This window comes from Pseudoprimorskyibacter insulae (genome assembly GCF_900302505.1).
Lineage (GTDB): Bacteria > Pseudomonadota > Alphaproteobacteria > Rhodobacterales > Rhodobacteraceae > Pseudoprimorskyibacter > Pseudoprimorskyibacter insulae.
In genome coordinates this window covers 115,344-226,412 of the sequence record NZ_OMOJ01000004.1, presented here as the reverse complement: position 1 = coordinate 226,412, position 111,069 = coordinate 115,344, and the positions used below count along the sequence as shown (strand labels likewise).

At 60.6% G+C, this 111,069-nt stretch carries 116 protein-coding genes and 4 tRNA genes (2 of these 120 running past the window's edge); 65 read left to right on the top strand and 55 right to left on the bottom strand.

The genetic code is table 11. The features are described from left to right. From PRI8871_RS11735 to PRI8871_RS11595, 30 genes are all read left to right on the top strand, one after another. Nucleotides 1-260 carry the 3' portion of a hypothetical protein gene (locus tag PRI8871_RS11735; protein WP_245897845.1) on the top strand. The gene continues 55 nt to the left of window position 1, outside the view, so only the last 260 of its 315 coding nucleotides appear in the window; the start codon falls outside the window, past its left edge; its stop codon occupies nt 258-260. Nucleotides 261-561: 301 nt separating this feature from the next. Then, nucleotides 562-927, top strand: a complete 366-nt coding sequence (locus PRI8871_RS11730) for an NADH-quinone oxidoreductase subunit A (RefSeq protein ID WP_108886405.1) — start codon at nt 562-564, stop codon at nt 925-927. Then, nucleotides 918-1,451, top strand: a complete 534-nt coding sequence (locus tag PRI8871_RS11725) for a NuoB/complex I 20 kDa subunit family protein (RefSeq protein ID WP_181389449.1) — start codon at nt 918-920, stop codon at nt 1,449-1,451. Before PRI8871_RS11730 ends, PRI8871_RS11725 begins: the two co-directional genes overlap by 10 nt. Next, entirely contained in the window at nt 1,448-2,053 is a 606-nt protein-coding gene (locus PRI8871_RS11720) for an NADH-quinone oxidoreductase subunit C (RefSeq protein WP_108886404.1), read from the top strand. The genes PRI8871_RS11725 and PRI8871_RS11720 overlap by 4 nt, the downstream gene beginning before the upstream one ends. Continuing rightward, nucleotides 2,053-2,199 carry a hypothetical protein gene (locus tag PRI8871_RS19610; RefSeq protein ID WP_181389448.1) on the top strand — a complete coding sequence of 49 codons (147 nt, stop codon included), beginning with the start codon at nt 2,053-2,055 and terminating at the stop codon, nt 2,197-2,199. The genes PRI8871_RS11720 and PRI8871_RS19610 overlap by 1 nt, the downstream gene beginning before the upstream one ends. Further along, nucleotides 2,199-3,428, top strand: a complete 1,230-nt coding sequence (locus PRI8871_RS11715) for an NADH-quinone oxidoreductase subunit D (protein WP_181389455.1) — start codon at nt 2,199-2,201, stop codon at nt 3,426-3,428. Before PRI8871_RS19610 ends, PRI8871_RS11715 begins: the two co-directional genes overlap by 1 nt. Then, complete coding sequence (locus PRI8871_RS11710; protein ID WP_108886402.1) at nt 3,425-3,706, top strand: hypothetical protein; 282 nt, start codon at nt 3,425-3,427, stop codon at nt 3,704-3,706. The genes PRI8871_RS11715 and PRI8871_RS11710 overlap by 4 nt, the downstream gene beginning before the upstream one ends. Then, nucleotides 3,706-4,854, top strand: coding sequence for an NADH-quinone oxidoreductase subunit E (locus tag PRI8871_RS11705; RefSeq protein WP_108886401.1), 1,149 nt, complete (start codon nt 3,706-3,708; stop codon nt 4,852-4,854). Before PRI8871_RS11710 ends, PRI8871_RS11705 begins: the two co-directional genes overlap by 1 nt. Nucleotides 4,855-4,880: 26 nt before the next feature. Further along, nucleotides 4,881-5,915, top strand: coding sequence for a helix-hairpin-helix domain-containing protein (locus PRI8871_RS19605; protein WP_503128375.1), 1,035 nt, complete (start codon nt 4,881-4,883; stop codon nt 5,913-5,915). Nucleotides 5,916-5,932: 17 nt separating this feature from the next. Further along, nucleotides 5,933-6,157, top strand: a complete 225-nt coding sequence (locus tag PRI8871_RS11695; protein WP_108886400.1) for a DUF5337 family protein — start codon at nt 5,933-5,935, stop codon at nt 6,155-6,157. Continuing rightward, the gene (gene nuoF, locus PRI8871_RS11690; protein ID WP_108886399.1) at nt 6,157-7,455 is read left to right on the top strand and encodes an NADH-quinone oxidoreductase subunit NuoF; all 1,299 of its coding nucleotides are present in this window, start codon (nt 6,157-6,159) and stop codon (nt 7,453-7,455) included. The genes PRI8871_RS11695 and nuoF overlap by 1 nt, the downstream gene beginning before the upstream one ends. A 22-nt stretch (nt 7,456-7,477) precedes the next feature. After that, complete coding sequence (locus PRI8871_RS11685; RefSeq protein ID WP_108886398.1) at nt 7,478-7,966, top strand: DUF3291 domain-containing protein; 489 nt, start codon at nt 7,478-7,480, stop codon at nt 7,964-7,966. A gap of 5 nt (nt 7,967-7,971) precedes the next feature. Then, a complete protein-coding gene (locus PRI8871_RS11680) occupies nt 7,972-8,316 on the top strand; it encodes a hypothetical protein (protein WP_108886397.1) in 345 nt (114 codons plus the stop codon). Further along, the gene (locus tag PRI8871_RS11675; protein ID WP_245897844.1) at nt 8,313-8,813 is read left to right on the top strand and encodes a DUF5333 domain-containing protein; all 501 of its coding nucleotides are present in this window, start codon (nt 8,313-8,315) and stop codon (nt 8,811-8,813) included. The genes PRI8871_RS11680 and PRI8871_RS11675 overlap by 4 nt, the downstream gene beginning before the upstream one ends. A gap of 5 nt (nt 8,814-8,818) precedes the next feature. Then, nucleotides 8,819-10,837 (top strand): NADH-quinone oxidoreductase subunit NuoG, encoded by a 2,019-nt coding sequence (gene nuoG / locus PRI8871_RS11670; protein ID WP_108886395.1) that lies wholly within the window; start codon nt 8,819-8,821, stop codon nt 10,835-10,837. Further along, the gene (locus PRI8871_RS11665; protein ID WP_245897843.1) at nt 10,837-11,235 is read left to right on the top strand and encodes a YNQ4 family lipoprotein; all 399 of its coding nucleotides are present in this window, start codon (nt 10,837-10,839) and stop codon (nt 11,233-11,235) included. Before nuoG ends, PRI8871_RS11665 begins: the two co-directional genes overlap by 1 nt. A gap of 8 nt (nt 11,236-11,243) precedes the next feature. Beyond that, nucleotides 11,244-12,281 (top strand): NADH-quinone oxidoreductase subunit NuoH, encoded by a 1,038-nt coding sequence (gene nuoH / locus PRI8871_RS11660; RefSeq protein ID WP_108886394.1) that lies wholly within the window; start codon nt 11,244-11,246, stop codon nt 12,279-12,281. A gap of 1 nt (nt 12,282) precedes the next feature. Next, nucleotides 12,283-12,609 carry a hypothetical protein gene (locus PRI8871_RS11655; RefSeq protein ID WP_108886393.1) on the top strand — a complete coding sequence of 109 codons (327 nt, stop codon included), beginning with the start codon at nt 12,283-12,285 and terminating at the stop codon, nt 12,607-12,609. A gap of 2 nt (nt 12,610-12,611) precedes the next feature. Then, the gene (nuoI, locus tag PRI8871_RS11650) at nt 12,612-13,106 is read left to right on the top strand and encodes an NADH-quinone oxidoreductase subunit NuoI (protein ID WP_108886392.1); all 495 of its coding nucleotides are present in this window, start codon (nt 12,612-12,614) and stop codon (nt 13,104-13,106) included. Then, nucleotides 13,106-13,507, top strand: a complete 402-nt coding sequence (locus tag PRI8871_RS11645; protein ID WP_108886391.1) for a carboxymuconolactone decarboxylase family protein — start codon at nt 13,106-13,108, stop codon at nt 13,505-13,507. Before nuoI ends, PRI8871_RS11645 begins: the two co-directional genes overlap by 1 nt. Next, entirely contained in the window at nt 13,507-13,911 is a 405-nt protein-coding gene (locus PRI8871_RS11640; RefSeq protein WP_108886390.1) for a carboxymuconolactone decarboxylase family protein, read from the top strand. The genes PRI8871_RS11645 and PRI8871_RS11640 overlap by 1 nt, the downstream gene beginning before the upstream one ends. Continuing rightward, nucleotides 13,908-14,510: an NADH-quinone oxidoreductase subunit J gene (locus PRI8871_RS11635; RefSeq protein ID WP_108886389.1), complete on the top strand. Its 603-nt coding sequence runs from the start codon at nt 13,908-13,910 to the stop codon at nt 14,508-14,510. Before PRI8871_RS11640 ends, PRI8871_RS11635 begins: the two co-directional genes overlap by 4 nt. Nucleotides 14,511-14,546: 36 nt before the next feature. Continuing rightward, nucleotides 14,547-14,741, top strand: coding sequence for a hypothetical protein (locus tag PRI8871_RS11630; RefSeq protein WP_108886388.1), 195 nt, complete (start codon nt 14,547-14,549; stop codon nt 14,739-14,741). Between the two features lie 83 nt (nt 14,742-14,824). Further along, entirely contained in the window at nt 14,825-15,130 is a 306-nt protein-coding gene (gene nuoK, locus PRI8871_RS11625) for an NADH-quinone oxidoreductase subunit NuoK (protein WP_108886387.1), read from the top strand. Nucleotides 15,131-15,136: 6 nt separating this feature from the next. Then, nucleotides 15,137-17,320 (top strand): NADH-quinone oxidoreductase subunit L, encoded by a 2,184-nt coding sequence (gene nuoL / locus PRI8871_RS11620; RefSeq protein ID WP_108886386.1) that lies wholly within the window; start codon nt 15,137-15,139, stop codon nt 17,318-17,320. After that, the gene (locus PRI8871_RS11615; RefSeq protein ID WP_108886385.1) at nt 17,320-18,873 is read left to right on the top strand and encodes an NADH-quinone oxidoreductase subunit M; all 1,554 of its coding nucleotides are present in this window, start codon (nt 17,320-17,322) and stop codon (nt 18,871-18,873) included. The genes nuoL and PRI8871_RS11615 overlap by 1 nt, the downstream gene beginning before the upstream one ends. Before the next feature lie 13 nt (nt 18,874-18,886). Next, entirely contained in the window at nt 18,887-20,329 is a 1,443-nt protein-coding gene (gene nuoN, locus PRI8871_RS11610; protein ID WP_108886384.1) for an NADH-quinone oxidoreductase subunit NuoN, read from the top strand. A gap of 120 nt (nt 20,330-20,449) precedes the next feature. Next, nucleotides 20,450-21,196 carry a biotin--[acetyl-CoA-carboxylase] ligase gene (locus PRI8871_RS11605; RefSeq protein ID WP_108886515.1) on the top strand — a complete coding sequence of 249 codons (747 nt, stop codon included), beginning with the start codon at nt 20,450-20,452 and terminating at the stop codon, nt 21,194-21,196. Nucleotides 21,197-21,206: 10 nt separating this feature from the next. After that, entirely contained in the window at nt 21,207-21,980 is a 774-nt protein-coding gene (locus PRI8871_RS11600; protein WP_108886383.1) for a type III pantothenate kinase, read from the top strand. Nucleotides 21,981-21,983: 3 nt separating this feature from the next. Further along, nucleotides 21,984-23,651, top strand: coding sequence for a ribonuclease J (locus PRI8871_RS11595; RefSeq protein WP_108886382.1), 1,668 nt, complete (start codon nt 21,984-21,986; stop codon nt 23,649-23,651). A 151-nt stretch (nt 23,652-23,802) separates the two neighbouring features. Here the strand turns inward: PRI8871_RS11595 and PRI8871_RS11590 are convergent, their stop codons facing one another. The 4 genes from PRI8871_RS11590 to PRI8871_RS11575 form a co-directional block, all read right to left on the bottom strand. Continuing rightward, nucleotides 23,803-25,212, bottom strand: coding sequence for a DEAD/DEAH box helicase (locus tag PRI8871_RS11590; protein WP_108886381.1), 1,410 nt, complete (start codon nt 25,210-25,212; stop codon nt 23,803-23,805). A gap of 136 nt (nt 25,213-25,348) precedes the next feature. Continuing rightward, nucleotides 25,349-26,110: a hypothetical protein gene (locus PRI8871_RS11585; protein WP_108886380.1), complete on the bottom strand. Its 762-nt coding sequence runs from the start codon at nt 26,108-26,110 to the stop codon at nt 25,349-25,351. Between the two features lie 42 nt (nt 26,111-26,152). Then, nucleotides 26,153-27,760 (bottom strand): peptide chain release factor 3, encoded by a 1,608-nt coding sequence (locus PRI8871_RS11580; protein ID WP_108886379.1) that lies wholly within the window; start codon nt 27,758-27,760, stop codon nt 26,153-26,155. Between the two features lie 98 nt (nt 27,761-27,858). Continuing rightward, a complete protein-coding gene (locus PRI8871_RS11575; protein WP_108886378.1) occupies nt 27,859-28,875 on the bottom strand; it encodes a Hint domain-containing protein in 1,017 nt (338 codons plus the stop codon). Between the two features lie 118 nt (nt 28,876-28,993). On the opposite strand from PRI8871_RS11575, the gene PRI8871_RS11570 reads away from it, so the two are divergent. Then, nucleotides 28,994-29,773, top strand: a complete 780-nt coding sequence (locus PRI8871_RS11570) for an SDR family oxidoreductase (RefSeq protein WP_108886377.1) — start codon at nt 28,994-28,996, stop codon at nt 29,771-29,773. 189 nt (nt 29,774-29,962) lie between these two features. Continuing rightward, entirely contained in the window at nt 29,963-31,021 is a 1,059-nt protein-coding gene (locus PRI8871_RS11565; protein ID WP_108886514.1) for an ABC transporter ATP-binding protein, read from the top strand. Nucleotides 31,022-31,153: 132 nt separating this feature from the next. Here the strand turns inward: PRI8871_RS11565 and PRI8871_RS11560 are convergent, their stop codons facing one another. Genes PRI8871_RS11560 through PRI8871_RS11545 form a run of 4 tightly spaced genes read right to left on the bottom strand, consistent with a single transcriptional unit; the run spans nt 31,154 to nt 33,593 of the window. Next, on the bottom strand, nt 31,154-31,990 hold the full coding sequence (locus PRI8871_RS11560; RefSeq protein ID WP_108886376.1) for an ATP-binding protein: 837 nt from the start codon (nt 31,988-31,990) through the stop codon (nt 31,154-31,156). Then, complete coding sequence (gene tatC / locus PRI8871_RS11555; protein WP_108886375.1) at nt 31,987-32,913, bottom strand: twin-arginine translocase subunit TatC; 927 nt, start codon at nt 32,911-32,913, stop codon at nt 31,987-31,989. The genes PRI8871_RS11560 and tatC overlap by 4 nt, the downstream gene beginning before the upstream one ends. Next, nucleotides 32,910-33,371, bottom strand: coding sequence for a Sec-independent protein translocase protein TatB (gene tatB, locus PRI8871_RS11550; RefSeq protein ID WP_108886374.1), 462 nt, complete (start codon nt 33,369-33,371; stop codon nt 32,910-32,912). Before tatB ends, tatC begins: the two co-directional genes overlap by 4 nt. A gap of 6 nt (nt 33,372-33,377) precedes the next feature. Further along, nucleotides 33,378-33,593 carry a twin-arginine translocase TatA/TatE family subunit gene (locus PRI8871_RS11545; protein ID WP_108886373.1) on the bottom strand — a complete coding sequence of 72 codons (216 nt, stop codon included), beginning with the start codon at nt 33,591-33,593 and terminating at the stop codon, nt 33,378-33,380. Nucleotides 33,594-33,762: 169 nt separating this feature from the next. On the opposite strand from PRI8871_RS11545, the gene PRI8871_RS11540 reads away from it, so the two are divergent. Further along, the gene (locus PRI8871_RS11540) at nt 33,763-34,422 is read left to right on the top strand and encodes a helix-turn-helix transcriptional regulator (RefSeq protein ID WP_306418452.1); all 660 of its coding nucleotides are present in this window, start codon (nt 33,763-33,765) and stop codon (nt 34,420-34,422) included. A 2-nt stretch (nt 34,423-34,424) separates the two neighbouring features. Here the strand turns inward: PRI8871_RS11540 and PRI8871_RS11535 are convergent, their stop codons facing one another. From PRI8871_RS11535 to PRI8871_RS11520, 4 genes are all read right to left on the bottom strand, one after another. Further along, nucleotides 34,425-35,612: a M23 family metallopeptidase gene (locus PRI8871_RS11535; RefSeq protein ID WP_108886371.1), complete on the bottom strand. Its 1,188-nt coding sequence runs from the start codon at nt 35,610-35,612 to the stop codon at nt 34,425-34,427. A gap of 65 nt (nt 35,613-35,677) precedes the next feature. Continuing rightward, nucleotides 35,678-36,322, bottom strand: a complete 645-nt coding sequence (locus PRI8871_RS11530) for a protein-L-isoaspartate(D-aspartate) O-methyltransferase (protein WP_108886370.1) — start codon at nt 36,320-36,322, stop codon at nt 35,678-35,680. After that, complete coding sequence (gene surE / locus PRI8871_RS11525; protein WP_108886369.1) at nt 36,319-37,107, bottom strand: 5'/3'-nucleotidase SurE; 789 nt, start codon at nt 37,105-37,107, stop codon at nt 36,319-36,321. Before surE ends, PRI8871_RS11530 begins: the two co-directional genes overlap by 4 nt. Nucleotides 37,108-37,273: 166 nt before the next feature. Further along, a complete protein-coding gene (locus PRI8871_RS11520) occupies nt 37,274-37,927 on the bottom strand; it encodes an SDR family NAD(P)-dependent oxidoreductase (RefSeq protein ID WP_108886368.1) in 654 nt (217 codons plus the stop codon). Nucleotides 37,928-38,031: 104 nt separating this feature from the next. Here PRI8871_RS11520 and PRI8871_RS11515 point away from each other — a divergent pair, with 104 nt between their 5' ends. Further along, a complete protein-coding gene (locus tag PRI8871_RS11515; RefSeq protein ID WP_108886367.1) occupies nt 38,032-39,099 on the top strand; it encodes a glycosyltransferase family 61 protein in 1,068 nt (355 codons plus the stop codon). Here the strand turns inward: PRI8871_RS11515 and PRI8871_RS11510 are convergent. The 3 genes from PRI8871_RS11510 to purF form a co-directional block, all read right to left on the bottom strand. Next, nucleotides 39,096-39,659 carry a DUF2199 domain-containing protein gene (locus PRI8871_RS11510; protein ID WP_108886366.1) on the bottom strand — a complete coding sequence of 188 codons (564 nt, stop codon included), beginning with the start codon at nt 39,657-39,659 and terminating at the stop codon, nt 39,096-39,098. The genes PRI8871_RS11515 and PRI8871_RS11510 overlap by 4 nt on opposite strands. Nucleotides 39,660-39,779: 120 nt before the next feature. After that, nucleotides 39,780-40,319, bottom strand: a complete 540-nt coding sequence (locus tag PRI8871_RS11505; protein ID WP_219929019.1) for an SMI1/KNR4 family protein — start codon at nt 40,317-40,319, stop codon at nt 39,780-39,782. A gap of 2 nt (nt 40,320-40,321) precedes the next feature. Next, complete coding sequence (gene purF, locus PRI8871_RS11500; protein ID WP_108886365.1) at nt 40,322-41,776, bottom strand: amidophosphoribosyltransferase; 1,455 nt, start codon at nt 41,774-41,776, stop codon at nt 40,322-40,324. A 171-nt stretch (nt 41,777-41,947) separates the two neighbouring features. Between purF and PRI8871_RS19430 the strand changes: the two genes are divergently transcribed. Beyond that, nucleotides 41,948-42,136 (top strand): hypothetical protein, encoded by a 189-nt coding sequence (locus PRI8871_RS19430; RefSeq protein ID WP_146188680.1) that lies wholly within the window; start codon nt 41,948-41,950, stop codon nt 42,134-42,136. Nucleotides 42,137-42,202: 66 nt separating this feature from the next. Here PRI8871_RS19430 and PRI8871_RS11495 read toward each other — a convergent pair whose 3' ends face one another. From PRI8871_RS11495 to PRI8871_RS11420, 16 genes are all read right to left on the bottom strand, one after another. Beyond that, the gene (locus PRI8871_RS11495; RefSeq protein WP_108886364.1) at nt 42,203-42,772 is read right to left on the bottom strand and encodes a CvpA family protein; all 570 of its coding nucleotides are present in this window, start codon (nt 42,770-42,772) and stop codon (nt 42,203-42,205) included. Between the two features lie 27 nt (nt 42,773-42,799). Then, the gene (radA, locus tag PRI8871_RS11490; RefSeq protein ID WP_108886363.1) at nt 42,800-44,167 is read right to left on the bottom strand and encodes a DNA repair protein RadA; all 1,368 of its coding nucleotides are present in this window, start codon (nt 44,165-44,167) and stop codon (nt 42,800-42,802) included. A 44-nt stretch (nt 44,168-44,211) separates the two neighbouring features. Further along, nucleotides 44,212-44,658 carry a paraquat-inducible protein A gene (locus PRI8871_RS11485; protein WP_245897842.1) on the bottom strand — a complete coding sequence of 149 codons (447 nt, stop codon included), beginning with the start codon at nt 44,656-44,658 and terminating at the stop codon, nt 44,212-44,214. A 27-nt stretch (nt 44,659-44,685) separates the two neighbouring features. Continuing rightward, a complete protein-coding gene (locus PRI8871_RS11480; RefSeq protein WP_108886361.1) occupies nt 44,686-45,072 on the bottom strand; it encodes a hypothetical protein in 387 nt (128 codons plus the stop codon). Nucleotides 45,073-45,090: 18 nt separating this feature from the next. Then, a complete protein-coding gene (locus PRI8871_RS11475; protein WP_108886360.1) occupies nt 45,091-45,837 on the bottom strand; it encodes an ABC transporter ATP-binding protein in 747 nt (248 codons plus the stop codon). Next, nucleotides 45,834-46,619 carry an MlaE family ABC transporter permease gene (locus tag PRI8871_RS11470; RefSeq protein ID WP_108886359.1) on the bottom strand — a complete coding sequence of 262 codons (786 nt, stop codon included), beginning with the start codon at nt 46,617-46,619 and terminating at the stop codon, nt 45,834-45,836. The genes PRI8871_RS11475 and PRI8871_RS11470 overlap by 4 nt, the downstream gene beginning before the upstream one ends. Beyond that, nucleotides 46,616-47,653, bottom strand: coding sequence for an alanine racemase (alr, locus tag PRI8871_RS11465; protein WP_108886358.1), 1,038 nt, complete (start codon nt 47,651-47,653; stop codon nt 46,616-46,618). Before alr ends, PRI8871_RS11470 begins: the two co-directional genes overlap by 4 nt. Nucleotides 47,654-47,754: 101 nt before the next feature. Further along, nucleotides 47,755-49,248, bottom strand: a complete 1,494-nt coding sequence (locus tag PRI8871_RS11460) for a replicative DNA helicase (protein ID WP_108886357.1) — start codon at nt 49,246-49,248, stop codon at nt 47,755-47,757. Between the two features lie 221 nt (nt 49,249-49,469). Further along, the gene (locus PRI8871_RS11455) at nt 49,470-50,153 is read right to left on the bottom strand and encodes an orotate phosphoribosyltransferase (protein WP_108886356.1); all 684 of its coding nucleotides are present in this window, start codon (nt 50,151-50,153) and stop codon (nt 49,470-49,472) included. Between the two features lie 167 nt (nt 50,154-50,320). After that, the gene (pyrC, locus tag PRI8871_RS11450) at nt 50,321-51,358 is read right to left on the bottom strand and encodes a dihydroorotase (protein ID WP_108886355.1); all 1,038 of its coding nucleotides are present in this window, start codon (nt 51,356-51,358) and stop codon (nt 50,321-50,323) included. Nucleotides 51,359-51,408: 50 nt separating this feature from the next. Then, nucleotides 51,409-52,341, bottom strand: coding sequence for a phosphoadenosine phosphosulfate reductase (locus PRI8871_RS11445; RefSeq protein ID WP_108886354.1), 933 nt, complete (start codon nt 52,339-52,341; stop codon nt 51,409-51,411). A gap of 77 nt (nt 52,342-52,418) precedes the next feature. Beyond that, the gene (locus PRI8871_RS11440) at nt 52,419-53,471 is read right to left on the bottom strand and encodes a glycosyltransferase family 2 protein (RefSeq protein WP_108886353.1); all 1,053 of its coding nucleotides are present in this window, start codon (nt 53,469-53,471) and stop codon (nt 52,419-52,421) included. After that, nucleotides 53,471-54,157, bottom strand: coding sequence for an FkbM family methyltransferase (locus PRI8871_RS11435; protein WP_245897841.1), 687 nt, complete (start codon nt 54,155-54,157; stop codon nt 53,471-53,473). The genes PRI8871_RS11440 and PRI8871_RS11435 overlap by 1 nt, the downstream gene beginning before the upstream one ends. Before the next feature lie 3 nt (nt 54,158-54,160). After that, complete coding sequence (locus tag PRI8871_RS11430; RefSeq protein WP_108886352.1) at nt 54,161-56,494, bottom strand: glycosyltransferase family 2 protein; 2,334 nt, start codon at nt 56,492-56,494, stop codon at nt 54,161-54,163. After that, nucleotides 56,491-57,126 carry a sulfotransferase gene (locus tag PRI8871_RS11425; RefSeq protein WP_108886351.1) on the bottom strand — a complete coding sequence of 212 codons (636 nt, stop codon included), beginning with the start codon at nt 57,124-57,126 and terminating at the stop codon, nt 56,491-56,493. The genes PRI8871_RS11430 and PRI8871_RS11425 overlap by 4 nt, the downstream gene beginning before the upstream one ends. Further along, nucleotides 57,123-58,154 (bottom strand): glycosyltransferase family 2 protein, encoded by a 1,032-nt coding sequence (locus PRI8871_RS11420; RefSeq protein WP_108886350.1) that lies wholly within the window; start codon nt 58,152-58,154, stop codon nt 57,123-57,125. Before PRI8871_RS11420 ends, PRI8871_RS11425 begins: the two co-directional genes overlap by 4 nt. Before the next feature lie 246 nt (nt 58,155-58,400). Between PRI8871_RS11420 and PRI8871_RS11415 the strand changes: the two genes are divergently transcribed. The 4 genes from PRI8871_RS11415 to PRI8871_RS11400 all read left to right on the top strand — a co-directional run bounded on the left by PRI8871_RS11415 (nt 58,401) and on the right by PRI8871_RS11400 (nt 62,895). After that, entirely contained in the window at nt 58,401-59,312 is a 912-nt protein-coding gene (locus tag PRI8871_RS11415) for an AAA family ATPase (protein WP_108886349.1), read from the top strand. An 89-nt stretch (nt 59,313-59,401) separates the two neighbouring features. Continuing rightward, nucleotides 59,402-60,682, top strand: coding sequence for a vWA domain-containing protein (locus PRI8871_RS11410; protein WP_108886348.1), 1,281 nt, complete (start codon nt 59,402-59,404; stop codon nt 60,680-60,682). Nucleotides 60,683-60,940: 258 nt separating this feature from the next. Further along, on the top strand, nt 60,941-61,909 hold the full coding sequence (locus PRI8871_RS11405; RefSeq protein ID WP_108886347.1) for an XdhC family protein: 969 nt from the start codon (nt 60,941-60,943) through the stop codon (nt 61,907-61,909). Continuing rightward, nucleotides 61,906-62,895 carry a molybdopterin-binding protein gene (locus PRI8871_RS11400; RefSeq protein WP_108886346.1) on the top strand — a complete coding sequence of 330 codons (990 nt, stop codon included), beginning with the start codon at nt 61,906-61,908 and terminating at the stop codon, nt 62,893-62,895. Before PRI8871_RS11405 ends, PRI8871_RS11400 begins: the two co-directional genes overlap by 4 nt. Here PRI8871_RS11400 and PRI8871_RS11395 read toward each other — a convergent pair whose 3' ends face one another. Together PRI8871_RS11395 and infC are read right to left on the bottom strand one after the other, a co-directional pair. Beyond that, entirely contained in the window at nt 62,896-63,504 is a 609-nt protein-coding gene (locus PRI8871_RS11395) for an SAM-dependent methyltransferase (RefSeq protein ID WP_245897840.1), read from the bottom strand. Between the two features lie 60 nt (nt 63,505-63,564). Continuing rightward, nucleotides 63,565-64,023, bottom strand: a complete 459-nt coding sequence (gene infC / locus PRI8871_RS11390; RefSeq protein WP_442439590.1) for a translation initiation factor IF-3 — start codon at nt 64,021-64,023, stop codon at nt 63,565-63,567. A gap of 296 nt (nt 64,024-64,319) precedes the next feature. On the opposite strand from infC, the gene PRI8871_RS11385 reads away from it, so the two are divergent. Then, entirely contained in the window at nt 64,320-65,303 is a 984-nt protein-coding gene (locus PRI8871_RS11385; RefSeq protein ID WP_108886343.1) for a hypothetical protein, read from the top strand. A gap of 121 nt (nt 65,304-65,424) precedes the next feature. Here PRI8871_RS11385 and PRI8871_RS11380 read toward each other — a convergent pair whose 3' ends face one another. The 6 genes from PRI8871_RS11380 to cobA form a co-directional block, all read right to left on the bottom strand. Then, on the bottom strand, nt 65,425-66,288 hold the full coding sequence (locus tag PRI8871_RS11380) for a ferredoxin--NADP reductase (protein ID WP_108886342.1): 864 nt from the start codon (nt 66,286-66,288) through the stop codon (nt 65,425-65,427). A 70-nt stretch (nt 66,289-66,358) separates the two neighbouring features. After that, nucleotides 66,359-66,745: a DUF934 domain-containing protein gene (locus tag PRI8871_RS11375; RefSeq protein WP_108886341.1), complete on the bottom strand. Its 387-nt coding sequence runs from the start codon at nt 66,743-66,745 to the stop codon at nt 66,359-66,361. Beyond that, on the bottom strand, nt 66,742-67,527 hold the full coding sequence (locus PRI8871_RS11370; RefSeq protein ID WP_108886340.1) for a phosphoadenylyl-sulfate reductase: 786 nt from the start codon (nt 67,525-67,527) through the stop codon (nt 66,742-66,744). Before PRI8871_RS11370 ends, PRI8871_RS11375 begins: the two co-directional genes overlap by 4 nt. Further along, the gene (locus PRI8871_RS11365; RefSeq protein WP_108886339.1) at nt 67,517-69,187 is read right to left on the bottom strand and encodes a nitrite/sulfite reductase; all 1,671 of its coding nucleotides are present in this window, start codon (nt 69,185-69,187) and stop codon (nt 67,517-67,519) included. The genes PRI8871_RS11370 and PRI8871_RS11365 overlap by 11 nt, the downstream gene beginning before the upstream one ends. After that, a complete protein-coding gene (locus tag PRI8871_RS11360) occupies nt 69,187-69,489 on the bottom strand; it encodes a DUF2849 domain-containing protein (protein ID WP_108886338.1) in 303 nt (100 codons plus the stop codon). The genes PRI8871_RS11365 and PRI8871_RS11360 overlap by 1 nt, the downstream gene beginning before the upstream one ends. Beyond that, on the bottom strand, nt 69,489-70,373 hold the full coding sequence (cobA, locus tag PRI8871_RS11355) for a uroporphyrinogen-III C-methyltransferase (protein WP_108886337.1): 885 nt from the start codon (nt 70,371-70,373) through the stop codon (nt 69,489-69,491). The genes PRI8871_RS11360 and cobA overlap by 1 nt, the downstream gene beginning before the upstream one ends. A gap of 147 nt (nt 70,374-70,520) precedes the next feature. Here cobA and PRI8871_RS11350 point away from each other — a divergent pair, with 147 nt between their 5' ends. Next, nucleotides 70,521-70,976, top strand: a complete 456-nt coding sequence (locus PRI8871_RS11350) for an Lrp/AsnC family transcriptional regulator (protein ID WP_108886336.1) — start codon at nt 70,521-70,523, stop codon at nt 70,974-70,976. 185 nt (nt 70,977-71,161) lie between these two features. Here PRI8871_RS11350 and PRI8871_RS11345 read toward each other — a convergent pair whose 3' ends face one another. Beyond that, on the bottom strand, nt 71,162-72,340 hold the full coding sequence (locus tag PRI8871_RS11345) for a cytochrome P450 (RefSeq protein ID WP_108886335.1): 1,179 nt from the start codon (nt 72,338-72,340) through the stop codon (nt 71,162-71,164). Between the two features lie 58 nt (nt 72,341-72,398). Between PRI8871_RS11345 and PRI8871_RS11340 the strand changes: the two genes are divergently transcribed. From PRI8871_RS11340 to PRI8871_RS11315, 6 genes are all read left to right on the top strand, one after another. Beyond that, nucleotides 72,399-74,150, top strand: a complete 1,752-nt coding sequence (locus tag PRI8871_RS11340; RefSeq protein WP_108886511.1) for a sensor histidine kinase — start codon at nt 72,399-72,401, stop codon at nt 74,148-74,150. Nucleotides 74,151-74,237: 87 nt separating this feature from the next. Further along, nucleotides 74,238-75,467 carry a sigma-54-dependent transcriptional regulator gene (locus PRI8871_RS11335; protein WP_370742011.1) on the top strand — a complete coding sequence of 410 codons (1,230 nt, stop codon included), beginning with the start codon at nt 74,238-74,240 and terminating at the stop codon, nt 75,465-75,467. A 125-nt stretch (nt 75,468-75,592) separates the two neighbouring features. Beyond that, nucleotides 75,593-75,775: a hypothetical protein gene (locus PRI8871_RS11330; RefSeq protein WP_146188679.1), complete on the top strand. Its 183-nt coding sequence runs from the start codon at nt 75,593-75,595 to the stop codon at nt 75,773-75,775. 298 nt (nt 75,776-76,073) lie between these two features. Next, nucleotides 76,074-77,072 (top strand): DctP family TRAP transporter solute-binding subunit, encoded by a 999-nt coding sequence (locus tag PRI8871_RS11325; protein ID WP_108886509.1) that lies wholly within the window; start codon nt 76,074-76,076, stop codon nt 77,070-77,072. A gap of 74 nt (nt 77,073-77,146) precedes the next feature. Further along, entirely contained in the window at nt 77,147-77,836 is a 690-nt protein-coding gene (locus PRI8871_RS11320) for a TRAP transporter small permease (protein ID WP_108886333.1), read from the top strand. 5 nt (nt 77,837-77,841) lie between these two features. After that, on the top strand, nt 77,842-79,218 hold the full coding sequence (locus tag PRI8871_RS11315; RefSeq protein ID WP_108886332.1) for a TRAP transporter large permease: 1,377 nt from the start codon (nt 77,842-77,844) through the stop codon (nt 79,216-79,218). A 69-nt stretch (nt 79,219-79,287) separates the two neighbouring features. On the opposite strand, the gene PRI8871_RS11310 is transcribed toward PRI8871_RS11315, so the two are convergent. Next, nucleotides 79,288-81,030 carry a methyl-accepting chemotaxis protein gene (locus tag PRI8871_RS11310; RefSeq protein ID WP_181389446.1) on the bottom strand — a complete coding sequence of 581 codons (1,743 nt, stop codon included), beginning with the start codon at nt 81,028-81,030 and terminating at the stop codon, nt 79,288-79,290. 253 nt (nt 81,031-81,283) lie between these two features. Continuing rightward, a complete protein-coding gene (tpiA, locus tag PRI8871_RS11305) occupies nt 81,284-82,030 on the bottom strand; it encodes a triose-phosphate isomerase (protein ID WP_108886508.1) in 747 nt (248 codons plus the stop codon). A gap of 116 nt (nt 82,031-82,146) precedes the next feature. Here tpiA and PRI8871_RS11300 point away from each other — a divergent pair, with 116 nt between their 5' ends. Beyond that, complete coding sequence (locus tag PRI8871_RS11300; protein ID WP_108886330.1) at nt 82,147-83,052, top strand: isopenicillin N synthase family dioxygenase; 906 nt, start codon at nt 82,147-82,149, stop codon at nt 83,050-83,052. 61 nt (nt 83,053-83,113) lie between these two features. Beyond that, nucleotides 83,114-83,725 carry a glutathione S-transferase family protein gene (locus PRI8871_RS11295; RefSeq protein WP_108886329.1) on the top strand — a complete coding sequence of 204 codons (612 nt, stop codon included), beginning with the start codon at nt 83,114-83,116 and terminating at the stop codon, nt 83,723-83,725. A 1-nt stretch (nt 83,726) separates the two neighbouring features. On the opposite strand, the gene PRI8871_RS11290 is transcribed toward PRI8871_RS11295, so the two are convergent. The 6 genes from PRI8871_RS11290 to PRI8871_RS11265 form a co-directional block, all read right to left on the bottom strand. Then, nucleotides 83,727-84,050, bottom strand: a complete 324-nt coding sequence (locus tag PRI8871_RS11290; protein ID WP_108886328.1) for a TfoX/Sxy family protein — start codon at nt 84,048-84,050, stop codon at nt 83,727-83,729. A 1-nt stretch (nt 84,051) separates the two neighbouring features. Next, nucleotides 84,052-84,435, bottom strand: a complete 384-nt coding sequence (locus PRI8871_RS11285; RefSeq protein ID WP_108886327.1) for a HesB/IscA family protein — start codon at nt 84,433-84,435, stop codon at nt 84,052-84,054. 44 nt (nt 84,436-84,479) lie between these two features. After that, complete coding sequence (locus PRI8871_RS11280) at nt 84,480-85,205, bottom strand: DUF3307 domain-containing protein (RefSeq protein WP_108886326.1); 726 nt, start codon at nt 85,203-85,205, stop codon at nt 84,480-84,482. 7 nt (nt 85,206-85,212) lie between these two features. Next, nucleotides 85,213-85,995 carry a hypothetical protein gene (locus PRI8871_RS11275; RefSeq protein WP_146188678.1) on the bottom strand — a complete coding sequence of 261 codons (783 nt, stop codon included), beginning with the start codon at nt 85,993-85,995 and terminating at the stop codon, nt 85,213-85,215. Nucleotides 85,996-86,001: 6 nt separating this feature from the next. Further along, on the bottom strand, nt 86,002-87,243 hold the full coding sequence (locus PRI8871_RS11270; protein ID WP_108886324.1) for a glycerophosphodiester phosphodiesterase family protein: 1,242 nt from the start codon (nt 87,241-87,243) through the stop codon (nt 86,002-86,004). Nucleotides 87,244-87,343: 100 nt separating this feature from the next. Continuing rightward, nucleotides 87,344-87,706 (bottom strand): SUF system Fe-S cluster assembly protein, encoded by a 363-nt coding sequence (locus PRI8871_RS11265; RefSeq protein WP_108886323.1) that lies wholly within the window; start codon nt 87,704-87,706, stop codon nt 87,344-87,346. 204 nt (nt 87,707-87,910) lie between these two features. Here PRI8871_RS11265 and PRI8871_RS11260 point away from each other — a divergent pair, with 204 nt between their 5' ends. The 4 genes from PRI8871_RS11260 (at nt 87,911) to lon (ending at nt 98,072) form a co-directional block, all read left to right on the top strand. Next, entirely contained in the window at nt 87,911-88,120 is a 210-nt protein-coding gene (locus tag PRI8871_RS11260; protein WP_108886322.1) for a hypothetical protein, read from the top strand. 57 nt (nt 88,121-88,177) lie between these two features. Next, nucleotides 88,178-89,305, top strand: coding sequence for a tRNA guanosine(34) transglycosylase Tgt (gene tgt, locus PRI8871_RS11255; RefSeq protein WP_108886321.1), 1,128 nt, complete (start codon nt 88,178-88,180; stop codon nt 89,303-89,305). A 361-nt stretch (nt 89,306-89,666) separates the two neighbouring features. Next, complete coding sequence (locus PRI8871_RS11250) at nt 89,667-95,399, top strand: Hint domain-containing protein (RefSeq protein ID WP_181389445.1); 5,733 nt, start codon at nt 89,667-89,669, stop codon at nt 95,397-95,399. A 267-nt stretch (nt 95,400-95,666) separates the two neighbouring features. Beyond that, the gene (lon, locus tag PRI8871_RS11245; RefSeq protein WP_108886319.1) at nt 95,667-98,072 is read left to right on the top strand and encodes an endopeptidase La; all 2,406 of its coding nucleotides are present in this window, start codon (nt 95,667-95,669) and stop codon (nt 98,070-98,072) included. Nucleotides 98,073-98,142: 70 nt separating this feature from the next. On the opposite strand, the gene PRI8871_RS11240 is transcribed toward lon, so the two are convergent. Next, nucleotides 98,143-98,322 (bottom strand): hypothetical protein, encoded by a 180-nt coding sequence (locus PRI8871_RS11240; RefSeq protein ID WP_108886318.1) that lies wholly within the window; start codon nt 98,320-98,322, stop codon nt 98,143-98,145. Nucleotides 98,323-98,535: 213 nt separating this feature from the next. Here PRI8871_RS11240 and PRI8871_RS11235 point away from each other — a divergent pair. From PRI8871_RS11235 to PRI8871_RS11225, 3 genes are all read left to right on the top strand, one after another. Then, nucleotides 98,536-98,610, top strand: a tRNA-Val gene (locus PRI8871_RS11235). A 118-nt stretch (nt 98,611-98,728) separates the two neighbouring features. Next, entirely contained in the window at nt 98,729-99,193 is a 465-nt protein-coding gene (gene soxR, locus PRI8871_RS11230) for a redox-sensitive transcriptional activator SoxR (protein WP_245897839.1), read from the top strand. A gap of 58 nt (nt 99,194-99,251) precedes the next feature. After that, nucleotides 99,252-99,327: transfer RNA gene (locus PRI8871_RS11225), tRNA-Val, on the top strand. Between the two features lie 113 nt (nt 99,328-99,440). Here the strand turns inward: PRI8871_RS11225 and PRI8871_RS11220 are convergent. Together PRI8871_RS11220 and PRI8871_RS11215 are read right to left on the bottom strand one after the other, a co-directional pair. After that, a complete protein-coding gene (locus tag PRI8871_RS11220) occupies nt 99,441-100,262 on the bottom strand; it encodes a LytTR family DNA-binding domain-containing protein (RefSeq protein WP_108886317.1) in 822 nt (273 codons plus the stop codon). A 132-nt stretch (nt 100,263-100,394) separates the two neighbouring features. Continuing rightward, nucleotides 100,395-101,150, bottom strand: a complete 756-nt coding sequence (locus PRI8871_RS11215; protein ID WP_108886316.1) for a polysaccharide deacetylase family protein — start codon at nt 101,148-101,150, stop codon at nt 100,395-100,397. Nucleotides 101,151-101,379: 229 nt separating this feature from the next. Here PRI8871_RS11215 and PRI8871_RS11210 point away from each other — a divergent pair. Continuing rightward, nucleotides 101,380-101,456 (top strand) — tRNA-Asp (locus tag PRI8871_RS11210). 136 nt (nt 101,457-101,592) lie between these two features. Beyond that, nucleotides 101,593-101,669, top strand: a tRNA-Asp gene (locus PRI8871_RS11205). Between the two features lie 139 nt (nt 101,670-101,808). Here the strand turns inward: PRI8871_RS11205 and mepK are convergent. Then, nucleotides 101,809-102,372: a peptidoglycan L,D-endopeptidase MepK gene (gene mepK / locus PRI8871_RS11200; protein WP_370742009.1), complete on the bottom strand. Its 564-nt coding sequence runs from the start codon at nt 102,370-102,372 to the stop codon at nt 101,809-101,811. Between the two features lie 319 nt (nt 102,373-102,691). Between mepK and PRI8871_RS11195 the strand changes: the two genes are divergently transcribed. Genes PRI8871_RS11195 through PRI8871_RS11180 form a run of 4 tightly spaced genes read left to right on the top strand, consistent with a single transcriptional unit; the run spans nt 102,692 to nt 106,928 of the window. Beyond that, on the top strand, nt 102,692-104,305 hold the full coding sequence (locus PRI8871_RS11195; RefSeq protein ID WP_108886314.1) for a L,D-transpeptidase family protein: 1,614 nt from the start codon (nt 102,692-102,694) through the stop codon (nt 104,303-104,305). Between the two features lie 28 nt (nt 104,306-104,333). Beyond that, complete coding sequence (lpxD, locus tag PRI8871_RS11190; RefSeq protein WP_108886313.1) at nt 104,334-105,425, top strand: UDP-3-O-(3-hydroxymyristoyl)glucosamine N-acyltransferase; 1,092 nt, start codon at nt 104,334-104,336, stop codon at nt 105,423-105,425. A gap of 37 nt (nt 105,426-105,462) precedes the next feature. Continuing rightward, nucleotides 105,463-105,723 (top strand): acyl carrier protein, encoded by a 261-nt coding sequence (locus tag PRI8871_RS11185; RefSeq protein WP_108886312.1) that lies wholly within the window; start codon nt 105,463-105,465, stop codon nt 105,721-105,723. Next, nucleotides 105,720-106,928, top strand: a complete 1,209-nt coding sequence (locus PRI8871_RS11180) for a beta-ketoacyl-[acyl-carrier-protein] synthase family protein (RefSeq protein ID WP_108886311.1) — start codon at nt 105,720-105,722, stop codon at nt 106,926-106,928. The genes PRI8871_RS11185 and PRI8871_RS11180 overlap by 4 nt, the downstream gene beginning before the upstream one ends. A 175-nt stretch (nt 106,929-107,103) precedes the next feature. Here PRI8871_RS11180 and PRI8871_RS11175 read toward each other — a convergent pair whose 3' ends face one another. Then, nucleotides 107,104-107,331: a DUF1127 domain-containing protein gene (locus PRI8871_RS11175; protein WP_108886310.1), complete on the bottom strand. Its 228-nt coding sequence runs from the start codon at nt 107,329-107,331 to the stop codon at nt 107,104-107,106. Between the two features lie 147 nt (nt 107,332-107,478). On the opposite strand from PRI8871_RS11175, the gene PRI8871_RS11170 reads away from it, so the two are divergent. The 3 genes from PRI8871_RS11170 to rpsI all read left to right on the top strand — a co-directional run bounded on the left by PRI8871_RS11170 (nt 107,479) and on the right by rpsI (nt 109,942). Beyond that, nucleotides 107,479-108,834, top strand: a complete 1,356-nt coding sequence (locus PRI8871_RS11170; protein ID WP_306418451.1) for an aminotransferase-like domain-containing protein — start codon at nt 107,479-107,481, stop codon at nt 108,832-108,834. A gap of 157 nt (nt 108,835-108,991) precedes the next feature. Beyond that, nucleotides 108,992-109,450, top strand: a complete 459-nt coding sequence (gene rplM / locus PRI8871_RS11165) for a 50S ribosomal protein L13 (protein ID WP_108886308.1) — start codon at nt 108,992-108,994, stop codon at nt 109,448-109,450. 6 nt (nt 109,451-109,456) lie between these two features. Further along, entirely contained in the window at nt 109,457-109,942 is a 486-nt protein-coding gene (gene rpsI / locus PRI8871_RS11160) for a 30S ribosomal protein S9 (RefSeq protein ID WP_108886307.1), read from the top strand. 215 nt (nt 109,943-110,157) lie between these two features. Here rpsI and PRI8871_RS11155 read toward each other — a convergent pair whose 3' ends face one another. Further along, complete coding sequence (locus tag PRI8871_RS11155; protein WP_108886306.1) at nt 110,158-110,775, bottom strand: TetR/AcrR family transcriptional regulator; 618 nt, start codon at nt 110,773-110,775, stop codon at nt 110,158-110,160. Beyond that, nucleotides 110,768-111,069: the 3' end of a polyphosphate kinase 2 gene (gene ppk2, locus PRI8871_RS11150; RefSeq protein WP_108886305.1), read on the bottom strand. 571 nt of this gene lie beyond the right edge of the window; the window shows 302 of its 873 coding nt (coding positions 572-873); the start codon falls outside the window, past its right edge — the gene reads right to left on this strand; the stop codon is at nt 110,768-110,770. Before ppk2 ends, PRI8871_RS11155 begins: the two co-directional genes overlap by 8 nt.

Here is a 111,069-nt window from a genome sequence, read left to right as displayed (position 1 = left end):
AAGGCCCCCTGCCAAAATCGGGGCGGATCGCAGCACTGGTGTCGATTTTCATCTTGGCTGGCATGATCGTGGTTGTGGCGGCCAAAGGCGGGCTGATCCGTTTGGACTTGCCCGGCTGGGCGGGCTGGGTTGCCTTGACGATCCAGAGCCTGTCGATGGTTGCCAATTGGGCGACGCCCTCGGTGCCAGAGCGGCGACTGTGGGCGCCGATTGTGACGACCATGTTCGCATGTATGGCGATCACTATCCTGCTCAATTAACTGAGTAATTTTATCGGAAAAGCGATTCAGCGACTCACATCCTCTCTTTGGATTGTGATTTTTTGGGCATGTGATGCGGGTCAAGCCGTCATTGTGTACTATTGTGCGCAGACTTTATGACGCATTTGCAAGGGTTTCGCCGGGATTTTGGGCTTAGTTCCTTGATTTTCGGTACTTTTTCAAACTTTTGAATATCTTCTTGCGATGTTGACCCCGCCTTTTTGCAGGGATAAGTCACGTTCCAAGCGAACCTAGCCAAGACACGTCGCGCTATTGGGCGCGCCGGGAAAGGAGCCACCCCGTGGAAGAGATGCTCAGGGAATACCTTCCCATCCTCGTTTTTCTCGCAATTGCCATCGGTTTGGGGGTCGTATTGATCCTTGCGGCCGTTGTGCTGGCGGTCCGAAACCCGGACCCCGAAAAGGTGTCGGCCTATGAATGCGGGTTCAACGCATTCGACGACGCCCGGATGAAGTTCGACGTCCGGTTCTATCTGGTGTCGATTCTCTTCATCATCTTCGATCTGGAAATCGCCTTCCTGTTCCCTTGGGCCGTCGGCTTCAAGGATCTGAGCATGACCGGCTTCTGGTCGATGATGGTGTTCCTAGGGGTTCTGACCATCGGCTTTGCCTATGAATGGAAGAAAGGGGCCCTGGAATGGGAGTGATGACCGGAGCCAACACGGCTGGCGCTGACCGCGAGGTTGCCACCCAGGCCCTGAACCGCGAGTTGCAGGACAAAGGTTTTCTGCTGACCTCGACGGAAGACATCATCAATTGGGCGCGCACCGGCTCGCTCCATTGGATGACCTTTGGTCTGGCCTGCTGCGCCGTTGAGATGATGCACACCTCGATGCCGCGCTACGACCTTGAGCGTTACGGCACGGCGCCGCGCGCCTCTCCGCGTCAGTCGGACCTGATGATCGTTGCTGGCACGCTGACCAACAAAATGGCCCCGGCGCTGCGCAAAGTGTACGATCAGATGCCCGAACCGCGTTACGTGATCTCGATGGGATCCTGTGCGAACGGCGGCGGTTACTATCACTACAGCTATTCGGTTGTGCGCGGCTGTGACCGCATCGTTCCGGTAGACGTTTACGTTCCGGGCTGCCCGCCGACGGCTGAGGCGCTGATGTACGGGTTGATGGCGCTTCAACGGAAAATCCGCCGCACGGGGACGATCGCACGATGACCGAAGCATTGACCGAACTTGGCACCCTGATCGAAGCCAAGCGCCCCGATTGCGTTCTGTTTTGGGACGTATCCTATGGCGAGCTGAACATCGACGTCGCCCCCGCGAACATCGTGGGCTTTGTCGAATTCCTGAAGAACGACCCGAACTGCAAGTTCTCGTCGCTGGTTGACATCGCGGGCGTAGACTACCCCGAACGCGCCAAGCGCTTCGATGTGGTCTACCACTTCCTGTCGATGTACCAGAATCACCGCATCCGCCTGCGCGTTTCGGTGCGCGAAGATGAAATGGTCCCGTCGATCGTATCGGTGCACCCCTCGGCCAATTGGTTTGAGCGTGAAGTGTTCGACATGTACGGCGTGCTGTTCTCGGGTCATCCGGATCTGCGCCGCATTCTGACCGACTACGGGTTCCGTGGCTATCCGCTGCGTAAGGACTTCCCGACCACCGGCTACACCGAAGTGCGTTACGACGAAGAGCTGAAGCGCGTTGTCTATGAGCCGGTGTCGCTGGTTCAGGAATACCGCCAGTTTGATTTCATGTCCCCGTGGGAAGGCGCGAAATACGTGCTGCCCGGTGACGAAAAGCAGGAGGCGAAGTGATGTGGTACGACGCTTTCAGTGAAATCGGAGCATTGCTTTCGGGAGCGGCTGCTGCTGTCGGCGCACTTTCAGTGCTTTCAAAAAAAATCGAGTTTTTCCTAAATAAAGGACTTGACTCGAAGTTCGTAAGTGGAGGCCTAGCATGATGGACGGCTCCAAGTTTGACGACGGCAGCGTGGATGCGCTGAGCGGCGAACAGAAAATCCGCAACTTTAACATCAACTTCGGGCCTCAGCACCCGGCGGCGCACGGCGTGTTGCGCCTTGTGCTAGAGCTGGACGGCGAAATCGTCGAACGCTGCGACCCGCATATCGGCCTGCTGCACCGTGGCACCGAAAAGCTGATGGAAAGCCGCACCTATCTGCAAAACCTGCCGTATTTCGACCGCCTCGACTACGTGGCGCCGATGAACCAGGAACATGCATGGTGTCTGGCGATTGAAAAGCTGATGGGCATCGAGGTTCCGCGCCGTGGCTCGCTGATCCGGGTTCTGTACTCGGAAATTGGCCGTGTGCTGAACCACCTGCTGAACGTGACGACGCAGGCGATGGACGTTGGCGCGCTGACCCCGCCGCTGTGGGGCTTTGAAGAACGTGAAAAGCTCATGATCTTCTACGAACGCGCCTGTGGCGCGCGCTTGCACGCGGCCTATTTCCGGCCCGGCGGTGTGCACCAGGATCTGCCGCCTGAACTGCTCGATGATATCGAGGAGTGGGCGCATGAGTTCCCGAAAGTTCTGAACGATCTGGATGGGCTGCTGACCGAAAACCGCATCTTCAAACAGCGTAACGTCGATATCGGCGTCGTGTCCGAAGAAGAAATCCAGAACTGGGGGTTCTCGGGCGTTATGGTGCGCGGCTCTGGCCTTGCATGGGATCTGCGCCGCGCGCAGCCCTATGAATGCTACGATGAGTTCGAGTTCCAGGTCCCCGTCGGCAAAAATGGTGACTGCTACGACCGTTACCTGTGCCGCATGGAAGAAATGCGCCAGTCGACCTCGATCATCCTTCAGGCCATCGCCAAACTCCGCGCGCCAGAAGGGCAGGGCGACGTTCTGGCCCGTGGTAAATTCACCCCGCCCAAGCGCGGCGAGATGAAGACCTCGATGGAAGCGCTGATCCACCACTTCAAACTGTACACCGAAGGCTTCCACGTGCCTGCGGGCGAAGTTTATGCCGCTGTCGAAGCCCCCAAGGGCGAATTCGGCGTCTATCTGGTGGCGGATGGGTCCAACAAACCGTACCGCGCCAAGTTGCGCGCGCCCGGTTACCTGCACCTGCAAGCGATGGACCATATCGCGACCGGCCACCAGCTGGCCGACGTCGCCGCTATCATCGGCACGATGGACGTCGTGTTCGGGGAGATCGACCGATGACCAAGCGCGTTTTGGCCGGTGTATCGGCTTTGGGCCTTTTGGCCGCCTGTGCCATGCCGCCGCAAGGGATCACCCCGGCGGATATGCTGGGCTACGACGAAGCGGTTGCCTCGATCGGCTGTGAATTGGTTGCCGAAAGCGACTATTTGCCGGTCGAGCTGCAAACCGGCCTGACGCGCGACCAAGTCATCGCTATTTCGAAATACAAGCTCGCCACTGAAGAAGCCGTTTCGCTTGAAAACGGTGGCGTGAAACTCGTGACAGGAGTCTGTGCCTGATGCTGCGTCGTCTGCACTCTGAACAGCCCGAGAGCTTTGCCTTCACCCCCGCCAACCTGGAGTGGGCCCAAGGGCAAATCACCAAATACCCCGCTGGCCGGGCCCAATCGGCGATCATTCCGCTGTTGTGGCGCGCGCAGGAACAGGAAGGTTGGCTGAGCAAGCCAGCGATTGAACATATCGCTGACATGCTGGGCATGGCCTATATCCGCGCATTGGAAGTGGCTACATTCTACTTCATGTTCCAGCTGACCCCGACCGGTTCGGTGGCCCATGTCCAGATCTGCGGCACCACGTCCTGCATGATCTGCGGCGCCGAAGACCTGATCGCGGTCTGCAAGGAAAAGATCGCGCCCAAGCCATTCACCCTGTCGGCGGATGGCAAATTCACATGGGAAGAGGTTGAGTGCCTTGGCGCTTGTACCAACGCCCCGATGGCGCAGATCGGCAAGGATTACTACGAAGATCTGACCGCAGACGGCTTTGCCAAGATGCTCGACGATCTGGCCGCTGGCAAAGTGCCGGTTCCCGGCCCGCAAAATGGCCGTTACGCGGCCGAACCGAAGGGCGGCGTGACCTCGCTGGCCGAATACGCCAAGGACCGTCACCAGTATAACGCGTCGGTGCAACTGGCGACGGATATCGGCGACACGGTCAAGCGCATCGACGGCACCGAAGTTCCGATTCTGACGCCGTGGGGCGATCAGTCTGGCATGCGCGGTCAGGCCACATCGGCCCCGGCGGCAAAGCCGGTTCGGACCGAAGCGCCCGCCGACAAGACAGGCATCGACAAGCGTGAAGCGCAGGCCGAAAGCGTTGCCAAGCCCGAAGCGGATGTTCCCGTCGAAAACGAAGGCACCAAGCCCGAACAGCTGACCGCCGCCCGCGACGGTGGCCCCGATGATCTGAAGCAGATCAAAGGTGTGGGTCCGAAGCTGGAAGGCCTGCTGCATGAGCTGGGTTTCTACCACTTCGATCAGGTCGCTTCCTGGACCGCCGATGAGGTGGCATGGGTCGATCAGAACCTCAAAGGGTTCAAAGGCCGCGTCAGCCGCGATGGCTGGGTGGATCAGGCTAAAGTGCTAGCCGCAGGGGGAGAGACTGAATTCTCCTCTCGTGTTAAGAAAGGTGGCGTCTACGACGAATAAAGCCTGAACCACATGGGAGAGTGAGAATGAGCAATCCAGGTAATAACAAGAGCTGTAGCACAAAGTGTTGGCTCTTTTCTGCGGCGCTGGCGGTGTTGACCACTGTGCTGCTCATGTCCGTCGGACATTACGCGCTGATCGAAGCGCTTGTACTTGGTGTGCTCTTTTTCGTGATCTTTGGTGGGCTGATCGTGTGGCTCTACTGTGGCAAATCGGCGGAACAGCCGAGCGCCGCGCCGGTTTCTGCACCCGCCCCGGCGGCGTCACAAACGGCGGCTCCCGCTGCTAAGGCTGCACCGGCGGCTGCGCCTGCACCGGCTGCTCCGGCACCTGCTGCCGCACCGGCTGAGGCGTCGAAGGTGAAGCCCTCTGCGGCGTTGGCAGGGCAGGCTGAACTGGCCGAGAAGAAGGGCGAATGGCGCTATGAGGGCGGCGACGACAAAGCCGCGCCCGCAGCGGACCCTGCCCCGGCGGCAGAGCCTGCTCCGGCAGCAGAGGCCCCGAAGGCCGAGGCGCCCAAGGCGGATGAACCTGCGGCGGCGGTGATCAAACCGTCCACGCGTTTGGCCGGTCAGGAAGATCTGGCCGCGCGCAAGGGCACTTGGCGCTATGAGGGCGGCGATGCCAAAGCCGCGCCCAAGGCGAAGGCCGCACCGGCCCCCGCCGCTGAGGCGGCACCGGTTAAAGCGTCGACCAAACTGGCGGGCGAAGAAGAGCTTTCCGCCAAGAAAGGCGAATGGCGTTATGAGGGCGAAGGCGCGGGCGAAACCGCTGGCACCAAGCCCGAAGGTCTGGCAGCCCCGCGTGATGGCGGTGCCGATGATCTGAAGCGGATCAAGGGCATTGGCCCCAAGCTGGAAGCCATGTGCAACGAGCTGGGCTATTACCACTTTGACCAGATCGCGGGCTGGACCGCCGATGAGGTCGCATGGGTGGATGCCAACCTGAAGGGCTTCAAGGGTCGAGTGACCCGCGATAACTGGCTTGAACAAGCCAAGCTGCTGGCCACCGGCGGCGAAACTGAATTCTCAAAACGCGTCGACAAGGGCGGCGTGTACTGAGGGAGACTTAGGCCGATATGAGCCGCGAGACAGAATATAAAGCACAAGGCCGCCTCACCGCGTTGGTTGTGGCAGGTGTTGGTCTGTTCTGGATCGCGGCCACGGCTTTGGGGGAAGCGCTGGATTGGACCCAGCGCACCCGCGCCTTCTTTGACTTGGCCGCATTGGCTGGGTTTTTGTTGGCGTTTTGGATGATCTACCAACTCTGGCGGTCGCGCCAGAAGGACAAGGATGAACGCTGATGCTGCAGGATCAGGACCGGATCTTTACGAACATCTACGGGATGCATAACCGCACCCTGGCAGGCGCCCGTGCGCGCGGCCATTGGGACGGGACCGCTGGCCTGATCCAAAAGGGTCGCGACTGGATCGTTCAAGAGATGAAAGACAGCGGTCTGCGTGGCCGTGGCGGCGCGGGCTTCCCGACCGGTCTGAAATGGTCCTTCATGCCGAAGGAAAGCGACGGTCGCCCGTCTTATCTGGTGATCAACGCCGACGAATCCGAACCGGGCACCTGCAAAGACCGCGAAATCATGCGCCACGATCCGCACACGCTGATCGAAGGTGCGCTGATCGCCTCGTTCGCGATGCAGGCCCATGCGTGCTACATCTACATTCGCGGCGAATATATCCGCGAAAAGGAAGCGCTGCAGAACGCCATTGATGAGGCCTATGACGCGGGCCTTCTGGGCAAGAACGCCGCTGGCTCGGGCTGGGATTTTGACCTCTATCTGCACCACGGGGCAGGGGCCTATATCTGCGGCGAAGAAACTGCGCTGCTGGAAAGCCTTGAAGGCAAAAAGGGCATGCCCCGCATGAAGCCGCCGTTCCCGGCAGGCTCGGGCCTTTATGGCTGCCCGACCACGGTGAACAACGTGGAATCGATTGCCGTTGTGCCGACGATCCTGCGACGCGGCGCATCGTGGTTCGCGGGCTTTGGCCGTCCGAACAACGCGGGCACCAAGCTGTTTGCCATCTCGGGCCACGTCAACAACCCCTGCGTCGTCGAAGAAGCGATGTCGATCTCGTTCGAAGAACTGATCGAGAAGCATTGCGGCGGCATCCGCGGCGGTTGGGACAACCTGCTGGCCGTGATTCCCGGTGGCTCGTCTGTTCCCTGCGTGCGCGGCGAAAAGATGAAAGACGCCATCATGGACTTCGATTACCTCCGCAATGACCTTGGCTCGGGCCTGGGTACGGCGGCTGTGATCGTGATGGACAAGCAGACCGACATCATCAAAGCGATCTGGCGCCTGTCGAAGTTCTACAAGCACGAAAGCTGCGGCCAGTGTACGCCGTGCCGTGAAGGCACCGGCTGGATGATGCGCGTGATGGACCGTCTGGTAAAGGGCGAGGCCGAGATCGAAGAAATCGACATGCTTTGGGATGTGACCAAGCAGGTCGAAGGCCACACGATCTGTGCACTGGGCGACGCGGCTGCATGGCCGATCCAGGGCCTGATCCGCAACTTCCGCGAAGAAATCGAAGACCGTATCAAGGCCCAGAAGTCGGGCCGTATGGGCGCAATGGCGGCTGAATAAGCGGCCTTAGCGGGATAGGACCATGACACAGACCATGCACTTGGCCGAGTTGAACGTAGGGCGCCTGTTGGCACCCACGGACGACCCGCGCGTGGCTGAGTTCATGGAGAACATCGACCGGGTGAATGGCCTCGGCAAACGGATGCCGGGCTTCGTCTGGATGATGGAAGGATCGGGCGAACCCAACACGGGCAACACCGACACTGCCATCGACGGCGACCCGCAATATGTGTCCAACCTGACGGTCTGGAAAGATGTTGCGAGCCTAGAGAAGTTTGTCTGGAATACGGTCCACAAGCAATTCTACGAACGTCGCAACGAATGGTTTGAAGTTCTGGGCGAACAGCACTTCGTCATGTGGTGGGTGCCTGCGGGCCATAAACCCAGCTTTGACGAAGCTTTGGCCCGGCTGGACCATAAGCGCGAACATGGAGACAGCGACCACGCGTTTGGCTGGTCGTACCTGACAGAGGCAACGGGCTGGAAACAGCATCGCTGCGCGGCGGAGTGATCTGGATGACCAATCTGACCAAATCCCTTCTGGTTTCCATGCTGGCGCTGACGGCGGTTTCCGCCTGCGACCGTGAACGCTCTAACTCGGTGCGGTTTGACGGCAATTATTACCCCGCCAAGGGCAAGGCCGTAGAGGCCAAAGCCCCGGCGGATTTCGTCGTGACAGTGTCCAACGTGGCCCAAGGGCTGGAAGGCGCGCGTCAGGCGGGCGAATACGAGGCGACCAAATACTGTATTCAGAAACTGGGCACCTCGGACGTGATCTGGCAAATCGGCCCGGACGCGGATGAAACGGCAATCGGCGCGGCCTCTGGCACGCTGACATTGGCGGGATCTTGCGTGGAATGAGCGGATTTGCGGTCATATCCCCCACAAACCGGGGCATGATATTGAATAACGGGGGCCCCTGCGCCCACGTGGCAAGCATCTTTCACCAAAGGATTGCCACGATGATGAAGCCGTTTGCCCTTGCCCTGACCTTGATCGCCAGCAGCGCCTCGGCGCTGGTTCCGCTGCGCGAGGTCAAGGAAATCGACCACAATATGCTGTGGGTGGCGATTGCCATCGAGATCAGCGACAAATGCGGCAGCATCGCGCCGCGTACCTTGAAAGGCTATGCTTTTCTCAGCTCGCTTAAAGACAAGGCACGCTCGCTCGGGTACTCCGACGACGAAATCAAAACCTATGTCAGCAGCGCGGATGAGAAAGCCCGAATTCGCAAACTGGGCGAAGCCTATGTGAAATCCAAGGGGCTCGATCCCCGGAGCGCGGAAGACCTGTGCACGCTTGGCCAGGCCGAGATTGCCCGCTCCAGCCAGATCGGCGTCCTGTTAAGAGCAAAGTGAGACAGATGGCGGACCTACGCAAGATCATCATCGACGATCATGAAATCGAGTGCGACGGGGCGATGACCCTGATTCAGGCCTGCGAACAGGCCGGGGTAGAAGTTCCGCGCTTCTGCTACCATGAACGCCTGTCGATTGCCGGCAATTGCCGCATGTGCCTTGTCGAAGTGGTTGGCGGCCCGCCCAAGCCCGCCGCCTCTTGCGCGATGCAGGTCCGCGATCTGCGTCCCGGCCCGGAAGGCCAGCCACCGGTTGTGAAAACCAACTCGCCCATGGTCAAAAAGGCCCGCGAAGGCGTGATGGAATTCCTGCTGATCAACCACCCGCTGGATTGCCCGATCTGCGATCAGGGCGGCGAATGCGATCTGCAAGATCAGGCGCTGGCCTATGGCGTGGATTTCAGCCGCTTCCGCGAACCCAAGCGTGCGACCGAAGACCTGAACCTTGGTCCGCTTGTTGAAACGCACATGACTCGGTGTATTTCCTGCACCCGCTGCGTGCGCTTCACGTCCGAGGTCGCGGGCATCACCCAGATGGGCCAGACGGGTCGCGGCGAAGATGCGGAAATCACCAGCTATCTGAACCAGACGCTGGATTCGAACATGCAGGGCAACATCATCGACCTGTGTCCGGTCGGTGCGCTGGTGTCCAAGCCCTATTCCTTCACCGCCCGCCCGTGGGAGTTGACCAAGACCGAAACCATCGACGTGATGGATGCGCTTGGCTCGAACATCCGCGTGGATACCAAGGGCCGCGAAGTGATGCGCATACTGCCGCGCAACCACGACGGCGTGAACGAAGAGTGGATCTCGGACAAGTCGCGCTTTGTGTGGGACGGGCTGAAGCGTCAGCGTCTGGACAAGCCCTACATCCGCGAAAACGGCAAGCTGCGCCAGGCAACCTGGGGTGAAGCGCTGGCCAAGGCCGCCGGTGCGCTGAAAGGCGCGTCGAAAGTGGCCGGTCTGGTTGGCGATCTGGCCTCGGTTGAGGCGACCTTTGCCCTGAAGAACATGGTCGATGGTCTGGGCGGCGCTGTTGAGGCGCGCACCGACAAGGCCAAGCTGCCGGCGGGCAACCGTTCGGCCTATGCTGGCACGGCTGCAATCGAAGATATCGACGGCGCTGACATGATCCTGCTGATCGGCACCAACCCGCGCGAAGAATCGCCGGTGCTGAACGCCCGTATCCGCAAGGCATGGGCGCGTGGTGCCAAGGTGGCCTTGATTGGTGAGCAGGTCGATCTGACCTACGATTACACCTATCTGGGCAATGACCGCGCCGCGCTGGCCAAACTGGCGGCCATGGACCACAGCGACAAGCACGGCGTGCCGGGCGTGACGATCGTGGGGCAGGGCGCCCTGCGTGAGGCTGATGGCGCCGCAGTTCTGGGCACCGTAATGGCGATGACCGAAGCGGCTCAGTCGAAACTGCTGGTTCTGCACACTGCCGCCAGCCGCGTTGGCGCGCTCGATGTGGGCGCAGTCACCGAAGGTGGTCTGGAAGCCGCGATTGACGGGGCGGACGTGATTTACAACCTCGGCGCTGATGAGGTCGAGATTGGCGACGGCGCGTTTGTGATCTACCAAGGCAGCCATGGCGACCGCGGCGCACACCGCGCGGACGTGATCCTGCCGGGCGCGGCCTATACCGAAGAAAACGGTCTGTTCGTGAACACCGAAGGCCGCCCGCAGCTGGCACAGCGTGCCGGGTTTGCTCCGGGCGAGGCCAAGGAAAACTGGGCGATCCTGCGTGCGCTTTCGGCGGAACTGGGCGCGACCCAGCCGTGGGATTCGCTGGCGCAGCTGCGTCAGGCACTGGTTGCGGCTGTCCCGCACCTGGCCCAGATCGACGAAGTGCCCGCAAACGCATGGACCGCCGAAGCCGCAGGTAAGCTGGGCGAGGCGAGCTTTGTGAACGCGGTCAAGGATTTCTACCTGACGAACCCGATTGCCCGTGCATCGGCCCTGATGGCGGAACTGAGCGCGAATGCAAAAGCGCGCGGCCAAAAGATCGCGGCCGAATAATGATGCCGAACCCGGCATATCCTCTGGCCTTGATGGCGGCCCTGACGGTTTCGGCATGTGTCGAATCCGAAGGGGAGGTTGCGCCGTTCAAGCCGGATTATGCCGGGATCGAAACCCGCCTTCTGGACGGGGATCTGGTGAATTTTCTTGTGACCATGCGCGGTGCGCGTGACCCCAAGGATGTGGAAAACTACGCGGAATGTGCCGCAGCGCAGTATGCCGTTATTCGCGGCTACGGCTTTGCGCGTCATTTGCGCACGAACGTATACGAAAAGGGTGGCCTCTGGCACGGAGATGCGGTTTACACCATCTCGCCGGCGCTGCCCCGCGGACTCAAGACAATCGACGCAGAAGTCGTCGTGTCTGATTGCGCGGAAAACGGAATACCGATGGTGTGAGGGACCTGATGGCTGACTTCTTTTTCAACACCAACCTGGGGATCTTCCTGCTGACCGTGGGTCAGATCTTCCTGCTGGTCCTGCCGCTGCTGGTGGCATTGGCCTTCCTGATGTATGCCGACCGCAAAATCTGGGCTGCTGTCCAGATGCGTCGCGGCCCCAACGTGGTGGGCTTTTACGGTTTGCTACAGTCTTTCGCGGACTTCGCGAAATACATCGTCAAGGAAGTTGTCGTGCCTGCTGGCGCTGACAAATTCGTCTTCTTCCTGGCCCCGCTGGTAAGCTTGGTGATGGCACTGGTTGCCTGGGCGGTGATCCCGTTCGGCGACGGCTGGGTGCTGTCGGATATCAACGTGGCCATCCTCTATGTTTTCGCCATTTCCTCGCTTGAGGTATACGGCGTGATCATGGGCGGCTGGGCGTCGAACTCGAAGTACCCGTTCCTGGGATCGCTTCGGTCGGCGGCACAGATGATTTCTTACGAAGTGTCGATCGGTCTGATCATCATTGGTGTGATCATCTCGGCCGGGTCGATGAACTTTGGCGACATCGTGCATTCACAAAGCGGCGCAGGCATCCTGAGCTGGTACTGGCTGCCGCACTTCCCGATGCTGTTCCTGTTCCTGATTTCGGCACTGGCCGAAACCAACCGCCCGCCGTTCGACCTTCCCGAGGCGGAATCGGAACTGGTGGCTGGTTATCAGGTTGAATACTCGTCCACCCCGTTCCTGCTGTTCATGATCGGTGAACTGGTGGCTGTGGTTCTGATGTGCGCGCTGATCTCGCTGCTGTTCTTCGGTGGCTGGCTGTCGCCGATCCCGGGTCTGCCGGATGGTATCCTGTGGATGATTGGCAAGATGCTGTTTGTCTTCTTCATCTTCTCGATGGTGAAGGCGATCACGCCCCGCTACCGCTATGACCAACTGATGCGTCTGGGCTGGAAAGTCTTCCTGCCGATGTCGCTGGCGTGGGTCGTCTTTGTGGCCTTCGCGGCCAAGTTCGAATGGTTCTGGGGCGTCTACGCCCGCTGGACCATCGGAGGCTGATATGGCTGACCTGAAGGATGCAATCCTGGATGCACGTTACATCGACATGATTTCCCTCGCGGATTTTGTCGTGCGTGACTGCGGCCTGCCCGAACGCGGGCAGGATGGCGGGATGCTTCCTCAGGCCAACGAAATCGCCGCCGCGATTTTCCGCTGGGCCGCCGAGGTTGAGGCTTTTGATGATAAGGCCGCCTCGGTCCTGCCGGATACCGATGACGACGAATACGATGAATACGGTGATCCTCTGATGGACGCCGATGACGCCGAAGCCCGCAAGGTGGACGCGATGACGAACAAAGCCGATGGCTCTCAAGACGGAGACGCGTGAACATGGCAAACATTGATTACGGCAGAGCAGCCAAATACTTCCTGCTGGCGGACTTCCTGAAAGGGTTCCAGCTGGGCATGAAGTATTTCTTTGCCCCCAAGGCAACGCTGAACTACCCGCACGAAAAGGGCCCGCTGTCGCCCCGGTTCCGCGGCGAACATGCGCTGCGCCGCTACCCCAACGGGGAAGAGCGTTGCATCGCCTGTAAACTGTGCGAAGCGATCTGCCCGGCGCAGGCGATCACAATCGATGCAGAACCGCGCGACGACGGCAGCCGCCGCACCACGCGTTATGACATCGACATGACAAAATGCATCTACTGCGGCTTCTGCCAAGAGGCCTGCCCGGTAGACGCGATTGTCGAAGGTCCGAACTTTGAATTCGCCACGGAAACCCGCGAAGAGCTGTTCTACAACAAGGACAAGCTGTTGGCGAATGGCGAACGTTGGGAAGCCGAAATCGCCCGCAACCTCGAAATGGATGCACCGTACCGCTAATGAGTCTGGATGAGCCCCATATCGACACCTACGCGCGTGGGAAGGCCCTGTCTGAACAGGTCAATCCCGGCATGGAGGATGTGCTGCGTGATCGCTATGACACGCTGGTGCCCGGTCTGTCCAAGACGGTCGTCGATGTGGCCTATGGACAGTTCTACGCCCGCGGCGGTGTGGACGAAAAGACCCGGCTGCTGGCGACAATCGCTGCGCTGACGGCGCTTGGCGGTCAGACGCGCCCGCAATTGAAGGTGAACATCGCCAGTGCGCGGGCCGTGGGTGCAACCCGGCAGGAAATCTCAGAGATCATTTTTCAGATGACGCTCTATGGTGGGTTCCCTGCAATGATCAATGCGTTGAACGCGGCAATTGAAGTGTTCGAAGCCGAGGAGGATGACACGTAATGAACGACAAAACTCCTTTTGAGCTGATGATGCAGCAGGCTCAGGAAATGGCCAAAGCGTTCAATCCGGCGCTGGAAACCTTTTCGCCCAAAGGGTTTGAGGCCCTCTGGCCGACCATGCCCAAAGAGATCATGGAAATGGCCTTTGGTAAGGGGATTTCCAAAGACGGGCTGGACGCCAAAACGCGCCTTTTGCTGACCATTGCCGGTCAGACCATGCAGGGCGCACAAGCCGATACACCGTTTCGGATGACAGTGCGCCACGCGCTGGAGGCCGGAGCCACGAAAGACGAAATAGCCGAGACCATCGCACAGATGTCGATGTTCGCAGGCATTCCTGCCATGACCCGCGCGATGGACCTCGCGCGCGAGGTGATGGAAGACAAAAAGGATAGTGAGACATGATGGTCTTTGCCTTCTACCTGTTTGCCCTGAGCGCGATTGCCGGCGGGCTGTTCACAGTGATCAGCCGCAACCCGGTGCACTCGGTGCTTTGGCTGATCCTGGCCTTCTTGTCCTCGGCGGGGCTGTTCGTGCTGCTGGGCGCGGAATTTGTCGCGATGCTGCTGGTGATCGTCTATGTGGGCGCGGTTGCGGTTCTGTTCCTTTTCGTCGTCATGATGCTGGACATCGACTTTGCCGAGATGAAAGCCGAGATGGCGAAGTATCTGCCGCTGGCACTGCTGATCGGGGTCATCATCCTGATGCAGCTGGGCATGGCCTACGGTGCATGGGAAACCTCGGATCACGCGCAGGATATGATCGCGGCGGCTGCGCCTGCCGATCGTCACAACACCGAGGCGCTTGGCCTGATCGTCTATGACCAATACTTTCTGCTGTTCCAACTGGCCGGTCTGATCCTGCTGGTCGCGATGATCGGCGCTATCGTTCTGACCCTGCGCCATCGCAAAGACGTCAAGCGTCAGGATGTTCTGGCCCAGATGTACCGCGACCCGGCGAAAGCCATGGAACTGCGCGATGTAAAACCGGGGCAGGGGCTGTGAGCCAAGGCCCGTCCAATACCGTGGTGTGAGGCCGGAATGAGCGACCTGGTTGCTTTCCTCCTCTCACCGCAGGGCATCGCCCTCTATATCGGCTTCTGGATCTGCAAGATCCTGTTCGGAGCCTGGGCGTTGCGCAAGATCGTACTGATGCTACCCGACCGTATTCAGGGCCGGATAGCGGCCCGGTTTGGGTTTTTGGGCCTAGGTGGCCCGAACGACTGGATGAGATAACCCGCCAATAGGCGGAGTAAGAACCAGCCTCGCAATCGCGGGGCATGAGATGAGAAGAAGCGGGCAAGGCCCGGAGGGACGATATGATCGGACTTGAACATTATCTGACGGTGGCGGCGACTATGTTCGTTATCGGCATTTTCGGCCTGTTCCTAAACAGGAAGAACGTCATCATCTTGCTGATGTCGATTGAATTGATGCTGCTTTCGGTGAACATCAATCTGGTCGCCTTTTCGTCCTTCCTGGGCGATCTGGTGGGGCAGGTCTTCACCCTCTTCGTCCTGACCGTGGCCGCCGCTGAGGCAGCCATCGGCCTTGCAATCCTCGTCTGCTTCTTCCGCAACCGCGGCACCATCGCCGTGGAAGACGTCAACGTGATGAAAGGGTAACCCGCGATGGAAAGCATCATCCTCTTTGCGCCGCTTGTCGGTGCGATCATTGCGGGGTTTGGCTGGCGCCTAGTCAGCATCCGCGGCGCCCAGTGGATCACCACTGGCCTGCTGTTCCTCGCTTGTGCCTTCTCGTGGATCACCTTCCTGACCTTCGACGGCACGACGCAACACATCGAGATTTTCCGCTGGATCGAAAGCGGGTCGCTGTCGACCTCGTGGGGCATCCGCCTTGACCGTCTGACCGCGATCATGCTGATCGTTGTGACCACGGTGTCGGCGCTGGTGCACCTGTATTCCTTTGGATATATGGCCCACGACGACAACTTCAAGCATGGCGAAGAAAGCTACAAAGCGCGCTTCTTTGCCTACCTGTCGTTCTTTACCTTCGCGATGCTCATGCTGGTGACCTCGGACAACCTCGTCCAGATGTTCTTTGGCTGGGAAGGCGTGGGTGTGGCCTCGTACCTGCTGATCGGTTTCTACTACCGTAAGCCGAGCGCGAACGCCGCCGCTATGAAAGCCTTCATCGTCAACCGTGTGGGTGACTTTGGTTTCGCACTGGGCATCTTTGGCCTGTTCTACCTGACCGACAGCATTCAATTTAACGACGTTTTCGCCGCCGCGCCCGCGCTGGCCGATACGCAACTGAGCTTCCTTTGGGGCGAATGGAACGCCGCCAACCTGCTGGCCTTCCTGCTGTTCGTGGGGGCCATGGGTAAATCGGCGCAGCTGATCCTGCACACATGGCTGCCCGACGCGATGGAAGGCCCGACGCCTGTGTCGGCGCTGATCCACGCCGCAACCATGGTGACCGCTGGTGTCTTCCTTGTTTGCCGCATGTCGCCGCTGATGGAATATGCCCCGCAGGCCACCGCCTTCATCACCATTCTGGGGGCAACCACCGCGTTCTTCGCGGCAACGGTTGGCCTTGTTCAGAACGACATCAAGCGCGTGATCGCCTATTCGACCTGTTCGCAGCTGGGCTATATGTTCGTTGCCGCTGGTGTGGGCGTCTATTCGGTCGCAATGTTCCACCTGTTCACGCACGCCTTCTTCAAAGCGATGCTGTTCCTTGGCGCGGGGTCCGTGATCCACGGCATGCACCACGAACAGGACATGCGGAACTACGGTGGTCTGCGTAAGAAGCTGCCCTATACCTTCTGGGCAATGATGATTGGCACGCTGGCCATCACCGGCGTTGGTATCCCGCTGACCCACATCGGTTTCGCTGGCTTCCTGTCGAAAGACGCCGTGATCGAAAGCGCATGGGCTGGCACGCAGGGGGGCTATGCCTTCTGGATGCTGGTGATCGCTGCGCTGTTCACCTCGTTCTACAGCTGGCGCCTGATGTTCCTGACCTTCTACGGCAAGCCGCGCGGCGACAAGCACACGCATGAGCACGCGCATGAAAGCCCGATGGTCATGCTGGTGCCGCTTGGCGTGCTGGCCCTGGGCGCGGTGTTCTCGGGGATGGTCTGGTACAATAGCTTCTTTGGCGATCATAACTCGGTGAACAAGTTCTTCGGCATTCCGGCACACGCCGAGGCGGGCGAACATGGTGAGGCTCCGGCCGATGGTCATGCCGCTGCTGACACGCATGCCACCGACACTCATGCCGCCGCTGATGACCACGCCGCTACGGTCGAAGAGCATCACGGCTCGGAAGAGGCGCATGCCGCTGCTGAGGCCGATCCGGCCCACGCCGTTGTCGCCGCTGTTCACCACGGTGAAGCCCCGCAGGGCGCGATCTTTATCGCCGACGACAATCACGTGATGGATGACGCGCACCACGCCCCGACTTGGGTCAAGGTTTCGCCCTTCATCGCCATGATCATCGGTTTCGCCGTTGCCTTCTGGTTCTACATCGTGAACCCGGAACTGCCGAAGCGCCTGGCCGAGAGCCAGCGCCCGCTGTACCTGTTCCTGCTGAACAAGTGGTATTTCGACGAAATCTACGATTTCATCTTTGTTCAACCCTCCAAAGCACTGGGCCGCTTCCTATGGAAACGCGGGGATGGTGACGTGATCGACGGGTCGATCAACGGCGTCGCTATGGGCATCGTGCCCTTCTTCACCCGCCTCGCAGGTCGCTTCCAGTCCGGTTACATCTTCACCTACGCCTTTGCCATGGTGATCGGCATCGCGGTGCTTATCACCTGGATGACGCTCAGCGGAGGAGCGCACTAATGGATAACCTCCTTTCCATTGTCACCTTCCTGCCGGCCCTTGCCGCTCTGATCCTCGCGCTGTTCCTGCGCGGGGGAGGCGAGGCCGCGGACCGCAACGCCAAGTGGCTGGCGCTTCTGGCCACGTCGGGCACGTTCATTATCTCGCTTCTGATCCTGGCCCAGTTCGACGCGTCGAACCCCGGCTTCCAGATGGTCGAAACGGGCGAATGGCTGCTGGGTATGCAGTATAAGATGGGCGTCGACGGGATTTCGGTTCTGTTCGTGATGCTGACCACCTTCGTTATGCCGCTGGTCATCGCGGCCAGCTGGGATGTCAGCAAGCGCGTCAAGGAATACATGATCGCCTTCCTGCTACTGGAAACGCTGATGCTTGGCGTGTTCATGGCGCTGGATCTGGTGCTGTTCTACCTGTTCTTCGAAGCTGGCCTGATCCCGATGTTCCTGATCATCGGCATCTGGGGCGGGGCCAACCGCATCTATGCGTCGTTCAAGTTCTTCCTCTACACCTTCCTCGGCTCGGTGCTGATGCTGGTGGCGATGGTGGCCATGTTCGCCGATGCGGGCACGACCGATATCCCGACGCTGCTGACGCATTCCTTCGGGTCTGAGGATTTCTCGGTTCTGGGCATCCACATCGTGGGCGGTATGCAGACGCTGCTGTTCCTGGCCTTCTTCGCCAGCTTCGCGGTGAAAATGCCGATGTGGCCGGTGCACACCTGGTTGCCGGACGCGCACGTTCAGGCCCCGACCGCAGGCTCTGTGGTTCTGGCGGCGATCCTGCTGAAGATGGGCGGCTACGGCTTCTTGCGCTTCAGCCTGCCGATGTTCCCAGTTGGCGCAGATGTCATGGCACCGCTGGTGTTCTGGATGTCGGCCATCGCCATCGTTTACACCTCGCTTGTAGCGTTGGTGCAGGAAGACATGAAAAAGCTGATCGCTTATTCATCGGTTGCGCACATGGGCTATGTGACCATGGGCATCTTTGCGGCCAATCAACAGGGCATCGACGGTGCAATCTTCCAGATGATCAGCCACGGCTTCATCTCGGGCGCGCTGTTCCTTTGCGTTGGCGTGATCTACGACCGCATGCACACGCGTGAGATTGACGCCTATGGCGGTCTGGTAAACCGGATGCCGGCCTATGCGCTGATCTTCATGCTGTTCACCATGGCCAACGTCGGCCTGCCGGGCACTTCGGGCTTTATCGGCGAATTCCTGACGCTGATGGGGATCTTCCAGGTCAACACTTGGGTCGCAGCCATTGCAACCACGGGTGTGATCTTCTCGGCGGCCTATGCGCTGTGGCTCTATCGCCGCGTGGTGATGGGCGATCTGATCAAAGAAAGCCTGAAGACGATCAAAGACATGAGCATCCGCGAAAAGGCGATCTTTGCGCCGCTGGTGGTCATGACCATCTGGATGGGGGTCTACCCGGCGCCGATCCTCGATCGCATCGGCCCCTCGGTCGAGGCTCTCGTTTCGCAATATGACATGGCTCTGGATGCCGCGGGTCGCACCGACGACGTCCAGGTTGCCGAAACCAACCATTAAGGGGTGAGGGATAATGATCTCGGCTGACCTCAATATCATCCTGCCGGAAATCCTTCTGTCGCTGTTCGCGATGCTGGCCCTGGTGGGGATTGTCTATACGGGCAAAGACAAACTCGCGGGCCTGCTGGTCTGGGTAACCGCTGCGCTGTTCGTCGCTCTCGGTCTGTGGATCGGGGCATCGGGCGCGGGTACCAACACGGCCTTCGGCGGCATGTTCGTCGATGACGGGTTTTCCCGCTTTGCCAAGGTTGTGATCCTGATTTCGGCCGCTGCCGTCCTGATCATGAGCCAGGAATACATGCAGCGTCGTGGCCTGCTGCGCTTTGAATACCCCGTTCTGGTGGTTCTGAGCGTCGTTGGCATGATGGTTATGGTGTCTGCGGGTGACCTGATGGCGCTCTATATGGGCCTTGAGCTGCAATCTCTGGCGCTCTACGTGGTTGCTTCGCTGCGCCGCGACAGTGCCAAATCGACCGAAGCTGGCCTGAAGTACTTTGTGCTGGGCGCGCTCTCCTCGGGCCTGCTGCTCTATGGTGCATCGCTGACCTATGGCTACACCGGCACCACCCTGTTCTCGGGCATTATCGAAGCCGCGCATGACGGACACGTTTCGCTTGGTCTTCTGCTGGGTCTGGTGTTCCTGGCCTCGGGCATGGCGTTCAAGGTCTCGGCGGTTCCGTTCCACATGTGGACGCCCGACGTCTACGAAGGCTCGCCCACCCCGATCACCGCCTTCTTCGCCACCGCGCCGAAGGTTGCCGCAATGGGCCTGTTCGCCCGCGTGATGCATGATGCCTTTGGTCATGCCACCGCGGATTGGAGCCAGGTCATCGCGCTTCTGTCGGTGCTGTCGATGTTCCTTGGTGCGGTTGCCGCCATTGGCCAGACCAACATCAAACGTCTGATGGCCTTTTCGTCGATCGCGCATATGGGCTATGCCCTGATGGGGCTGGCCGCCGGGACGCAGTTCGGTGTGCAGGCGCTGCTGATCTACATGGCCATCTACGTCACGATGAACGTTGGCACTTTCGCTTTCATTCTGTCGATGGAGCGTGACGGCCAGCCGGTGACTGATATCCGCGCGCTGAATGGTTATTACAAATCGGAACCGACCAAGGCGCTGGCTGTTCTGGTGCTGATGTTCAGCCTTGCGGGCGTTCCGCCGATGGTTGGCTTCTTTGGCAAGCTGTACGTGCTGCGTGCCGCCTATGAGGCCGGTTTGGCATGGCTGGCGATTGCCGGTGTGATTGCGTCGGTGATCGGTGCCTTCTACTACATCCGCATTGTCTACTACATGTACTTCGGCGATGAGACCGATGAAGCGCTGGATGGTGGCAAGTCGCCGATCCTCTGGGGTTTTCTGATGGGCTCGGCGCTGATCATGGTTGTCGGTGTTGTGAACCTGTTCGGCATCGAAAGCATCGCAGCCGAAGCGGCGGCGGCTCTGGTCAATTGACCTGAGCTTTGTTGATCTAGAGGTGGCGCGCCCAAGGGCGCGCCGCTTTGCATTTTTAGGCCGCGCTTTCGGCGCGGATTTTGCGTATTTATGAAAGAGAAGAAGCAGGGGACGCGCGCGATGGCATGGCCTGAAGGATATGGGCGGCGGGTGCTGGCCGAAGTGGACAGCACAAATGCCGAAGCCGTGCGCATTGCGGGTGGTCTTGCCGGGCCTGAGTGGATCTGCGCGCTGCGCCAGACTGCGGCGCGGGGGCGGCGTGGGCGGGCTTGGGTCAACCCTGAGGGCAATTTCGCTGCAACCTTGGTGATGCGCCCAAGCGGCACGCCGGCAGATGCGGCGCTGCGGTCCTTTGTTGCGTCTCTGGCGCTGTTTGATGCGTTTGTGGCGCTGACGGGCCGGACGGATGGGCTATCGCTGAAATGGCCGAATGATGTGCTGCTGAACGGTGGCAAGGTCGCGGGCATTTTGTTGGAAAGCGTCGGCGGCGCGGGCGGGCTGTCGCATCTGGCCATCGGGATCGGTGTGAACCTGCGGGCTGCGCCGTCGGTGGCTGAGGTGGAGACCGGGGCCGTGCGGCCTGTGTCTTTGCTGGATGAGACCGGCATCGCCGTGACGCCTGAGGACTTCCTTGATGCGCTTGCCGAGGCCTTTGCCACCCATGAAGCGCGGTTCGCCACCTACCGCTTTGCCCCGATCCGAGAGGCCTGGCTGGCCCGCGCGGCGCGGCTGGGCGAAGAGATTACCGCGCGGACAGGCACATCCGAGACGCGCGGCAGGTTTGAAACGGTGGACGGGCAGGGCAATCTTGTCCTAAAGACCGCAGGTGGGCGCGTGGCCATTGCCGCCGCCGATGTTTTCTTCTGAGGGGCGCCCGATGCTATTGGCGATTGACTGCGGCAACACCAACACCGTTTTCTCGATCTGGGACGGGACGTCCTTTATCGCGACCTGGCGGACCGCGACCGAACACCAGCGCACCGCCGATCAGTACTATGTTTGGCTGTCGACCCTCATGGCGTTCCAAAAAATCGAGGCGACAATCACCGATGTGATCGTGTCGTCGACTGTGCCGCGCGTGGTCTTTAACCTGCGGGTTTTGGCGGATCGCTACTTCAACACGCGTCCCTTGGTCGTGGGCAAGCCGGAATGCGCCCTGCCGGTGGATGTGCGTGTCGATGCGGGCACGGCCGTTGGCCCGGACCGATTGGTCAACACCGTGGCGGGCTTTGACCGGCACGGCGGTGATTTGATCGTCGTGGATTTTGGCACCGCGACCACCTTTGACGTTGTGGACCACGATGGCGCCTATGTTGGCGGGGTGATCGCGCCGGGGGTGAACCTGTCGCTTCAGGCGCTGCACGAAGCCGCCGCCGCGCTTCCGCATGTCGATATTTCCAAACCGCAGAACGTTGTGGGCACCAATACCGTGGCCTGTATGCAATCCGGTATTTTTTGGGGCTATGTGGGCCTTGTCCGCGAAATTTGCGCGCGTATTCGGGCCGAACGAGACCGGCCAATGAAAATTGTCTCGACCGGCGGGCTGGCCCCGCTATTTCAACAGACGGAAACTTTGTTTGACGTCTTCGAAGAAGATCTGACGATGCACGGGCTGACCGTGATTCATCGCTATAACAAGAACGGGGGATGACCCATGAGCAGTGAAAGACTGATTTACCTGCCTCTCGGTGGGGCCGGTGAAATCGGCATGAATTGTTACGTCTACGGCTACGGCGCACCAGACAAAGAGCGTCTGATCGTGGTCGATTTGGGCGTGACCTTTCCGGATATGGATGGCAGTCCGGGTGTCGATCTGATTTTCCCCGATGTGGCCTGGCTGGAAGAGCGGCGGGACCGGATCGAGGCGGTGTTTATCACCCATGCCCACGAAGACCACGTCGGCGCAGTAGGACATCTGTTTGAGCGGTTGGGGGCAAAGGTTTATGCACGGCCTTTCACCGCCAATATCGCCCGCGGCAAGCTGGAAGAGCATGGCTTTTCCGAACAGGCGGTTCAGACCTGTTCGATTTGGCCGGAAACCGTGACGGCGGGGCCGTTCAAGGTGGGCTTTGTGCCGATTTCGCACTCGATCCCCGAAAGTTCGGGATTGGTGATCGACAGCCCTGCGGGGCGGGTCGTGCACTCGGGCGACTTCAAGCTGGATGAAACCCCTATTGTCGGGGAACCATTTGACCCGGCGCTTTGGGCCGAGGTGGCCCGCCCGGGCGTGAAGGCACTGGTCTGCGATTCAACCAACGTCTTCTCACCTCATGAGGGCCGGTCTGAGGCCACCGTTGGCCCCGAGATTGAGACGCTCATCAGCAATGCCTCGGGCATGGTAGTGGCGACAACTTTTGCCTCGAACGTGGCGCGGGTGAAGACACTGGCCGAGGCGGGCGCGCGGGCCGGGCGGTCTGTGTGCCTGCTGGGACGTGCGATGCGCCGGATGATCGAAGCGGCGATCCAGACCGGGGTTCTGAAGGATTTCCCAACGGTGATTGGGCCGGAAGATGTGGTGCAGATGCCGCGTGAAAACGTGCTGCTTCTGGTGACGGGCAGCCAGGGTGAACGCCGCGCGGCCTCGGCGCAATTGGCGCGGGGCAAGTTCCATGGGATCACTTTGGCCGAAGGCGATTTGTTCCTGTTCTCGTCCAAGACCATTCCGGGCAATGAGCGCGGCGTGATCCGCATCATCAACCAATTGTCCGAACAGGGCGTGGATGTGGTGGATGACAGCTCGGGCCGGTATCACGTGTCGGGCCATGCCAACCGCCCCGATTTGGAACGGTTGCAACAGATCGTCGATCCGCAGATCGTGGTGCCGATGCATGGTGAGCATCGGCATCTGCGCGAACACACCCGCCTTGCCCAGGCCAATGGCCGCGCGGCTGTTTTGGCGGTGAACGGGATGATGGTCGATCTGTCGGGCAATGAGCCTAAAGTGGCCGAATATGTTGAAACCGGGCGGACCTATTTGGATGGGTCGGTTCAGATCGGTGCGTTGGACGGGATTGTCCGCGACCGTATCCGCATGGCGCTGAACGGTCATGTCATCGTTACGGTGATCATGGACGAAGAAGATGAGCCGCTGGGCGATCCGTGGTGCGAGGTGATGGGCCTGTCGGAAATGGGCCGCAACAACACGCCATTGGTGGATATCCTGGAGGCGGATCTGGGCCAGTTCCTGGGACGTGCGAAGGAAAAAACGCTGACCGATGATGACCGCATGGAGGACGAGATGCGCCGGGTTGTGCGGCAGACTTGTCAGGCGGAGATCGGGAAAAAGCCCGAAGTGTCGGTAATTGTCAGCCGTTTGTCTTAGGGGCTGAGGTGCGAGGGGCGCTGCCCCTCGCGCTCCCCGGAGGATTTATGGAAAGATGAAAGGGTGGGGCAGCGCGGTGCGCTGCTTTTGTTGTTTTGGACATGAAAAAAGGCACGCTGGGAGGCGTGCCTTTGCTTTGGGGTTTGTGCGTTTAGCCTGCGCGGCGTTCTTCAAAGCTGAGGGCGATGAAGCTGGGCAGGTGGTCGCCCAGACCGACGACTTTGTTGTTGTCGTCCCGTCCGCCGCGACGGTTGTTGTTGCGACGTTGATCGGACTTGGGCGCGTCGCTCTGTTTTGGTTCGGGCTTGGGGGCCGCGACTTTCTCGTTGCGGGCGCGGCGCGTGCGGCTGGGCTTTTTGTCGGTGTTGTCGGATTTTTCCGGCTTTGCCTCAGGCTCTGCTGCGGCAGGGGCACTGGATTTGGTTTCAATCCGGTTGATTTCGCGCTGGATCAGCTTTTCGACCGCGTCAAAGGCCTTTTCGTCGCGCGGGCTGCAGATGGTCACAGCTTTGCCAGATCGGCCTGCGCGGCCCGTGCGGCCAATGCGGTGGACGTAATCCTCGGGGTGGCCGGGGACGTCGAAGTTGAACACATGGCTGACGGAAGGCACGTCGAGGCCGCGAGCGGCCACGTCTGAGGCGACCAGGATGCGCAATTTGCCTTCGCGGAAGGATTCCAGCGTGCGCGTGCGCTGCGACTGGTCCAGATCGCCATGGATTGGTGCGGCGTCATAGCCGTATTTCTTGAGCGATTTCGCAGTGATGTCCACGTCCGTCTTGCGGTTGCAGAAAATGATCGCGTTGGTGCAGGCATCCCCTTCGGCATCCAGCAGATCGCGCAGGATCCGGCGCTTTTCGCTGCCTTCACGGTCGCGGCGCGAGGCTTTGAACATCACCACGGATTGTTCAATGGTTTCCGATGCGGTGGCCTGACGGGCCACCTCGATGCGGGCGGGGGCCGACAGGAAGGTGTTGGTGATCCGCTCAATCTCGGGGGCCATGGTGGCCGAGAAGAACAGCGTCTGACGGGTGAAAGGGGTCAGGTTAAAGATGCGTTCGATATCGGGGATAAAGCCCATATCCAGCATGCGGTCGGCTTCGTCCACGACCATGACTTTCACGTCAGACAGGATCAGCTTGCCACGTTCGAAATGGTCCAGCAGGCGGCCGGGGGTGGCGATCAGAACATCCACGCCCTTGTCGATCAGCAGTTCTTGTTCCTTGAAACTGACGCCGCCGATCAGCAGCGCTTTGGTCAGTTTCACGTATTTGGCATAGGTGTCGAAGTTTTCGGCAACCTGCGCCGCCAGTTCGCGCGTCGGGCAGAGCACGAGGCTGCGCGGCATCCGGGCACGGGCGCGGCCACGGGCCAGCGCGGTGATCATCGGCAGAGTAAAGCTGGCGGTTTTGCCAGTGCCGGTCTGGGCGATTCCCAGAACGTCCTTGCCGTCCAGCGCAGCGGGAATCGCGCCGGCTTGAATGGGGGTTGGCGTCTCGTACCCTGCTTCCTCGATAGCTTTCAGAACCTTGGGATTAAGGGCGAGATCGGAAAATTTTGTCATATGCGTCCTGTTTGGCGGAATATACCGCGGTTTTTGGAGCGCATAGTCCGGGCGCCCCGGCATCAGCTTTTCCCCTTGAAAAGCGCGCTTTGCCTAGCCCAATTCCGGTTAAAGGTCAAGTTTTTGCGATTTTTGCCTATTCGCTATTGCGTTGACGTGCTGCTTTCTGCGCTTCGCGGGCATCACGCATCAATTTCAAACGCCGAAAGAGGCTGCCCGAATCGCGGTTCAACTGGTCCAGCAAGTGCAAAGCCAGCGGGCCAGCGCCAGGCGCGGCTTCGGCATCGAGCCATAGGGGGGCCAGAAAATTCGCCTCCAGATCGCCGCGCATCAGGGCAAAGGGTGGCATGCCCATGGGCAGGTCTTCTTTGATGCGTTTGCCGGGCGGGAAGGGGTCGGTGGACGAGGTGCCGGAATACTGACGCTCAAACTCGGCCAGCTTCATGTAGGAAAACAGAATGTTCAGCGACTGGCCGATGCGGCGGTCTGGCTCGGTCTCGCCGAAATCGGCGAAGGTGATGACCGATGAGATGAGCCAGCGCGTGTCGAGTTCCTGCATCAGGAAGGGGCCTTCTTCGGCCCAGAGGCGGCGGAACAGGGCGGGGGCGTGCGGCGGATAGCGGCGTTTGCGCGAATGGGCGATCAGTTCGGCATTGAGCAGGGTCAGTTCCGATTTGCCGGCCAGTTCCTGCGCCTGTTCATAGCGTTTGCGCGCGGCCATTGTCGACGGCTCTGCGGGCGGCTCTGGCGGGTTGGGGATCAACTGGGTCTTGATCGGGGTGAAATCCACATCCAGAGGCGGTAGCGCCGAGGCATCGTCGAATTTCAGCCGTACACGTCGGCGTTCCCACCGAGAGATCAGGGTGTTGAGCCCGCCGGGATAGGTTTCATCAGTCATGCAAAAACTCTAGCACCGGCGGATCAATTTAGCGAAGATTCGTCAGACCATCATTTCCTTGGTCGCCGACAGCTTAATTTCGGGATAATCGCGCACGACGCGGTCAATGTCCCATTGCAGACGGGTCATAAAGACCACATCGCCGTCATTGTCGTAGGAAATGTGCTGCTTGTTGGCTTGGGCGAATTTCTCGACCGCGTCCTTGGTGCCATGCACCCAACGGGCCGAGGTGAATTGCGACTGTTCAAAGCGAACGGGCAGGCCGTATTCCAACTCAATCCGGCTGCCCAGAACTTCGAACTGAAGTGCGCCGACCACGCCAACGATAAAGCCCGCGCCGATCATTGGTTTGAACACCTTGGCTGCGCCTTCTTCGGCGAATTGCATCAGCGCTTTTTCCAGGTGCTTGGCTTTCATCGGATCGCCCGCGCGCACGTTTTGCAGAAGTTCCGGCGCGAAGGACGGAATGCCTGTGACGCGCAGCGCTTCGCCTTCGGTCAGTGTATCACCGATGCGCAATTGCCCGTGGTTGGGAATACCGATGATGTCACCGGCCCAAGCCTCTTCGGCCAGTTCGCGGTCGGCGGCAAGGAACAGAACGGGGTTCGATATCGCCATCGGCTTTTTCGTGCGCACATGGGTCAGCTTCATGCCGCGATGGAAATGGCCCGATGCCATGCGGACAAAGGCAACGCGGTCGCGGTGCTTGGGGTCCATGTTGGCCTGCACCTTGAACACAAAGCCGGAAACCTTTGCTTCTTCTGGCGAAATTTCGCGCGGCTCGGCGCGTTGAACCTGCGGTTCAGGGCCGTATTTGCCGATGCCCTTCATCAATTCCTTCACCCCGAAAGAGTTGATGGCCGATCCAAACCAGATCGGGGTCATGTGGCCTTCGAGCACTGATTGCGGGACCAGCGTGGGCAGCAATTCGCGCGCCATCTCGACTTCTTCGCGCAGTTGCGCCAGCAGATCGGCGGGGATGTGCTTTTCCAGCAGCGGATCGTCCAGGCCTTCGATGTTGACGCTTTCGGCGACCTTGTTGCGGTCGGCGCGGTCCATCAACTCCAGTCGGTCGTTCAGCAGGTCATAGCAGCCAAGGAAATCGCGCCCGACGCCAATCGGCCAGCTGGCCGGGGTGACGTCAATCGCAAGGTTTTCCTGAATCTCGTCGATGATATCGAAGGTGTCGCGGCTTTCGCGGTCCATCTTGTTACAGAAGGTCAGGATCGGCAGGTCGCGCAGGCGGCACACCTCAAACAGCTTCTGCGTCTGGCTTTCCACGCCTTTCGCGCCGTCGATCACCATCACAGCCGCGTCCACCGCCGTCAGCGTGCGATAGGTGTCTTCGGAAAAGTCCGAGTGGCCGGGCGTGTCGACAAGGTTAAAGCGGTATTTGTCGAAATCGAAGGACATGGCCGAGGCGGACACCGAAATGCCCCGGTCCTGTTCCATCTTCATAAAGTCCGACCGCGTGCGGCGGGCTTCGCCCTTGGCCCGCACCTGACCCGCCATCTGGATCGCGCCCCCATAGAGCAGGAACTTTTCCGTCAGAGTCGTCTTACCGGCGTCGGGGTGCGAAATGATCGCAAACGTCCGGCGGCGGGCGATTTCAGGGGGCAATACGGGGCGGTTTGAAGCGGTGTCCAACATGTTCGCGCGTATAGGAGAGGGGCCATGCCTCGATCAAGGACAAAACCGCCTATGCGCCGCGCTACGCTGCGAAATTGGCGGCTAATTGCGTGACGGGATCAGGAACAGGTGCTTCGGCGCAGCAGATCGGCCGCGTCGGGCCGTTTCAGCAGGGTTTCCTGCACTTCAAGATCCTGCGCCGCGCTTTCGCCGTGTTGCGGCAGCAGATCGGTCAGGCGCAGCGCCATGTCCTCGGGCAATGCACCGCTGGTGCGTTGATCGACCAACATGGATTCGGCGGCGATGCCTTCGGCGAAAATGATCTGATGGTGGTCAAACAGCATCTGGTAATAGTCGATATAGCCGCCTTCGCGGACATAAACCGTGTCGTCATTCACCAGATGACGGGCACGCACCAGCAATTCGTTCCGCCCAGCCCCCAGTTGGTCTGAGCGTTGATAGATGAACAGACGGTGGTCGGGGCTGACGACCAGATCGCCCAGATTGTGCAAAGCGCCGGCCTTGATGACGATGGGCGCAAAAGCCCCGGTGGCGCGGGTGGTCAATTGGCCAATCCAGCGGATTTCTTGCGGGCCATTGTCGCGGGTCAGCACCCGATCGCCGATCTTCAGCGCCTCAACCGGGGTTTGTGCGCCGGTGGACATGGTGATCATCGTGCCCTTGGTAAAGGACACGCAGGCCGATTGCGCGAATTTGGGCAGGGCCGCATCGCGGTCAATGCCGACAAGCGCATAGTCCAGATCCGGGTTCAGCGGCGCCAGCGGCATGGTATAGACTTCAACCGCGTTGCCGTCGGGATCAACCTCAACCAACAGCAGGCATTCGGTGGTAGACCCGTCGCCCGCCATAAAGGTCAGCGCTGCATCAAGAAAGACATCGGCCCCCGGCTGCCCGGTTTCCGTTTTTCGGCCAATGCGATAGGGCGGAAGGTGGTCGGTGGACAGGGCCAACCGTAGCGGCACGGCCAGCGCGGTCAGGCGATAGATGTCATCCAGGATCAGCTCATCGGCAAAGCACATGGCATCGCCCAGATTGGCCCCATTGATCACGCGCAAATGGCCCGACTTGTAGACAGTCAGGCGTTGCAAGCAATCAGGGGGCGCGTTTGGTATCATGGGCCTTCTTCGTCTGGGCGGTGGCCGAGTTGTATCCGCCAGCATAGTCTGGGAATATGTCAGCAACAGGCCAGACCGTCGACGTTTTGTCGACAATTCTACCATCAGGAGATGACATATGGATTTGGGAATTCGGGGAAAACGCGCCTTGGTATGCGCCTCTAGCAAGGGGCTTGGACGGGGATGCGCGCTGGCCTTGGCCGAAGCTGGTGTTGATCTTGTGCTCAACGCCCGCGGGGCCGAGGCGCTGGAGGCCACCGCGACCGAGATCCGCGACCGGTTCGGTGTGTCGGTTGAGGCGGTCGCCGCCGATATCGTATCTGAGGCAGGCCGTGCGCAGGTGCTGGAGGTCGCGGGGCAGGTGGATATTCTGGTCACCAACGCAGGCGGCCCGCCGCCGGGTATGTGGACCGACTGGAACCGCGAGGATTTCATCGCCGCGCTGGATGCCAATATGCTGACGCCGATTGCGCTGATGAAGGCGCAAGTGCCCGGCATGATGGAGCGCGGCTGGGGCCGGGTGGTCAACATCACCTCGCAATCGGTCAAAGCGCCGATCCCGCAGCTGGGACTGTCGAACGCGGCGCGCACCGGCCTGACGGGCTATGTCGCGGGCACCGCGCGTCAGGTGGCCGGGCAGGGCGTGACGATCAACAACCTGTTGCCGGGCGCACATGAGACCGACCGCATCCGCAGCTTTGAGGCGAACCTGCATCAGAAATCCGGGCGGCCTGTGGAAGAGATCCGCAAAGAGCGCACGGCAACCATCCCGTCGGGGCGCTATGGCACGGCGGAAGAGTTCGGGCAGACCTGCGCGTTCCTGTGTTCGCAACATGCCGGTTATATTGTCGGTCAGAACATTCTGCTGGATGGCGGTGGCATCAACGCCACGATCTGATCGGTTTCGGATCGCTGACGCGATCCGACCGACTGGGGGGCGCTGCCCCCCAGACCCCCCGGGATATTTCCAGTCAGAAAATAGGGGGTGGTCTTGCGGCAGGGGGGGGCGTCTGATAGCCATGCCTTATTCCGATGAAATTCATCGGGTTAACCGAATGAGGCCCTGGTGACGAAAGCTGATCCGCGTCTGGAAATCCGCAATCTTGTCAAAACTTTCGCTGGAAAGCGGGTTGTCGATGATGTGTCGCTGACGATCGAGCCGGGCCATGTGACATGTTTGCTTGGGCCGTCGGGCTGTGGCAAGTCCACGACGCTGCGGATGATTGCAGGCGTCGATATGCAGGATACCGGCACGATCCAAATGGATGGGCGGTTGATCTGTGACACGGTGTTTCGCATCCCGCCTGAGCGGCGGTCGATCGGGTTGATGTTTCAGGATTTTGCGCTGTTTCCGCATCTGAGCGTTGGGGACAATGTTGGCTTTGGCCTGAAAGGGGCCAAGGCGGACCGGCGGCGGCGTGTGGAAGAGATGCTCGACCGGGTTGGGTTGCTGCACTATGTTGATGAGTTCCCGCACCAGCTGTCGGGGGGCGAACAACAGCGGGTTGCTTTGGCGCGGGCTTTGGCACCGCAGCCGCGTGTGATGCTGATGGATGAGCCGTTTTCGGGGCTGGACAACCGGCTGCGCGACGGGATCCGCGATGACACTTTGGCGCTTCTGAAGGAAGAAGGCGCGTCGGTTCTGTTGGTCACCCATGAGCCCGAAGAAGCGATGCGTATGGCCGATGAGATCGCCTTGATGCGCAAGGGCAAGATCGTGCAGCGCGGCGCGCCATATAACATTTACAATGCGCCGGTGGACAAGGCGGCGGTTGCATTTTTCAGTGACATCAACGTTTTGCGCGGCACAGTGCGCGGGGCGCTGACCTCGACGCCCTTTGGCCAGTTCCTGGCGCCGGGTGTGCCTGATGGCAAAGCGGTGGAGATCGTTTTTCGTCCGCAGCATGTGAGCATCGACTTTGACCGCGATGGGCGCGGGCCGAACCCGACTGCGATTGCCGGTGCGCCTGCGCGAGGCGTGGTGGAACGGGCGCGGTTTTTGGGGTCGGAAAGCCTGATTGATTTTCGGATGGATTATGACGGCGAAATCCTGAAAGCGACCGTGCCGAATGTGTTTTTGCCGAAACCCGGCACGCCGCTGTGGCTGACGGTGCGGCGGGACAAGTGCTTTGTGTTTCCGGCGTAAAAGCTGAGGGGGCGCTGCCCCCTTTTGGGCCTGCGGCCCAATTCACCCCCGGCGGTATTTCTGAAAGAGAAGAAGGATAGGGTGCGTCCCCTGCTTCTTCTCTTTCTTAAATACGCAAAAAGGACGCTGCTGTTATAGGGCGACGCCTTTTTTCCCGGCGAGATCGGTAAAGAATTGCCAGGCAACCCGGCCAGAGCGTGCGCCGCGCGTGGCTTGCCATTCGATGGCCCCGGCGCGCAATTCTTCGTCTGAAACATCGACGCCATATTCGGTGCAATAGCCCCGGATCATGGCAAGGTATTCGTCTTGGCTACAGGGGTGGAAGCCCAGCCAAAGGCCGAAACGATCCGAGAGGGATACCTTTTCCTCGGTCGCCTCGGACGGGTTGATCGAGGAGGAACGTTCGTTCTCGATCATGTCGCGCGGCATCAGATGGCGACGGTTCGAGGTGGCGTAGAAGATTACGTTGTCCGGGCGGCCTTCGATGCCGCCGTCCAGAACGGCCTTCAGCGATTTGTAATGCTGGTCGTCGTGGCTAAAGCTGAGGTCATCGCAAAACAGCACGAAGCGGTGGCCAGAGCCGCGCAGGTGGTTCATCAGGCGGGTGACCGATGGCAGGTCTTCGCGCTGAAGTTCGACAATTTTCAGACCGTGCCCTTGGCGCAGCACCTCGGCATGCACCGCTTTGACGACCGATGATTTGCCCATGCCCCGTGCGCCCCACAGAAGGGCGTTGTTGGCGGGCAGGCCCTTGGCGAATTGCAGCGTGTTTTCAAGCAGCGTGTCGCGCGACCGGTTGATGCCGACCAGCAGGCTGATGTCGATCCGGCTGACCTTGGTGACGGCTTCCAGCCGGTCCGGTTCGGTGTGCCAGACAAATGCGTTGGCCGCGCCGAAATCGGGCGCGGCCAGAGGGGCGGGCGCGAGGCGCTCAAGCGCCTCGGCGATGCGTTTCAAGTGCTTGCTCACTTGGGGTCCTTTTCGTCTTCGTCGAATTCCTTCATCAAGGGATCGTCGAATTCTTCGGGATCGTCAAACAGGCTTTCGTCGTCTCCGATAACGCCTTCGGCGCGGGCTTCTTCGTCTTTCTTCTTTTCGACGGCAGCGACCAGGAAGATCGAAATCTCATAGAGGCCATAGACCACGACAAAGAGGATGATCTGCGTGGTCACATCCGGGGGCGTGACCAAGGCCGCGACCGTCAGGATACCGACAACGGCATATTTACGGGTGGACCGCAGGCCGCGCGAGGATGCCAGACCGGCCTTTCCCATGAGCGTCAAAAGCACCGGCAACTGAAAGCACAGGCCAAAGGCGACGATCATTTTTAGCGTGATATCAAGGGTTTCGTTGACCTTGCCGTTGAAGACAATGTCGATCCCGCTTTCGGAGACGGCTTCTTTGCCGCCGCTGAAATAGGCGGACACCAGCGATGGCAGATCCGCAAAGCCCAAAAAGAAGGTCATGGCCAAGGGCACAACCACGAAATGGGCAAAGGCCGCGCCCAGAAGGAACAGCACAGGCGAAGCCACAAGGAAGGGCAGGAACGCGTTCTTTTCGGTTTTATATAGCCCCGGCGCCACGAACCGCCACATTTGATAGGCGATGACGGGAAAGGACAGGGCCAAACCACCCACGACCGAAATCCGGATCAGGGTAAAGAAATATTCCTGCGGTGCGGTGTACTGCATCACCGGGTTCGGGTTGCCCAGATCCCGCATGGTTTTCTCGATTGGCAACAGAAGGAAGTCGAGCACGGGACCGCCGACCGCAAAGACCATAATCATGCCGACCAGAAAGGCGACAACTGACCAGATTAGCCGGGTGCGCAATTCGGCCAGATGCTCGATCAGCGGGGCGCTGGAATCGTCAATCTCGTCTGTCTTGCTCATGCGGTATCCCCGTCACCGGACTTGTCCGCCTTTAGGGCGGATTCCATTTCCTCGGCCTTGCGCAGCGCTTCTTCGGCTTCGCGCTTTTTGCGCTCGGCCGCCATGCGTGCGGTGTTGGCTTCGATTTTCTTGCGTTGCTCTTCGCGCTCGGCGGCTTTTTTGGCGGCCTCTGGATCGTCTTTGATGTCCAGCGACGTCATAGACTTGGCCGCGTCCTTTACCCCGTCCATGGCCGACCCAAGTGGGTTGGTGGCGGTTTTAAAGGTCTTGGCCATGTCGTTGACACCGGCGTCGTTGGCGGCATCGTTCATGGCGCGGCTGAATTCACGCGCCATGCCTTTGGCCTTGCCGACGAACCGGCCCACGTTGCGAAACAGCACCGGCAGGTCCTTCGGGCCAACGACAATCAGCGATACAACGCCGATGATGAGCAATTCGCTCCAGCCCAGGTCGAACATCTGGTGTTACGCCTTGTCTTTCTCTTCTGCGGGGGTGACGTCTTTGGCGTCGTCCGCAGCAGTGTCTTCCAGTTCTTTCTTGCCGTCATCTACGCCCTTTTTGAACGCGGTGATGCCTTTGCCTACTTCGCCCATCAGGCCGGAAATCTTGCCGCGGCCAAACAGGACCAGAACGACGACTGCGATCAGAAGAAGGCCGGGAAGGCCGATGTTGTTGAGCATGAGTGGTCTCCTCGAATCTGGGCGGCCAATGTCGGGCCGCGCCTTGGTGTTTTCCTGACCCTATGGGGTTCGCCGGACGGGCGAAAGCGCGGGCAGGGGCGGTTTGTGCTGGCAAATCGGGGGTAGAGGTGGCAAAAACTTCACTACTGACAACTTAATGTCAGGAGGAATGATGCGCAAAACAGACCGGTTGTCGGAACTGATGACGATCCTGCGCGACGGGCAGGTGCACAAGGCCGACGATCTGGCCTTGGCGACAGGCGTTTCCCTGCGCACAATCTACCGCGATATGGAGGTGCTGGTTGCCTCGGGCGTGCCGGTGCAGGGCGCGCGTGGAACGGGCTATCAGGCGCAGGCGCTGATCACGCTGCCCGCGCTGCATCTGACCGAGGACGAGCTTGAGGCGCTGCATCTGTCCTTGGCGATCTTGGGCGAGTCCGGGATGGAGGGGTTGGCTGATGCCGCCGCCAGCCTGTCGGCCAAGATCGAACAGGTTTTGCCCGAAGACAGCGATAGCGCGGGCGAGGGGTTTGGCTTTGCCGCCTATCCCTTTGACGGGGCGGCGCGCGGCGTGCGGCACATGCCGGGTCTCAAGGCGGCGATCAAGGCCCGGCAAAAGCTGCGTCTGCGGTTGCAGACCGGCGGTGCCGAGGTGATCCGGCCTTTGCAGGTGGATTACTGGGGCCGCGTTTGGCGGGCGATTGTCTGGAGCGAGACACAGGCCGGTTTTGCCGAGATCCGGTTGGACCAGATCGCGGAAATGACCGTTCTGCCGGGGCTATTCGTGGACGAGCCCGGCAAATCCCTGTCGGATTACCGGGCAAGTTAGGCTTATTGCAAGAATTCCATCGGGTCTACGCTGTCGAACCCGCGCCGCACTTCGAAATGCAGATAGGGCGGCGATCCGGGCAGCAGCGCGCCGATCTTCTGGCCACGGCTGACGCTATCGCCTTCTTTCACCGCGACATTGCCAGCGTTGATATAGACGCTCATCAGGTTGTCGGTGTGTTTGATGATCACGATTGGCACGTTGTCATCATACTTCGTGATCGAGGCGACAATCCCGCTATCGGCGGCTTTGATCGGGGTGCCTGCGCTATTGGTGATGTCGATCCCGTCCGTGGTGCCTTTGACATATTCGCGGATGATCCGGCCATCGACAGGCATTTGCATCCGGGCGTTGGACTTGGACGCGGCGGTCTGCTGTTTGCCCAGATCCTGCGCGACGGGCGCTTTGGTGGCGGCGGCCTTGGCGGCAGGTTCCGGCGTTTCGGTCGGCAGCGCCTGCTTTGAGCTGGGCGGCGTCGGCGTGGGCGAGCCTTGACCCGGCGCTGGCTCAGGTTCGGGCGCTTGGGCAACCTCGGCCACCGGGGCTTCCATCACCACGGGGATCAGCAGGAACTGACCTTCGCGGATGGTAAAGTCGCGGTCCAGCCCGTTCCATTCGGCCAGCGATTTGACCGAAACATTATAAAGCCGCGAAATCGTATAGGCGGTTTCGCCGCGCACGACCTTGTGGCGGATCGGTTCTACGCCGGTTTGGGCTTTGGGCTGTGACACCTGAACCGGCGGCGTTGGGGCCGAGCTTTCAATTGCGGTCGTGGCCAGTTCTGTCACGTTGATCTCAGGCGGCAGGATCGGGCCAGTGCCAACCGCGCCGGTGTCCGGCGAAGGTTCGGCCACGCGGCGGGGCAGGGCGATGACTTCGCCCCGGCGCAACTGCACATCGGGCGCGATGCCGTTGTAATCGGCCAATTCGCCAGCTGGCAGGCCAACACGTTCTGCCATGGTGGTCACGGTATCGCCCCGCTTGGCCACGGCGACCTGATAGTTGGGGTAGGAAATGATCCCACGGTCATCGGGGTCCGGGCGCGGCGCAACAGCCGTCTTCGCGGCATGGGCGGTGCTGAAATTGTCACCGATCCGGTCCCGCAGGTCGAAATCAAAGCCGCCGTCACAGGCCCCAAGGGCCAGTAGCGCAAGCACGGCAACGCATGGGCGCATCATTGCTTTGCTCATCTCGCTCTCATCCTCAAATTCGCCCAACTTAGCGCCGGGTCTGATCGTCAACACACATGCCGGTGTCAGGTGTCTTTTCCAAGACCTTCCACCAGCGGTACAAATCGCACGGGGCGCAATTCTTCGTAATCAAAGCCCGTTTCAAGCCGGGTCACGCGGATCAGGCTTTGGACGGTGTCGCTCTGCCCCACCGGAAGCACCATGATACCGCCAATCTTCAATTGGGCCAAGAGCGGGCTGGGCGGGTCTTCGGCGGCGGCGGTCACCATGATGCGATCAAAGGGCGCTTGGTCCTCAAGGCCAAAGCACCCGTCCGAGGTCATCGCGGTGATATTGGGCAGGGCCAGATGTTCAAAAATCTCTCGTGCTTCGCGGACCAGTCGCTGATGGCGGTCCACGGTATAGACCCGGCGGGCCAACAGGCTAAGGATCGCCGCCTGATAGCCAGACCCGGTGCCGACCTCTAGAACCTTGTCACGGCCCGACAGCTTCAGCGCCTGCGTCATGATCCCAACCACCGACGGCTGGCTGATCGTTTGCCCGCAAGCGATGGGCAGGGGCATGTCTTCATAGGCGCGTTCGGCGAAATAGCCCTTGATGAACAAGCCGCGGTCAATCCGCTCCATCGCGGATAGCACGGTCTTGTCAGTCACGCCTTTTGAGCGCAACGCATAGAGGAACTGCATCTGCTGTTCGGGGCTTGCGCTCATCCCAATGCCTCGGACAGGGCCGATAATGCGGCGTGATCGGTCAGATCGGCCCGCATTGGTGTGATGCTGACATAGCCATCCAGATTGATCTGCGCATCGGTGCCGGGGGCGGATTTGGCGCGTTGATCGCCGCCACGGATCCACATGAACCGACGCCCCGAGGGCGACAGGTGCGGTTCTGCCGAAAAACGGGTGCCATCGCGTTTGCCCTGCGATGCGGCGCGCAGGCCTTTGACATCGGCGGCGGGTACAGGCGGGAAGTTGATGTTGTAGAACATCTGATAGGCGCCATCGCCCGTCAGATCGCCCGCATCCAAGACCGCACGCACGGCTTGCACGCCATAGGCTAAAGCCGCCTCAAACGGCTGATCCAGCCCATGGGTTGCCGGGCCAAGGTATTGCGACAGCGCCACGGCGGGCAGGCCTTGCAACGATGCCTCCATCGCGCCGCCCAAGGTGCCGGAATAGAGCGCATTTTCAGCCGAGTTGTTGCCCCGGTTCACGCCCGACAGAACCAAATCGGGGGGCGTGTCTTTCATCACATCATGCAGACCGACCAGAACGCAATCGGCGGGGCTGCCTTCGGCGGCAAAGCGGCGCGGCCCCATCTGCGAGACCATCATCGGATGGGTGTAGCTGATGCAATGGCCAACGCCCGACTGTTCAAAGGCCGGGGCAACGACCCAGACCTCTCCGTCCGGTCCGGCCAGTTCGGCGGCAATTGCCTCACAGATGGCCAGCCCAGGTGCATTGATGCCGTCGTCATTGGTGATCAAAATACGCATGCGCACCGCTCCCTTTTTGCTTTCAATAGGGGAAGCCCGCCAAGGGGGCAAGCGCCGCCCCTTTTTACTTTCATCAAATGCGCAAGCCATGGCCCTAAGGCCCCCGACGCAGGGTTTGGAAATGTCTGGAAGTGCACGACCTGGCCGCGATGGGCCAGGGGCTTGATCACTCGGCCATCAGGCCCAGGTCGGCGATGATCCGGTCGGCCTCATCACGCGGGGTGGCAAGGGCGTCTTTGTCTTGGCCGGGATGGAACCGGGCGCGCAGCGCGGTGCCCATCGGGGCAGGTTGCACGATATCGACCTTCGGGCCAAAGGTTGCGGTCTCGGCCTGCCAGCTACGGGTGAGCGCGATCTGCGCGGCTTTGGTCGCCCCGTAACTGCCATAGAATTTCTGGCCTGCCTGCGGGTCATCAAAGAACACGGCGCGGCCTTTTTCGCCCAAAAGTGCCGCAATATAGGGCACCAGATGGCCCATGGCGGTGACATTGGTGGCAACGGATTTGCCCCAGTCCTTGGCGTCGATGTGATGCGCGGGCGTCAGGGGCGCGGAATGCGCCGCCGTGTGCACCCAAAGCGCCGCGCCGCCCCAGCGATCATGGATCGAGCGGCAAAGCTGGGCCATCGCCTCTGGCAGGGCCACGTCCATCGGGGCAAGGGTGGCTTCGTTGCCACGCGCCTTGATCCGGTCATCAAGATCTTCCAGCCCGCCCACGGTGCGGGCGACAGCAACGATGTGATAGGCGTCTGACAGCGTCTCAGCCATGGCAAAGCCAAGGCCACGCGATGCGCCGGTGATAAGGGCAACTGGCTTGTTCATGCGCACTCTGTGACCGCTGGGCGCTGCAAGGTCAGGGGGCTGGGGCTTGCTGCGGGTGGGGTGCGGCGTTACACCTTCGGATAGTTTTCCACCGATCGTTTCCGATGACGCATTCACAGACCTTAGAAGAACAGGCCGTTGGCCCCGAAATTTCCGATCTGGCGCAGCGCCTTGCCGCTGGCGGAGCGGTGCAGGGGCAAGGCTGGCAGATGATTGAGCCGCGCGGCGAAAAGAACGGAATCCGTATTGGTGACGTGGCGGTCGTTCTATTGCGCGATGCCTATTATTTCCCGCGCTCCGGTCTGATCCTTGATGCCGAAGGCCGGGCGCTGGCATCACCGCTAGAGGTGGTGCGGGGCGGTGCGGCTGCGGCGGAAAAGGCGCGCTCGCAGCTTGGCCGCGCGGTGCCGATGGGCCGGGCCTCGGTCTTTGCCGGGGGCGGCGGTCGGCGCAACTATGGGCATTTCCTGCTGGACGATTTGGCCGGGGCCGCGTGGCTGGAGACCCTAGGTATCGCCCGGCACTATCCGCTGATCGCGCCACCCCTGACCGGGTGGCAGCGGGCCTTGATGGGCGCGGCTGGGGTGCGCGCGACTGAGGTGTCAGAGCCGGTGCTGCGGGTCGCGGAATTGGTCTATACCACGGCCATCGGCCACTACTTGCAACGGGCCGACAAGATGCAGCGCGACTTGGTTGATCGGTTGCCGCGCGGCGCTGCGCCGGGCGCGGGGGCGGTCTATCTGTCGCGTCGCGGCATGACGGGCCGTGTGATGGTGAACGAACCTGCGCTTGAGGCGCGTCTTAAGGCGCAGGGCGTGACCATTCTGAAGCCGCATAAGATGACCGTGGCCGAACAGATCGAGGCCGTGTCGTCGGCGCGGGTGCTGATCGGGGCAAGCGGCGCGGCATTGGCCAATGCGGTGTTCCTGCCCAAGGGCGGCACGGTGATCGAAATCCGCCCTGCAACCGTCCGGGAATTCTGGATTTTCCTGATGACGGATAACCTGTCGCTGACCCATCACCTGATTGATGTGGGCGGCGCGCTAAAGGGGCGCGATGTGCCGCTGCGCACCCGCCTGATGCAATTGCCACGGCAATTGGCGCGGCGGTATCGCGTGGCCTATCGCTGTGATCTGGAGGCGGTCGAACGCGCGGTGTCCGCTGCGCTTTAGGCGGTGCCGGTCAAATGCGGGCGCAGGTCATTGCCGCAAGCGGCGTAGAGATCGAGCAGCGCATCAAAGCTCAGCCCGTCTGTCTGCGCCTCGGCCAAGTCACCGTCTTGTGCGGTCAAGCGCGGGCGTTCGGCCCCTGTTCCGGCAGTCAGATCGCCGGCCTCGGGCTCATCGGCCAAGGTTGGGATCTGGTTGGCCAGTAGCGCGGTGCCACCGGTAAAGGCCGCCCCGTCAACGCAGTGGTCGATATAGGCATAGAACAGATCCGGCGGAACTGCCGCCCAAGCGCCGATGGCCAAGGTTTCATCACTGCCGCGAATGGGCAGGTGCAGCACCGCCCGCAAGAACCGGTCTTCGCCGATCTTGCACAGGTCCGGGGACAGGCGGTCAGCGCCCACGCTCAGATCCTCGGCCCCCTCGGGGATTGGCCCGTGGGTCCAGTCATCAGGGGCGTCATAGCCAAGATCATAGATCCCCGGCATTTCCATGCCGCAGCAGGGGCAACGGTAGTCGGGATCGGTAAAGCGCCGCCAGCGGGCGTCGAGGTCAAGAAGGTTCATGTGGGCGATGTGGGCCGTTGCGCCCGGTTCGTCAAGCGTTGCGATTGGGGCGGGCGGTGTTTTTGCGTTTTTAAGAAAGAGAAGAAGCAGGGGGATGCACCCTTTCCTGCGACGTGGGTTTCACAGCGCGAAGGGCCGCGTTGGGGCGGGGTCTGCCCAGGTTGACCGGGCCTCGGCCCAAGCGGTCAGCCAGTCGCGGAAAACTTGGCCCAGATCGAAAATCGCCGTGGTCATTGGGGCGGACTCATCCCACAGGGTTGGATCCCAATAGGCCATGCGGGTCGTGGGCAGGTGCAGGCAGTGGTAGATGCCGCCGCCGAAATGGCACAGCGGCACCAGCCCGTCTGGCCAAGCGCCATTGGGCGCAGGCGCGGTTCGGAAGGCGGTGTAGAGCTGGTCTGCGGTATTGCCCCGATCATCGGTTGCGCCGTCTGTCAGCCCAAGCAACCCATAGCCGGGCCCGAAACCGCCGTTGGCGATTTGCACGTAAATCTGGCGCAGAAGCGGGGGCAGGGGGTGGCCGATGGACGCCTCGGCGTGGTCAAGCGCGGCGGGCGTGGCGGGCGGCGCGGGGGCAGGCACGCGCAGGCCCATGGCGGCATAGGCATCAATGCGGGGCTGGCGCGACCTAAGCTGCGCGATCAGCCCCGCATCTGTCATGATTATTCAGCGGCTTTAAGCTGAAAGCCTTTGGCGATCATATCCGTCGGGGCAACAGGATATTCACCCGAGAAACAGGCGTCGCAATATTGCGGGCAATCCGCCTTACGGCCTTCCGTCGCGCCAACCGCGCGATAAAGACCATCGAGCGAGATGAACTTCAGGCTGTCCACGGCCAGATGTTCCCGCATTTCCTCTTCGGACATGGTCGCGGCCAGCAGCTTTTCACGCTGGGGCGTGTCCACACCGTAGAAACAGGGCCATGCGGTGGGCGGGCTGGCGATGCGGAAATGGACCTCGGCGGCACCGGCATCAAGGATCATTTCCTTGATCTTGCGCGAAGTGGTGCCGCGCACCACGGAATCGTCGACCAGAATGACGCGTTTGCCCTGAACCAAGGCGCGGTTCACGTTCAGCTTCAGGCGCACGCCCATGTTGCGGATCTGCTCGGTTGGTTCGATGAACGTCCGGCCCATGTATTGGTTCCGGGTGATGCCCAGACCGAAGGGAATGCCGCTTTCGGCGGCAAAGCCGATGGCCGCGGGCGTGCCGCTATCGGGGACGGGGCAGACCAGATCGGCCTCAACCGGGCTTTCCTTGGCCAGTTCCACGCCGATCTGACGGCGGGTTTCATAGACCGAGCGGCCACCGATGATGCTATCGGGGCGCGAGAAATAGACATGTTCGAAGATGCAGAACTTCGACGGGCGCGGGCGGAAGGGGCGCACGCTTTCAACGCCTTTGGCCGCCGAGATGACAACCATTTCGCCCGGTTCGATTTCGCGCACATACTCTGCGCCGATGATGTCGAGCGCGCAGGTTTCCGAGCTGAGGCACCAGCCGTCACCGACCTTGCCCAGAACCAGCGGGCGCACGCCCAGCGGGTCACGCACACCAATCAGCTTGGTGCGGGTCATGGCCACTACCGAGAACGCGCCTTCAACGCGGCGCAGCGCGTCTTCCATGCGTTCGGGGATGTTCTGCTGAAGCGAACGGGCCATCAGGTGGATGATGCACTCGCTGTCGGATGAGCTTTGGAAGATCGAGCCGCGCTCAATCAGTTCGCGGCGCAGGGCGTCGGCATTGGTGATGTTGCCGTTGTGCGCGATGGCCGCGCCGCCCATGGAAAACTCGCCAAAGAAGGGCTGAACGTCGCGGATGGCTGCGCCTTTGGATCCGGCGGTCGAGTAACGCACATGCCCGATGGCCAGCGGGCCGGGCAGGGTTTTCATCAGCGTCTGACTGGTGAAGTTATCGCGAACATAGCCAAATCGGCGGGCCGAATTAAAGCCTTCGACCGGATCGTGCGACACGATCCCGCCTGCTTCTTGGCCGCGATGTTGCAACGCATGCAGCCCGAGGGCTACGAAGTTGGCAGCGTCGGTGACACCGACGACACCGAAAATGCCGCATTCTTCGCGCAGCTTGTCATCGTCAAACGGATGGGAGGGGGGCATCTGGAGAGACAAGGACAACTCCGAATCTGAGAGGAGGTTTCGCGGCCCTTTTAGAGCCTTGGTCCGGGTATGTCACGAAAGGATAATATTTCACGTTTTTGCCGGATTTGTTTTGTACGTTTGGCACACGGGATGGTGGCTCTTGGCACGTAGCGAACAAGGTTTGGGACAATGACACGCGGACAGGCGGGGCTGATAACCGTTGTAGGCATGGTTTTGACGACTGTCGGGACATGGAAGCTGATGTCCGGTGCACCGGGGCCGACTTGGGCATTATTGGCGCCGGGGCTGGCGGCCTTTGTCTATGGCGGGGTGATGATGGATGTTTTACACCGCCGGTCCAAAGGCAAAGGACAATAGGTCGCAGGTGCAAAACGAAAAAGGGCCGCCAAAGGCAGCCCCGTTTAACGCTTTTTTCAGGCTTGATTAGCTGCCCGAGGTTGGTGCTTCGCAGCTGCCCATCAGCGATTCATACTGACCGGTGATCCAGCCAAGCGCCTGTTCGGGATTCTGGTCTTCGATGCGGCCGGTGAATTTGCCGAAGATCGCGGCCGAACGGCTGTTGTCGATCATCGCAACATCTTGGCCAACAACCACGGTTTCATAAACAAAGAAACCGATGGCCGCCAAAAGCACGCCGCGCACCACGCCGAACAAGAACCCAAGGCCCTGATCGATGCCGCCAAGGGCCGACCGTTGCACCAGAGATGAAAACAGCGGGGTGAACATTGACACGATCACCAAAGCCACCGCGAAGACCGCAAAGAAGGCTGCAATCACGCTAAGTTCGCAGCTATCGGACAGGAAACTGCCGATCACCGGGATTTCGGTCATCAGGGGGCGCACTTGCGGTGCGAACAGATAGGCCAGAATTGCCGCAGCGATCCAACCGACAATGGCCATGCCTTCACGCACAACGCCGCGCGAATAGGCCAACAGGGCCGACAGAATGATGATGACGGCAACCACCGCGTCTACGGCTGTAAAACCTTCCATGAGTCCTCTGGCCCTCTTTCCAAGGCGCTAGCCTGCGCCAAAAATGTCTCCAACGAAGGAGGTCAGGTCGCCCATCTGGGTCAATGACATGCCATCCGTCGCGCTGATCTTGCCGCCTTGCGGCGCAATCGCCGCTGTGAAACCAAGTTTCTGCGCTTCTTTCAACCTATTTTCCGCCTGCGAGACGGGTCTGAGTGCCCCCGATAGGCTAATCTCGCCGAAAACGACAGTCTCGGCGGGTAGGGCGGTGTCTTCGCGTGCGGACAGTAGCGCGGCGGCCACAGCCAGATCGGCGGCGGGTTCGCTGATTTTCATGCCACCCGCGACGTTCAGATAGACATCCAGCCCGGCGAAAGGAATGCCGCAGCGGGCCTCCAGCACGGCCAGAATCATCGCCAGACGACCACCATCCCAGCCAACCACGGTGCGGCGCGGCTGGGCATGCGGGGTCGGGGCGACCAGCGCCTGCAATTCGCACAAGACCGGGCGGGTGCCTTCGATCCCGGCAAAGACCACCGATCCGGGGCTTGGTGCGCCGCGCTCGCTCAGGAAAAGGGCCGATGGGTTGCCCACCTCGGCCAAGCCTGCGCCGGTCATTTCAAAGACACCGATTTCATCGGCCGGGCCAAAGCGGTTTTTCACGGCGCGCAGAATGCGGAACTGATGCCCGCGCTCGCCCTCGAAATAGAGCACGGTATCGACCATGTGTTCGACCACACGGGGCCCGGCGATCTGGCCGTCTTTGGTGACGTGGCCCACCATGACGACGGCGGTGCCCATGCGCTTGGCAAAGGTCGTCAGTTCATGCGCGGCGGCGCGGACCTGACTGACGCTGCCGGGGGCGCTATCGACATTGTCGGCCCACATGGTCTGGATGGAATCGACGATGGCCAGATCGGGCTTTTCGGCCTCAAGCGTGGTCAGGATATCGCGCAGGTTGGTTTCAGCGGCCAGCATCACCGGCGCATCCGCGAGCCCCAGACGCTGCGCGCGCATACGAACTTGTGCGCTGGCTTCTTCGCCGCTGGCGTAGATGACTTTCAAACCGGCATTGGCAAACTGCGCCGCCGCCTGAAGCAACAAGGTCGACTTGCCGATGCCCGGATCACCGCCCACCAAAATGGCCGAAGCCTCAACCAATCCGCCGCCAAGAACGCGGTCAAGTTCGCCCATCCCGCTGATGGTGCGGGGCGGCGGAGCCTCTTTGCTGGACAGCGTGGACAGGGGGATTTTCTTGCCCCGTACGGCCCCAAGGCTTTTGCTGGATGGACCCGCAGATAGCGGGGTTTCTTCGACAATGGAGTTCCATTCGCCGCAGCCGTCGCAGCGCCCCGACCATTTGGTCGTCACCGCGCCACAGGACTGGCAGACATATCGTGCAATTTGCTTGGCCATGCCTGTGTTGTTGCCCCAAATCGCCCGCCTTGCCAAGCCGCTTGCTAAGGCTGCTCGGGCTTGAATTGCGGAATGTAGCTCAGCGCGAGCGAGGTCAGAACGCAGCCTGAAAACAGATAGAGCCCCCAAGCGGTTTCCACCGTGCCAACGCCGATGCCCTTGGCCACCGTAATATAAAGCGAAATGAGGAAGATATCGGCCATGGCCAATGTCCCCAAAACGCGCAAACCCGGTTTGAACCGTGTGCCAATCCGGCCAAATTGCACCAAGGCCAGACCGGCGGTTTTTGCCATTGGCGCCACCAGCGCGAAAAGGATGACGACCAGCGCAAGGAAAATATCCTTTTCCCAAAGGGCCAGAATGCCGGTGGCGACGCTGATCTCAGACAGGCCAAACAGCGGCAGAAGCCCCGCGCGGATCAAGGGAGCGAACCACGACAGCGGATAAAGCACCAAAAGCGCAAGGTTCAGCCAGATCGCGATGCGCTGCATGATATGTCGTTGCGCCTCAACCATGGCTCAGAACATGGTGGCGATCCAAAGCCCGACAAGGCCCACGATGGCCAGAAATGTCAGAACCTCGATCCACGGGGCGCGGCGGGGGCGCGCGATGGCACTGCCCATCAGCACCAAGGCCGGCAGCAACATCGCCACCATGCCCGACTGCCAGATCATGGCGCGGGCGGCATGGCCGTGGCCGGGTATACCGGTCCAGCCCATGGCGGGGGCAAAGGTCGTAGCGATACCGATCACCGCCAGCACGAAGGCGGCCAAGGCAAACAGACGCGCCAGCGCAGGACCAAGGGCCAGACGGGCAAGGGCCAAAACCGCAATTGCCTGCAAAAACAGGAACTTCTTGATGAAGAAAAAGCTTAGAACAGTGTAATTTGGTTCAAGGTTGAACATAGCGTTTGGCCTGAGGGTCTAGCGGATGGCGGCGATGGGGCCGGTCGCACTGCCGGTGATGAATTGGTGCAGGTATGGGTCTTCGGTGGTATCTAGATCGGTCACCGGCCCGTTCCACTTGATCACCCCGTCATGCAGCATCGCCACGTTATCGGCGATGGCCCGGACGCTGTTCATATCATGAGTGATGGTCATGGCGGTCGCGCCCATCTCAACCACGATCTCGCGGATCAGATCGTTGATCACCCCTGCCATGATCGGGTCCAGCCCGGCAGTGGGTTCGTCGAAAAAGATGATCTCGGGGTCGGCGGCAATGGCGCGGGCAAGGCCTACGCGCTTTTGCATCCCGCCTGACAGCTCGGCCGGAAGGCGGTCGGCGACATCGGGCGTCAGACCAACGCGGCGCAGTTTCTCAATCGCGATCTCGCGCGCCTCAGCGCGGGGGCGTTTCAGCGATCCGCGCAGCAGGCGGAAGGCAACGTTTTGCCAGACGGGCAGGGAATCAAACAGCGCCGCGCCCTGAAACAGCATTCCGAACCGAGCCAGAAAGGCATCGCGGTCGCCGATGCTGGCGTCTTTGCCATCGACAAGGATCTGGCCACTATCGGGTTCAATCAGGCCAAGGATGCACTTGATGGTCACCGACTTGCCCGTGCCGGACCCGCCGATGATAACAAGGCTGCTGCCCTTGGCGACGCTTAGGTCAATGCCGCGCAGAACAGCATTGGTTCCAAAGGTTTTATGGACGTTCTTCATTTCGATCATAGCGAAAAGAACACCCCCGTCAGAAGGAAGTTTGCCGCAAGGATCAGCACTGCCGCAGCCTCAACACTGCCCTTTGTCGCGCGGCCCACGCCTTGTGCGCCGCGGCCCGATTGCATGCCGAAATAGCACCCCATCAGCGCGGCGATAAAGCCAAAGGCCGCGCCCTTGGCCAAGGACGACAAAATATCCGCCAGTTGCAGGAAATCGGCGGTGTTCTTCAGATAGGCCGCCGCGTTGAAGCCCAGAGTTCCGGTGGCCACGGCATAGCCGCCCATGATGCCAATGATATCGCCCACGCCCACCAACAGCGGCACGACCAGAAGCGCCGCCAGAACGCGCGGCACCACAAGGTATTTCATCGGATGGGTGGATAGCGTCACTAACGCGTCAATCTGTTCGGTCACTTTCATCGTGGCGATTTCGGCGGCGATGGATGATGTGACACGGGCCGCAATCATCAGACCGACCAGCACCGGACCCAATTCGCGCACCATGCCGATGGCGACGATCTGCGGCACCACGGCTTCGGCGTTGAAACGGGCACCACCTGCGTAGATTTGCAGCGCCAAGGCCCCGCCGGTGAAGACCGCTGTCAGGCCCACCACAGGCAGCGACAGCCAGCCGACATGAAACAGTGCATTGGCCAATTCGCGCGCGTAGAAGGGCGGGCGAAAGGCATGGCTGATGGTGGATGCGGCGAACAGGGCAACCCGCCCGACCGAGGCAAAAAAGGCCAGCGCCACACGGCCAAGGGTCGCCAGTGCCGCAATCAGGGGGGTCATGCGCCCAAGTACCGGCGGCGATAGCGTTGGCCAAGCGAGGTCAGGATCTCATATCCGATGGTGCCTGCCGCATCGGCCAGCGTATCGGCAAATTGATGCATGCCAAGCATTTCAACGGTTTCCGGCACATCCTCAAGCGCGGTGACATCCACGGCGATCATATCCATCGACACGCGGCCAATGATCTTGCAGCGCGTCTCGCCTGCCCAGACATGGGCCTTGGGGCCCATGGCGCGGATCAGCCCGTCGGCATATCCGGCGGCGATGGTGGCGATGCGGGCGGGCGTGCGGGCAACCCAGGAATTGCCGTAACCGACACTTTCGCCCGGCGTCACATCGCGCACCTGAATGACCGGCACATCCAGCGACACGACCGGGGCGGCCTCAACAAAGGGCAGCCCGCCGTAAAGGCCGATGCCGGGGCGGCAGAGGTCGAAATGATAATCGGGGCCAAGCAGAATGCCGCCCGTCGCCGACAGCGACAGCGGTACATCCAGCCCGTCGGTCATCTGGTGGAACACCTGAAGCTGATGGGCGTTCATCGGGTGATCTGGTTCATCGGCGCAGGCCAGATGGCTCATGATCAGGGTGGGGCGCTGCGACAGGGCGATGTCGCGCAGGGCGGACCATTCCGCAGGTTCCATCCCCAGACGGTTCATGCCGGTGTCCAGCTGCACGCCAAAGGGATGGCCGGGCAGGGTTTCGACATGGTTCAGCATCTGGTCGATGGAATTGAGCATCGGCGTCAGATTGGCATCGCGCAGCGCCATCGCATCGCCGGGCATATGGCCGGAAAACACGTTGATCACCGGGCCAGAGCCGATGGCCTTGCGCAGGGCCACGCCCTCTTCGGTCAGGGCCACAAAGAAGGTGGTCGCGCCTTCCTTCATCAACGCCTTGGCCACCTCACCCGCGCCAAGCCCATAGGCGTCGGCTTTGACCACGGCGCCAGTTTCGCCTTGGGTCATGCTGTTGAGGTTGCGCCAATTGCTGCGCAGTGCGGAAAGATCAATTGTAAGAGTTGCCTGTGCCATACACGCTGTTTGGCACGAATGCCGTTTGGGTCAAGGGCAAAAATCGCCGCTTGCGCCCTATGGGGCAGGGCTTGGCCCGCGATGCGCAGGCCAAGCGGAGGTTAATAGGCGTCGCCGTCGTTGTTCTGCCATTGCTTGGCAAGGTTGCCGAAACGGGTGAACTGCGCCTCGAAGGCCAGTTCGACCGTACCAATGGGGCCGTGACGCTGCTTGCCGATGATGACCTCGGCCTTGCCATGCAGGCGTTCCATATCCTGAATCCAGGTCTCCATCGCGGCCAGATCGTCTTCGCCCGGCTTTTCCCGTTCTTTGTAGTATTCACCGCGGTACACAAACATAACGCAGTCCGCGTCCTGTTCGATCGAGCCCGATTCACGCAGGTCCGACAACTGCGGGCGTTTATCGTCGCGGCTTTCGACCTGACGCGACAGCTGGGACAAGGCGATCACCGGAATGTTCAATTCCTTGGCGATGGCTTTCATGCCCATGGTGATTTCCGAAACTTCGTTCACCCGGCCTTCGCTTCGGCCCGTGCCGCGCACCAGCTGCAGATAGTCGATGATCAGCAGGTCAAGCCCATGCGTCCGCTTCAAACGCCGCGCGCGGGCGGCCAGCTGCGCGATCGGAAGGGCGGGCGTGTCGTCGATATAAAGCGGGCAGGCCTCAAGCGATTTGGCGGCCTCCACGAACCGGCGGAACTCTTCCTCGGTCATGTCGCCCTGACGGATCTTGTGGCTAGAGATTTCGGCTGCTTCGGCAAGGATACGGCCCGCCAACTGCTCGGCGCTCATTTCCAGCGAATAGAAGCCGACAACGCCGCCTTGGACCGCGCCTTCGGACCCGTCCGACATCAGCCCGCGCTTATAGGCCTTGGCCACGTTGAACGCGATGTTCGTCGCCAGCGAGGTTTTCCCCATCGAGGGACGACCGGCAAGGATCAGAAGGTCGGACTTGTGCAAGCCGCCCAGTTTCTTATCCAGATCCATCAGACCGGTGGAAATACCCGCCAGATCGCCTTCGCGCTGATAGGCGGTGTTGGCGACGTTCACCGCTTCGGTGACGGCCTTCAGAAAGGATTGGAACCCGCTTTCGGATTGGCCCTGCTCGGCCAGCTTATAGAGCGCCTGTTCGGCCTCAACGATCTGTTCTTTGGGTTCTGAGGCAACATCGACCTTGGCGGCGCGGTCGGAAATATCACGGCCCAGACGGATCAGATCGCGGCGGATCGCCAGATCATAGATCATCTGCGCATAGTCGCGCACGGCAAAGGAGCTAACGGCAGCACCCGCAAGGCGCACCAGATAGGCCGGGCCGCCCAGTTCTTTCAGACCTTCGTCATCTTCCAGGAATGCCTTGAGCGTCACCGGCGAGGCAAGCGCGTTCTTGGCGATGCGGGCGGCGGCCACTTCGTAAATCCGGGCATGTACCGGGTCGTAGAAATGCTGCGAATTGATGACCGAGGCGACTTTGTCATAGATGTCGTTGTTGGTCAGGATCGCGCCCAGAAGCTGCTGCTCGGCCTCGACGGAATGCGGCATGGTATCGGGCGCTTGGATCTCGGCGCCGGTCGGATTGAATGCTGTAATTTCGTTCATGATGTCTTTCACCCCAGGCCAACCGCATAGCCCATCTGCGCCCGCCCACGCAAAGTGTATGTTTCTGGGGGCGGTTCTGTGGATAACCCGTCCGCCACAAATTATGGCATTTGTGGCGGGGGGCTTGTCAACATTTTGTGGGTTTGCGCCAACAGGCGCCTGAACTTTTGGATAGGCTGTTGCGCGAATTTCCGCGCTTGCCCGCTTTTGCGGCGGGGGGCTTAGCGTTGGGTTTTACGCGCTTCCTGCCACGCACGCGGCGCCTTGAGGAAGGCTTTGACCTCGGTCAGGGTCTCTTCGCTGAAGGCGCCCATGGCGCGGGCTTCGGCCAGAACATCCCACCAGGTGCACAGGTAGTGCAGGTCAACCCCATGATCGCCAAGCGTCTTTTCCGTTTCCGGGAAAATGCCGTAGTAGAAGATCACCGCCGTGTGGCCACAGCTTGCGCCGGTTTCGCGGATCGCATCCACAAAGGACAGCTTGGATCCGCCATCGGTGGTCAGATCTTCGACCAGCAGAACGCGCTGGCCTTCGGTCATCGCGCCTTCGATTCGCGCGTTGCGGCCATAGCCCTTGGGCTTTTTGCGCACATAGGTCATCGGCAGGGCCATGCGTTCGGCCACCAGTGCGGCAAAGGGAATGCCCGCGGTTTCGCCGCCCGCGATGTTGTCAAAGGCTTCAAAGCCCGCGTTGCGCATCACCGTGACGGTCAGGAAATCCATCAGGGTCGAGCGGATGCGCGGAAAGCTGATCAGCTTGCGGCAGTCGATATAGGTCGCCGAAGGCAGACCCGAGGCCAGAATATAAGGCTCTTCGGGGCGGAAATTCACCGCGCCGATCTCCAGCAACATGCGCGCGGTCAGGCGGGCGATTTCTTCCTTTGAGGGATAGCTGGAGGGGATCATCGGCAGGGCTCCTTTAGGCGGTGTGGCGGTTTGGCTGGGCCATACGCCATTTTTAGCCTCGGGGGAAGGGAGCCGTCAGGATTGTTGCGCAGCCCGTGCCGCCGGGCCGTCCGGCAAGGCCGGACCGCCGCCGCGCGCCCTCGATGGGGGCGCGGCGGCGTCGTTGGTTACACCACGCGCCAGTGCAGCGGGAAGCCGGGCTGGAACACGGTGACTTCATCGTCACCCGCCGGGATCTTTGCGGGATAGTCCACTGGATCACCCTTTTGCAGCGTGATCGTGTCCCCATTGGCGGGTAGACCATAAAAGGCCGGACCATTGAGCGAGGCGAAGGCCTCCAGCTTATCCAGCTTGCCATCCTGCTCGAACACCTCGGCCAGCACCGACATGGTGTTGGTCGCGGTAAAGCACCCGGCGCAGCCGCAGGCGTGTTCCTTCAGGTGATCGGGATGCGGGGCGGAATCGGTGCCAAGGAAGAAGGTCGCTTCCCCCGACATGGCCGCCTCGCGCAGGGCAAGGCGATGCTCTTCGCGCTTGGCCACGGGCAGGCAGTAGTAATGCGGCTTGATGCCCCCAACCAGAATGTGGTTGCGGTTGATCACCAGATGGTGCGTCGTGATCGTCGCGCCCAGATTGGCACCGCCCGCACGGGCATAGTCCACGCCTTGGCTGGTGGTGATATGCTCCATAATCACCTTCAGGTCCGGCGTCGCCCGGCGGATCGGGTCCAGCACGCGGTCGATGAACACGGCCTCGCGGTCAAAAATGTCGATATCGCTGTCCACGACCTCGCCATGCACGCACAGGGGCAGGCCGATCTCGGCCATACGTTCCAGCACCGGGCGCACCTTGTCGAAATTCGTCACACCGCTGGCCGAGTTCGTGGTGGCCCCGGCGGGGTAGAGTTTCACCGCCGTGATGATGCCATCGGCCTTGGCCTTCGCCAGATCCTCGGCGTCGGTGTCCTCGGTCAGGTAGCAGGTCATCAGCGGCTGAAAGCCCGATCCTACGGGCAGCGCGGCCATGATACGCTCGCGATAGGCGGCGGCCTGCGCCCCCGTCACAACGGGCGGCACAAGGTTTGGCATAATGATCGCGCGGCCAAAATGGCGGGCGGTCTCGGGGGCAACGGCAGCCAGCATTGCGCCATCGCGCAGATGCAGGTGCCAATCGTCGGGGCGACGGATCGTGATCTGGCTGGTCATGGCGCAGGGATTACACCCAAGCGCGGCGCGGTGAAAGCGTCAATCCCGCGCTATTCGCCGCGCAGACGCTTTTCGGCAATGGCCAGGCGGCGGGCAAAATAGGGCGCGTCGCGGGTCGCGACCTGATTGCGGCACAGGCGTGCGGCCAGATCATAGCGTTCGCTGCGTTCCAGATGGGCCAGCAACCGGCGCAGATAGGGCACGTATTTGCGCCGCAGCCGCGCCAGCTTGGCAAAGCTGTGGGTGGTCAGGCGGTCATGGGCGGCGGCGTGCAGAATGTATGGCATGGCCTTTAGCGTGATAAGATCTTGGATCAGCATATCGCCCATGAAGGGCATCCGGTGCATTTTGACGTTTGGCCCGGCAAACAGGGCGGCGTGCATGGCGTCTTGGGGCACGCGCGGATCAAAGATCACATGGGCCGCAGCCGCGTCTTTGACCATCTCAGGTGCATAGCTGTAACGTCCCGAAAAATCGAGCCTGCGCATATCGCGGAACCGGTCGTCCCATCCTGTCAGGTCCGGCGATAAGGTGGCCTGCGGTTGGATCATCACCACCCGCGCACCGGGCAAAGCCGCGCTATAGGCCCCCGCCGCATAGCCGCCGGGGCCTGCGCCGAAAAAGATAACGCGTTTGAAATCTTGCAAAAATCCGTCTTCGCGCAGCTGGTCAAAGAAATCCTGAACAGACACATCGCGATACCACGTGTTGCCGGTGCACAGCACGGTCAGAACGCTCCAACCGGTTTCCTGCGCCACATCGAACGACAACGGGGTTGCCGATGGGCTGAGCGTTTGAATGCCGAATTCGGATTCAAAGCTGACCAGAAGCGTATCCCCCCGATCCAGAAACACGGCCGAGTGCCCCGGCCCAAGCGGTTCAAAGAACCCGTGTTCATTGCCAAGCGCGGCCACGGCATCACGCCAATCCCGACCGGGACGACCGGTCAGTTTGAAAGTGGCGGGGTCTTTGGTGGCAGACATTGGGCGCTCCGGCTGAGGGTAGGTTGATGGGTTATGATGGTCGGGGCGTTCGTTTTTTAGCCGGTATTTAAGCGAATTCAGGGCGAATCGAACGTGCCATGCGCCTTATGCGCATATCGAATCAGGAATTGGGCCGCTTTTGGCGACAATGGCCGCGATGGCGGGGCCATAACCAAGCGGCCAAACAGGGCGCGGTTCGGTTCCTCCATCATCAACTGGTCAAAGCGTTCGCGCCGCCATTCCACCGCGCGGGCATGCATATGTGAGAGTTGCGCATCGCCTGCCAATTCCGACCGGATCGCCGCCACCTGATCCTTCAGCGCCAGCACCGAGGTGTCTTCGTCGGTGTTGAAATTCCGCTCGACCCAGTAATCCATGCCAAGATCGTGTTCGTTGTGAACGGCGCGTCCACGATCGGCCTTCAGGATATAGCTTTCCATTGCACCAAGAGGGTAGTGGTTCAACTGCGCCAGTTTGTAGTTGTTGCGGCCGTAGTTGCTGAAGATCCGCTTGGTCTTGAAACTGTCGTCCAATTCATGGCCCATGCAATCAAACCAGCGGGCGTCGGACAGGCGCGCCTTGTCGGGGTTGCGCGGGCGGTGAACTCCAAGCCCGCCATAGACGCCATCATTGCGGTACAGGGTTTTGAACATGGCGCTGCGCCATGGCCAATGCATGATGACGGGGGCGGCGCGGGTGAATTGTTCGGTCATCGGCAGGTCGCGATACTGCGCCACGCCGCTGTTGCCAAACAGTCGCCACGTCAGGGTGACGGCGGTGGCGTCGGGCAGCGCCGCGATAAGCGCGGGCAGCGTATGATCGCCCACATGCACGTTGACAAATTCGTCGATGTCCAGCGGCAAGATCCAGTCGGCGCGCTTGACCTCCCGCATCTTGGCGGCGGCCTTTAGCGCGGTGAACTGGATGCCGCGTTTGTCGTAGGGGCCGTCATTGCGCACATGGGTCAGCCAGCCTTGATCGCCCAGATAATCAAGGATTTTGTCGGTGCCGTCCGAGCAGTCGTTTGAAAAGACAAGGAAATCCGTCACCCCGGCGGCGCGGTGATGCGCCAGCCAGTCCAGTAGGAACGCGCCTTCGTTTCGGACGCACAGAACGGCAAGGATTCGCATCACCACCCCTTAAGAAAGGTCACGACCTTCTTGTCGCTGGCACGGGGGAAGTAGGTCAAGCCCGCATCGGCCATGGTGTCAAAGATGGTTTGAACGCCGGTTTGCCCCAAAGCGGCGGTGTCCAGTTCGATAATCGCCAGACGCAGCGCGGTCAGGTCGGTGCCGATCAGAACCTTAGCCTCGGCCCCGGAAAGATCGCTGATCAGGGCAGTGGGGCGGGCGGTTTCCATCGCCTCAGCCAAGGTGGCGCGGGTCACCTGATGTTCGGCGAGGGGCGGCTCATCGCTGGCGTCCAGCGACGAATCCAGAAAATGGTCCCGTTCGTAAAACGGCACAGGATCACCAGCTTCGGCGGACAGAACTGCGTTATGCACCTGTGCCTGCACCACGCCATTGGCAACATGCACTTCGCGGATGTATCGAACCAGCTTGGGGTTTGCATCATAGCAATGGATGGATTGCACTTGCCGTTTGGTGGCCAGCAGAGTGGACAGAAAGCCGATGCCCGCGCCCAGTTCCAGCACTCGGTCGTCAGATCGGATGACCCGCAGCGCCGCTTCGGCCTTTTGATGGTCGTATGTTCCAAGCCGCAGCGCCTTGCGCGGACGACCCGTCAGAAACGGGGCCTTGGGAAAATACATCCCGCGGCTTTTGACAAACTCGACACCCATATCAATCGCATCCATGGCTTAACTCTCCACATCCAGCGCCAGCGCATAGGAGGCCCGTTCCGTGTCGGTCAGGCGCAATGCAACAGCTTGCTGATACAACTCTTCAAACTCGGGGGACTGATGCAATTCCTGGGCCTTGGCCTGATGCCAGGCGACGCCTTCGTCATGCAACCGGCGCAGGGTGTCATCGGCCAGAAGCCGGTCCAACTCGGCCCGCACGCGGGGGATGTTGCGGCGGATTGTGACATCGCGCGCTTCGTTCCAATCCATGCGGATCCAGTAATTCAGCCCAATCGACCGGTTCACATGCAGCGCCCGCCCGCGCTGACGCTTGACCAGAAAGCTATCGGCGCTGCGCAGGGCGTAGTGGTTCAGTTGCAGCAGGTCATAGCCGATCGACCGTTTCGAATTCCGCCAGCCGTTCTTGAGGGCCTCTTTGGTCATGTCCTGACCGGAGCCATTGACCCAGCGCACCTGATCGGCCTTGTCATCCTTCAACTGGTTCGGGCGGTGGCAGCTAAGTTTGCCATAGGCCCCGATGTTCCGCGTCATGGTCTTAAAGCCCCAGACGGTATGCGGCTTGGGGCAGTATTTCGGGGCGCATCTGTCGAATTGGTCGATGACCAGCTTGTCTTGCATCGCGGTGACGCCGCCATGGCCAAACAACCGCCATGTCATCGCGATATTGGTGGCGTCCGGCACGCGGTCCAGAAAGTCATCTAGGGTGCCATTGCCGCAGCGCACATTGATGTATTCATCCACGTCAATATGGATGATCCAGTCCGATTTGCGGATCACCGGGTCTTTGATCGCCTTGTTCAGCGCATATTGCTGCGGGGATTTCCCGGTCCAGCCTTCGTTGTCGCGGTGATGGACGATGCCCATCTGCTCTAGCCGTTTGAGCAACGGGTCGGTGGTGTCTTCACAGCCGTTGGTGAAGATCATGAAACTGTCGATGCCGATGCAGCGGTGATAGGCGATCCATTCAAGGATATAGGGGGCTTCGTTCTTCATGCAGCCGACAATCACCCGGCCTGTGCTGTCATTGCGCAGATCGCGCGGCGCGGCAGGGGAATAGGGCGGCTGGTCGGTTTCTTCGTCGGTGGTGCCAATGCGGTTGTGCGGGGCAAAGACCGATTTGCTGATGGATTCGAACTTCTGCCGGGCCAGCGGGGTGAATAGTTTTTCCGCCATAGGCGACAGGTTTTGCCCCGTGGGCACCGGCGCATCGGCGGCATCCAAGGCGGGGGCCTCATTCGCGGCTTTGTTGATACGATAGCGATAGGCGGCGACATATTGCGTGGGCCGGTAGCCGAACAGCGGATCGGCCTCGCGCCAATCGGGCAGGGGGGCGTCGGGGGTTAGGGCTGCATCTGTCAAGGCAGGATGGGCCTTGCGCAGATCGGCCAGCATGGGCGCGAACCGGGCGGATACCTTGTGGAGGCTGCCTGCCTCAGGCGCTGGGCCGTCCACCGCGATTTCGTTCAGCATCCGCCCCCATTGCAGGCGCGGCACGCTGATGCCGTCTTTGGCAATCAGGCGGAACAGGACCTCGTTGAACTGGCGAAACCGGGTCAGCGATGCAGCCGAGGCGGCTTGCGGCAAATCCTCGAAGTCGGCCTTGCCGATTTGGCCCGAAATGCCAAAGGCTTGTTCAATTTCGCGCGTCACGTCTGCGGAATGCATTTGCGCCATGTCCAGCGCCCGAAGCTGGGTCGCGCCCGCGCCAAACACCGCGTCCCATTCGGTCACCAGCCGCGCAAAATCCAGCCAGTGGCACGGCCCCTGAACATCGGGAAACACGCTATGGCGCGGGTTGGCCATCGGGCGTTTGGTCAGGCACTCATCCCACCAGCTTGCGGCCCCAAGCGACGACAGCTCCATCGCCAATGACCGCGCGCGCCCGTCCATCAATTGCAGCGCATAGCGGCGCAGTAGCATGCGGGCGGGATCTTCGACATGAGCGACGACGCTGATATCGGTGGACAGCGGCGCCAGCATGGACCGCAGCCGCGCAATCTCGGACCGGCGGGCCAGAAACGCGCCAAAGTGATGGGCCGACAGGATCAGCGTATCAGGCGAGGCCTGCGCAACTTCATCCGTCAGTTTGGTCATCACCTCTTCGGCCAAGGCGGCCTGTTTGTCAGGCGCCAGAAACCCGCGATTGAAGCGCAGCACATCGACATTGTCCGGGTCGGGCACCGCCATGAACAGGCGCGTGTGATTGCGGGCATTCGGGCTGCGGGCAAACAAGACCCCGCGTTGCAGCATCGCGCCGCGCTTGGCATCCATCACGGCCTGAAGGCGGCTTGAGGCCTCGGCGTCTGGCCCGATATGCAGGATGATCTTCATACGGTCGTCGGGGCCGTGTCAGGGTTGACGTTGGCCTTGCCCCACCACGCAATCGGCGCGCCGGTAAAGGCGGCCAACTGGTTCGGCGCATCGGGGGCTGCCACATCCAGCAACAGAAAGTTCGGATCGCCTGCGAACATCATTTCCAGAAACAGGTAATGCGCCGTGATCCAGCGCACCTGTTCATCGGTCGTGAACCCATAGCCCGGCGGTAGCCCCGGAATGTGCAGCTTTGGCACGCGCTGGGTGCCAAGATTGCGCCAGCGCATCATGCTATCTGATATCGCCTCAGGGTCGCGCCACGTGGCGACGAATTTCGTTTTGGGGTACAGCACGCGGATGGTTTGCAGCAGGCCAAAATCGGTTTGCGGCCATTGCGACAGGTGCCGTTGCAGAATGCTGATTTCTGCCAGCGCGTCAAAGCCCGCCAACCGCGCCAGCGGGTCACCGCGTTTGTAATAACCCTCGTAGAGTTCGGACGACACGGGGCTATCGGCCTCTTGGGTAAAGCGCGTGCTGCCTTTGCGCACCAGATGTTCGGCCACTTTCAACCCAGCGCTTTCGAGCGCCATATGCAGCGTGGTGGTGCCGGATTTCGGCAGTCCGAGGTTGATGATCCAGGGTTTGGTCATACGCGGCCTCCCAGGTGGTGTATCAGATCAAGCTCGCTTGGCGGCACAACGGGGGCCGCCTTCAGCTGCTCATACATGGCGCGGTAACTGTCCTGCGCCATCAATTCATCGCGTTTTGCCCGGTGCAGGCGAACACAGTCATCGTGCAAGGCCTTGATCTCGGGGTCGGATTTCAACTCATTCAAAGCCTGTGCCAAGCTGGGCAAATACCGCTGGATCGACCGATCCTCCCATGCCGGGTCATTGCGTTCACGCCAATAGCTGTCGTCAAAGGCGCGGTGTTCGCGGTTCACATCGCCGCGGTCGTTCTTGACCAGATAGCTGTCCAGCGACCGCAAGGCATAGTGGTTGAGCGTCGCATAGTCGCGCGCCCCTCGCGCCGGAAACTTGCGCACGCGGCGGCTGTTTTCGGCAATCAGAAACTTGTGCTGCACTGGGCGGCCCGACCCATCGGTCCAACTGGGACGTTTCCCATCGGGCAGGTTTTTGCGGAAAAAGGGCCGATGCGCGCCGTAGTATTGCAGCGGGAAATCCCGCCGGACCAAAGACTTCACCTCAATTGCCAATTCATGCGTCCACAGATCCGGGTTATGGCTGCGGGTGAATTGTTCGATCACCGGGCGGTCGGCAAACTCCAAGACGCCGCCATTGGCAAAGAATTGAAATGAGACGGAAATCGCATGCGGATCACCGCAGGCCGCAATCAACGCCGGGATCGTGTGATCGCCCACATGGATGTTCAGAAACTCATCCACATCGGCCACCCAGACCCAATCGGCCTGTTGCACAACCGGCTGATGCGCCGAATGTTTCAGCGCCTCCATCTGGTAATTGCGCCCCTCGGCGGGGTTGGGCAAATGCACCAGACCGCCGCGCGCCGCCAGTGCATCAAGCAAACGGTCCGTCCCGTCGCTGCAATCATTCGAATAGAACAGAAAATCGGTGACGCCGATCAGGCGATTGAAGGCAATCCACTCCAACAGGAACGGGCCTTCATTCTTTACGCATGTCACTGCGGTTACGCGCATGGACGTCCCGCCTGGCTTGTGTTCATTGGACCGCTCGTTGCCGTCATGGACTGGCCGGGTTCATCCCCGGTTATCGTGTAAAGCCGGAACAAACCGGCCGAAGTTGTGCCATTGGTGCCAAAGCATTGGGGAAATATTATGACGCCGCTTCGGCAATTGCACAACGTCGCCTCATGCGGGTGTGCGACCTTTGCGCTATTGACCCCCGCGCCATCGGCAGGCAGCAACAAGGCAGGAGGACCGCCCATGACCGAACTGCCGCAATCCATCGACGACGTGCAAACCCTGCTGGAAAAGACCGGCTATATCTGTAGCCGCGCGCTGGCCACCGTGGTGTTCTTGTCGTTGAAACTTGGCCGCCCAGTGTTCCTGGAAGGCGAGGCCGGGGTGGGCAAAACCGAAATCGCCAAAGCGCTGGCGATTGCGCTTGACCGTCGCTTGATCCGGTTGCAATGCTACGAAGGGCTTGACGCGTCAAGTGCGGTATATGAATGGAATTTTCCGGCACAGATGGTGGCGATCCGCACGGCGGAAGCCTCGGGCGGTGCCGACAGACAGACCCTTCAGGCAGAGTTGTTTTCTGACGAGTTCCTCGTTGAGCGCCCCTTGCTACAAGCAATGCGCCCCGACGAGCGGGGTGCGCCGATCCTGTTGATCGATGAACTTGACCGTACGGACGAACCGTTCGAAGCTTTCCTGCTCGAGGCGCTTTCGGACTTTCAGGTGACAATCCCTGAACTAGGTACGGTCAAGGCCCCTGAACCGCCGATCGTGATCCTGACGTCGAACCGCACGCGCGAAGTGCATGACGCGCTGAAACGCCGCTGCCTGTATCATTGGGTCGATTATCCCGGTTTCGAACGCGAATTGGAAATCCTGCACTCCCGCGCGCCAGAGGCCAGCGAATCCCTCAGCCGCGAGGTGATCGCCTTCGTTCAGCGCCTGCGCACCGAAGACCTGTTCAAAAAGCCGGGCGTGGCCGAAACCATCGATTGGGCCAAATGTCTGCTGGCACTGGATGTGATCGATCTTAGCCCCGAAGTGATCTCGGACACGCTGGGCGCGATCCTCAAATACCAGGACGACATCGCCCGCATTCACGGCTCTGAGGCCAAACGCCTGCTGGACGAAGCCAAGGCCGCGCTGGAGCCGATCTGATGCGCCGCCCCCTCCTTCATCTTTCCGGCAATACTCCGGGGGTGCGGGGGCAGCGCCCCCGCTGCGCGCCCGGCGCGCAGGGCTAGGCCATGCCCGAATACATCCCGCTTGACCTGCCCGACAATCCAAAGCTGGCGCATAACATCACCCATTTCGCCCGTGCCTTGCGCCGGGCGGGCCTGCCCATCGGGCCGGGGCGGGTGATTGATGCCATTCGCGCGGTCGAGGCGGCAGGCTTTACCGACAAATCCGATTTCTACTACGCCCTCCAGGCCTGTTTCGTGAACCGCCCCGAACATCGCGCAGTCTTTGGCCAGATCTTCCGGCTCTATTGGCGCGACCCGCGCTACATGGAACACATGATGAGCCTGATGCTGCCTGCGGTGCGCGGGGTTCAGGAAAACAAGGCCGCGCAGGCCGCGGAAAAACGCGCGGCCGAGGCGCTGCTCGACGGCAACCGCCCGGATATGCCCGACGCGGAAGAAAACCGCGAAGAAGAAGAGGGCACGCAGATCCAGATCGATGCCTCTTTCACCATGTCGAAAGAGGAAAAACTGCGTTCGCTGGATTTCGAACAGATGTCGACGGCAGAAATCGCCGAGGCCAAGCGCATGATTGCGCGGCTGACCTTACCCGTCAAACCCATCGCCTCGCGCCGGGGGATGGCCGCGCCTAAGGGCCGCCGGATGGATTGGCGCCGCACGATCCGGCAATCCATGCGCATGGGCGGCGAGGTGCGCACCATCGCCCGGATGAAGCCGCGCCCGCGTTGGCCCAATCTGATCGTGCTGTGCGATATCTCGGGCTCAATGTCGCAATACAGCCGCATGGTGCTGCATTTCCTGCATGCCGTTGCCAATGAAAAAGGGCAGGGCTGGGCCAAGGTCCATGCCTTCACATTTGGCACGCGCCTGACCAATATCACCCGCCATCTGGCCACCCGCGACGTGGACGCCGCGCTCAAGTCCGCTGGGGCAGAGGCGCAGGATTGGGAAGGCGGCACGCGCATTGGCAAATGTCTGCACGCGTTCAACCGCGACTGGTCGCGCCGGGTGATGGGGCAGGGCGCGGTTGTTCTGCTGATCACCGACGGGCTGGACCGGGACGACGCGCAAGAACTGGCCAAAGCCGTGGAACGGCTTCATCTGTCGTCGCGCAGGCTGATCTGGCTGAACCCCTTGCTGCGCTGGGATGGCTTTGCGCCCAAGGCCACGGGCATCAAGGCGATGCTGCCCCATGTCGACAGTTTCCGCGCCGGGCATTCGATCCGGTCGCTTGAAGATTTGGCCGAGGCGATCTCTCGTCCCGATGACATGGGCGAAAAAGACCGCCTGATGCGGATGATGTCGGAAGATCGCAAACAAGTTTGATCCAGATCATCCTGTGGTGCGTATCAATTTCGTATAAGGAACGTGACAGGTGCCGCACCCTCCTGAGGCACTGTCGCGCCGGGCCACGCGTCCTTGCGTCTCCACCCCGTGTGGCCCATCTCAGGCCCTGACGTTTTGGCGTCGGGGCCTTATTCTGTTTGGCGGTTTTGCCGGGCGGCCTACCCTTGTCTTCGACCTTCGCAGGGGCTTACATGACGCCGAAGCGTGATTAGGCTTTGGGCTGGGGAGGATACCGACATGGACCGTTTTGACGCAATTCCTGAAACCGCGCTGGCCTGGCACCGCGAAGGCAAAGGCGCTGTTCTGGCCACTGTGATTGAAACCTGGGGGTCGGCCCCGCGCCGGGTCGGATCGCAATTGGCCATCTCTGGGCAGGCTGAAATCGCGGGCTCTGTGTCGGGCGGCTGTGTCGAAGGCGCGGTGATTGTCGAAGCGCTAGAGGCGATTGAAGCCGGCGAAGCGCGCGAGCTTGAATTCGGTGTCTCCGATCAGGATGCTTTCGCCGTGGGTCTGGCTTGCGGCGGCACGATCCGCGTTTTGGTCGAACCCATTGGCTCGGTCTTGCCCGAGGCGATGCTGGCCGATCTGGTCGCCGCCCGCGCCGGGCGTGAGGCCGTGGCCTATGTGGCCGATCTGGACAGCGGCGCGCGTCAGTTGGTCCGCGACGGGTTTGAGGATCGCTTCCGCATGGATCGCTCTGGCTTTGAGGAAGACAGCCGCACCTTTGTGGCCATCCACAACCCGCCACTGCGGGTGATGATTGTGGGGGCCGTGCATATCGCGCAGGCCTTGGTGCCGATGGCGCGAATTGCGGGCTATGATCCGGTGATCATCGACCCGCGCGAAACCTTCGGGTCCGAGGCCCGCTTTCCCGGTGAAAAGATCCTGAACGACTGGCCTGATGAGGCGGTTGAGGCCGAGGGGCTGGATGGACGCAGTGCCTTGGTCCTGCTGACCCATGATCCCAAGCTGGACGATCCCGCGCTTGAGGTTGCCATGCGGTCTAAGTGTTTCTACATCGGGGCGCTCGGGTCGACCCGCACCCATGCCAAACGCGTCGCGCGGCTGGAAGAAAAAGGGTTTACCGCCGATCAGATCGCACGGATCTGCGGCCCCGTTGGCCTTGATATCGGCGCCTCTGGCCCGTCGGAAATCGCCGTAGCGATCTTGGCACAGATGACCCAAGTCCTGAGGAAAGGCGCATGATCTTTGGCGCGGTGCCGCTGGCCGAGGCCGAAGGGGCGATTCTGGCCCATTCCGAGGCGCTGACCAAAGGGCGGCTTCGCAAGGGCGTGGTTCTGGGCAAAGATGATCTGGCGCGGCTGGCCGAGGCTGGCATTGCTGAGGTGACCGTCGCGCGGCTGGAACCGGATGATGTACACGAAGATGCCGCCGCTGCCCGTCTGGCTGCGGCGCTATGCCCGGACCCCGGCGCGGTCGGGCTGACCTGCGGCGCGGCGACAACGGGCCGGGTGAACCTGCATTCGGCGGTTCAGGGGATTGCGGCGATTGATGCCGCCAAGATCCATGCGGTCAATAGCGTGCATCCGATGATTACCGTCGCCACGGTGCCGGAATGGCAGCGGCTTGGTCCGCGCGGCATGGTCGCGACGATCAAGATCATCGCCTATGCCGTGCCCAAGGCCGATCTGGATGAGGCCTGCCGCCGCGCGGAAAACGCAATTGCCATGCGCAGCGCGACGGTGCGCACGGCGGCCTTGGTGCAATCCGTGGCGGGCGATGACGATGGCGAAAAGGGGCGCAAGGCGCTGGCCGACCGGCTGGACCGTTTGGGCGTTTCGCTGATCTCAAATCAGGTGGTGCCCCACACCAGCGCGGATATGGCGGCGGCCTTGCAGGCCAGCGACGCCGATGCGGTATTCTTGCTGACCGGCAGCGCAACATCAGATCTGCGCGATACAGCGCCGCAAGCCCTGCGCGATGCGGGCGGGGTGGTTGAACATTACGGTATTCCGGTCGATCCCGGTAACTTGTTGTTCTACGGTCATCTTTTCGAAAAGCCGGTGATTGGCCTGCCGGGATGCGCCCGATCGCCCGCGTTGAATGGGGCGGATTGGGTGATGGAGCGGATGCTTTGCGGCGTGCCTGTGACTCCGCAGGACATCGCCGCGATGGGCGTGGGCGGGCTGCTGAAGGAAATCCCGGTGCGGGGGCGGCTGCGCGACGGCTGATCAGGGTTTGCGCGCGATAAAGTCGATCAGCGCCGAGGTGCCAGCATGGCCTGCGCCTTCATTCAACTCGGCCTCATATTCTTCGTTGGTCAGAATTTCGAAATTGGGGAAGGCCTCGGTCAAGATATCGGCGGTAAAAAGGTTCTCAAGGATCTTCGGCCCGCCGGTGCCATGGTCCAACTGTTTCGGTGTATAGCCATGCAGCGCCAGAATGCCGCCGGGGCGCAGGGCCTGCGCCATCATGCCAAACAATGTTTTGCGCTGTGCTGCGCCGACGAATTGGAAGAACACGCCCAGAACAACGTCATAGGCGTTTTGCGGCCAGTCCCAGCTAAACAGGTCGGCTTGTTCAAACTTGGGTGCAACCCCATAATCTGCGGCCAGTTTATTGGCCTTGGCCACGGCAGAGGGGGCAAATTCCACGCCAGTCACGTCAAAGCCTTGCCGGGCCAGCCAAACGCCATTGCGGCCTTCGCCTTCTGCGACGGACAGCAGTTTGGCCCCTTGAGGGAAAGACTTGCAATGGCGCGTTACAAATTGCGACGGGGCTGTGCCAAAGACATAGTCCTTGGTCTGAAACCGTTCTTCCCACATGGGGAGACCTTTCAATCAATCGCCTAGAAAAACAAAAGCGGCCCGGAGGCCGCTTCTTGGTGATGCTGGTTTGCCTTACTTGGCTACCGGCCCAATCATCATGACCATCTGGCGGCCTTCCATCTTGGGCATGTTTTCGATCTTGCCGATCTCTTTCACGTCCTCGGCGACCCGTTCCAGCAATTCGCGGCCCAGGTTCTGGTGTGCCATTTCGCGGCCCCGGAAACGCAAGGTCACTTTCACCTTGTCACCGTTTTCAAGGAATTTGAAAACGTTGCGCATTTTCACTTCATAGTCATGCGTATCGGTGTTGGGTCGAAACTTGACCTCTTTCACCTCGATGACTTTTTGCTTTTTGCGCGCTTCGGATTCGCGTTTCTGCTGTTCGTATTTGAACTTGCCGAAATCCATGATCTTGCACACGGGCGGCGTGGCGTTGGGCGAAATCTCGACGAGATCCAGACCGGCCTCTTCCGCGAGCTGCATCGCTTTTGCAGGGTGAACAACACCAACGTTTTCACCTTCCGCACCGATCAGGCGGATTTCGGGTGCGCGGATGCGTCCGTTGACGCGGGGGCCAGTGTCGCGCGGCGGAGGCGCGTTATGAGGTCTGCGGGCTATGGTTTCGATCCTTCATGCCAATTCGATTAAGGTGGCAAGGTAAACTTTGGGCGGGTTTCTTTCAAGCGGCAAATCCGCCATCAAATAATTGGTTTGTTCCCGGTTTTTCTGCTTTTCCCCCTTGTGTTCTGCAATGCAGCATACGACCTGTATTTCATATCAAAAGTGGGGCGCAGGGGGCGCCTTGCACAAATGAAAGGGAGACGAGGATGAAACCTGTCCTTGGTCTGATTGGCGCCGTGGCAATCGCTGTCGCGGGCTATTTCTGGTACACGAATGATCAGGCGGTCAAACAGGCCGCTGAAACCGCGCGGATTCAGGCTGAAGAAGCCGCCGAGGCGGCCAAGGTGGCGGCTGAAGAAGCGGCTGCCAAAGCCGAGGCCGAGGCCGCTGAGGCCGCACGCAAAGCCGAAGAAGAAGCTGCAAAGCTAGAGGCCGAAGCCGCTGCCGCTAAAACCGCTGCAGAGGAGGCCGCTGCGAAGGCCGCCGCTGAGGTTGAGGCCGCCGCTGCCGCCGCGAAAGCAGAAGCAGAGGCCGCTGCCGCCAAGGCTGCCGAGGTTGCGACTCAAGCAGCTGACGCTGTAACCGACGCCGCCAAGGATGCCGCCGATGCGGCTGCAAACCTTGTTCCGCAAGGTCAGGCCGTTGCCGATGACGCAGCGCAGGCCGTGGCCGATGCGGTCAAGGATGCGGTTGCCGATGTGACGGCTGGTGCAGATGCTGCTGCCGATGCGGCGGGCGCTGCCGCAGACACGGCGGCTGATTCCGTTGCCGCAACCCAAGAGGCCGCACCGGCCGCAGAAGCCGCAGTTGAGGCCGATGCCCCCGCAGCTGAAGCAACCGCCGAAGCCGCGACTGAAGCGCCTGTCGCAGAAGCACCTGCAGACGCGGCAGCCGAGGCACCGGCCACCGAGGCCCCTGCGGCTGAGACTGCCGCGCCCGCAGTCGACGCACCGGCCGCAGATGCAGCGCCCGCAGATGCAGCAACCGAAACGACTGCTGAGGCGCCGTCGATTTCGGATCTGCTGACTGTTGATGGGTTCGATTACGACAAGGTGCTGGCCTATGTGGAAGCGTCCGATCTGAACATGATCGCCAAGACCGCCGCCAAAACCTCGTTGGAGACTGTGCGGGACAATCCCGACGCGCTGCCGCAGGTTCTGGACGCGCTGCGCCAGCAACTGGGGATGTAAGGGGAGGGGGCGCTGCCCCCTCTGGCCTTCGGCCATTCACCCCCGGAGGATTTTCGGGAAAGATGAAAGCAAAAGAAAAAGGCGGCCCAGTGGGCCGCCTTTTGTTTGGTGTCGGGTGCGTTTAGTCGAGGAAGGCTTTTTCGACCACGTAATGCTGCGGGTCGGAATTTGCGCCTTCGACGAGGCCGTATTCTTCGAGCATTTCTTTCAGCTCAAGGTTAAAGGCCAGGTTTCCGCAGATCATCGCGCGGTCGGTTTCGGGGTGGATGACCGGCACGTCCAGATCGGCGAATGCCTCGCCCGAGCGCATCAGATCGGTGATGCGGCCCATCTTCGGGCTCTCTTCGCGGGTGGTGGTCGGGTAGTATTTGATCTTCTTCCAGAAGCCTTCGCCGATCACTTCGTTCAAAAGCTCGTCGGTTTTGAGGTTCTCGATCAACTCGGCCCCGTAGTGCAATTCGGCAGCTTCGCGGCAGGTGTGGGTGATGATGACCTCGTCGTAATCCTCGTAGGTCTGCGGTTCACGCAGCAGCGAGGCGAAGGGGGCAAAGCCGGTGCCAGTGGCAAAGAACCAGATGCGCTTGCCGGGCAGGAGGGCGTCATGCACCAGCGTGCCAACGGGTTTGGGACGCAGGATGATTTCATCGCCTGGCTGGATGTGTTGCAGTTTGGAGGTCAACGGGCCGTCTTGCACCTTGATCGAATAGAACTCCAATTCCTCATCCCACGACGGGGAGGCAATGGAATAGGCGCGCAGCAGCGGCTTTTGCTTGCCGGTTTTGGGATCGGGATCGCCCATCAGGCCGATCATCACAAATTCGCCCGAGCGGAAACGCAGCGAGGCGGGACGCGACACGCGGAACGAAAACAGACGGTCCGTCCAGTGTTTCACTTCGGTCACGGTCTGCGCATCGGGCAGGACCATTTGCTTGGGCTTATTGGCGGGGGCTGCGGCGGCTTGGGTCACGGGGGTCAACTCTGTCATATCTTGTTTGTCGGATGTGTTAAACCGACACCTTATATCTAGCTTTGATCTAGGTCAGACGCGAGGCGACTTAGCCGCGCATCCGGGCCTGATAGTCATTCTCTTGCCAGTTGGCGCGGAATTGCCACTGGTCGGCGGGCTGGCGTGCGGCCAATTCGTCCGAGATTTCCACCTCGTCAAAGCCGCTGCGGCGGGCCATCGCGTATTGGTCGGCGATCACGTGGCCCTTGGCGCGCAGGCGGCCCTTGTAGCCGTTCAGGCGCAGCAAGCGGGCCAGGGTGAAGCCGCGCCCGTCGGCGAAGCTGGGGAAATCGATGCGGATCATCTGGGCCGCGCCTGCGGCGTCCTTGATGGCATCAATCGAGGTATCCGAGGCCAGATCAAGAGCGCCTTCGCCCTCAAAGCCCGCGGTCCAATCATCGGACGCAAAGCCCGCGTCAGTCACGATCACGCTCATGCGGCGTCTCCTTGTCTTACGATGCGGCCATCGACGATATGGATGCCGCATTCCTCTTTCTCTTGGCCGCGCCAGCGCCCTGCGCGCGGATCTTCGCCCGGTTTGACCTTGGTGGTGCAGGGGGCGCATCCGATCGACGGATAGCCTTGCGCCACCAGCGGATGCTTGGGCAGGCGGTTTTCTTCCATATAGGCGCGCACGTCCTCAGGCGCCCAATGGGCCAGCGGGTTGACCTTGATGCGGCCGGTGTCTTCTTCGATCTCGAAGAATTCCAGCGCCGCACGGGTGCCCGATTGATAGCGTTTGCGGCCAGTGATCCAGCCGTCATACCCATCCAACGCCTGATTGAGCGGCTGGGTCTTGCGCAGATCGCAGCAGGCATCGGTGCTGCTGAACCGCAATGCGCCCATCGGGTCGTGCTGTTTGATGCTGGCCTCAGAGGCGCGGATCACCCGCACGTTCTTGAGGTGCAGCCGTTCGCTGATCTCTTGCTGATAGGCCAGAGTTTCAGGGAACAGCAGCATCGTGTCGATGAACAGCACCGGCGTGCGGTTGTCGACCATGGCCACAAGGTGCAGCAGGGCGACGGATTCCGCGCCAAAGCTGGACACCATGGCGATTTTGCCCGCCTCAGGATCACGCAACGCGCCTTCCAGAACGGCGGTGGCGCCATGATGGCGATACCGCGCATTCAGCGCAGCGACGCGCGCTACTTTGTCTGCTTGCGAGGCCGCGTCCGTGTTTGCGGCGCGGTCCTGCAAGGACGCATCATCATGCTGCATTGGCCCGAGCTTCCTTTTCCGGGTAAAGCGCGGCCTTGAACGGCGCGGCGCCAAGGCGCGTATAGGCTTGGGCGAAGGTTTCGTCCTTGCTGGTGCGGTGGTCAAGGTAGGCTTTGACCAGACGTTCGATGGCGGGCACGATTTCGGTGTAGCTGAAGCCGGGGCCTGCACGTTCGCCGATTTTCGCATCATCCGTTGCATCGCCACCAAGGGTGATCTGGTAGTTTTCCACGCCAGCGCGGTCGAGACCCAGAATGCCGATGTGGCCCACATGGTGATGCCCGCAGGCGTTGATGCAGCCCGAGATCTTGATCTTCAGATCGCCGATTTCGTGCTCCAGCTTCAGTTCGTCAAAGCGGACGGCGATTTGCTGGGCGATCGGGATCGACCGGGCGGTTGCCAATGCGCAGTAATCCATGCCGGGGCAGGCGATGATGTCCGACACAAGGCCGATGTTGGCGGTGTGCAGGTCAACGTCGCGCAGGGCGGCATAGATCGCGGGCAGGTCCGATTTATGGACATGCGGCAGGATCACGTTCTGTTCGTGGCTGATGCGCAATTCGTCGTGGCCATAGCGTTCGGCCAGATCGGCCATCACGCGCATCTGTTCGCTGGTTGCATCGCCCGGCGTGTCGCCGTGCTTTTTGATGCTGATCTGGACGATGGCATAGCCCGGTGCGCGGTGCTCGGCCAAGTTGGTGTCAGCCCAGCTGCGGAACAGAGGGTCGGCGTCATAGGCGGCGGCAAAGGCATCTTCCGGCGCGTTGCGGAACGCAGGCGGCTGGAACTGGGCTTTGATCTCGGCCAGCAGGGCCTGATCGACGCCGCTGAACTGCGGACGTATCAGGGCAAAGCGGTCGTCCACGAGGCGCTTGATTTCATCCAAGCCGTTCTCATGCACGGTGATCTTGATCCGCGCCTTATACTTGTTGTCACGGCGGCCCAGCAGGTTCCAAACCGAGACGATGGCTTCCAGATAGGGCAGCAGGTCGGCCTCGGGCAGGAAGTCATGGATGGTCTTGCCAATCATCGGGGTCCGGCCAAGGCCGCCGCCCACGATGATCTCATAGCCGATCTGGCCGTCACGCTCGACAATGCGGATGCCCACATCATGTGCGCGGGTCACGGCGCGGTCGATTTTGCCGCCTGCCACGGCAACCTTGAACTTGCGCGGCAGGAACTGGAATTCGGGGTGATCAGTCGACCACTGGCGGATCAACTCGGCCACAGGGCGCGGATCGGCCACTTCGTCGGCGGCAGCGCCTGCGAAATGGTCGGCGGTCACGTTGCGGATCGTGTTGCCGGAGGTCTGGATCGCGTGCATTTGCACATCGGCCAGCGCATCAAGGATATCCGGCACATCCGGCAGCTTGGGCCAGTTGTACTGAATGTTCTGGCGGGTGGTGAAGTGACCATAGCCCTTGTCGAACTTATCCGCGATCATCGCAAGCTGGCGCATCTGGCCGCTGTTCAGCGTGCCATAGGGAATGGCGACGCGCAGCATATAGGCGTGCAATTGCAAATACAGGCCGTTCATCAGGCGCAGCGGGCGGAACTCATCCTCGGTCAACGACCCATCAATCCGACGCTCGACCTGAGCGCGGAACTGGCGGTTGCGTTCGGCCACATAGGCCGCGTCAAAATCCGAATATTGATACATCAGACTGCCTCTGCCTGCTTGCCGTGGTTGTAGTTCGAGGGGCCGGTCTTGCGGAATTCCTCGCGGAAATGGGTGGTCTGTACGCCCTTGGGGCCAACGGTCACATCGGCCAGATAGGGGCCGACAACCTCAGACTGGCGGGATTCAACCTCGCCCAGACGGACGGCGGCGTAATCCTCGTCCATCAGCACTTCGGCCTCTTCAAGGCGGCGGGTCCAGCCACCATCATTGGCCAGATAGATGACATCGCCTTCCAGCAGGTGGTTGGCAGTGACGACTTTGGGGGTAAAAGCCTTGGGCATCAGGCAAACTCCTGTTGCAGAACGGTTTGAAGGGTGGGCTGTGCCTCGCGCGGGGCGAGACCATAGAGCGTCAGGGCAGGGCCGGTCAGTTCGGCCTCGGTCAGGGCGTCGGGCAGATCGGCCAGCGTGGTTGCCAGCACCCGCTGATCGGGGCGCGAGGCATTGGCCACAACGGTCACCGGCGTGTCAGCGGCAGCGCCGTGCATCAGCAACCGGCCCGAGATAAACCGCGCGGCCTTTTTGCCCATGTAGATCGCGGCAACTTCGCCGGGACGGGCCAGACTGCGCCAATCCTGATCGGCAAAGCCTTCCATGTCGTAGCCCGTCAGAAATCGCGCGGCCTTGTTGCGGCCCCGCTTGGTCAGCGATTGCCCGATTGAGGCCACAGCCGCAGACGCCGCCGTCAGGCCCGGCACGATGTCCCATGCAAGGCCCGCCGCGGTGCAGGCGTCGATTTCTTCGTCGAGGCGGCCAAAGACGGTCGGATCGCCGGACTTCAGACGCACCACGCGGTTGCCCGCGCGGACCTCGGCCAGAATATGGGCATTGATTTCGCTTTGCGGCATCGAGGGGCCGAAGCCGGTCTTGCCCGTATCCACCAGACGCGCCTGGCGACCGGCCAGCGACAGGATCTCATCCGAGATCAGGCGGTCATGCAGGATCACATCAGCGGTTTGCAGCGCCTTCAGGGCTTTGACCGTCAAAAGGTCAGGATCGCCGGGGCCTGCTCCCACAAACGACACATGGCCCACGGTGCCCATCGACCGCTCGGCGCCGAATTGATACTCTGCGGTGCTGGCCTCAGCCAAGCGGCTGGGTGCAACGGCCATCTGCCCAAACAGGCGCGACAGGCTGGATTGCAAGGTTTTCAACGGCTGGATCATGGTCCGGTCCTCTGGGGCAACTTGCCCTTAGATATAGAATTTTGTTCCTGTTTCTGACTAGATGATTGCGGAAACAAGGATGTTCGTTCTAAGGTGCGCGCCAAGGCGGGACGATAGCCTGCAAACCCCCATATTCGGAGAACCGTCGTGCGGATCGATGACACAGACAGGAAAATTCTTGCGGCCCTGCAAGAGGACGCCAGCCGTTCACTGGACGAAATCGCCAAGGCTGTCAGCAGTTCCAAGACCCCGGTCTGGAATCGTATCCGCAAAATGCGCGACGCCGGGATCATCGGCCGGCAGACAGTTGAACTGGATGCCGAGGCGCTGGGGTTTGAGGCTTGTTTCTTTGTTTTGATCCGCACCAGCGAACATGAGGCCGAGTGGCAGGCGAAGTTCCTGCAAGCGCTGAAAGACCGCCCCGAAGTGCAAGAGGCGCACCGGCTGGCGGGGGATATCGACTATATCCTGAAAGTGCGGGTAAAAAACGCCCGCGCCTATGATGCCTTTTATCAGGCGCTGATATCCGAGGTGCGGGTGCACAACGTCACGGCGCTTTTGTCGATGCAAGAGATCAAATCCACCTCGGCGCTGCCACTGTAAGCGTGATCCAATTGTGCGCTTCCGCGCGCTCTATGCTGCGAAGGGCGGCGTGATGCGTTTACCTGAACTTCGGCGCTGCGTTGCGCGACCGCAAGCGTATTTGCCAAAGAGAAGAAGCAGGGGACGGTCCTGTTCTTCTTCTCTTTCATAAATACGCAAAATATCCGGTCTTTGACGCCAGCGCGTCATGCGTCATTGGACAGCATCAGCCGTTCCAACCCGTGGAAATGGTAGAGATTGGCGTAGCGCGGCGGTTCGACGATGCGCAGGTTTGGTAGGCGTTCAAACAGGATCGGCAAGGCGATTTGCAGCTCTAGCCGGGCCAGCGGTGCGCCGACGCAGAAATGGATGCCGCCGCCAAAGGCAGTATGGGCGGGCATGGCGCGGGTTGGGTCAAACCTGTGCGGATCTGGGTAAACGCTGGGGTCACGGTTCGCGGCGCCAAGCAGCAGCGCCACTTGATCGCCGCGTTTCAAGCTGTGGCCGTGCAACGTGACGTCTGCGTAGGCGTAGCGGGTGAACATATGCAGCGGCGGATCAAAGCGCATGATTTCTTCAGCCACCGCAGATGCGTTGTCTTGCGTCACGGTTTGACCCGCCTCTAGCAGCGCCTTGATCCCGTTGCCAATTGTGTGAACCGTTGCTTCATGCCCGGCGTTCAGCAGCAGGATGCAGGTGGTGATCAACTCATCCGCGTTGAGGCGCTGGCCGTCCTCCTCGGCGGCGATCAGGTGTGAGATCAGATCGTCCTGCGGGGCGTTGCGGCGGGTGGCGACATAGCCGCGAAGAAATTCCGAGAAGTCAGAGGCAGCCTGCGCGGCGGCCAGTTCCAGCGCTGTGTCGCGCCGGGCTTGGTAGACGGCGACCATGGCGTTGGACCATTGCAGCAGCTGCGGGGCCATCGCTTCGGGCACGCCAAGCAGGCGCGCGATGATGATCACCGGCAGATGCTGGGCAAATTGCGCCAGCGCATCGAATGGGCCATCGGGCAGCGCGTCGATCAGCTGATGGCTGAGGGTGCTGATTTCAGGAGCAAGGGCGGCGATCCGGCGGCTGGTGAAGGCGCGCAGAACCAATCCGCGAAGGCGGGTGTGGCGCGGCGGTTCCAGTTCCAGCATCGAATGCGCCTCAACCGCGTAGAACGGGGCCAGATGCGCGGGATGCGGTTTGGCCAGTTCGGGCGGCACTTCGCGGCCAAAGCGTTTGTCGCGGAACAGCGCCTGTACGGTGGCGTGATCGGTGGCGCAGGGCATGGCGTAATCGTCCCACCACACCATCGGCCCCATGGCACGCATGCGGTCATAGGCGGGGTAGGGGGAGTGAACGAAATCGGGATCGGTGGGCGATTGAGAAAAGCGCTGCATGGGGTATTGCTGCGCTCTGGGGCTGGCATTTGCAAGCCTTGCCTTGGTATGGAAAGACATGAGCCGTCTTCGACTGAACAGAACATTGCTGGTGGCCGGGTTTCTAAGCGCTGTTGCGGTGCTGAGTGCCGGGGTCTGGAGCTATGGCTATCGGCAAGCGCTTGAACCCGTCGCCGCGCGCGGAGAGGCCGACCTTGCGCTGGCCTCGGACCGGTTGGTGACGCAATTGGAGCGGTATCGGGAAACCGCCGTTTTGATGGCCGAACATCCGGTTCTGTCCGCCCTGCATGACGGGGTTGAGGGCGAGGCGGCGGTTTTGCTCTTGCTTCAGGCGGTCGATAAAACGGCTGCCTTGACGGCCTTTTACACCGATACCGCTGGCCGGGTTCTGGCCGCGTCGCATAAGGATGCCACGCCGACTGATCTGACCACATCGCCCTATTTCCGGCGTGCACTGCATGGGGCGCTTGGGGCAGGCCATGGGTGGAACGTGGAATTTTCCCGCAGGTCTTATTCCTTTGCCGCACCCAGCTTTGGCCCTGATGACCGGGTGCGGGGCGTTTTGGTGGTCGTCGTCGATCTGGACAATCTGGAACAGGATTGGCGCGGGTCGCGGCCTGCGGTGTTCTTCACCGATGCCTCGGGGCAGATCTATGTCACCAACCGGTCAGAACTGCTGTTTTGGCAACATGCGCCGGGCGGGTTGATTGCGCCGGACGGGCGGGATGTGCCGATTAATGAACAGATCGTGGCGGGGAACCGGCTTTGGGTTCAAAGCCTGAGTCCCTATGTGCCGCGCCGCGCCCTGCATCTGGTCAAGCCGCTGCCGGTGATCGGCATGCAGGGGGAGGCGCTGGTGGACACTGCGCCTGCCCGGCGGTTGGCTTTTTTGCAGGCGGCGGTGGTGGCCGCGCTTTGCCTGAGTTTTGGCGCGGTGCTGTTTGTTGTGCTGGAACGTCGGCGCACCTTGGCGTTGGCCAATTCGGTGCTTGAGGTGCGGGTGCAGGAACGGACCAAGGAACTGAGCGAAATCAACACTGAACTGCGCCGCGAAGTGATGGAACGCCAAGAGGCCGAGGCCGCGCTGAAACGGGCACAGGCGGATCTGGTGCAGGCGGGCAAGCTGTCGGCGCTGGGACAGATGAGTGCCGGGATCAGCCATGAATTGAACCAGCCGCTGATGGCCATTCGCCAATTTGCCGAAAATGGCGAGGCGTTTCTGGCCAAGGGGCGCGAGGATGTGGCCGGGGACAATCTGCGGCGCATTTCGCAATTGGCGGCGCGGGCGGCGCGGATCATCAAGAACCTGCGGTCCTTTGCCCGCAACGAAAGCGAGCCGATGGGCAAGGTCGATCTTGTTGAGGTTATAGGGGCGGCGGTGGAACTGACCGAGGCGCGGCTCCGGGCCGAAGGGGTGACTCTGGATTGGCAGCCGGATCGGGCCAACGGCCCGGTCTATGCCTTGGGCGGGGAAGTTCGCCTAAGCCAAGTGTTTGTAAACCTGATCAATAACGCCGCTGATGCAATGGTTGGCCGGGCAGGCAAGCGCATTGCGATCACGCTTCAGACCGACCCGCGCCTGAGCGTGACCGTCAGCGACACAGGGCCGGGGATCGCCGACCCGGAACGGATTTTTGAGCCGTTCTATTCGACAAAACAGGTGTCGGGCGATGGCATGGGGCTGGGCCTGTCGATTTCTTACGGTCTGGTCCAAAGCTTTGGCGGCATAATCAAGGGCGCGAACCTGCCCGAAGGCGGGGCTTGTTTCACGGTTGAATTGGAGGCGTGGCGCGATGATGTGGCTGCGTGATCCTGTCCGACGCTCGCCGTCCCCGCGGGCGCGGGGCCAGCATCGCCCCGCCCACCATCCCGCAGCGCGTTTGAAAAGGAGGCCGGAATGATCCTGAAACGGGTGCTTGTGGTGGATGATGATCTGGCGGTGCGCGAAGCCATGCGCCAGACCTTGGAATTGGCCGAATATGAACCGATCACCGCCGGGTCTTTTGTCGAAGCCAAGGACATGATCGGGCCGGGCTTTGACGGGGTGATCGTGTCGGACATTCGCATGCCGGGACGGGACGGGTTCTTTTTGCTGGACTATGCCCATGGGCGCGACCCGGATCTGCCGGTGATCCTACTGACCGGTGAAGGCGATATCCCGATGGCGGTGCGGGCGATGTCTGCCGGGGCGTTTGATTTTCTGGAAAAACCCTGCGCGGCCAGCGATTTGACCACCGTTATTGATCGCGCGTTGAAGACCCGTGCCTTGGTTCTGGAGAACCGCGCGCTGAAGGCCCAGTTGGAAACCGGCGATCCGGCGGCGCGGCTGTTGTTTGGCAAATCGCGCCTGTCGGACGGCTTGCGCGACCGGGTGCGCGCGGCGGCGCGGGCCGGGACGGATGTCTTGGTGACCGGCGCGCCGGGGACGGGGATTTCCAAGGTGGCCGAGGTGATCCACATGTGTTCGCCCGCCGCCAAGGCCCCGTTCGAAAAACGCGCGGCATCGGCGCTTGATCGGTCGGCGGTCAATCAGGTGGTGCAGGCGGCAGAGGGCGGGACGCTGTTTCTGGACGATATCGGCAGTTTGCAGACCGATGCACAGATTGCCTTGGTCGATGCGCTGGATGCTGGCACGGTTCGGCTGATTGCGGGCAGCACGCAGGATCTGTCGAAGGCGGTGGATGATGGGCGGCTGTTGGCCGATCTGTACTACCGGATTGAGGTGATGGTGGTGCGCATCCCATCCTTGGCCGAACGGCCCGAGGATATCCCGGTGCTGTTTCGCCATTACGTGGCACAGGCTTGCGAACAGGCCGGTCTGACCGCGCCCGAGGTTACGCCGGATATCCTGTCGGACCTTATGGCGCGGGATTGGCCGGGAAACACGCGCGCATTGATGAGCGCGGCGATGCGTTTCGCGCTGGGTCTGCCCGAGGCAGAAGCGCAGGAAAGCGGGCTGGGTTTGGCCGAGCAGATGGCGCAGGTCGAACGGTCGCTATTGGCCGAGGCGCTGCGCAGGGCGGGTGGGCAGGCCAGCGCGGCTGCGGTGGCGCTAAAGCTGCCGCGCAAGACCTTCTACGACAAGCTGGCCAAATATGGCCTAAAGCCCGAGGCCTTCCGCGCCTGACCGAATTGGATCGGGTGGCCGATCTAGGCTACCCATTGAAGCAAATTCTGCGCATTTGCTTTGAACGGTTTGGATTCAGGGCTTTGGCGGGTCCGAAGGGGATATCGTGCTGATTGGTCCGGGGCGTGTCGCGAAGCGAATTTCAGGCGATCTTTGCCGAAACCGCCGGGGCAGGGCAGGCCGGGCCGCAAGAGGCGTTCGTGATCTACAAGCCAGCCAATCAGATCCTGTGGGCGTTGAATGATGGTGAGGCGCAATCCCCGATCACGCTGCGCATCGGTACGGTGGACTACGACCTGCTGGCCTAAGCTCACATCCTTGTGATTCCTCTGGAAAGGGTCGTTTCCACGCTGCCGCTTTTTTGTGCGGTTTTCCGCACAAGCGACGCTAACGGCTGTGCGAGGTTTCGCACAATTGGTCTTTGGCGGGCGCATGATGCGCGCATCAAACCCGGCGCAAGATGATGAAAAGGCGTTGAAAATCCTAAGATCATGCATGCAGTGCAAATCAGCCTTGCGTGCAGGTCACGGCTTCGGGTTCGATGCGGTCACTCAACAGCACCCGAGGAGGGGTGCGATCACTCTGAAAATGTTCCGGGAGGACATCATGAAGAAATTTTTCCTGGCGGCGACCGCCACGCTGGCTCTGGCAGCAGGTGCCAACACCGCTGTTGCAGCTTGTGATGATGGCGAAATCGTCATCAAGTTCAGCCACGTCACCAACTCGGACCGTCACCCCAAAGGCATCGCAGCAACCCTGCTGGCCGAGCGTGTGAACGAAGAGATGAACGGCAAGGCCTGCATGGAGGTTTTCCCGAACTCGACGCTGTACAACGACGATCAGGTTCTCGAAGCGATGCTGCAAGGCGACGTTCAGATGGCCGCGCCTTCGCTGTCGAAGTTCGAGCAGTTCACCAAAGTGTTCCGCATTTTCGACCTGCCGTTCATGTTCAAAGACATCAACGCGGTTGACGGCTTCCAGAACTCGGAAACCGGTCAGGCGATGAAAGAGTCGATGACCCGCCGCGGCCTGCTGGGCCTGCAGTTCTGGCACAATGGCATGAAGCAGATCTCGGCCAACAAAGCGCTGGTATCGCCCGCCGATGCCGCCGGTTTGAAGTTCCGCGTTCAGCCGTCGGAAGTCATCAAGGCTCAGATCGAAGCACTGGGTGCCTCGCCGCAGCCGATGGCCTTCTCGGAAGTGTATGGCGCGCTGCAAACCGGCGTTGTGGACGGTCAGGAAAACACCTGGTCGAACATCTACGGCCAGAAGTTCTTTGAAGTTCAGGACGGCACCACCGAAACCAACCACGGCATCATCGACTACATGGTCGTGACCAATGTTGATTGGTGGGAAAGCCTGCCGGAAGACGTGCGCACCCAGCTGGGCACCATTCTGGAAGAAGTCACCGTCGCCCGTAACGCGGCCGTGGGTCAGGTTGACTCCGATGCCCGTCAGTCCGTTCTGGACGCAGGCGGTGTGATCCGCGAACTGAACGCTGAACAGCGTCAGGCATGGGTCGACGCAATGAAGCCCGTTTGGGAACAGTTCGTCGGTGACGTGGGCCAGGAAAACATCGACGCGGCCCAGTCGTTTAACAACTAAGAACAGGCACAAGCCTGACCTTCCCGGCCCCCTGATGGGGCCGGGTTTTTCACATCCTGTCGGGAGTGGGGGACATGTCGTCTCAGACCTATACCGGTTCGGCCCTTGGCCGTGTCGTGAACGAGATCGAGGAAACCGCAATCGCGCTGATCCTCGGGCTGATGACCATCATCACCTTTGTCAACGTCGTGCTGCGCTACGGGTTCAATACCGGGCTGATCTGGGGGCTTGAGGCCACGTCGTTTCTGTTTGCCTGGCTGGTCCTGTTCGGGGTCAGCTATGCGGTGAAAGTCACCGCGCATCTGGGCGTTGATGCGGTGCTGAACATCGTCAGCCCCGGTGCCCGCCGGTTTCTGAGCCTGCTGGCGGCGGCGATTTGTGTGGCCTATGCCGTGCTATTGCTGAAAGGCGCTTGGGATTACTGGGCGAACTTTGCGAACCTGCCGCAGACCACGGGCCGTTGGTTCCCGACCGGTCTGGAGGAAATGAAGCGCACCAGTTACCGGTCGTGGTACGAGGTGACCGACATTCCGATGCCTGACATGTTGCGCTGGATCGAACCGTTGATCAACAACGGCGAAGCCTATGAAAAGATCCCGCGTTTCATCCCTTATTTCATGCTGCCGTTTGGCATGCTGCTTTTGCTGGTGCGCGTCGTTCAAGCGAGCTTGCGCCTTGTGAAAGGCACTCAGGACAGCCTGATCGTCAGCCATGAAGCCGAAGACGCCGTCGAAGACGTCGCCCACCTGAACCGCGAGGATTGATCGAGATGGATGTTGTCATTCTGTTTTGCATGGTGATCGGCCTGATGCTGATCGGCGTGCCAATCGCGATCAGCCTTGGCTTTTCGTCGATCATCTTCCTGCTGGTTCTGTCCGACACCTCGCTGGCCGCTGTTGCCCAGTCGCTGTTTCAGGCGATGGCCGGTCACTACACGCTGCTGGCCATTCCGTTCTTTGTTCTGGCCTCCAGCTTTATGTCTACGGGCGGTGTTGCGCGGCGGATCATCCGTTTCTCGATCGCGCTGGTGGGGCACTTCCCCGGCGGTCTGGCGATTGCGGGCGTCTTTGCCTGTATGTTGTTCGCGGCCCTGTCCGGGTCGTCCCCGGCAACGGTTGTGGCCATTGGCTCGATCGTGATCGCGGGCATGCGTCAGGTAGGCTATTCCAAGGATTTCGCCGCCGGTGTCATCGCCAACGCAGGCACGCTCGGCATTCTGATCCCGCCGTCCATCGTGATGGTGGTCTATGCCTCGGCGACGGACGTATCGGTTGGCCGGATGTTCCTGGCCGGTGTTATTCCGGGTCTGATGGCCGGATCGATGCTGATGCTGACCATCTTTGTCATCGCCAAGATTCGCAATCTGCCGAAGGGCGAATGGAAAGGCTGGGGCGAAGTGGCCGCAGCGGGCAGCGATGCGATTTGGGGCCTGTTCCTGATCGTTATCATCCTTGGCGGGATCTATGGCGGGATCTTTACCCCGACCGAAGCCGCCGCCGTGGCTGCCGTCTATGCCTTCCTGATTGCCAGCTTTGTCTATCGTGACATGGGCCCGTTGAGCCGTCCTGAGGGCGAGGCGAACCTGTCGCTGATCCAAAAGCCGATTGCGCTGATCACTGCGTTCTTCCACCGCGACACGCGCGATACGCTGTTCGAGGCGGGCAAGCTGACGATCACGCTGATGTTCATCATCGCCAACGCGCTGATCCTCAAGCATGTGCTGACCGACGAACAGATCCCGCAGCAGATTGCTGGCGCGATGCTGAGCGCGGGTTTCGGCGCGGTGATGTTCCTTGTGATCGTCAACGTGATCCTGCTGATCGGTGGCCAGTTCATGGAACCGTCGGGCCTGATCGTGATCGTGGCGCCGCTGGTGTTTCCGATTGCCATCGAACTGGGTATCGACCCGATCCACCTTGGCATCATCATGGTCGTGAACATGGAAATCGGCATGATCACCCCCCCGGTTGGTCTGAACCTGTTCGTGACCTCGGGTGTGGCCGGTATGCCGATGATGCGGGTTGTGCGCGCAGCCCTGCCGTTCCTGGCAGTTCTGTTCGTCTTCCTGATCATGGTGACCTACATCCCGATCCTGTCCACCTGGTTGCCCACCACCTTCATGGGCCCCGAGATCATCACCAAGTGATCCGGGCAGGGTTTGAAACAACAAAGGCCGCGCAGAGATGCGCGGCCTTTTCCATTGTTGGAGCAGAGTTCACCCGGCCATGTCGAAATCAAACCCACCATTGCGCAAGGGCCCTGATATAGCGGCCTTCGCGTTGATCCCCAGGCCACGCTTGCCGTCAGGGGCTTTGGGCGTGGCCGGGGCAGGCGCGGGTTTGCGTGCTGGTGCCACCGGCGCATTGGCGATTTCGGGGGTGTCGTGCTCATCAGGGCCGTCGACCTGAGCCAAGGCCAGACGCGCTTCAGCGATGCCAGACAGATCCAGATCTTCGTCATCGTTGACTTGGAAGAAGGAAATCGTTTCGGCCAGTTGGTCGGCCTGCGCCGACAGTTCCGTTGCCGCCGATGCCAGTTCTTCGGACGAAGAACTGTTGCGCTGGGTGACGTCGTCCAATTCCTGGATCGACAGGCTGATCTGGCTGGACCCGCTGGCCAATTCGCGCGATGCGGCCGAAATCTCGGCCACCAGTTGCGACGTCTGCTCGATGCTTGGCACCAGCGCCTTGAGCAATTCGCCCGCAGATGTTGCCGTCGACAAGGTGCGGCTGGACAGTTGTTTGATCTCGGCGGCGGCGGCTTGGCTGCTTTCGGCCAGTTTGCGCACCTCGGCGGCGACAACGGCAAACCCGCGCCCATGTTCGCCCGCGCGCGCGGCCTCAACCGCCGCGTTCAGCGCCAACAGATCGGTTTGCCGGGCGATTTCCTGCACCACCTGAATACGTTCCGCGATGTCGTTCATTGCTGACACGGCCTCAGCCACGGCTTCGCCCGATGTGCGGGCCCCGGCGGCAGTTTGCGCGGCGATGCCTTCGGTTTTGTTGGCGTTCTCTGAACTGCTTTGAATGTTGGCGGACATTTCCTCGGCCGAGGAGGACACCTGTTCGGTCGTGCTGGCCTGACTGGTCGCGCCGTTTGACAGCACTTCTGAGGTTGAGGCCAGTTCTGTTGCGCCCGAGGCCACGTATTTGGCCGCGCGGGCGACCGCCCCGGCAACTTCACGCAGGCGGACAACCATCGCGTTCTGGGCACGCAACAGATCGCTGATTTCATCATTGCCGACCACGCGCACCGTCTTGCGCAAATCGCCAGAGGCCACTTCCTGCGCCAGTTCGATCGATCGGTTCAGGCGACGCGAGATCGACACAACAATCGTATAGGACGCGATGCCGCCAATCAGGATGGCCGCAATCAGCAGAAGGGTCGATTGAGCGACCGACCAATCCGCATGGGTGTTGGTCTCTTCAACTTCGCGATCCATCTGACCTTTCAGAAGCTCGGTCAGTTCATAGGTCAACGACAGGGATTCTGCCGTCAGTTCCCGCGCCAACCCATGGTACATGATGTTGGCCCCTCTGGAATCGCCGGATAGTTCCAGTTTGATGATCATTTTGTTGGTGTCCCAAATACGGGAATGCAACGCGCCGATCTTATCCAGCAATTCGTGTTTTTCGGGAATGTGATGTTCGTACAGCTGCGCCATTTGGGCTTCGAATTCATCCGACATGATTTCCATGCCGGTTTGCAGATCCGCGATCCGCTGACTGTCTTCGTTGGGCAATGAAATTAAAATGTCGGCAACGGCCGACCGCATCAGAAGCTCTGATTTTCCGATCTGTTCCACGACCAGAAGGTCACGGGATTCATTGTCGACAATGCTGCGGAAGGAATCATTGGCAAAGCGGATGTCGCCAATGGCCAGCCACATGGCGATCCCGAACAGCGAAAGAATGAAGGCAAAGGCCATCGAAAGTTTTGCTTTGATCGTAATGCGCATAGCGGTCCCTTGGTCAGTGGCCTGCGGCCTTGTCGATGCCGACCTGTCGCCTTCGCGGGTCCGAACCTTGGGACGCGCGGTTTCAGTCGTGGTGAAACCAAGGGGCAAGCCAGCCTGTCGCATGTGTTAACGGCGGGACATGCAAGAACTTTACCAAAACGGGATTGGCTGACGTGGGACCAACCCCAAAATGCAAAACGCGGGCCAAGACCGGCCCGCGCTTGGTTCAATTTCGCGAAAATCGCGTGATTTTTTAGGATGCTGCCTGCAATGCGCTGATGATCGCGCCGAAATCGCTGGCCTTGAGGCTGGCCCCGCCAACCAAGGCACCATCGACATTGGAGACGGCGAAAATCTCGTTTGCGTTGCTGGGTTTGACCGATCCGCCGTACAGAATACGGGTTGACCGGCCAACGCCCGCGCCAAAGCGCCGTTCCAGACGGGCGCGAATGAAATCATGCACTTCGCCGATTTGGTCGGTGGTCGGCACTTTGCCGGTGCCAATGGCCCAGATCGGCTCATAGGCGATGACAAGGTTATGTCCGGTGGCCCCATCAGGAACCGACCCCGCCAACTGACCGCCGATGATATCAAGCGTGTTCTGCGCCTCGCGCTGGCTGAGGCTTTCGCCAACGCAGACAATTGCCGTCAGGCCTGCATCCCATGCCGCGTTGCATTTGGCGCGGACGTCTTCGTCATGTTCGTCGTGATCTTCGCGGCGTTCGGAATGGCCCAGAATGACGTGGGACGCGCCCACATCGGCCAGCATGGCCGCCGCCGTATCGCCCGTATGCGCGCCGCTGTCCTTGGCGTGGCAGTCCTGACCGCCGATTGCCACGGTTTCGGGCGCGGCGGCGCAGGCGGCGTGAACCAGCGGGGCAGGCGGGCAGATCAGCACCTCGACCGAGCCGTCGGTGACGGATGCCAGTGCCTTGATCTCATCCAGTGCGGCCAATGAGCCGTTCATCTTCCAATTGCCTGCCGCCAGTTTCTTGCGCATGCTTTGCTCCTCAAATGTATATTTGGTCGCCATCATCGCGTTGGCCGGTCCAAGGTCAAGCCTTGCACGCCAAAGGCGGAATGATAAGACGGGCGAGTGTGACATCGGAGGCCCGTATGATCCCCAGACTTGATGCAGCCGCCATCGCAGCCGGCGATGCCGCGACCTTGGACATCCTGCGCGATGCATGTGAAAACATCGGTTTTCTGACGGTGTACAACACACCGCTGACGGCGGCGCGGGTGCGGTTTGTGCTGGCGGCCTATCGCGCTTTCTTTGATCTGCCAGAGTCGGACAAGCGCGGTGTGGATATGGCCCGGACCGGTGCCAACCGGGGCTGGGGCGGGCCGATGTCCGAACAGGTCGATCCCGATGCGAACCCCGATTACAAACAGGTGTTCGATTGCGGCTTTACCCTGCCCGCCGGGCACCGACTGGCCGATCTGCCGGTCTATGCGCCGAACCAATGGCCCGCGCTTGCGGGCTTCCGCGAGGTGCTGGAGGATTATTACCGCGATGCGATGGGCGTTGCGATGGGGCTGCTGCGGGGGATTGCGCAGGCGATTGGCGAAGATGCGCATTACTTCGATGACAAGTTCGACACGCCCATGGCGCTGTTGCGGGGCAACTATTACCCGCAACGCCCTGATTGGGCAGGGGAAAAGGACTTTGGCATTGCCGCGCACACCGATTACGGCTGCCTGACGCTGCTGGCCACCGATGGCGTGCCGGGCCTAGAGGTGCTGGGTCGCGATGACGCGTGGATGCCGGTGAATGCCCAGCCCGGAGAGTTTGTGATCAACTTCGGTGAAATGCTTGAAATGTGGACGGAAAAGCGCGTCATCGCGACCCTTCATCGCGTCAAAGGCAGCGCTGAGGAGCGGATATCGGTGCCGCTGTTCTTTAATCCCAACTTCGATGCCAATGTCGCCCCAATGGGTGCGGGCCAAAGCATCGTCGCGGGCGATCATTTGTCCAAGCGCTTTGCTGAGACGTATTTGCACCTGAAGAAAGATCCCTGACGACAGCCGCCTGCATATTGGCCTAAACTGATCCCAAGCGAATGCTTCAGGAGTGCCCAGCATGCTGACCCTTTTCCATGCCCCCCGCAGCCGGTCGACCCGTGTGCTGCAATTGATCTACGCGCTTGGCGCGGAAAACGATGTTGAGATCCGCGTGACAGATATCCCGCGCCGCGATGGGTCGGGCGGGGCCGATGCGGGCAATCCGCATCCTGAAAAGAAGGTGCCGGTTCTGGTGCATGACGGTGTGATGATCCGCGAAAGCGGGGCGATCATGACCCATTTGACCAACCTGTTTCCCGATGCCGGATTGGCACCCGCAGTGGGCACGCCGGACCATGGGGCCTATCTGGGCTGGATGGCGTGGTATGGCTATGTGTTTGAGCCGGTCATCATGATGAAAGTGACTGAGCTTGAGAACCCGGTCTTTACCTCGTCCTATCGCGGTTGGGCCGAAGCGCAGGCCGTTCTGGACAAGGCGCTTGAGGGGCAGGATTTCTTGATGGGTGATACGATCTCGGCGGTGGATATGCTGGTGGTGTCGCCGTTCAATTGGTTGCCCGCACTGTTGCCGGACACCGGACCTATCCGCGCTTGGGTCGATCGGTGCCGTGCCGATCCCAGCCTTGCCAAGGCAGTGGCCTTTGACAACAAGGCCTTGCCCCCGGCCTGATTTACAGGTGGCGCAGCGCCTCTCGGGCCAGCGCCACGGCTTCATCGGGGTCATCTTCGCATTCAGGCGGCAGGGTCCAATAGGGCATTGCCGCCGTCCCGCCATCCTTGCGGGTGTGAACCCAGCGCGTGCAGCCTTGTGCCTCAAGCTGGTCGATGAAGGCGCCTGCGCCTTTGATCATCAGGCCCAGTTCGTGGTGAATGATCGCAAAGATTGTACCCTCATGATACAGGCACAACCCGCCCATCATCCGGCGCGTGGTCAATTCGCCCAGTCCTGAAAACAGATCCTTGGCAAATTCGATTTCGTCGGTGCTGATGCCCATCTTAGCCCTGCGCGGCGCGTTCGGCCTGAAGCTCTTCGATGTCTTTGAACTTGATCGACTCGCCGCAGCCGCAGGCGTCGGTGACATTGGGGTTGATGAACTTGAACCCCGATTCCAGCAGGCTGGTTTCATAGTTGATATGGGTGCCGAACAGGAACATCTGCGCCATCGGGGCAATCATCACCCGCGCGCCATCTTGTTCGACCACTTCGTCGTTCGGATCGGCCTGATCGACATATTCCATGGTGTATTCCATGCCTGCGCAGCCGCCTTTCTTCAGGCCAATGCGCAGCCCGGCGCGGCCGTCACGCTGCATCAGCTTGACGATCTGTTTCACTGCGGCGGGGGTTAGGGTCACCGCCTGCTTGCCGGGAATGCCAAACATGAGTTTTCTCCTTTCCTATTAGGTAGGCCCTTTGGGCGGCGATCTCAAGCCGAGGTCAGCTGTTTCAGCAACCAAACCGTGCCATAGGCCGAAAGCATGGCCCAGCCGACCGATGCGAGCGTGCCGATCAGCACATATTCGGCCATGCGCCTGTCATTTCGGCTTTCACCAAAGCGCAAAACTGACTTTGCCGCGATCAGGAAGGCAACGCCGGTGGGGTGCCCGACTAGGATCAAGACGAAGACCAAGCCGCGCTCCAATTGACCGATCAGGGCGCCAGCCTCCCTCAGCCCGCCCGACAGGACACGGTTGCGGGTCCAATGGCCGCTGTAGGGGGCCAAAAGCCGGGAAATTGCAAAGCCGCCCGCGCGGATGGCCACGACCAGCCCGGCCAGCGTGACAGCCGTGGTCAACGCCTTGTGCGCGATCTGCGGCAGGTGCGCGGTGATGGGGGCAGTGCCCCAGAGGTCCGGTTGCAGGATGGCCAGCGCGGCCAGCGTGGCAACATGGGCTGCCTGATCGGCCAGAAACGCCCAGAGCCGATCCGGCAGGGCCAGCTTGATCGCGTCAATCGCCAGATGGGCCGCCGCCAGCGCATAGAGATACGGGCTGTGAACTTGGCCAAACAGCGCCAGCAACAGCGCCAGATGCAGCGCGACATGCAGCACCAGAACCTGCGGCCTGCGCTTGTTCGCGGCAATCCAGTCGGTTTGCAGAACGAAGTCACCGATCACATGGGCCACCAAAAGCGCGGCGAAGGTTTCAATCATGGCTCAATCAACTCGGATCTCGAAGGGTGGCCTCAAATGCATACAAGGCCTCTTTTAGCTGGTTATGGCCTGTCGCCGCCAATCTTTGTTGGATGGCTTGACGGGTGACGCCAAGGTGTTTCGCGATCTCTTCTTGGGTTGGTTCATCGCCGCTAGCCAGTGCCAGAAACAGCGCCTCGCCTTGAGCCTTTGTCCAACTGCGCGACATCACATCGACCAGCCCAGTCATCGCGCAGTGCATTTGCCCCGCATCATATGCCAGTATTAAGCGGTCAGTCCGGTCCATATCATCCAACAATAGGCCTGCCTGCACAAATGCCGGGCCATGACTGGTGGCAAGGTTGTGATCGGCGGACAGGGTCGCCTGTCCAATTCCGATGGCGATGCGGGTTTTCAGCCCCGTACCGGAAGCAGCAAGCCGTGCGATCAGGCGCAGGGCGGTGCGTAGGCTGGCCTGTGGATCGGGGTGGAACACTTGCCAACCATCACCGCGAAAGCGGTGGAAGGGTAGGGGGAGGTCCAAGCCAGAGTCCTCGGCCAACACCGGCATCGCACTGCTTAGCGCCTCCATCGCGGTGTCCAATGAAACAAGGTCCGCGCGGCGCGAGTCGATGAAATCGCCGGTTAAGACGGCATGTGTGGTCGGAAAGCTCATGTGCAAGTAATATGTCTTGCTTTGAAATAGTGCAAGATTATTTGCTTGCTTTGATTTAATGCAAGAGTAAAGGCTTGCATTTTGGCAGTGCAAAGCAAAAGGGCGACCCAGTGGCCGCCCTTTCAATTGGATCAAACCAGATCAAAGACCCATGCAATTGGCGTAGTAGGTCACCGTTGCGGGCCAGTCCGAGAAGATGCCTTCGATCTTCACGTCTTGGGCCAGAACGTCCAGCAGCTCATAGTACACACCATCGTTGTTGGTGGCGTCTTTGATCGACTGGAAGTACCAGCCGCCGCCGGTGGCCAGCGGGCCGGACCGTTCCAGCGTCCAGGTGATGATCTTCAGGCCAGCGGCTTCGGCTTCCTTGGTGTAGACCGACGGGACGATCTTGCCGGTTTCATCCAGAGTGACCAGCATCCACATCGGCGGCGCGATGTAGTTCACGCCCATCTCTTTCAGCTCGGCCATAGTCGGCTTGAACGTGGCGGCGTCCATGTGGTCGATCAGGCCTTCATCGTCGTCCGAGGCTTCATAGCGGTCGTCCAGATAGACGGCTTGCTTGCCGAACTCGGGCTCATTCGCGATCCAGTACTTGATGTCATCCAGATTGAACGACTGCGCCCAGACGCGGCTGGGGTCGATGCCAGCGGCTTTGTATTCGTCGATCATCGCTTGTGCGTAATCGGCTTGGGTCATGCCGTCATAGGGCATGTCCACCGAAGCGGCCTTCAGCTCGGGCGTGAAATCGGCGCCGAGGCTGTCGATCAGGGCGATCGATTCCGCGTGGGTCATGATATGGGCGTTGCCAGCGTAAAGATCGGTGCGCCAGTTGGCAGTGCCGCCAAGGTAGTCTGCTGCGGTGGTGGCGGCGCTGTTGGCGGCGTCCATCTTCGGCTTGAGCGACTTGAATTCGTCCAGCGTCAGATCCGAGGTGCGGCATTCAGCGGAAGCTTTGGCGTCGCCCGATGCCGCGGCAAACGGCGTGGTGCATTTCGAGGCCAGATCGGTGGCAACGATGTTGGTGGTGGTGTGCAGATCGTTCTGGGCGTGACGGCACACCAGCTGCTTATCGGCGGTGAAGGTCACGTCACATTCGATGATGCCGGCGCCCTGCGCGGCAGCGGCGCGATAGGATTCAGCGGTGTGTTCGGGGAACATCATGGCCGCGCCACGGTGGCCGATGGAAAACTTGCTGGTCTTCGGGGTTTGCGCCATGCAGGACATCAGTTTGTCCTTCAGGGCACCGTCGGCCATTTGCGACACAACATAGGCGGGGCGCACGCCATAGGTCACGGCGGCATCATAAGACCTACCGTGGCTTTCGGCGAAGGCGGGGGCAGCGGCGAAAACAACAGCCGCAGTCAGATAAAGCGATTTCATGGAAGGAACCTCCTGTTGAGAGGCCCCCTCAATGCGCGGATCTTGTAACGGTCAGATGAGCGAACGACGAAGGTTTGGTAACCCGAGCATGAAACTTGGGTTACATGAACCCCAGTTCAAGCCGCGCCTCATCGGACATCATATCCATGCCCCACGGTGGCTCCCATGTCAGGTCGACCTCGACATGTTTGACGCCGGGCAGCGGCTCAATCGCTTCGGCGACCCAGCCGGGCATTTCGCCTGCCACGGGGCAACCCGGTGCGGTCAGTGTCATCAGCACGCGCACCACGTTTTCTTCGGTGATGTCGACAGTGTAGACAAGGCCCAGATCATAGATGTTCACCGGAATTTCCGGGTCGTACACGGTGCGGCACGCCTCGACCACCTGGTCATAGAGCGGGTGATCTGTCGACGAGGGGGCGATCAGCGGTGCCCCTTCAACGGGGTCTGCGGCGTCAGTCATGTGGCGTGTCCATCCTTTATCTTGAGCGATTATATAGGGAATGGAGCGGGCAGGGTAAAGTGCAGCTGTGACGCGTCTTTCGATCAATGGGTGTTTCAGGCTCGATTGCGGAAACCCCGTGCACGTCCTGATTGCGTCGCATTTTTGGCCGAATCCTCTGCCTAGATTTACCAAGTTGTTAGATTCCAAAAGATAGGCCCAGCCATGACGCATATTCGGATCAATCCGATTACCCAGCTTCAGGTTCAGCGGCTGATCGAATCCGATCTGCGTTGCGCCACCGATGATTTCGACCTCAGCCGCCGTCTGGCGCATAAGGGCTTTGGTTATCGCGACACGACCCGAGGGCGAATGCTGGTGACCTTGCCGCATGGGGTTGAGGTGATGAACCTGCCCGCACAACGCGGCTGCTGACGCGGCGACGCGTGGTTTTATCTTGCCGGTGTGCTGCGAATGGGGCAAATCGGCGGAATGACCCAGACATCGTTCACCCTGCACGCCACTGACGGCAAAGCCCGCACCGGCGTGATAAACACCCCGCGCGGCGATATCCGCACCCCTGCCTTTATGCCGGTCGGCACGGCCGCAACGGTTAAGGCGATGATGCCCGAAAGCGTCCGCGCGACGGGGGCCGATATTCTGCTGGGCAACACCTATCACCTGATGCTGCGCCCCACGGCGGAACGGGTGGACCGCCTTGGCGGGCTGCACAAGTTCATGAATTGGGATCGGCCCATTCTGACCGACTCGGGCGGGTTTCAGGTCATGAGTCTGGCCGGTCTGCGCAAGCTGACCGAAAAGGGCGTGACCTTCAAAAGCCATATCGACGGGTCGAAACACGAGTTGACGCCAGAACGGTCGATGGAGATCCAGCGCCTGCTTGGGTCGGACATTGTGATGTGTTTCGACGAATGCCCGGCGCTGCCTGCCGATCGCGACCGGATCGCGGAATCGATGCGCCTGTCGATGCGTTGGGCGCAGCGGTCGCGCGATGCGTTCGGCGACCGTCCGGGCCATATGCTGTTTGGCATCCAGCAGGGTGGGCTGGAACAGGATTTCCGCGAAGAAAGCGCCAAGGCCCTGCGAGAGATCGGCTTTGACGGCTATGCCATCGGCGGTCTGGCCGTGGGCGAGGGGCAGGATGCGATGTTCAGCGTTCTGGATTTCGCACCCGATCAGTTGCCGCAGGACAAGCCGCGTTACCTGATGGGCGTGGGCAAGCCCGACGACATCGTCGGCGCAGTCAAGCGCGGCATTGATATGATGGACTGCGTACTGCCGTCCCGGTCGGGCCGAACCGGTCAGGCGTGGACGCGTCGCGGGCAGGTCAATATCAAGAACGCCCGCCATCAGGACGACCCGCGCCCGCTGGATGAACAGTGCACATGCCCGGCCTGCACCAATTACAGCCGCGCCTATCTGCACCATGTCTACCGGTCGCAAGAGATGATCTCGGGGATGTTGTTGACGTGGCATAATCTGCATTACTTCCAAGAGATTATGCAGGGCATGCGCGACGCAATTGCCGCTGGCACTTTTGCGGAGTGGGAGGCGGATTTCCACGCGCTGCGGGCCGAAGGCGATATCGCGCCGGTCTAAACCCGGCCCGCCGCCCAAACTATCCGATCACACGGCCTTTGCACTTTCGCCGGGGCCGTTTGCCGAAGGCGCGGGCGCTGCTGCTTTGATGGTGGCGCTACCGTTTCCGATAGCCCTTTGCGCAAGGCGGGCGCAACAATCGGGCAAAACGCGGGCCACCGTGTCTGAAATGCGCCTTACTATTCCCTAGGCGCGGTCGTTAAATCGCCCATTTCCTAAGCAAAACCGGATCGAACGAGAGTGCGTGCGCTCTTTGGATATTAGTACGTCGCCGATGGCCGGACGTGTCTGCCCTGCTGTGCCTATAGCGCGGCAACCGCAGACCGTTGGCTATTTGCACATCGAGTGGAGAGATCCGAGAATGGCCACCTTTACGGTAACGACATCGAACTGGAACACGGCTGCCTTTTGGCAAGGCATCAATTCCGCAGGTCCGGGCGATGTCATTGATTTCTCGGGTTTGGATGCGTCCTATTCCGTCACGTGGAATTCCGACAATATCGTCATCTCGGATGGAACCACCTCCTACACGGTTGGCGATTCCACCTTTGGCGGCGCGTCTGATGCACAGATGGGCGCGCCTGCGGAACTGTCGTTCTTCGAAGAATACTATGGCAGCCAAGGTGATGACGATCTTCAAAGCGGCACCGGCAACACCACGATCCATGCCGAGGCTGGCAACGATACGGTCAATGGCGGGTCGGGCAACAACGTCATCTATGGCGGCGATGGCAATGACGCGCTGAACGGCGGATCGGGCGCATCGACGATTTACGGCGAGGCGGGCAATGACACTCTGGCCGGCACCAACACCTCCGAAGGGTATCTGCTGGATGGTGGCGACGACCGCGATGTGTTCTTTACCGGGATCACTGGCGGCGCGGCGGGCGATACCATCGTTGGCGGCGAAGGTGGCAATGACTTCGACCTTCTGCGCGATGCGGCCAATGACGCCTATAATGTCACCTTCACTGGCAACGAGGCAGGCACCTTTGTTGATAGCGATGGCGACACGGGCACCTTTTCGCAGATCGAAGGTCTGTCGCTGTCCAACAGCAATGACACGGTAGATGGGTCGGCCGCGACCACGGCGGCGATCTATGTCGATGCGAATGCGGGCGACGATTCCATTCAGACCGGCGGCGGAGATGACACGCTGCTGGGCGGCACCGGCGCGGATACGCTGAGCGGCGCAGGCGGCACGGATCTGTTCGTGCTGGAAACGGGCTTTGGCTCGGACGTGATAACGGGCGGCACTTCAGCTGGGGATGCCGACCAGATTTCTACCGATTCCAGCCATGTCACCGGTCTGACGGTCAATTTCACCGGCGCGGGCGATGCGGGCACGCTGACCGATGGCACAAGCACCGCCAGCTTTAGTGAAGTCGAGGTGTTCGAGCTGACGGATTCTGCCGATGTGGTGTCGGGCGGGACGCTGGCGGCGGGCAATGACATCGGCATCGAAGCAGGCGCGGGCAATGACCAGGTCACACTTGGCGCAGGCGACGATAGCATCGACGGCGGGCGCGGGGCCGACACGCTGGATGGCGGCGAAGGCAACAACCAGATCGACGGCGGCACCGGCGCAGATAGCATCGACGCAGGCTCCGGCGCGGACACCATCGTTGGCGGCGCGGGCAATGATACGATCACCACCGGTGCCGGCGATGACCTGATCTATGGCGCGGGCAATGAGCTTGGCAATTTCGTCGGCACGATTGACGCCTTTGTCTTTGACAACGCCAATATATCGGACTCGGGCAATGCCGGTGCGGGCTCGGTTGGGTCATTCGCGGTATATGACAATGTCGGCACCACCACCGACGGCACCGTCGTTCAGGCGCGCGTGACGCTGGTCGCGGCGGATGAGCCGACGATTGACGTTGAATACACCAGCGGCATCTACCTCAACCGCTCGGGCGAGGCGCCCACCGGCACGCAGGTCGAATTCCGGGTCGAGTTCTTTGATCAGGCCACCGGCCAGCCGATCCGCTTGTCGGGTGAGATGACCTTCCGCGATATCGACACCACGGCGGAAAGCGTGTCGGTGTCGGCGGATGACGTGGACTCGGTCGCGGTCAGCGCCACCCCCGGCACCTCGCTGACGGTGAACGCGACAAGCGAGTTGCTGTCTGTGTCCTCGGATGCATCGTCGTCGCTCTCGACCGACGAAAGCCACTGGGCGCAGTTTGCCATGTCCGAACAGGGCGTGCTGAACTTCACCGTCACCACGCGCGGCGTTGGCACCAACTTTGACTTTGGGTCATACGATTTCACCAACCCGCCGACGGTCACCAACACCGTTGCCGATACCGACAATGACCTGATCACCGCAGGCGATGGCAGCGATACGATCTATGGCAACGCTGGCAACGATACGATTGATGCAGGCGCGGGCGATGACAGCATCATCGGCGGCGCGGGCAACGATTCCCTAACCGGCGGCGCGGATCAGGATACATTCGTCATTCAGGACGGCGACGACACCGACACCATCGACGGCAGCAGCAGCGGCACCGATCTGGACACGCTGCAATTCAGCACCACCGCCGCGACGGACGGGATCAACCTTGTCTTCACCGCAGATGAGGACGGCAACTACACCTTCACCGATGCGGGCAGCACGGCCAACGGCACCTTTGTTGAGATCGAACGCTTTGTCATGACCGACGCCAATGACACGGTCGATGGCAGCGCGACGGGCAATGGTCAAAGCTTTGATCTGGCGGGGGGCGCGGATAGCTATATCGGCGGCACCGGCAATGACAGTGTGACGGGTGGCACCGGCAACGACACCCTGACCGGCGGCGCGGGAAATGACACGCTGGATGGCGGTGCGGGCGACGATAGCCTTGTTGGCGGCGATGGCGATGACCGCATTCTTGGCGGTGCAGGCGGCGACGCGATGCAGGGCGCGGGCGGCGATGATACCTTTGTTCTGGCGAACGGCTTTGGCCTTGATACCATCACCGGCGGCGAGACCTCGGAGACCAATGGCGATACGCTGGACCTGACCGGCGTGACCAGCGCGCTGACGGTCAATCTGCAATCGGGCGATCCCGAGGCGGGCACCGTGGCCGATGGCGCGACCACCACTTCGTTCACCGAGATTGAGAACATCCTTCTGGGCGCTGGCCGCGATACAGTGGTGATCGGCGATGGGTCGGGCAATGACACCGTGTCCGGCTTCGACATGACCGATAGCGGCGATGGCACCACCCTTGACCAGTTAAACGTCACGGCCATGACCTCGGATGGCGTGCTGGCCGTTCACACCGGTGATGTGATCGTGACCGACGATGGATCGGGCAACGCGGTTCTGACCTTCCCGCAGGGTGAAAGCATCACCTTGCTTGGCGTGGCTCCGGCCGCGCTGGCCACACCTGCCGCGCTGGAAAGCATCGGCATTCCCGCTGCTCCGGGGCTTGATTTCATCGTCGAAGGCACCGCAGGCAACGACACGATTGACGCCACCTATGCGGGCGATCCCGAAGGCGACATGATCGACAATGCCGACCATTCGGACGGGTCCGACAATGACTCGATCGAAGCCGGGGCCGGGGACGACTCGGTCGTTGCGGGCGCGGGCAATGATACGATCTATTTCGGCGATGGCGCGGACACCGTGCGCGGCGGCGATGGCAATGACATCATCGACGACGTGAACGCGGCCACCTTTGCGGGTGACAACCTGCTGTATGGCGATGCCGGCGATGATGAGATCTATGCCGGTGACGGCAATGATGCCCTTTACGGCGGAACCGGCGGCGATACGGTGCTGGGCGAAGACGGCGACGACACCGTCTATGTCGAGGACAGCTTCGGCGACGATTACCTATACGGCGGCAACAACAGCCCCACTGGAGACACGCTGGACCTGAGCGGCGTCACCTCGGATCTGACAATCAATATGACGGACCCCAGCGCGGATCTGGGAACGGTATCCGATGGCACCAGCACCGCGCGGTTCTGGCAGTTCGAAAACATCCTGCTGGGCGGCGGGCGTGATACGCTGGTTCTGGCCGACGGGTCGGGCAATGACACGGTGTCGGGCTTTGATCTGACCGATAGCGGCGATGGCACAACGAACGATCAGCTGAACGTTACGGCGCTGACCTCGGACGGGGGCACGACGCCGGTGCATACGGGCGATGTGACCGTGACCGACGATGGGTCGGGCAATGCAGTTCTGACATTCCCAGGCGGCGAGGCGATCACTCTGCTCGGTGTTGCGCCCGCCAGCCTGGGAACCCCGGCGGCGCTGGTCAGCATCGGCATTCCGGCGGAACCAGTGCCGGGGCCGGATTATATCGTCGAAGGCACCGCAGGCGATGACATCATCGACGCGGCCTATCTGGGCGATCCCGAAGGCGATGTGATTGACGGGGTCGACCACTCGGACGGGTCGGACAAAGACAGCGTCACCGCGGGGGCTGGCAATGACAGCGTCACCTCGGGCGCGGACAATGACACCGTGCTGGGCGAGGCGGGCAACGACACTCTCGACGGCGGCGCGGGCGACGACAACCTGCAAGGCGGCGCGGATAACGACAGCCTGATCGGCGGCGACGGCGCGGACACGCTGGATGGCGGAACCGGTGCCGATAGCCTGGAGGGCGACGCTGGCAACGATAGCCTGATCGGCAATGCCGGGGCGGACACGCTGGATGGCGGCGCGGGCAATGACACACTGGACGGCGGTGCAGGCGATGATCTGCTGCAAAGCGGTGCAGGCGACGATGTACTGAGCGGCGGCGCGGATCGCGATCTGTTTGTCATCAATGCGACCCCCGGCGATGATACCATCACCGGCGGCGAAACCGGCGTGGATGTGGATACGCTGGATCTGACAAGCCTGCCGGGATCAATCACATTGGTCTACACCGGGGCCGAATCCGGCACCGTGACCGATGGGACGGACACGGTCACCTTCTCGGAAATCGAAGCGGTCATCTATGGCGATGATGGCGATGCGATCACTGGTACGGGCACGGGCGAGGATCTGACGATCAACACCGGCGGCGGCAATGACACGATCACCACCGGCACCGGCGACGATACGGTCAGCGGCGGTGGCGGCGACGACTCGATCACCGGCGGCACGGGCGATGACAGCCTGGGCGGCAACGCGGGTGACGATACGCTGGATGGCGGCGATGGCGCCGACACCATGGACGGCGGCACCGGCAACGACGTGTTCGTCGTAGGCGGCGGTGCGGACATCATGAACGGCGGGGATGGCAATGACACCTTTACCGTTGGCGATGGCGACATTGTCGGCGGCGATGGCGGAGACGATGTGTTCAACGTCGGGCCGGGCGATCTGGGCGGCGGCACACTGTCGATTGATGGCGGCGAAACCGGCGAGACCATTGGCGATACGCTGAACATCACCGGGCCTGCGGTCATCAACCGTGTGGGCGAAGATGGCACGGTCACTTGGCTGGACGGGTCTATCCTGACCTTCGCCAATATCGAGAACATCACCTATACCGCCTGTTTCACCAAGGGCAGCCTGATCAAGACGCTGCGCGGCGAAGTGCCGGTGGATGCATTGCAAGTAGGCGACCGCGTGCTAACGCGCGATAGCGGGTTCCAGCCGATCCGGTGGATTGGCAACCGCGCATTCTCGGGGGTGGACCTGACGGTCAACCCGAACCTGCGGGCGGTGACGATCACGGCCGGGGCGCTGGGCGGCGGAATGCCTGAACGGGATCTGACCGTATCACCGCAGCACCGCATTCTGATTGCCGATGAAGACACCGATCTGTGGTTTGGCGAGGATGAGGTTCTGGTCACGGCCAAGGATCTGGTGGGCCTGCCGGGCGTGGATTGGGCCGATGAGGCGGCGGGCGTGCATTACTATCACTTCATGTTCGACAAACACGAAATCGTGTCGTCGGACGGGGCGTGGACCGAGAGTTTCCAGCCGGGGGATCTGTCTTTGTCGGGTTTGGACGGCGACCAGCGCGAGGAACTGTTCACGATCTTCCCAGATCTGGCCGAGGCCGGATGCGAGGCACCGTTCCCGCCTGCGCGCTATGCACTTAAGTCCCATCAGGCCAAGGTTCTATTGGCCGCGCGGCTAGGGTAAACCCTGTGGCCTTGGCCCGTTTGGGCCGGGCCAAAAGCGCGAAAATCAGCCTACTGTTGGGGAAATCTTCACCGCGCGCCCAAGTTGGCGCGGGGTTTGAAACAGTGTCCTTGCGCCTGCTGTCTGGACAGGCCATGCTGCGTCGAAACGAGAGGTCGAGGTTGACTTAACCAGTGCCGCGCCCCACCTAACATATCCGAGACCGGAGACGGCCGGTGTTGCCGCCAAGCGGGACCAGAGCCGTTTTGCCAAGAACAAGGAATGAGCATGCAAGATCCCCTCAATTCATCCTACCCCGTGCTTCCGCTGCGCGACATTGTGGTGTTCCCCCACATGATCGTGCCCCTGTTTGTCGGTCGCGACAAATCGGTGCGGGCGCTGGAAGAGGTGATGTCGGACGACAAGCAAATCCTGCTTGCCTCTCAGATCGACCCTTCGGTCGATGATCCGACCAGCGACGGCATTTATGAAACTGGCGTGTTGGCCAATGTGCTGCAACTGCTGAAACTGCCCGACGGCACCGTTAAGGTGCTGGTCGAAGGTCAGGCGCGGGTGCAGATCACCGAATATCTGGACAACGACAGCTTCTTTGAGGCGCGGGCCGTTTATCTGAACGAAATGCCCGGCGATACCTCGGCGATTGAGGCGTTGATCCGCACCGTCGCCGAAGAGTTTGAGCGTTACGCCAAGATCAAGAAAAACATCCCCGAAGAAGCGCTGAGCGCGGTGTCTGAGACCACGGAACCGGCCAAGCTGGCCGATCTTGTGGCCGGTCATCTGGGCGTGGACGTGGCCCAGAAACAAGAGCTGCTGGAAACGCTGTCGGTCAGCGAACGGCTTGAGATGGTTTACGGCTTGATGCAGGGCGAAATGTCGGTGCTTCAGGTTGAGAAAAAGATCAAGACGCGCGTCAAAACCCAGATGGAGCGGACTCAGCGCGAGTACTATCTGAATGAGCAAATGAAGGCCATTCAGAAGGAATTGGGCGACGGCGAAGACGGTGCCAATGAAATCGCTGAACTGGAAGACAAGGTCGCCAAGACCAAGCTTTCGAAGGAAGCCCGCGAAAAGGCCGACGCTGAGATCAAAAAGCTCAAGAACATGAGCCCGATGTCCGCCGAAGCCACGGTTGTGCGCAACTATCTGGATTGGATGCTGTCCATTCCGTGGGGCGTGCGGTCGCGCGTGAAAAAGGATCTGGGCCGCGCCGAGGAAATTCTCGATGCCGATCACTATGGCCTTGAGAAGGTCAAGGAACGCATCGTCGAATATCTGGCCGTTCAACAGCGCAGCAAAAAGCTGAAAGGCCCGATCATGTGCCTTGTCGGCCCTCCGGGTGTGGGTAAAACCTCGCTTGGGAAATCGGTTGCCAAGGCCACGGGCCGTGAATTCATCCGTATCAGCCTTGGCGGCGTGCGCGATGAATCCGAAATCCGCGGCCACCGCCGGACCTATATCGGCTCAATGCCCGGTAAGATCATTCAGGCGCTGAAAAAGGCCAAAACCACGAACCCGCTGATCTTGCTCGATGAAATCGACAAGATGGGGCAGGATTTCCGTGGCGATCCGGCCTCGGCCATGCTTGAGGTGCTGGACCCGGAACAGAACTCGACCTTCGTGGACCACTATCTTGAGGTGGAATACGATCTGTCCGATGTGATGTTCCTGACCACCTCGAACAGCTACAACATGCCGGGCCCGCTTCTGGACCGGATGGAGATCATCCCGCTGTCCGGTTACACCGAGGAAGAAAAGCTGGAAATCGCCAAGGTTCACCTGCTGCCCAAGCAGATCAAGAACCACGGTCTGAAGAAAGGCGAATTCTCGGTCTCGGACGCGGCTATGACCGATGTCATCCGCTATTACACACGCGAAGCCGGTGTGCGGAACCTTGAGCGTGAAATGGCGAAACTGGCGCGTAAGGCCGTGACCAGCATCGTCAAAGGCACCGACAAGACCGTGACGGTGACGCCGGAGAACCTGCACGATTTCCTTGGTGTGAAAAAATTCCGCTACGGTCTGGCCGAGGATGAGCATCAGGTCGGTGTTGTCACCGGTCTGGCCTATACCTCGGTGGGCGGCGATCTGCTGCACATCGAAGCGCTGAAACTGCCGGGCAAGGGCCGCATGAAAACGACCGGGAAACTGGGCGAGGTCATGAAGGAATCGATCGAGGCGGCGTCCAGCTATGTCCGCTCGGTCAGCCCGCAGCTTGGGGTGAAGCCGCCGAAGTTCGAAAAGATGGACATCCACGTCCACGTTCCCGATGGCGCAACGCCCAAAGATGGCCCCTCGGCCGGTCTGGCGATGGTGACGGCGATCGTGTCGGTCCTGACGGGCATTCCGGTGCGCAAGGACATCGCCATGACCGGCGAAGTCACCCTGCGCGGCAATGCCACTGCCATTGGCGGGCTAAAGGAAAAGCTGCTGGCGGCACTGCGCGGCGGGATCAAGACCGTTCTCATCCCGCAAGAGAACGAAAAGGATCTGGCCGAATTGCCGGACAATGTGAAACAGGGCTTGGAAATCATCCCGGTTGAGCATGTCTCGGAAGTGTTGAAACTGGCGCTGATCCGCGAACCCGAAGCGGTTGAGTGGGACGAGGAGGCCGAAGAGGCCGCCGCAGCCGCGCTGAAATCGGGCGACAAGTCGGAAAGCGCCGTCGCGCATTAAGCGCTCGGTCTGATCAATAAGAAACGCCCCGATGAAGATCGGGGCGTTTTTCTATCTGCGGTCGTGGCTCTTAGTCGAGTGCGGCGGCCAGAATGACCAGCGTCACCAACGCGACGGTCAATCCGCCGCTGCTGCTGGTTGCTGCGGTTTCCGCTTCAATCACCACCGGGTCCATCACCGGCGCTTCCATGTTGCCCGCAAAGGCCGGCGACGATGCCACGAGCATCGCGGCAAAGATTGCTTTTTTCATCACTGTATCCCTTTTTTTGTCTCGACTGCTCGGTGCCGAAAATCAGCATTGAACTTGCCCGAATCGAACATTTCGATCAACCCCATGCGGCGGAACAGGAAATTGAACTGTGCTCAAATTGGCGCAATGCCGCATTGCCGCATATTTTCGGTGTTTTTTGCGGCAGCGCCCCTCTTGCACCTGTGTGGCGAGGCGGGTAAGACCCATCCGACCGGGTGATTAGCTCAGTGGTAGAGCGCTTCGTTCACATCGAAGATGTCGGGGGTTCAAATCCCTCATCACCCACCATTCCTACATTTATCCCCTGAAAAGTGTCGATTGCGCGACGCGCTCCCGTTATTTGGCTTGCAAGCATTACTTCTGTGGCACACGGTAAAATCTGAAGCGTGCTTGAGGTATCAGTGCCATGGTCAAACCGCGCAAGGCCGTCCCCTCTGATCTAAGCGTCGGCGCAATGGCCGAACGGGCAGGGGTGCCCGTGTCGACATTGCATTACTACGAAGCCGAAGGTTTGATTAAAAGCTGGCGGACTCCGACCAATCATCGCCGATACAACCGGTCCGAACTGCGCCGGGTTGCCGTGATCCGCGTGGCCCAGGCCTTGGGCATTCCGCTGTCCGAGGTGGGCGATATTCTGTCGGACATCCCGCATGACAAGATCGTCTCAGCCGAGGATTGGGGGCGGGCGTCGCGCCGCTGGAAATCGTCGCTCAATGAACGGATTGTTCAACTCCAGCGCCTTCGGGACGAACTGGATAGCTGTATCGGCTGCGGCTGCCTGTCTCTGGACCGCTGCCCGCTCTACAACCCGGCGGACCGCCGCGGCAAAGAGGGACCGGGCCCGCGCAACTGGCTTTCCGAAGAAGAATGAGAAAAGTGCAAACTCCCTCTTGAACCCCGCCGAGCCTTTGGCTAAACGATGCCTCACCGGGTGATTAGCTCAGTTGGTAGAGCGCTTCGTTTACACCGAAGATGTCGGGAGTTCGAGTCTCTCATCACCCACCATTCTATCCCGTTGATTTGAAAAAGATACTTGGTTATCAAGGGTCTGCTCCGTGCTGTCTGTTACCACAGGACGCTTTCGTGGCGCATGGTTTTGCCTAGAGGTATCCATGGGCTCACGCCCGTTTCTGTCCCTGTCCATCCAGCCAATCCCTTACATCGTTGATTCTGTTCCGGGCGACAGGGACTTTGCTGTTGTCGCTTAGCTCCAGGACATAGCGTTGCCCGTCGCGGGTCAGGCGGGGGGCGGCGCTGCGGGATACCCACCAGGAACGGTGGGGCTGAAACCCGTCTTCGGCGCGGGTTTGGGCCACCAGATCCCCAAGGCGGGCGCGGTGGGTGATTGTGCGCCCGTCCAGCCGGATGTTGACCAGATGTTCTTTGGCCTCGATGTAAAGAACGCGGGTTGTCTCGACCTCTTCTCCGGCGACCATGATGCTGGAGCTGGGCAGCGAGGCATCGGCGGGGGCCGTGCGAAGGGCGCTGAGCGGGAAGACGAAATTCAGAAAGATCGTTTCAAAGGCCTGGGCGACGACGAAATACATCAGGAAGTGCGGCAGGAAGGTTGCCTCATACCGGCTCGAAGACATTGTCTCGGCCAGCCATTCACATAGAGCCACGGCTGGGCTTAGTGCTAAGGCCCCCAGCACCAAGGTGGGAATGGTTATGGTGGCCAATCTGCGCTGGACGGCGGCCGCCAGGATCAGCATCAGGCTGTAGAGCCCGAGATACAGGGCAAGCCCGAACGGCCAAATCACAAACCCCCAAACCGGCGCGACATGTGGCCGGAAATCCGACAGGTCCGACACATAGAGGACCAGCGCGGCCAAACCGAAGAATACGATTGAATGGCGATCAACGAACAGGCGGATTGTATTGCGGACCGGATTTTCCATCACGCCGCCAAGGATGTCCGTGATCCGTAGGCGATGATTCAATAGCGTCTTTAAACTTCGCAAATGCACGGGTCATCCTCCTGTGGGTGGCGGGCGACTGTATCGCAAATCGAAACAATATTTGCCTGAACATAGGATAATGCGTGTATTCTTGCAAAGAAATCTTGTGCAGACTCAGCCTTTTACGACCCGGCGGAAGGATCGGCTTTGCCAAAGGGGCCAGCCCATGATTTGCGACACAGTCCCAAGTTGATATCCGCGCTCATGCAACCCGTCGAGCGTGCCGGGCATGGCGTTCACCGTGCCGGTATGGATGTCGTGGCTGAGGATAATGGCACCGGGCCGCGAGCCGCCAAGGATGCGCTTGGCGACGGTGGAGGCGCCCGGTTTGCGCCAGTCCTGGGGATCAACGGACCATAGCACCGTGGGCAGGTTGCGCTTTTGGTACAGCATTTGGCGTTGTTTGTTGGTGAAGGCGCCATAGGGCGGGCGGAAAGTGACGGGCGGGCGGCCTGTGACCTTATATATGGCATCTGTGGTGCGGTCGATTTCGCTTAGGACCGCGTCATTGCCCAGTTTGCTCAGAAAAGGGTGAGACCAGCTGTGATTGCCGATTTCATGCCCTTCGTCGGCGATGCGTTTGACGATATCGGGCCATTTCACCACGCGATTGCCGATCAGGTAAAAGGTGGCCCGCAGGCCGCGGGCCTTGAGCATATCGAGCAGAAGGGGGGTCAGGCGCGGGTGGGGTCCGTCGTCGAAGGTCATGGCCACAACAGGCGACACGGTGCGCACGGCCATGATCGTTGCCGCCTCATTCTGAACGATGTCGCTTGGTAGGGCGATCATCGGCGCGGCCTGGGGCAGGGTTGGGCACAAGGCCATAGCACCGCAGGCAGCCAAAAAGGCGCGGCGATCGGGGCGTTTCATGTTTGGTCTTCCTAGGCAGTCTGAGCAGATGCCCCTAGCAACCCGTACAAGGGGCTGACAAACAACATAAAAATGGGCCTGATATATAAGAGTCTTGGGCGGCGTTGCGGTCGGGTCACGGCAAGGGCCGAAAAAAATATAAAATTCGAAAAACTTGGCTCAAAAGCGCTTGACGAGGCCGATGGTGCGCCATAGAACGCAGCACACGCTTGAGAGATCAGGCAAAAGCGCGGTTGTAGCTCAGATGGTTAGAGTACCGGCCTGTCACGCCGGGGGTCGCGGGTTCGAGCCCCGTCAACCGCGCCACTTCATCAAAAGCCCTGCCAATTTGGCGGGGCTTTTTGACGTTTGGGCCCCTGAAACCTGCCAGTTGAAAAAACCGCAAGCGCTTGCACTTTTTTTGGTTGACGCCCCTCGGGCAGGGGGGTATCCGAACCCCCACGCGGTTGTAGCTCAGATGGTTAGAGTACCGGCCTGTCACGCCGGGGGTCGCGGGTTCGAGCCCCGTCAACCGCGCCACTTCTTCCTTACATTTGAATTGGTTGTGCCGCGTTCCTGATGTCGTGTCAGGGGCGCTTTGACCCATTTGGGCACAGCTTTTGCGCATGAAAAAAGGCGCTCTGAAGCGCCTTGTTTTCGTATCGCAGGGTGGGCAGTATCAGCTGCCCCAGGTGCGCACTGGGCCGCAGTCCACATGCACAAAATCCGACTTGGAATACCGACCTACGCCGCCTGCATGGCAGGCTGTCGCTGCACGTGCCATTTGACCGACTGAGCGGGACGAAAGGCGCAGGTCCGCAGCCTGACCCTTCATATGAAGGGAATTCTTGGCAACGCCAGAGGAGCGCGAGCGAAGCATGGCGTTGGTTTTCGGGCTGCGATAGCCTGACAGAAGCATGTAGGGTTCGTTTACATCCAACAGGTTATGCGCGGCTGCCATGATGTCCAGCGTGCGCAGGTCGATGTATTTGACATCGTTCGTGCGCCAGTCACGCATAAAATGGTGGATTTCTGCGACGGCGTCTTTGATGTATTCGCCTTCGATCCAGTAAATCATGTCGATCCGTTCACCGGTTCGACCCGAATACATCTTCACCCGTCGGATATCACCGCCGCCCCGTAGGAAGCCGGCCGCATTCGAATAGGTCGGTGCGGCTGTTACCAGAGTTGCGGCAAACGCGCCAAGAAGGCCACGCCGCGTTAAGCTGCTAGGTTTCGTCATTGTCAGAGCGCCTGTCCCGTCGCTGCATCAATACTAGTCGTGCTTGTGCACGTTTCTTGCCATCTCATCCCCAGATGCAGGGGTTTTATGGCACGAATCGAATTAGCAGGTAACCCGCTTTTTCGATACCATCCTAAGGATCAAGGGGAATCGGCAAATTTTTGCTGAATCTTTGGAACTTGTGTCGTGGATGCGCGTTAAGCGATGCACGGCTGCATCATTCGATCTGCATTGGCGCACTCCTGATGCATTTGTGATTAGACTTCTGATATGACACCCGGAAGCTGTCGATATGACAACCTGCGACACAGGGGGCCCTATGAAAATCGCTTTGAAAATCAGGCATTGCACTTTTGGACTTTTGACCGCGACGGCGCTTGCCGCCTTCGTTCCGGGCGCCCCTGTGCAGGCCCAAGTCACCGCGTTCAAGCAGGCTGTTGCCGAAACAGCAGCCCGTCATGATGGGGTGGCGGATTTCTACCGAGAGCGTGTGTTCGAACCGATCTGGACCGGCGATGACGATGCCAGCCGCGCCCGCCGCGCTGCTTTTTTGCGTGCCATGACCACATCGCACCTGCACGGGTTGCCTGAACGCCGCTTCGACCCCAAGGCGATTCTGGCCATGATGCAGGGGCAAAAGTCGTCGCGCGATCTGGGCAAACTTGAGGTCGAACTCAGCATCGCCTTCGCCGATTTCGCCAGCGCGCTGCAGACCGGCATTCTGGAACCCAAGCGCATCGACGACGGATTGGTGCGCAAGGTGCCGCGTCGGTCCCCGGCGGAACATCTGCGCGGCTTGACCACCCAAGATCCCGATGTCTTCTTCCGCAGCCTCGTGCCGCCGTCGCCGGAATATTCGCGTCTGATGAAGGCCAAATTCCGAATGGAGCGTCAGCTGTCCACCGGCGGGTGGGGGGCAACGGTGCCTGCCAGCTCGCTCAAGCCCGGAAATTCGGGCAAGGCCGTGGTTGCCCTGCGCGACCGTCTGGTGCGCATGGGCTATATGGGGCGCAGCGCCTCGGCGGAATATGACGGCACGCTTCAGGCCGCCGTGCGCCAGTTCCAAGAAGATCACGGGCTAGAGGCCGATGGCGTCGCCGGCGCCTCGACCATCAAAGAGGTGAACATCGGCGTTGAAGAACGGCTAGAGCAGATCATGGTCGCGATGGAGCGTGAACGCTGGCTGAACTTCCCCGAAGGTCTGGGCAAGCGTCACGTCAAGGTCAACCTGACCGACTTCAAGGCATGGATCATCGACGACGATAAGGTCACCTTTGAAACCCGCGCCGTCGTGGGCATGAATCAATCAGACCGCCGCACCCCCGAATTCTCAGACGAGATGGAGCGGATGGTCATTAACCCCAGCTGGTATGTGCCGCGTTCGATCATTGTGAACGAATATCTGCCCGCGTTGCGGTCCAACCCGAATTCAGTGGGGCATCTGGAAATCACCGATGCCCGTGGCCGGGTGGTCAATCGCGGCAACGGGTTCTCGCAATATAGTGCGCAGTCCTTCCCCTTTGCGATGCGTCAGCCGCCGGGGCCGAAGAACGCGCTTGGGCTGGTGAAGTTCCTTTTCCCCAACAAGTACAACATCTACCTGCATGACACCCCGGCCAAGAGCCTGTTTAGCCGCGAAGTGCGCGCCTATAGCCATGGCTGCATTCGTCTGCACAAGCCGCAGGAATTCGCCCATGCGATCCTTGCGCCACAGGTGTCCAACCCCAAGGAATACTTCGAACGTATTCTGCGCACCGGTGCCGAAACCCCGGTTGAGCTGGACCAGCATGTCCCCGTCCACCTTATGTACCGCACGGCCTACACGGATGTGAAAGGCGTCATGCAATACCGCAACGATGTCTACGGTCGTGACGCGAAGATCTGGCGTGCATTGTCGGCTGAGGGGGTGACAGTCGGCGCGGTTCAAGGCTAAACCGTCCCGGCAAAAGCCGGGGATCGACATGAGCCATAGTTTGAAACAGATCGCAGAGGCGCTGGGGCTGAAAGCCGTCGGCGCCTTTGACATTGTGATCGATAGCGTTGCCGAACCCGCGCAGGCAGGGCCGAACCAATTGGCCTTGGCGATGAAGCCGGAATTTGCGGCGATGATCCCGCAAGGCATGGCGCAGGCTGCGCTTTTGGCTGAAGGCGCCGATTGGCAGGCGCTGGGTCTGAAGGGGGCGATTCTGTCCACTCGGCCGCGTTATGCCATGGCGGGCCTGTCGGGAATGGTTGATCCGGGGCAGGGCTATTCGGGTGGCATTCACCCCAGCGCGATCATTGATCCGACGGCGGAACTGGGTGAAGGCGTATCGGTCGGCCCGTTCACGGTGATTGGCGCGGGCGCACGCATCGGTGCGGGATCGGTCATCGGTCCGCAGTGTTTCATTGGCTGGGATGCCCAGATCGGCGCGCATGCACAGTTGCATACAGGTGTGCGCATCATGGCGCGGGTCGAAATCGGCGACCGGTTCATTGCCCATTCCGGCGCGGTGATCGGTGCGGACGGGTTTTCCTTTGTCACGCCTGAACCCTCGGGTGTTGAGAAAGCCCGCGATAGCCTTGGCGATCAGGGCGAGGTTGCGGCGCAATCCTGGGCGCGGATTCATTCGCTTGGCGCGGTGCGCATCGGCCATGATGTTGAGATTGGCGCCAATTCCTGCATTGACCGCGGCACCGTGCGCAGCACGCGCATTGGCGATGGCTGCAAATTCGACAATCAGGTCCAGATCGGCCACAACGTGGTGATCGGCGATCACTGCCTGATCTGTGCACAGGTCGGCGTGGCCGGGTCCACCGTCATCGGCAACCATGTGGTGCTTGGCGGGCAGACCGGTGTTTCGGACAATCTGACCATTGGGGACAATGTGATCACCGGCGGCGGCACCAAGATCTTGGCCAAAGTGCCCGCCGGGCGGGTGATGCTGGGCTATCCGGCGACCAAGATGGACGCCCAGATCGAGACCTATAAATCCCTGCGCAGATTGCCGCGTCTGTTCCGAGACGTCGCGCAATTGCAGAAATCTGTTTCCAAGCTGGTCGGGAATGACTAAATCACCCCACAACGCAGAACCAAAGGATACGCGGCCAATGGACATCAAGGACAAGGTGATCGAAATCATCGCCGAACAAGCGGTGCTTGAGCCTTCGGATGTGACGATGGACAGCACGCTGGAGGATCTTGGGATCGACAGCCTCGGACTGGTGGAAAGCATCTTCGCCATCGAAGAGGCCTTCGACATTTCGGTTCCCTTCAATGCGAATGATCCACAGGAAAGCGACTTCGATATCTCGTCGGTGGCTTCCATCGTGGCAGGCATCGAAAAACTGGTGCAAGAGCAGAAATCGTGAAGCGGGTCGTCATAACCGGCGCAGGCACGATCAATTCGCTTGGTCAAAACGTGCCGGACACGCTGGAAGCGATGCGCGAAGGCCGTTGCGGCATTTCCGAGCTGGAGTTCCGCGACGTCGACCGTTTGGCGATCAAGATCGGTGGCCAGGTCAAAGGCTATGATCCCGAGGCGGTTTTCAATCGTCAGCAGCTTGTTCTGTACGATCGGTTCACCCAGTTCACCCTTTTGGCCGCGCGTGAGGCGATGGCGCAGTCCGGCATAGTGTTCGCTGGCGATCTGGCGGTGAAATCGGGTGTGGTTCTGGGCAATTCCGGCGGCGGTTTGACCACGCAGGACGAAAATTACCGCGCCGTCTATGAAGAGGGGAAGAACCGCGTTCACCCCTTCGTAGTGCCGAAGCTGATGAACAACGCGGCCGCCAGCCACCTGAGTATGGAATTCAACGTCAAAGGCCCAAGCTTTACGGTTGCGACGGCTTGCGCCAGTTCGAACCATGCAATGGGGCAGGCGTTCCACATGGTGCGGTCGGGCATGTGCACGGCGATGATCACAGGCGGGTCCGAATCCATGCTGTGCTTTGGCGGCGTGAAGGCTTGGGAAGGCCTGCGTGTGATGTCCAAAGATGCCTGCCGACCGTTCAGCGCCACCCGCAACGGGATGGTGCAGGGCGAGGGAGCCGGGATCTTTATCTTTGAAGAATATGAACACGCCAAGGCGCGCGGGGCCGAAATTCTGGCGGAAGTCATCGGGTTCGCCATGAGCTCGGACGCGTCTGACATTGTGATGCCGTCGAAGCAGGGCGCGGCACGGGCGATTGCCGGCGCTTTGAAGGATGCAGGCGTAAAACCGTCCGAGGTGGGCTATATCAACGCCCATGGCACCGGCACGGCGGCGAATGACAAGACCGAATGCGCGGCGGTTGCCGATGTGTTTGGGCGTCATGCGGATAAGTTGATGATCTCATCGACCAAATCCATGCATGGCCATTTGATTGGCGGCACTGGCGCAGTCGAGCTTTTGGCCTGTGTCATGGCACTACGCGATGGGGTGATTGCCCCGACGATCAACTATGAAGAACCGGACCCGGAATGTGCGCTGGATGTCGTGCCCAATGAGGCGCGAGAGGCGAATGTGGATGTGGTTCTGTCGAACGCCTTTGCCTTTGGCGGATTGAACGCGGTTCTGGCGCTGCGCAAACTGTGATCCAACGGTGTGCGGCCTGAGGGCCGCACGCATGATAAGCTTGGCCTTCGGCCAAGCGGGCTGGGGCGCTGCCCCGGCTGCTGCGCAGCCTCCCCGGGATATTTCAGGTCAGAAAATGCGAAAAATGGGCGCGGACAGGCCGCGCCCCAGGAAGAGGTCTGGAAAAGCCAGGGATTTAGCCTTGCCAGAACTTACGGCGCGCCTCCGTCAGGGCGGCGTGCCGATCCAAGCCAACATCCTTCAGCAGGTGCGGGTCGAGATTGACCAAGTGCTTTCGGGTGCGGTGGCGCGTGCTCCATTTCGACAGGACCACCGCCGCGCGCAGCGCTACCGTCGACATCGGCGGCAGGGTGTCCTGCGCGGCGAGATAAGCGAGCAAGGGGGCGTGTTGAACCTGTGTCATGGGACTCTCCTAATGTATTGACACAATTTGAAATCGTTGTTACATATTTTGGTACATTATGGCATGTGATGCGTCCAGCGAAAGATTGTTATGGATACAATTATATCTTGTTATGAATCGCAAACCTCCGGGCCGAAATATAAGGCCTTGGCACTGGCCATCCGGCAAGCGGTTGAACAAGGGGACCTGTTGCCGAATGCGAAATTGCCGCCGGTGCGCGATCTGGCATGGGCGCTGAAGATTACACCGGGAACGGTGGCGCGGGCCTATTCGATTTTGACGCAAGAGGGGCTTTTGCAAGCTGCCGTCGGGCGCGGGACTTTTGTCGCTGAGCTGGCGGCCTCCCATTGCAGTCGCAGCTTGCCCAATGATGGTGGGGCGCTGACGTGGAAGTCGTCTCAGGATTCTGAAATTGTTGACTTAAATAGCCCTAGACTGCCGGACCGTGGGCAGGTGTCTCTGATCCGGCAGGCTTTTGAAGTGGTTGGACGGGACCATGATACCGACTTTATGAACTATCCAACGCGCAACGGGTTTCGACCGGCGCGTCAGGCGATTTTGAAATGGCTGCAAGACACGCCCATTGGTCACACCGAGGATGAAGATCTGGTGCTGTGCCATGGGGCGCAAAACGGCAATTCGATTGTCATGCAAACGGTGTTGCAAGGGGCGCGCCCGGTGGTTGCGGTTGAGGAACTGAGCTATCCGGGGTTTCGTCGCGCGGCGGAGCTTGTGCGGGCCAGGGTTGTGGCGGTGCCGATGGATGCGCATGGTATTGTACCAGAGGCGCTTGAGAGAATCGTGCGGGATCTTGGGGTGCAGTTGCTTTGTACCTCTGCCGAGGTACACAATCCGACGGGATTGTTCACACCGATTGAGCGGCGCGAGGAGATTGCGCAGGTGGCCCTGCGCACAGGGCTGCATATTCTTGAGGACGATTGTTACCGTTTGGGCAAATCGCAGGCGCCGCATTACCGCGCTTTGTTGCCGGAACAGGGGTGGTATGTGTCTTCGATCTCAAAATCCCTGACGCCAGCCTTGCGGGTTGGGTTTGCGATTGCACCGCGGCCTTTGCGCAGCCAGTTGCGCCGTTCTGTGGAACATGGGTTCTTTGGTTTGGCGCGGCCTTTGGCGGATGTGGTGGAGCATTTGTTGAATGATCCTCGGACTGAGCTTGCCTCAGAAGCGATCTGCGAAGAGGTGAACCGCTACATCCGGGCCGCAGTGAACATCCTTGGCGGGTTTGACTTGGCGTGGCGCGATGGGATGCCGCTTTTGTGGTTGCAACTGCCGGAAGGCTGGCGCGCGGCGGCGTTTGTGCAGGCGGCGGACGGGCAGGGGGTGAGCGTTCGGTCGGCGGATGACTTTGCCTTGCGGGATGGGCACCCACCACATGCGGTGCGATTGGGAATCAACGCGCAGGTGTCCTTGGCCAGTTTTGAGGCGGCATTGGGCCGGTTGCGGGTGCTTTTGGACAATCCGCCTGAGAGAATTGCTGTGTGACCGTGGGGTATTTTAATACCTAAATTTTAAACTGTTGAAATTGCTTGTGTAATTTGAATTTAGGGCGCTTGACTGGCGCATTTAGGCGTTTATAACCCGCCCATCGGATTACGGGGGCTGACAGGCCCTCTGAAACACTGAACAGGGTAACCCCACAATGAAAACCTTCTCTGCAACACCTGCAGACATCGAGAAGAAGTGGATCATCATCGACGCCGAGGGCGTGGTGCTGGGCCGTCTTGCCTCGATCGTTGCGATGCGCCTTCGTGGCAAGCACAAACCGTCGTTCACCCCGCACATGGATTGCGGTGATAACGTGATCGTTATCAATGCTGATAAAATTCAGCTGACCGGCAACAAGCGTCAGGAAAACTTCTACTGGCACACCGGTCATCCGGGCGGCATCAAGTCGCGCACCAAAGAGCAGATTCTGGAAGGCGCCTATCCTGAGCGCGTCGTTCAGAAGGCCGTTCAGCGCATGCTGCCGGGCAACCGCCTGTCGCGCCAGCTGATGACCAACCTGCGCGTTTACGCCGGCGCCGAGCATCCGCATGAGGCTCAGCAGCCCGAAGCGCTCGACGTCAAGTCGATGAACAAGAAAAACACCCGGGTGTAATAAGTCATGGCTGATCAGATCAATTCCCTTGAAGAGCTGAGCGCCGTTGCCGGTGTGGAAGCAGTCGTCGAAGTCGAAACCCCGCGTGAGCCGGTTCGTGATGAACTGGGTCGTTCCTACGCAACCGGCAAGCGTAAAGACGCTGTCGCACGCGTTTGGATCAAGCCGGGTTCGGGCAAAGTCACCGTGAATGGCAAAGAACTGAACGCGTATTTCGCGCGTCCGGTTCTGCAGATGATCCTGCGCCAGCCGTTCCAGGTTGCCGGTGTCGAAGACCAGTTTGACGTATACGCCACCGTAAAAGGCGGCGGTCTGTCCGGTCAGGCCGGTGCCGTGAAGCACGGTATCTCGAAGGCGCTGCAGCTGTACGATCCGTCGCTGCGTGGCGCGTTGAAAGCCGCTGGCTTCCTGACCCGCGACAGCCGCGTTGTGGAACGTAAGAAATTCGGTAAGCGCAAAGCCCGCCGTTCGTTCCAGTTCTCGAAGCGCTAAGTTTCGAACGCAGGATTTTGGAAAGGCCGCCCCTTGGGGCGGCCTTTTCGTTTTTGGAAGTCTGTGTTTCCAGGGTGTGGTTTTGCCGAGTGTGTTGAATTGCGCGGATATTGGGGGGCTATGAGGCGCAGGAAGGGGAGGGGCTTTGCCCCTCTTGGCGCGGCGCGCCAATTCACCCCAGGATATTTGGGGTCAGAAAATACGGTAAAGAGGCGCTATTGATCCGGGTGGATCAGCCCCAATCCCCGCAGATAGATGCCGATGCCGCTTTCCAGCAGGTCTTCGGGGGCGAAGGGGCTTTGGGTGCCGGGGCTGTTGCGGGCGAAAAGTTCCACCACGCCGTGGCTCATGGCCCAGATATGGGCCGAGAACATGCTGGCGGGGGGACGTTTTTCGGGGGGAATGTGTTGGCTGAGATCGCCTGCGGCCTTTTCCAGAACATTGCGGGCGCGTTGGGCAACGGCGGCCAGATCGGGGTTGCGATTGACCGAGATGCCGCTTTCGAACATTGCGATGTAATGGCCGGGGTATTTCTTGGCAAAGGCCAGATAGGCGCGGCCCGTCGCCTCAAACGCGGCAAGGGCCGAGGGCTGGCCCTTGTCATAGGCGTATTGCACCACATCGGCGAAAATCTCATAGCCTTGGCGGGCGGCCTCGGCGATCAGGTCCTCGCGCCCGGCGAAATGGCGATAGACTGCGGCGGGTGTGACGCCCGCCTGTTTGGCCGCCTCGGAGAGGGTGAAGCCGGTCGGGCCCTTTTCGCGGATCAGCTCAAGCGCTGCATCCACGAGGGCCTGTTTGAGATTGCCGTGATGGTAGCCGCGTTTACGCATCCCAGATGTCCGGTCCACCACAGATTTGCGGGTCGCACGGGCCGATCTGCTTTTCGTCCTTGCGGTCATAGGGCAGCGCCTGCAGCACCCGGCGAATGGCGGTCAGGCGGGCGCGGCGTTTGTCGTCGGAGCGGATGATTGTCCAAGGGGCGGTGGCAGAATGGCTGCGGGCAAAGGTTTCCTGAATGGCCGCTGAATAGGCGTCCCATTTCTTCAGGCCTTCGACATCGATCCAGCTAAGTTTCCACTGTTTGAGCAGGTCTTCTTCGCGTTGGAGGAAGCGGCGCAGCTGTT

Excerpts from the sequence above, each read along its gene's own strand:
- PRI8871_RS11725 (WP_181389449.1), top strand. The coding sequence starts at position 918 with ATGGGAGTGATGACCGGAGCCAACACGGCTGGCGCTGACCGCGAGGTT.
- PRI8871_RS11720 (WP_108886404.1), top strand. The coding sequence starts at position 1,448 with ATGACCGAAGCATTGACCGAACTTGGCACCCTGATCGAAGCCAAGCGC.
- PRI8871_RS19610 (WP_181389448.1), top strand. The coding sequence starts at position 2,053 with ATGTGGTACGACGCTTTCAGTGAAATCGGAGCATTGCTTTCGGGAGCG.
- PRI8871_RS11715 (WP_181389455.1), top strand. The coding sequence starts at position 2,199 with ATGGACGGCTCCAAGTTTGACGACGGCAGCGTGGATGCGCTGAGCGGC.
- PRI8871_RS11710 (WP_108886402.1), top strand. The coding sequence starts at position 3,425 with ATGACCAAGCGCGTTTTGGCCGGTGTATCGGCTTTGGGCCTTTTGGCC.
- PRI8871_RS11705 (WP_108886401.1), top strand. The coding sequence starts at position 3,706 with ATGCTGCGTCGTCTGCACTCTGAACAGCCCGAGAGCTTTGCCTTCACC.
- PRI8871_RS19605 (WP_503128375.1), top strand. The coding sequence starts at position 4,881 with ATGAGCAATCCAGGTAATAACAAGAGCTGTAGCACAAAGTGTTGGCTC.
- PRI8871_RS11695 (WP_108886400.1), top strand. The coding sequence starts at position 5,933 with ATGAGCCGCGAGACAGAATATAAAGCACAAGGCCGCCTCACCGCGTTG.
- nuoF (WP_108886399.1), top strand. The coding sequence starts at position 6,157 with ATGCTGCAGGATCAGGACCGGATCTTTACGAACATCTACGGGATGCAT.
- PRI8871_RS11685 (WP_108886398.1), top strand. The coding sequence starts at position 7,478 with ATGACACAGACCATGCACTTGGCCGAGTTGAACGTAGGGCGCCTGTTG.
- PRI8871_RS11680 (WP_108886397.1), top strand. The coding sequence starts at position 7,972 with ATGACCAATCTGACCAAATCCCTTCTGGTTTCCATGCTGGCGCTGACG.
- PRI8871_RS11675 (WP_245897844.1), top strand. The coding sequence starts at position 8,313 with ATGAGCGGATTTGCGGTCATATCCCCCACAAACCGGGGCATGATATTG.
- nuoG (WP_108886395.1), top strand. The coding sequence starts at position 8,819 with ATGGCGGACCTACGCAAGATCATCATCGACGATCATGAAATCGAGTGC.
- PRI8871_RS11665 (WP_245897843.1), top strand. The coding sequence starts at position 10,837 with ATGATGCCGAACCCGGCATATCCTCTGGCCTTGATGGCGGCCCTGACG.
- nuoH (WP_108886394.1), top strand. The coding sequence starts at position 11,244 with ATGGCTGACTTCTTTTTCAACACCAACCTGGGGATCTTCCTGCTGACC.
- PRI8871_RS11655 (WP_108886393.1), top strand. The coding sequence starts at position 12,283 with ATGGCTGACCTGAAGGATGCAATCCTGGATGCACGTTACATCGACATG.
- nuoI (WP_108886392.1), top strand. The coding sequence starts at position 12,612 with ATGGCAAACATTGATTACGGCAGAGCAGCCAAATACTTCCTGCTGGCG.
- PRI8871_RS11645 (WP_108886391.1), top strand. The coding sequence starts at position 13,106 with ATGAGTCTGGATGAGCCCCATATCGACACCTACGCGCGTGGGAAGGCC.
- PRI8871_RS11640 (WP_108886390.1), top strand. The coding sequence starts at position 13,507 with ATGAACGACAAAACTCCTTTTGAGCTGATGATGCAGCAGGCTCAGGAA.
- PRI8871_RS11635 (WP_108886389.1), top strand. The coding sequence starts at position 13,908 with ATGATGGTCTTTGCCTTCTACCTGTTTGCCCTGAGCGCGATTGCCGGC.
- PRI8871_RS11630 (WP_108886388.1), top strand. The coding sequence starts at position 14,547 with ATGAGCGACCTGGTTGCTTTCCTCCTCTCACCGCAGGGCATCGCCCTC.
- nuoK (WP_108886387.1), top strand. The coding sequence starts at position 14,825 with ATGATCGGACTTGAACATTATCTGACGGTGGCGGCGACTATGTTCGTT.
- nuoL (WP_108886386.1), top strand. The coding sequence starts at position 15,137 with ATGGAAAGCATCATCCTCTTTGCGCCGCTTGTCGGTGCGATCATTGCG.
- PRI8871_RS11615 (WP_108886385.1), top strand. The coding sequence starts at position 17,320 with ATGGATAACCTCCTTTCCATTGTCACCTTCCTGCCGGCCCTTGCCGCT.
- nuoN (WP_108886384.1), top strand. The coding sequence starts at position 18,887 with ATGATCTCGGCTGACCTCAATATCATCCTGCCGGAAATCCTTCTGTCG.
- PRI8871_RS11605 (WP_108886515.1), top strand. The coding sequence starts at position 20,450 with ATGGCATGGCCTGAAGGATATGGGCGGCGGGTGCTGGCCGAAGTGGAC.
- PRI8871_RS11600 (WP_108886383.1), top strand. The coding sequence starts at position 21,207 with ATGCTATTGGCGATTGACTGCGGCAACACCAACACCGTTTTCTCGATC.
- PRI8871_RS11595 (WP_108886382.1), top strand. The coding sequence starts at position 21,984 with ATGAGCAGTGAAAGACTGATTTACCTGCCTCTCGGTGGGGCCGGTGAA.
- PRI8871_RS11590 (WP_108886381.1), bottom strand. The coding sequence starts at position 25,212 with ATGACAAAATTTTCCGATCTCGCCCTTAATCCCAAGGTTCTGAAAGCT.
- PRI8871_RS11585 (WP_108886380.1), bottom strand. The coding sequence starts at position 26,110 with ATGACTGATGAAACCTATCCCGGCGGGCTCAACACCCTGATCTCTCGG.
- PRI8871_RS11580 (WP_108886379.1), bottom strand. The coding sequence starts at position 27,760 with ATGTTGGACACCGCTTCAAACCGCCCCGTATTGCCCCCTGAAATCGCC.
- PRI8871_RS11575 (WP_108886378.1), bottom strand. The coding sequence starts at position 28,875 with ATGATACCAAACGCGCCCCCTGATTGCTTGCAACGCCTGACTGTCTAC.
- PRI8871_RS11570 (WP_108886377.1), top strand. The coding sequence starts at position 28,994 with ATGGATTTGGGAATTCGGGGAAAACGCGCCTTGGTATGCGCCTCTAGC.
- tatC (WP_108886375.1), bottom strand. The coding sequence starts at position 32,913 with ATGAGCAAGACAGACGAGATTGACGATTCCAGCGCCCCGCTGATCGAG.
- tatB (WP_108886374.1), bottom strand. The coding sequence starts at position 33,371 with ATGTTCGACCTGGGCTGGAGCGAATTGCTCATCATCGGCGTTGTATCG.
- PRI8871_RS11545 (WP_108886373.1), bottom strand. The coding sequence starts at position 33,593 with ATGCTCAACAACATCGGCCTTCCCGGCCTTCTTCTGATCGCAGTCGTC.
- PRI8871_RS11540 (WP_306418452.1), top strand. The coding sequence starts at position 33,763 with ATGATGCGCAAAACAGACCGGTTGTCGGAACTGATGACGATCCTGCGC.
- PRI8871_RS11535 (WP_108886371.1), bottom strand. The coding sequence starts at position 35,612 with ATGAGCAAAGCAATGATGCGCCCATGCGTTGCCGTGCTTGCGCTACTG.
- PRI8871_RS11530 (WP_108886370.1), bottom strand. The coding sequence starts at position 36,322 with ATGAGCGCAAGCCCCGAACAGCAGATGCAGTTCCTCTATGCGTTGCGC.
- surE (WP_108886369.1), bottom strand. The coding sequence starts at position 37,107 with ATGCGTATTTTGATCACCAATGACGACGGCATCAATGCACCTGGGCTG.
- PRI8871_RS11520 (WP_108886368.1), bottom strand. The coding sequence starts at position 37,927 with ATGAACAAGCCAGTTGCCCTTATCACCGGCGCATCGCGTGGCCTTGGC.
- PRI8871_RS11515 (WP_108886367.1), top strand. The coding sequence starts at position 38,032 with ATGACGCATTCACAGACCTTAGAAGAACAGGCCGTTGGCCCCGAAATT.
- PRI8871_RS11510 (WP_108886366.1), bottom strand. The coding sequence starts at position 39,659 with ATGAACCTTCTTGACCTCGACGCCCGCTGGCGGCGCTTTACCGATCCC.
- PRI8871_RS11505 (WP_219929019.1), bottom strand. The coding sequence starts at position 40,319 with ATGACAGATGCGGGGCTGATCGCGCAGCTTAGGTCGCGCCAGCCCCGC.
- purF (WP_108886365.1), bottom strand. The coding sequence starts at position 41,776 with ATGCCCCCCTCCCATCCGTTTGACGATGACAAGCTGCGCGAAGAATGC.
- PRI8871_RS19430 (WP_146188680.1), top strand. The coding sequence starts at position 41,948 with ATGACACGCGGACAGGCGGGGCTGATAACCGTTGTAGGCATGGTTTTG.
- PRI8871_RS11495 (WP_108886364.1), bottom strand. The coding sequence starts at position 42,772 with ATGGAAGGTTTTACAGCCGTAGACGCGGTGGTTGCCGTCATCATCATT.
- radA (WP_108886363.1), bottom strand. The coding sequence starts at position 44,167 with ATGGCCAAGCAAATTGCACGATATGTCTGCCAGTCCTGTGGCGCGGTG.
- PRI8871_RS11485 (WP_245897842.1), bottom strand. The coding sequence starts at position 44,658 with ATGCAGCGCATCGCGATCTGGCTGAACCTTGCGCTTTTGGTGCTTTAT.
- PRI8871_RS11480 (WP_108886361.1), bottom strand. The coding sequence starts at position 45,072 with ATGTTCAACCTTGAACCAAATTACACTGTTCTAAGCTTTTTCTTCATC.
- PRI8871_RS11475 (WP_108886360.1), bottom strand. The coding sequence starts at position 45,837 with ATGATCGAAATGAAGAACGTCCATAAAACCTTTGGAACCAATGCTGTT.
- PRI8871_RS11470 (WP_108886359.1), bottom strand. The coding sequence starts at position 46,619 with ATGACCCCCCTGATTGCGGCACTGGCGACCCTTGGCCGTGTGGCGCTG.
- alr (WP_108886358.1), bottom strand. The coding sequence starts at position 47,653 with ATGGCACAGGCAACTCTTACAATTGATCTTTCCGCACTGCGCAGCAAT.
- PRI8871_RS11460 (WP_108886357.1), bottom strand. The coding sequence starts at position 49,248 with ATGAACGAAATTACAGCATTCAATCCGACCGGCGCCGAGATCCAAGCG.
- PRI8871_RS11455 (WP_108886356.1), bottom strand. The coding sequence starts at position 50,153 with ATGATCCCCTCCAGCTATCCCTCAAAGGAAGAAATCGCCCGCCTGACC.
- pyrC (WP_108886355.1), bottom strand. The coding sequence starts at position 51,358 with ATGACCAGCCAGATCACGATCCGTCGCCCCGACGATTGGCACCTGCAT.
- PRI8871_RS11445 (WP_108886354.1), bottom strand. The coding sequence starts at position 52,341 with ATGTCTGCCACCAAAGACCCCGCCACTTTCAAACTGACCGGTCGTCCC.
- PRI8871_RS11440 (WP_108886353.1), bottom strand. The coding sequence starts at position 53,471 with ATGCGAATCCTTGCCGTTCTGTGCGTCCGAAACGAAGGCGCGTTCCTA.
- PRI8871_RS11435 (WP_245897841.1), bottom strand. The coding sequence starts at position 54,157 with ATGGATGCGATTGATATGGGTGTCGAGTTTGTCAAAAGCCGCGGGATG.
- PRI8871_RS11430 (WP_108886352.1), bottom strand. The coding sequence starts at position 56,494 with ATGAAGATCATCCTGCATATCGGGCCAGACGCCGAGGCCTCAAGCCGC.
- PRI8871_RS11425 (WP_108886351.1), bottom strand. The coding sequence starts at position 57,126 with ATGACCAAACCCTGGATCATCAACCTCGGACTGCCGAAATCCGGCACC.
- PRI8871_RS11420 (WP_108886350.1), bottom strand. The coding sequence starts at position 58,154 with ATGCGCGTAACCGCAGTGACATGCGTAAAGAATGAAGGCCCGTTCCTG.
- PRI8871_RS11415 (WP_108886349.1), top strand. The coding sequence starts at position 58,401 with ATGACCGAACTGCCGCAATCCATCGACGACGTGCAAACCCTGCTGGAA.
- PRI8871_RS11410 (WP_108886348.1), top strand. The coding sequence starts at position 59,402 with ATGCCCGAATACATCCCGCTTGACCTGCCCGACAATCCAAAGCTGGCG.
- PRI8871_RS11405 (WP_108886347.1), top strand. The coding sequence starts at position 60,941 with ATGGACCGTTTTGACGCAATTCCTGAAACCGCGCTGGCCTGGCACCGC.
- PRI8871_RS11400 (WP_108886346.1), top strand. The coding sequence starts at position 61,906 with ATGATCTTTGGCGCGGTGCCGCTGGCCGAGGCCGAAGGGGCGATTCTG.
- PRI8871_RS11385 (WP_108886343.1), top strand. The coding sequence starts at position 64,320 with ATGAAACCTGTCCTTGGTCTGATTGGCGCCGTGGCAATCGCTGTCGCG.
- PRI8871_RS11380 (WP_108886342.1), bottom strand. The coding sequence starts at position 66,288 with ATGACAGAGTTGACCCCCGTGACCCAAGCCGCCGCAGCCCCCGCCAAT.
- PRI8871_RS11375 (WP_108886341.1), bottom strand. The coding sequence starts at position 66,745 with ATGAGCGTGATCGTGACTGACGCGGGCTTTGCGTCCGATGATTGGACC.
- PRI8871_RS11370 (WP_108886340.1), bottom strand. The coding sequence starts at position 67,527 with ATGCAGCATGATGATGCGTCCTTGCAGGACCGCGCCGCAAACACGGAC.
- PRI8871_RS11365 (WP_108886339.1), bottom strand. The coding sequence starts at position 69,187 with ATGTATCAATATTCGGATTTTGACGCGGCCTATGTGGCCGAACGCAAC.
- PRI8871_RS11360 (WP_108886338.1), bottom strand. The coding sequence starts at position 69,489 with ATGCCCAAGGCTTTTACCCCCAAAGTCGTCACTGCCAACCACCTGCTG.
- cobA (WP_108886337.1), bottom strand. The coding sequence starts at position 70,373 with ATGATCCAGCCGTTGAAAACCTTGCAATCCAGCCTGTCGCGCCTGTTT.
- PRI8871_RS11345 (WP_108886335.1), bottom strand. The coding sequence starts at position 72,340 with ATGCAGCGCTTTTCTCAATCGCCCACCGATCCCGATTTCGTTCACTCC.
- PRI8871_RS11340 (WP_108886511.1), top strand. The coding sequence starts at position 72,399 with ATGAGCCGTCTTCGACTGAACAGAACATTGCTGGTGGCCGGGTTTCTA.
- PRI8871_RS11335 (WP_370742011.1), top strand. The coding sequence starts at position 74,238 with ATGATCCTGAAACGGGTGCTTGTGGTGGATGATGATCTGGCGGTGCGC.
- PRI8871_RS11325 (WP_108886509.1), top strand. The coding sequence starts at position 76,074 with ATGAAGAAATTTTTCCTGGCGGCGACCGCCACGCTGGCTCTGGCAGCA.
- PRI8871_RS11320 (WP_108886333.1), top strand. The coding sequence starts at position 77,147 with ATGTCGTCTCAGACCTATACCGGTTCGGCCCTTGGCCGTGTCGTGAAC.
- PRI8871_RS11315 (WP_108886332.1), top strand. The coding sequence starts at position 77,842 with ATGGATGTTGTCATTCTGTTTTGCATGGTGATCGGCCTGATGCTGATC.
- PRI8871_RS11310 (WP_181389446.1), bottom strand. The coding sequence starts at position 81,030 with ATGCGCATTACGATCAAAGCAAAACTTTCGATGGCCTTTGCCTTCATT.
- tpiA (WP_108886508.1), bottom strand. The coding sequence starts at position 82,030 with ATGCGCAAGAAACTGGCGGCAGGCAATTGGAAGATGAACGGCTCATTG.
- PRI8871_RS11300 (WP_108886330.1), top strand. The coding sequence starts at position 82,147 with ATGATCCCCAGACTTGATGCAGCCGCCATCGCAGCCGGCGATGCCGCG.
- PRI8871_RS11295 (WP_108886329.1), top strand. The coding sequence starts at position 83,114 with ATGCTGACCCTTTTCCATGCCCCCCGCAGCCGGTCGACCCGTGTGCTG.
- PRI8871_RS11290 (WP_108886328.1), bottom strand. The coding sequence starts at position 84,050 with ATGGGCATCAGCACCGACGAAATCGAATTTGCCAAGGATCTGTTTTCA.
- PRI8871_RS11285 (WP_108886327.1), bottom strand. The coding sequence starts at position 84,435 with ATGTTTGGCATTCCCGGCAAGCAGGCGGTGACCCTAACCCCCGCCGCA.
- PRI8871_RS11280 (WP_108886326.1), bottom strand. The coding sequence starts at position 85,205 with ATGATTGAAACCTTCGCCGCGCTTTTGGTGGCCCATGTGATCGGTGAC.
- PRI8871_RS11270 (WP_108886324.1), bottom strand. The coding sequence starts at position 87,243 with ATGAAATCGCTTTATCTGACTGCGGCTGTTGTTTTCGCCGCTGCCCCC.
- PRI8871_RS11265 (WP_108886323.1), bottom strand. The coding sequence starts at position 87,706 with ATGACTGACGCCGCAGACCCCGTTGAAGGGGCACCGCTGATCGCCCCC.
- PRI8871_RS11260 (WP_108886322.1), top strand. The coding sequence starts at position 87,911 with ATGACGCATATTCGGATCAATCCGATTACCCAGCTTCAGGTTCAGCGG.
- tgt (WP_108886321.1), top strand. The coding sequence starts at position 88,178 with ATGACCCAGACATCGTTCACCCTGCACGCCACTGACGGCAAAGCCCGC.
- PRI8871_RS11250 (WP_181389445.1), top strand. The coding sequence starts at position 89,667 with ATGGCCACCTTTACGGTAACGACATCGAACTGGAACACGGCTGCCTTT.
- lon (WP_108886319.1), top strand. The coding sequence starts at position 95,667 with ATGCAAGATCCCCTCAATTCATCCTACCCCGTGCTTCCGCTGCGCGAC.
- PRI8871_RS11240 (WP_108886318.1), bottom strand. The coding sequence starts at position 98,322 with ATGAAAAAAGCAATCTTTGCCGCGATGCTCGTGGCATCGTCGCCGGCC.
- soxR (WP_245897839.1), top strand. The coding sequence starts at position 98,729 with ATGGTCAAACCGCGCAAGGCCGTCCCCTCTGATCTAAGCGTCGGCGCA.
- PRI8871_RS11215 (WP_108886316.1), bottom strand. The coding sequence starts at position 101,150 with ATGAAACGCCCCGATCGCCGCGCCTTTTTGGCTGCCTGCGGTGCTATG.
- mepK (WP_370742009.1), bottom strand. The coding sequence starts at position 102,372 with ATGACGAAACCTAGCAGCTTAACGCGGCGTGGCCTTCTTGGCGCGTTT.
- PRI8871_RS11195 (WP_108886314.1), top strand. The coding sequence starts at position 102,692 with ATGAAAATCGCTTTGAAAATCAGGCATTGCACTTTTGGACTTTTGACC.
- lpxD (WP_108886313.1), top strand. The coding sequence starts at position 104,334 with ATGAGCCATAGTTTGAAACAGATCGCAGAGGCGCTGGGGCTGAAAGCC.
- PRI8871_RS11185 (WP_108886312.1), top strand. The coding sequence starts at position 105,463 with ATGGACATCAAGGACAAGGTGATCGAAATCATCGCCGAACAAGCGGTG.
- PRI8871_RS11175 (WP_108886310.1), bottom strand. The coding sequence starts at position 107,331 with ATGACACAGGTTCAACACGCCCCCTTGCTCGCTTATCTCGCCGCGCAG.
- rplM (WP_108886308.1), top strand. The coding sequence starts at position 108,992 with ATGAAAACCTTCTCTGCAACACCTGCAGACATCGAGAAGAAGTGGATC.
- rpsI (WP_108886307.1), top strand. The coding sequence starts at position 109,457 with ATGGCTGATCAGATCAATTCCCTTGAAGAGCTGAGCGCCGTTGCCGGT.
- PRI8871_RS11155 (WP_108886306.1), bottom strand. The coding sequence starts at position 110,775 with ATGCGTAAACGCGGCTACCATCACGGCAATCTCAAACAGGCCCTCGTG.